Source organism: Comamonas odontotermitis, assembly GCF_014207855.1.
GTDB classification, from domain to species: domain Bacteria; phylum Pseudomonadota; class Gammaproteobacteria; order Burkholderiales; family Burkholderiaceae_C; genus Comamonas; species Comamonas odontotermitis_A.
This window is the reverse complement of record NZ_JACHKZ010000001.1, coordinates 230687-345123: the sequence shown is the minus strand read 5'-3', so window position 1 is coordinate 345123 and position 114437 is coordinate 230687. Positions and strand designations below refer to the sequence as shown.

Here is a 114437-nt window from a genome sequence, read left to right as displayed (position 1 = left end):
CTGCAAGACCAGGCCTGAAAACAACCGAGAGCCACAGATGATGGACAGCCTGCAACATTTCAGCCAGCGATATGGCCGGTTTTCAATGCCATGGAAGGCGGGCAATGGTGCCTTGCACCTGCCGGTCGTCCTGAACTGCTATCGCCCGCCGGGTGTGGCGGCAGATGCGCCCGTCGTACTGGTGCAGCACGGCGTGCTGCGCAATGGCGACGATTACCGCGACTTCTGGATGCCCGCAGCCGATCGCCATGGCCTGCAGATCATCGCGCCGACCTTTGGCAACGAGCATTGGCCGGGCGTGGAGAGCTACAACAACGGCAGTGTCTGGACCGAGGACGCCGAACTGCGCGACCGCGCCTACTGGTCGTACCAGGCGGTCTCCGTACTGGCACAGCAGTTGCGCGATACAGGCATCGTGGGCGGCCAGCCGCTGTACCTGTTTGGTCACTCTGCGGGTGGCCAGTTTGTGCATCGCTTCGTCAGCGCCTTGGGGGCCGATGGATTTGCAGGTGTGGTGGCGGGGAACCCCGGTTGGTACACCCTGCCGAATGCGACGCTCACTTTCCCGGAAGGGTTGTCCGGAATTGGGCTGGCCGCAGATGCGCTGGAGCGCCTGCTGGCTACGCCGCTCGTCATTCTGGCGGGCGACCAGGACACCGACACACTCGATCCCAATCTACCCGCCGAGCCTGCGGCGCTGCGCCAGGGGCCCCACCGTTTTGCGCGCGCCCGCCATTACTTTGCAGCAGGGCAGGCGGCGGCAGCGCAATTGGGCATGCCACTGGCGTGGCAACTGCACGAAGTCGCTGGCATTGGCCACGACGGAGAGGCCATGAGCCATGTCTGCGCGCACTGGTGGTTCGAGGGCCGCATGCCTGACTCTGCATGGCTCGCGCAATGGGCGGGCCGCACCACCGCCTGAAAACACCCCTGCAACACCAAGGACACCTTCTATGCAAGCAACTACCCAGCAATTGGTCGATGGCATCTCAGACTGGATGCGCTGTGAATCTCCATCGAGCGACCCGGCGGCACTGGCCCGCATGGTGGAGATGATGCGCGCGCAAGCCGCTGCTGCCGGCCTGCGCGCCACCGTGACTGAAACCTATGCGCAGGGCAAGCATGGCACCGGGCCAGCGCTGCCGTTGCTGCACATCACCAATCGCGCGGAAGGCGATACGCGCCAGGGGCTGCTGATTCTGGGCCACTCGGATACCGTGCATCCCATCGGTATGCTGGCCGATAACCCGATCCGCATCGAAGGCGATCGCCTGTATGGGCCGGGTGGCTACGACATGAAGGCTGGCATCTATCTGGCGCTGACGGCACTGAGCGCTGCAGCTGTCCCCGGCAGCACGCCGTTGCCGGTCGATCTGCTGATCGTGCCCGATGAAGAAACCGGCAGCCACGCATCGCGCAAGCACATTGAGGCCTTCGCCAGCAACGCCAGATATTGCCTGGTGGCCGAACCTGCCCGCGCGAACGGCGGCCGCTGCGTGACCGCGCGCAAGGGCACCGGCATGCTGCGCCTGGGAATCAAGGGCCTGGCATCCCACGCGGGTGTGGCGCATGAAAAAGGCCGCAGCGCGATCCGCGAAATGGCGCACCAGATTCTGGCATTGGAAGCGATGACTGATTACCAGCGCGGTGTTACCGTGAGCGTGGGCAAGGTGGAAGGCGGCACGGCCACCAACACCGTGCCCGCCTACTGCAAGTGCATCGTCGATTTCCGCCTGCCCGATCTGCAGGCCGCTGACGAGCTGGTCGGCAAGATGCGCGCGCTGCGCCCGGTGGGTGAAGGGGTGTCGCTGGACATTGATGTGGAGGTGAACCGCCCACCAATGGTGAAGGACGCCAAGGCCGAAGCACTGCTGGCGCGGGTGCAGCAGTCGGCCAAGGAAGCAGGCTTTGCACTGGAAGAAGCGCCGCCCACGGGTGGCGGCAGCGATGCCAATTTCACCTCGGCCATGGGTGTGCCATCGCTGGATGGGCTGGGTGCCGATGGTGACGGTGCGCACACCGTGACCGAGTACATCCTGGTGTCGACGCTGGAGATGCGTGCCCGCTTCTGGCACCATCTGCTCACGCACCTGGATTGAGGTGGTCGCTCCTGTCTCTCAGGAGTTCAAGCCAATAAAAAACGGGCGCTGGCGCCCGTTTTTTTGTATGGTTTATGGTTAGCTGCTGGCATAGCGCGCTGCGCTCTTTTGGCCGCCCAGGGTGATCCACGTCAGCAGCACACCGCACAGTGCGCCGGTGGCCATGCCCACCACCATGGGCAGTGGCTTGCCATTGGAGAACACGCCCACGATCTGCATCGCAACAGCGCCCGTCAGCATCTGCAAAGTGCCCAACAGGGCCGATGCGGTGCCTGCGATTTCGCCATGCTCTTCCAGCGCCAGCACCGATGTGGTTGGAATCACCAGGCCCATCAGGGCGCTGGAGATGAAGTACAGCACGATCAGCACGAGCAGTTGATCGCCGCCCAGCAGGTAGTAGGCCAGCAGGCTGGTCATCACCACCCCGCAGGCACTGGCCGCCACTTTGACCACGGGCACCAGTCCGAACCGTTTACCCAACGCGCCGGTGAACTGCGCGGCGCCAATGAATGCAATCGCATTGAGTGCAAAGGCCATGCTGTACTGCGTGGTGGAGAGCCCGTAGTGGTTGATCAGCACAAACGGCGAGCCTGCCAGATAGACAAAAAAGCCCGCCATTGCGCAGGAGCCGATGAACACCAGGCCCAGGTAGTGCCAGTCACGCAGCAAGAAACCGTAGGCCTGCAAGACACCACCGAGGCTGCTGTCCAGCCGGGCATCTGCGGGGCGCGTTTCGGGCAGCCCCCACACCATGGCGGCCAGGCCCAGAATGGCCGCCACGCCTACGACCCAGAACACCATGCGCCAGCCGCCCACGGCGATGACGCCGCTGCCAGCCAGTGGCGCGAGGATAGGCGACACGCTGAACACCAGCATCAGCAGCGACATCATGCGTGCGGCTTCATGTCCCGTGTGCAGGTCGCGCACCACGGCCCGCGGAATCGCCATGCCCGCTGCGGCGCCCATGCCCTGCACGAAGCGCAGCACCACCAGGGTGTGGATGTCCTGCGCCAGTGCGCAACCCACGCTCGCCAGCACAAAAATCGACAGACCCAGGTACAGCGGTTTCTTGCGCCCCCAAATATCGGCCAGGGTGCCAAACAGCGGCTGGCCCACGCCCAGTGCCAGGAAGAAAGCGGTGAGGCTGGCTTGCACGGCGCCAACGGGTGCACTCAGGCTCGCGCCAATCTGCGGCAGCGCGGGCAAGTACATATCGATGGCAAAGGGCCCGATGGCCGAGAGCAGGCCCAGGATGAAGACCAGGCGAAGCGAGATCGAGGAAGAGGACGAGCCGGTAGTTTCAGACATAGGAGCGGGATTGTCGCCGATACATGCGCGAGGCGTGTGTCAGCGAAATCCGTGCTTCTGTAATGCCCTGATTTGCAGAAGGTGTTAGGTGTTTGCCAGGGCGGCCAAATGGCGTTGTGCAAATGCCTCGTACCAGTTCAGGCAGCCAGGATTGGCCATGGTCTCCGGGTTGAGCACCTTGCTGGCAGGTTGGCCCAGCAACAATTTCTTGATGGGCAGCTCCAGCTTTTTGCCGGTCAGGGTGCGCGGGATTTCCGCCACCTGCAAGATGGCATCGGGCACAAAGCGGGGCGAGAGGGCCGTGCGTATGGCCTGGCTGATGTCTGCCTTGAGGGTGTCGTTCAGCACGAGGCCATCGCGCAGCACGACAAACAGCGGCATGTAGCTGTCCTTGCCCAGGTATTCCAGATCCACCACCATCGAGTCCTGCACTTGCGGCAGGGCTTCGACTGCGTTGTAGATTTCGCTGGTGCCCATGCGCAGGCCCTGGCGGTTGATGGTAGCGTCGCTGCGGCCATAGATGATGCAGCTGCCATCGCTGTCCACCTGTATCCAGTCGCCGTGGCGCCAGATGCCCGGCCAATGGTCGAAATAGCTGTCCAGATAGCGGCGCTTGCCGGGGTCGTTCCAGAAATACAGCGGCATTGAAGGAATGGGCTTGACGCAGACCAGCTCACCGACTTCGCCCAGCACCGGCTGGCCATGCTCGTTCCAGGCTTCCACGGCGTGGCCGAGCCAGCGGCATTGCATGCGGCCTGGTGCCTGTGGCAACTCGCGGTTGCCGCCGATGAAGGCGCCACAAAAATCGGTGCCACCAGAGATGTTGCACCAGAACACTTCACCCGCTCCTGCCGCCTGCAGCTGTGCACTGCCCCAGCGCTGTACCTCGGGCGCCAGCGGCGAGCCGGTGCTGCCCAGGGTGCGCACTTGTTGCAGGCCCGCAATGGCAGCGATATCCAAGCCTGCTTTCATGCAGTTGCTGTAGTAGGCGGCGCCAGCGCCGAAGATGGTCGTGCGGTGCTTGGCAGCAAAACGCCACAGCACGCCCCAGTCGGGCTGGCTGCTGCTGCCGGCAGGGTGGCCATCGAAAATGGTGATGGTGGTGCCAAACAGCAGGCCGCTTGCCTGGATGTTCCACATGACCCAGCCCGTGGAGCTGTACCAGTGAAAGCGTTCGTTGCGGTTGTTGTCGCCATAGCTGGCGCCCAGATCGTTGTGCAGTCCCGCCACATGCAGCGCCAGCAGGATGCCGCCGGTGCCGTGAACAATGGGCTTGGGCAGACCCGTGGTGCCGCTGGAGTAGACGATCCAGATCGGGTGGTCAAAGGGCAGCCACTCCGGCTCGAACGCGGCAATGGCCTGCGCATCTTGCGCAGTGGCCCATTGCCAGCTGTGGCTATCCGCCACGGGAGAGGCTGCATAGGGTGTAGATATGACGATGCGTTTTTGCACCGAGGGCAGCTCTGCCAGCAACGATTGCACGACGGTGCTGCGATCAAGCGGCTTGCCGCCGTAGTACACGCCGTCCACAGCAATGAGTACCTTGGGCTCGATCTGCTTGAAGCGATCTACGACCGCAGCCACACCCATGTCGGGCGCGCACAGGCTCCACACTGCACCAATGCTGGTGCACGCCAGCATGGCGACTACCGTTTCGGGAATGTTTGGCATGTAGGCGGCCACGCGGTCGCCACGTTGCACGCCCAGCTTGCGCAGCGCGATGGCCACCGAAGCCACCTGGCGCTGCAACTCGGGCCAAGGCATTTCGCGGACTTCACCGCACTCGTTGTCGCTCACGATGGCAGGCAGGCCTGCTGCATCGGCGGCCTGTACATGCCGCAGCAGCTGGCGTGGCAGGCTGACCTGCATGCCGCTGAACCATTGGGTGTCGGGCATGGCATCGTCACTCAACACCTTCGCACCCTTGGCGAGGGCTACTGGCGATTGCAACTGGTAGTAATCCCAGATGCTGCGCCAGAAATCAGCCAGGTGCGACACAGACCAGCGGTGCAGGTCTTCATAACTGTTGAAGCGCAGGCCATGCTGCTGGGCGAGCCAGTCCTGGTACAAGCGGATCTGGGGGGTGGGTGCGTGGGTCAAGGCAGTCATAACACATGAAAGGGAAACTGCGCTGAGCCTACGCAAAGGAGCGATGCCCTGCATGGGGGAAAGCACCGAAGTGCTGTCACCCGGGCAGCAGCCGAGATACCTGCTTTTGGTCGCACACCAGGCCGCAACGCAATAGGCGAGCGCCTGCACGGGATCTTTCACCGTAACAAAATAGCGCAGCCTTGCCGGAACTATTGCATTAGGCTTGGTTCTTAATTATCTCGCCCTCCTGCATCGGCATACATGGGCAATGGCCGTATCTGCTTGTTGCAGCTGGCGGCTCCTGCGGCGGCATGCCCGCCCACTACATGGTCAGCTTTTCGGCGCCCTTGCGCGTTAAGCAACACAGTTTTGTAAACCCTGGATTGGTGCTACTGACGTCTTCTTGGCGGCAGGTGCATGTTTATTGGAATCCGGGCGTGCGGCATCGCTTACTGGCATGCCGACGAAGTAGGGAGTGTGTTTGTTTTGTCTGGATTGCGATTGAAATACAACCCCGCGCTGGATGGTTTGCGCGCGGTGGCCATTGTGTTGGTGTTTATGTCTCATGCCCATGTGCCCATGTTCAATGGCGCCTTCTTTGGTGTGGACCTGTTTTTTGTGCTGAGCGGCTTTTTGATTACATCGCTGCTGCTCAAGGAATACCAACAAGCCGGTCGGCTGGACTACTGGCGCTTTTACAAGCGGCGTTTTCTGCGCCTGGCGCCCGCGCTATTGCTGTTTCTCGGTGCGTATTGGGTATTTGCACCGCTGATATGGCCTGATCTCGAAGACATCAACCAGGATGTGGTGGTGTCGGCGCTTTATCTGGCTGACTACGGCATCGCCTTTTTCGACAGCCCCGATACCCTGCTGCATATGTGGTCGCTGTCGGTGGAGGAGCATTTCTATCTGGTTTGGCCGCCATTGCTGACCTTGCTGCTGGCGCATACTGCGCGCAAGCAGTTGTGGCGTCCTGTCCTGCTGCTTGTGGTTCTGATGTTTGTCTGGCGCGCCTATTGGGTGGCAAGAGGTCAGCAGTTCTACGAGATTTTCTTCCGCTTCGATACCCGTGCCACAGGCATGTTGCTGGGCAGCCTGCTGGCCGCAGTCACCGTGCACCGCCCCGAATGGATGGACGCACTGCATGCGCGCCAGAGGTACCTGCTGTGGTTGCTGCCCGTGTTCCCTTTCATCGTCATTGGCTATGCCTGGGATGATGCGGGTGCGCTGTTATGGGGCTTTGCCCTGGCGGAGTTGACGGCTGTCTCCATCGTCATTGCGGTGAGCAAGCAAAAGGGCGCGCTCTATGACATGCTGAGCCTGCCTTCCTTGGTATGGCTGGGCAAGATGTCGTATGGCATTTATCTGTGGCACTACCCCGTGGTGCGACTGTTGCGAGCGCATATGGATTGGGCCTGGGTGGTGGCATTGGGCTTGCCGGTGTCTGCGGCATTGGCTGCACTGTCTTTCTATACCGTGGAGCGCTGGGCGCTGCGTTTGCGCGATGGTGCCGCGCGTAGACCAGCTTCTGTACCTGCTGCGGCTACGCGCCAAATGGCGCAGAGAAGAACGGCTGCCATATAGCTCCCCTCCTGCGCCACTCTGTCCCCATGCCTGCGCGCACTGCAGGCGCTCAGGGCCACCTCAGCATGCCGGCTGCACACAGTTGCAGTCGGCATGTTTGCATTTCACGGCATTGGTACAAAAAACCTTGCTTATATCGCAAGGATACGCATTCGCAATACCCCAAAAAACCGTTGCTGAGAGAGGCATAAAGCAATCGATACGGCCCCCATGTGGCTTCCTACTGTCAACAATAATACGTATCTAAGTATTTCATGATTTAAAAAAAGCATTGAATATAGAAAAGGCATTGCTTGTAGTTTTTTGTACCTGTGAGCATGTTTTTAATGAAAACTGCAGGTGTGCTATTGGGTAATAAAAGGTATTGAAATTCATCATTCGATAGATATTTTGAAAACTTATATTTTTCTTATTAAAGACTAAGCTTTTTATTTCTGTGGTTCGATTTATTAAATAAATTTATGTGCGAGGTGCGCCGGGTGTAGGGTTACGAGTGTGAGGCTTCGTTTTCAATTCGCAATATTTTTGTGAACAGTTGATCGAAAGTGTCAGAGGTGGATGGGTTGATCGAATCGGCCGTGCATCGAACTGGTTGGTATCTGTCAGCCCATTCTTGGAGCTCTAGTCCAAGAGGAGGCGATATGACTACCGCAGGAATGAAAGGGATCACACGCCGGGTGATCCGTTGGCTCATCATGGTGACTGCGTTTGGCTGGGGGGGCGTGTCGTTCGCGGCTTCCTCCGGCTCTGGTCAGGCCTATGGACTGGAGGCCTCGGCAAGTGTCCTGGCTATATTGCCCGGCCCTCCGCTGGTAGGTTTGGGCACGCAGTTTGCCAACACTGGGAACGGGAGCGCGCCCCCCGATTTCAATAAGAGCGGATATATTGCCAACGTCGGTGTCAATGCTGCAGGCATTCTGAAGGTCGACACGGGTGTTCTCACATCCTCCACGCAGAGTACCTTGACGCGCAACAGCGTGACCTCGATGTCACAGGTCAATGGCCTGAATCTCTCCTTGCTCAATATCCTGTTCGGCAATCAATCCCTTTTGAGCCTGGGAGCCGACACCATCACTACCACGGCGACGATGAGCTGTGAAAAGGGCAAGGTCGTTGCTTCGGGCCGAACAGACGTCCTCAATGGCTCCGGGCCATTGGCAGGTCTTGGCCTGAATGTGAGCGCGAACGCGGATGTGAGTGTTCTAGGCATCGCCACCATCACGGTCAATGAACAGATCGTCAGCCCGACCAGCATCACCGTCAACGCAGTTCACGTCAGAATCAATGTGCTTGGTCTGATCACGGCGGATGTGGTGATTGGCCATGCCGAAGCCTCGATGGCCGATTGCCAGTCCACGGTGACGCTCAATGACCTGCAGAACCCAGTAGCCGCCAGCGATCTGCTTCCTGTCAGCGGTACCTGCAGCCCCGGAAGCAACGATCTCGCCATCACGACGCTTCCCGCCGGTGCCAGCCTGTCGCTTCCCTGCCAGAGCGATGGAACCTATAGCGGCACGCTCAATGTCGCGGCGCTGCCTGCGGGCGCCATTACCGTGACGGCTTCACAGACTCCTGCTGGCCCCAATAGCTCCGCCAGCAAGAGTACGGTGAAGAACCCGCCTTCCAACCCGGGCGCGCCCACGGTTTCGGTCACTGCGTCAGCCATCACGTTGAGTAATCAGACGTCTTACGGAGTGTCGGGCACCTGTTCTGCCGAAGGTCAGCCTGTAACGGTCAGTATTGGCGGTATCCCTGCGTCGGCGACCTGCACCGGTGGCAACTGGTCGGTGTCCGGCGTCAACGTGAGCGGCTTGCCCGATGGCACCATCACGATCACGGCTTCGCAAACCGTGAACAACCAGGTGGGGCAAGGCTCGACCACAACGAACAAGAGCACGGTTTCCAACCCGGGTGACACCCCTGTGGTCACAGTCAGCAATGCCGCGGTGATCAACGCGGCCAACCAGGCCTCTTATGGCGTTTCGGGTACTTGCTCGGCCAATGGGCAATCTGTTGTCGTGAACATCGGCAGCATCGCGGCGCAGGCCACTTGCAGCGGTGGCGCATGGTCGGTCTCTGGGGTCAATGTCACTGCCCTGGGTGATGGAGCCGTCACGGTCACCGCATCGCAGACGGTCAACAATCAGACAGGCACAGGCACGCGCTCCACCTCCAAGGACGCAACACCTCCCGCTGTGGCAGTTACCTCGGCTCCTGCAATCACCTCTGCCAATCAGGCGTCCTATGGGGTTTCTGGCACCTGCACGGAGAGCGGATCGACCGTCTCGGTGAGCATTGGCAGCGTCACCGTGGTGCCGTCGCCGGTATGCAATGGCGGCGCATGGTCTGCCGCGGGTGCGGACGTCAGCGGTCTGCCTGCAGGGCCGGTTACGGTCACCGCATCGCAGACGGACGCTGCTGGCAATACCGGCACGGGGGCGCTCACCACCACCAAGAATGCGGCTGCATCAGCAGTATCGGTGACCGCCGCACCTCCCATCAACGCGTCCAACCAATCGTCCTACGGTGGCGTCACTGGCACCTGCTCGGCCGGAAATGGAACAGTGACGGTGGCCATCGGCGGCTTGACGACCACGACTGCCTGCAATGGTGGCAATTGGTCGGTGTCCGGGATGACCGTCAGCAGCCTGCCTGATGGTGTCGTGACGATCACTGCATCGCAGACCATCAACGGTGCAGTTGTCAGCGGCACGCGCACCACCGTCAAGGATGTGACACCACCTGCGGTCTCGATCACTGCAGCGCCGACGATCGACGGCTCGAACCAGTCGTCCTACGGTGTTTCCGGCACCTGCACATCGTCTGACGGGACTGTGACCGTGAGCATTGGCAATGTAGCGGCCTCGGCACCTTGCACCAACGGCACATGGGCGGTCTCGGGCGTCAAGGTGGGCGGATTGCCTGCAGGTGCGGTGACAGTCACTGCATCGCAGACCGACGCAGCAGGCAATGTCGCTACCGACACGCGCCAGGTGTCCAAGACATCGCCAGCCGACGGCTCGGGCGCTGGTTCAAGCGTTGGCGATCCCCAAGGCGGCAACTGGGTGATCACTGCAGAGCTCAATGGCAAACCTGGCCGCGGCATGGGCATCGATGTGCAGAATGGCAAGTTTGTGATGCAGGTGTACAACTACACCTCCTCTGGCGCGCCGACCTTCCACATCGCCATCGGCACCATGGACGGCAACAAGGTGGTTGCGCCCTTGACGACGTACCAGGGCGGCCGTTTCTTCGGCAGTGGTCCATTGGATGGACAGGAGGCTGGCAATGCGGGCAATGTGGAGGTGGTCTTCAGCAGCCGAACCACGGGTAGCATCAAATTCCCTGGCGAGGAAGCCAAGGCCATCGAGCGTTTCGACTACGAAGGCACGCCTCAAGGAACCTTTGCCGATCCTGCCTATGTGGATCGCTGGGCCATGGTGGAGCTGGGTCAGAACAACCAGCCTGTCAGCACCTGGTGGGCCGATATCGGTTCGGGCGAGCAGGTGGGTCTGAACTACAACTGGACGCTCTCTCCTGTTCCATGGCCCTATGCAGCAAGCACCAAGCTCACGATGCATGGCTTTGAAGGATCGCTGAGCACGCCATTCTTTGCGACATGCGATGACTCAGGCGCAGATCGCATCTTCAAGTGCTCCGGCGTATCGGCGCAGCCCAGTGCTCCCATTGCGCTGACGCTGCAGCGCAGTGTGGATCAGGTGGTTGGCACCGTGCAGTTCGGCTCCGGGGACAAACATCGCATCATCGGCTCTCGCATCACACGTGCTGCGTACTCGACTGCGGCTGGCAAGACCACGCAGACCACCTACTTCCGGCCGGACTACGCACCAGAGGCTGGTACCTGGATCGTGAGCAACGAAATCACGGGCAAACCAGGCCGCGGTTTGGCGGTGGATCTGCAAAAGCCCATCAACAGCCAGGATCACACCTTGTTCATCTCGGTCTATGACTACGAAAGCAAGGGCAATGCCACGTTCCACAGTGTGCTGGGCACGCATGATCCATCCACCATTCCTGCGGCCAACAGGCCTGCCATTGCGCTGAACCAATACCAGGGCGGCCGCTATTTCGGCAGCGGCGATCTGACTGCGAGCTATATGGGAAACGCTGGCAATGCGGAGAACATCAAGTTCACCTCATCGTCCACCGGAACCATCCAGTTCCCGAATGAAGATCCGGTACAGATCGAACGCTTCTATTTCGGTATCAACAAGAACAGCATCGACTCCCTGGTGGGTTCCTGGGTGGTGCTGGCGCATAGCGGTGCCATGAAGAGCCGGATCTTCAACTTCGTGCCTTACAGCGAAGGTTCGGTCATCGACCGCGCAAGTGGCTATGTCTGTGTCAAGGATCAACTGCGGGGCTTCAACTTCCGCTGCGCTCCTGCTCAGGTGGGGGCGGACACCCCGGTCATTCGCTTCTCCACCGGGTTCTACGCCGCCTCTCGGGGTATTGAGGGAGATGGTGGCGATGATCCGGACTCCACGCCAGAGTTGATGGTGATGCGCATCACCGACGCCGATGGCCAGCCCGTGCAGGCAGGTAGCATGCTCCCTGCAGACGACAAGTAGTGGCGTGCCTGGCAATGGCCTATGGCCGTAGCCAGGCTCACACCCATCCTCTTCGTTGAACTTCGGCCCCATGCCACTGGCATGCGGGCCGAAGTGGTTTTGTGTTCGCTGCCAGCTGTTTTTCTCCGGCCCCGGGGTATAACCTGGGCATGCCACATTCTTCTCTTACCAATCACGGGGAGCCTGCTCTGGCAGGTGCCGACGCAATCCTTCAGTTCTGGCTGGGCGCCGCGCGCCCCGGCAATGCGCAGGCGCTGCAGCAACGCCAGCAGTGGTTCACCAAATCGGATGCCTTCGATTCCGAAATGCGCCGACGCTTTGGCTCCACCGTGCAGGCTGCGCTCGATGGACAGCTTGAGGACTGGGCCGGTGAGCCATGGGGGCGGCTGGCGCTGATTCTGCTGCTCGACCAGTTCACCCGCAATATCCACCGCGGCACCCCTGAAGCGTTTGCTGGTGACCGGCAGGCGCTGGAGCTGGCACTCGGCGCCATAGCGTCGGGCCTGGATCTGCAGTTGCCTGAGGTGCTGCGCATTTTTGTCTACCTGCCGCTGGAGCACGCAGAAGACCCAGTCATGCAGCGGCGCAGCGTGCTGGCCTTTGCGGCGTTGGCGCAGGCGGCAGGTTCTGATCCTGACCTCGTGCAGTTTCTGCAAGGCACGCTGGACTACGCCTGGCGCCACCAGGAGGTGATTGCACGCTTTGGCCGCTTTCCGCATCGCAATGCCGTATTGGGGCGTGAGAGTACGTCCGATGAGTCGCAGTATCTGTCTCAGCCCGGCGCAGGTTTCTGAATCGGGGGGCACGCACAATCGAACTTGTCTCACAGACAGGGCCGGGGTGGCGGGCTATGTTCGATAGGTGCCGTGCTTGAAAACGCCCACAGCTTTTCAAGCGAATCCAACCCCATGGAGGAACCTACGATGCCACAAACCAAGAAAACAACGCTCGCCCTGGACCAGGCCCGTCTCGACGCGGCCAAGCAAAGTCTGACCGAAGGCGCGGTGTTGCCCGACGCATCGCCGTACCGCGAAGACATCATCAAATTACTCAACGACGCTCTGGCCACCGAGCTGGTTTGCGTGCTGCGCTACAAGCGCCACCATTTCACCGCAACGGGGCTGGAATCGCCTGCCGTGGCCGATGAGTTTCTGGTGCATGCCAATGAAGAGCAATCGCACGCAGACCGCATCTGCACACGTATCGTGCAGTTGGGCGGCGAGCCTGACCTGAACCCTGACACGCTCACCAACCGCAGCCACGCAGATTACAACGACGAGCTGGATCTGCATGCAATGATCCGCTCCAACCTGGTGGCCGAACGTGTTGCCATTGAAGCCTATACGCAGATGATCGATCTGATTGGCGACAAGGACCACACCACGCGCCGATTGATCGAACAGATTCTGGAGCAGGAGCAGGAACACGCCGATGAACTGTCGGACTGGATGAACAAGGCCCGCTGATGCCTTGAACGGCTGCCCGCAATGGCAGCCGCTCTTCTGCCGCGACGCGGCGCTGACCGGATAGGAAAGCCTCCACCATGACCAACCCTGAAGAGATTCACAAGAAAGCCCGGCACATTCTGTACCTGCTGGTGAGCGAGCAAAGCCTGCGCGCCGGTGAAGGGCTCGATCCCCAGGCGCTCCAGCACGACCTGGACCGCCATCAGTTCAGCGCGCAGGACCAGCAGCAGGCGTTGGCCTACGCCCGAGAGCAAGGCTGGCTGCAGACCGGACCCAATGGTGAGGTGCAACTGACGGAAAAAGGTTTTGCCCTCGACTGACTGCTGCTAAAAAGCGAGCCACCGGCCTTATCAATGAAGCGCGCTAGCTATTGTTTTGGTAGCTTTTGACGTCTGAATCGTTGCCACTGGCTTGCAATGCCGCCAATTGCTGGTGTGCATGGCTGTTCCAATCGGGCGGCAGCTGGTGTTTGGCCTGCAGGTAATGGTGGGTGTAGATGTCAAGGTAAGCCTCCAGCGTCTGCGCAGCGCGCTGGTCGCCGGCCAGGTCCAGGCACAGCGCAGCCACTTCTGCCGTGCAGAAGTGGTCGTCTCTTTTGGAGCGGCGCAACTGGTAGCGGGAGATCTGTTCCGGGTGCAGGCTGAGCACAGGAAAACCATCAAGCCGGGGGCTTTTGCGGAACATCTTGCGCGCCTCGGGCCAGGTGGCGTCGAGCAGAATGAATAGCGGCCTTGGTGCCAGACTGGCCGCAGGCGGTGGCGCCATGTGCAATGTGCCATCAAAAAGCTTGGTATCCGAAACCGTGGTCACCGTCCGCACCACGCGGCTGGCAGGCTGCACAAACTCCTCTGGAAAGACAACGTAGGGCTGCCATTGCGGATCATTCAGCAGTGCGGTCAGCGCCGGGTCTTCCTGCGTGCGCGACCAGCCGAAGGCATAGGTCTCGGCCACCACATCGGCAATCAGCCAGCCGGTGTTGCTGGGCTTGAGCGGTTCGGCATCGTGCATCAGGAGGCACACGCCTGCATGGGTGGCCTGGGTCGGGTGCAGGGGGCATATGCAATGGCTGGGGCGTAGCCTGCAGCCTTCGCAACGCTCTCCCTTGGGGCCGCCACGCGCGAGAAACGGCCGTGTGCTGCGCGACTGGCGCTCGGCGCGCAGGCGCGATACGGCGTGGGGAAGAACGATGGGGCAGGGGGGAGAGGCGGGTGACACGGCCGCTATTGTCGTCGCTCTTGGCCGCCCAAGGAATCAACCGGGTTTAGCACTGCCACTGCAGACTGACCGCACTGGGCAACTGCCGCTGCGCCGCCTGTGCCGGGCGCGCACGTTTTGGCGATGGTCTTCAGTCGCCCATGGCCTCCAGCGCGAACAGCGGCACCTCGGCGCGGCGGCTCAGCCATACGCCGCCACCAAGCTCGGTAAAGCCCTCGGCCAGCCCACGCCGGTACAAGGCAGCACGGTGGCGGTACAGGCGCGGATCGGTAAGCGTGTCATCGATGATGTCGCGCTCATAATCTTCGCGGGCCACGGCTTCCACATACAGGGCGCCGCAGGACAGGCGCGCCAGATTTTCCAGCGCCAGCTTCAGATCGGTGGGGCTCAGGTACGGCAGCACGCCCTGGCAGATGACGAGATCAAACGGCTCGCCGCCAGCCGGTTGGTAATCGATAACGGAGCCGCGCTCCCAGCCATAGCGCTGGCACAGATATTCGCTGAACTCCACGCCGTGGTAGCTGGCAGAGGGAAAGTGCTGGGCAATGGCATCACGCCACAGGCCGATTCCGCAGCCCACATCGAGCACGCGGCGCACCGGCACCCGCACATATTGCAGATAACTGCAGACAAACGCGCCCAGGCGCGCGGCGTGCGCGGGATCGACCACGCTGGTCTTCTTGTCGAAGTAAAAGCGCTGGTAATACGCTTCGTCAAACCACCCCTTGTCCGCTGATTGCACCCATCATCCTTTGCTGTGAAGCGCTGCCAGGCGGAGCGCTGAGCGGGCAGTATGGCGCAGATGATTGCGCAGGGAGCGTGCTGCGGTATTCCCAAGGCTTCAAAAGCGGTGTTTTCGTGCGTGTAGGAACCATGGGCCTAAAAAGAAACGGGCGTTACCGCCCGATCTGATTTGAAGAATTGCTATCAAAACAGCAGCAAATCATTCCTTGGGTTTGCGGTGTGCCAGGCACAGCTTGTTGCCGTCCGGGTCACGCAGATAGGCCAGATACAGAGCGCCGGGCCCTTCGCCACGCCAGCCGGGTGGGTCTTCGCAGGTCACGCCGCCATTGGCAAGGCCTGCAGCATGTGCGGCATTCACTTGCTCGGGGCTGGTGGCGGCAAAGCCTGTGGTGCTGCCGTTGCCAAAGGTGGCTGGCTGACCATTGATGGGGGTGCTGACACCAAAGGTGCCGCCATTGCCGCGCCAGAAATAGCGGTTTTTGTTGGCGTTGCCGGGCGGCACGCCCAATACGCCCAGAAAGGCGTCGTAGAACTGGCGGGACTTTTCCAGGTCGCTGGCACCCAGCATGATGTGGTTGAACATGGTTGTTTCCAGATGGGGATGCAATAGTGCAGCGGCCACTATAACGAGAAAAGGAGGGCATGCCGCGTTAAGCAGGCGACAACTGCGCGGGCAGGCTGCGGTGGCTATTCACATGCAACTTTGATAGCGAAAAACGCTTTTCTGGTGGGCGAGCAGCGCTGTTTTATGTGTTGGCAATGCATGGGCAAGCAGGCAGACACGCATGCCCCTGTTGCTCAGTCGCCCGTATGCGGCGGCTCGCACAGTCCTCTGCGCTTGTCGCTATAGTCGGATGTAGCTTGCAACCATTTCCATCTGCTGGATGGGAGGGAGAAAAGAGAGTGCAGGCGCGCGGTGTACTGAACTATGAATCTCCAGAAAACTCTTGGCCCGCAGGCCTCTTCGCACCTGCGGTTGATTGGCATGGCTTTGCTGTGGGGCGCGTCATGGCCTGCCGGGCGCATGGTGGCGCAGCACATGCCGCCGCTCGCTGCATCGGGCCTGCGCTTTGTGCTCGCGGCACTGGTGCTGCTGCCATGGATGTACATGGCAGGAGGCATGGGCCAGCTCAAGACCTGGCCAACCCGCCGTTGGTTGGGCATGGCCGCAGCAGCTGCAACGGGGGTATTTGGCTACGCCGCATTCTTTCTCAGTGGCCTGCAGCATCTGCCCGCCAGCAAAGCGGCTTTGGTCATCACCCTCAACCCGGTGGTCACCTTGCTGCTGGCAGCCTGGATCTTCAAGGAACGGCTCAATCGCACCATTGGCCTGGGCATGCTGGTGGCCGCCATTGGCGCGGCGCTGGTCATCTCGCATGGCAATCCGCTGCAACTGCTCAGCTCCGGCGTAGGCGTGGGAGAGCTGATGATTCTGGGATGCGTGGTGTGCTGGGTGAGCTATACCTTGATTGGCCGGGCCATCCTGACCGGGGTGGATGCGCTCTCGACCACGGCAGTCACCTCCACCATGGGTGCCATCATGCTGCTGCTGGCCAGCCTGCTGGTGGAAGGCCCCCAGGGCATGGCAAACGCTGTGCAGGCGGGCGGCGTGGCATGGGGGGCCTTGTTGTTTCTGGCCTGGGGCTCGACGGCGCTGGCCTACGCCTGGTATTTTGATGGCGTCAAAGCATTGGGTGCGGGCGCTGCTTCCGGCTACATCACGCTGGTGCCAGTGATCGGCGTGATCTGCTCGGCCCTGTGGCTGGGTGAGCAGGTCGATGCGTCCATGCTGGTGGGCGGCGCCTTGGCGGTGGCTGGCACCGCAGTCATGAACTGGGGGCGCCGCCAGCCTGCCGCTCTGGCCGGAGCTGCGCGCGCAGGCTGAATGCGCTGGCGCTGCGGTTGGCGTGTCACTGCGCAAGGGGCTCCAGAGCCGCACATTCATCTTGCAGGAACGCCTGGGTTCCGCGTGCAGTCCATGCTATTTCAAGGCGCATCAATGTCCTTGAATGCCACCGCCTGTGTACGCCCGCCTTTTTTGCGCACCACCACGGTGTTGGCCATTTTGTCGTGCCAGCCCTGCTTGCGGGGATCGAATGCCACCCAGATCAACCCCAGCCCCAGGGGAACGGTGGATACGAAGTAGCCCAGGTAGCGGATCACCGACTGGCCTACCGTCATTGCCTTGCCCGTGTCCGCATCCACTATCTCGGCGCCAATCAGCATCTTGCCCGGCGTTGCCCGTAGCTTGTGCCACAGCCAGATGCAGGCGACTGCCGGTAGCACCCAGCTGATCAGCACGTCGGCCGGGCCTTGCACCCATCCTTCGGCAAGAAAGTATTCCCACCCGTACACCGCTACCAGCGCAGGGGTGATGACCAGCATCAACACGACCGTGTCGATCAGCGCTGCGCCTACGCGCGCCCAGAAACCCACATATTCCAGATCATTGCCGTCCATGGTGGCTGCTCCATTTGTGTTGCGCCATCATAGGGGCTGTGGGTAAAGCGCAGGTCATGCCGATGCGGCACCTCCGTGGCAAGATGCAGCCTTCTTCCACTGCCGCGCTCGCTCATGGTTCCGTCCGATTCCAGCCCCCGCATGGCCCCCGATATGTGGGCGTTTGAAGCACTCTACGCCCAGCCCCCGCAGCTGGATGGCGAAACCCTGCGTGCCGCCTTGGCTGAGCGCCTGGGCGATGTCGAGCTGGTGTCGAGCGGCGACACCATTTTGCTGGCGCTGCGTGATTACACCGTTGATTACAGTGACAAAAAGGGCGTTCCCAGCGAGATTGCCATCATCCGTGCCGATCAGCCACTGGATGCCGCCGAGTACGCCAGCGCACTGGAGCAGACCTGGGACTGGCCCGAGAAGGAAGCCGCGCTTGCCCAGTGCCAGCATTGCGTGCTGGTGAGCGAGTTCATGGGGCGGGGGCTTGATACGGAAGAGCGCCTGGAGATTTTGCAGGCCGTCATGCATGTGCTGATCGCCAATGGCGGCATCACCGCCATCAGCCAGACCAACGCGGGTTGCCTGCTCGATCCGCAGCGCTATCTGCAAGCCCATGCGGATGGCTTCAACTACTACGGCGTGCTCAATGTGCGGTTTTTCAACATCAGCAACCGCCCCGGCGAGATGCTGATGGACTCGCTGGGCGGCGCAGCCTTTGGCGTGCCCGACGTGCAATTGCACTTTGAGGCACTCGATCCGGCCGAGGTCTCCCGCTTTCTGTTCAACACCGGCGTGTACCTGGTCCAGCACGGCGATGTCATCCAGGATGGCCACACGCTCACCAGCATTGACGGCCAGAGCAAGTGGCCGTGCCAGCACGAGGATGCATTGGCAGCGCCGGAGCGCGTGGTGGTGGATGTCAGGGCCGGGGACAGGCCGACAACTGGACGCGGATGAGGAGTTGCTCGTCGTTGCGCCCCATGGTCTGAGCGATCAGTTCGAAATGCGAGTCCGCCACAATCCGCACAGGGTGTCTTTTGAAGCCTTCCTGCGCCGCATCTAGCACAGGCAGTTTTTGGAAAGATGGCCGAAACGGACGCTCTGCGGCATTTGATTCGCCAGCGGGCGACATCCGCTCGGTGCGCATCTTTATTTCTGGCCATGCGATTGCCATCTTTACAAATCGCCTCTTGAAATTCCTTTTAATAAGATATATCTTAGATGCATCTTAACGAGGAATTTCTTCCATGCCACATCCACACCATCACTTTCACCACGATCACCATCTGTGCAGCCCACGGGGGCGGCATGGCGATGAGGGCGGGCCGGGCCGCGGCCACCACCATGGCCCGCGCGGCCACGGGCCTGACGCAGAGCGCCACTTGGCGCACAAACGCGAGCGCATGTTTGAAGCGGGGGGGCTGAAGCTGCTGGCCCTGCATCTGATTGGCCAGCAACCCAGCCACGGCTATGACGTGATTCGCGCAGTGGGCGAGCTGGTAGGGGGCGACTACCAGCCGAGCCCCGGCACCATCTACCCCACGCTGAGCTATCTGGTGGACATGGGCCACGCCACAGCGAGCGAATCCGCAGGCGGGCGCAAGCGTTACACCATTACCTCCGAAGGCGAGCAGGCCCTGGCCGAGCAGGCCGACGCATTGCAACTGCTGCTGGCGCGCCTGGCCCGAGGCAAGGACCGTGATGCCCGCCAGCGCCCACCGCAACTGGTGCGCGCGATCGAGAACTTCAAGATGGCCCTGCGGCTGAAGATGGCGGGCGACGGGGAGACGGCGCTGTCTGCTGCGCAGGTGGAAAAGATTGCGGCGCTGCTCGATGAAGTGGCGCTGAAGATCGAAAAGGCCTGAGATCGTAAACACGTTCTCAGTCCTGGAGAGCGCGCCGCGAGCGGTCGCTTTGTGAACAGGTTTGCCTGAAAAATACCGGCTGCTTTTGATTGATATGCAGTTAAAGCTATTAAAAATATAGCTGATGCGTAGGCGAGGAATGCAAAAGGTGGATGCGCGCTGACGCGAGCAGCCGCCTGCCTGCGTTATGCTGGAGCGGTGTGCTGAGCACACTCTTACCGCAACAAAAAAGCAGATCGATATGCAGCGACGTCAATTGGTAGCAAGCGGCCTGGCCGCTGGTTTTGCAGCAGCAACGGGCCTGGGGTTGGCCGGTTGCGCCCACAGGGTGGCCGCCCATCCCAAGGCGGACAAGGCCCTGGCAAGCGCATTGGCCGGTATTGAAAAACAAAGCGGCGGACGCCTGGGCGTCTATGTGTACGACGCCGTGACCGGCGGCGAGGCTGGCTGGCGCGAGCGCGAGCGTTTTCCAATGTGCTCCACCTTCAAAACCCTGCTGGCCGCCCATGTGCTGCATCTGGCGCAGGAAGGCCAGGTGGATCTGGGGCGGCAGGTGGCCATCGCGCAGACCGATCTGGTGACCTACTCGCCGGTGACCGAAAAGTACGCGGGCCAGCCTGGCGGCATGACGGTGCTGGAATTGTGCGAAGCCGTAGTGGTGCTGAGCGACAACACCGCTGCCAATCTGATTTTGGGCGCCACCGGAGGCCCTGCCGCGCTGACCGCCTGGCTGCGTAGAGAGGTGGGCGACAAGACCACGCGCCTGGACCGCACCGAGCCCAGCCTGAACACCGCCGAGCCGGGTGACGAGCGCGATACCACCACGCCGCAGGCCATGAACCGCACATGGCAGGCGCTGCTGCTGGGCGATGTGCTCAAGGGCTATGGCCGCGCCATGCTGCAGCAATGGCTGATCGACAGCCGCACCGGCGACAAGCGCGTGCGTGCCGGCCTGCCTGCGGACTGGAAGGCGGGAGGGAAAACCGGCTCGGGAGCGCACGCCACCTTTGGCGACACTCTGATCGTCTGGCCCAATGCGCGGTCTGAAGGCCTGATCATTTCCGCCTATCTGACCGGGGGGCAGCAGAACTTTGCTCAGGGCGATGCGGTGCTGGCCCAGGCGGGAGCCGCGATTGGACAGTGGTACCAGCAGATACAGAACGGCTGATTGCTCGTGGCCACGCAAGCGGCGGTGCCACGGCGCATCGGGCAAGGTTGCGCGGCATTGCCTGCCCTTCAGGCATCCATTTGATGAATGCGCCTTCCCCATAAAAAACGCCGCCTGTCTCTGCACAGGCGGCGTTTTGTCATGGGCTTTCAGTGATTCAGCGTGCGGCCCGGCGGCGCTGGCGCCATGCAAAGCCACCTACCAGCGAAGTGAGCAGTACCAAGGCGGCCGGATGCAAGGCCGGCACAGGTGCAGGCTGTGCAGCACCGCCTGCCTGCCAGGTCATGGTTGCCGTGCGCACCTGCAGTGCCTTGGCGCTGGCAGACTTGATCTCGCTGTCGGCAGTTGCGGTGATGGTGTCCACTCCCGCCACGGCGCTGGTGTAGCAAAGCTTGGCAGCGCCTGCACTGTCCGTCGTGAAGGTGCTGCTCTGCGTGTTGACCCCGCTGACCGCAAGCGTCACCGCCTGATTGGGGACAGGCTGGTTGTTCGTATCGGTCAAGGTCGCCGTAAAACACTGGGTGATATTGACGGGGCTGGTCAGCGCAAGGGGCGAGAGACTCAGCGTCTGCGACAGGGGCGTCACTGTCCATGTGGCTGTGGAGGTCTGCTTGAGCGGGCCGCTGGTTGCCGATACCGTGTCATTGCCTGCATTGGCTCCGCCGTAGCACAGCTGGGCCTCGCCCGCCGCGTTGGTGGTTGCCGAGCTTTGCTGGGGGTTGACGCCCGCAACGTCGAAGGCGATGGCCATGTTGGCCAGAGGCTGGCTGGCGGCATCGACCAGCGTAGCAACAAAACACTGCTGGGTATTGATGGGGTTGCTGGCGGTTGCCGGTGTCAGGGTCAGCGTTGCGTCGCTGGCGCTTTGCAGCCATTTGACCTTGGACGTTGCAGATTTTCCGCCAGCGGACAGCACCAGGGTATCGGTGCCCGCCGTGCTGCTGGTGTAGCAGAACGGTGCGGTGCCCGAGGTGTTGGTAAAAATGCTGGAAAGCTGCGGATTGGCGCCGGAAAGCGTGACATCCACCTTCACGCTGTCCAGGGGAGCGTCTGCCATATCGGTGACGAGCGCGGTGATGCAGTACTGCTCGTTCACCCAGCGGGTGGCGTCTTCTGCGGGCGACAGCTTGATCTCCTTGATATTGGAGATTTTTGCCAGGCCCAGGCCGCCGACATAACCATACGAGTCATAGCTGGTAAAGCCGTAGATGGTGACGCCCACGCCGACGGGCGAGCTGATGTGGTATGAGCCAGGCGTCACGCTTTTGTTGACGTAGAAGAAATCGCCCTGAGGGCTGAGGAGGAAATCTGCCTTGGGAATCAGCACTCCATCCAGAGACACGTCCACGGGTTGCTGCGTGGCCGGGTCGATGGGGCTGACGATGCCGAGGTAATTCTCGGTAAAGCGGGGTGAGGCAGGATCGGCATCCGCTGTCGCCAGGGTGTAGTCATTGATGTAGAGGCCCGATGGAGGCACCAGCATCATGAACGGGTCTCCCGTGGGGTTGGTGGGATCGAAATCCTTACTGTTGGCGTACTGGATGACCGACGTGGGTTTGCTGGTCTGGATGGAAAGCGCTTCCGTGCTGTTGAGCTCATGAAACGCCCCGGCGCCAATGGTGGCAACCACAACCCCGTTGACCGTGATGGTCGTATCTGCCTGGTCTGCCAGGATGCGGTATCTGGCCCCGCCCGACCGGCTGGCAAGCGGCGCCATGAAAAAGCTCGTGCCCCATGATGTCGTGGGAATCATCTGCTCCGTCAACATATCGCAGGCCGTATACGATGTCGGAATATTGACGCAGGTGGCACCTGACAGGACTGCAATCGGAAAGTTCGACGTGACAGAGCTGCCAGTCAGGTCATTTGCCGAGAGGATCTGGTACGTCTCCCCCCGATTGAGGGTGATATTGATGGGAGTGTTGGCAGGGTTGGCGAGCACCGCTGCCGTGGGAGTGATCGTGATGGTGCTGCCGTCCTGGGTGGCAACAATGGCCGTTGACGACTGGTAGCCCGGTGTCGGGACATAGCTTGCCACGCGGTACGAGTTGCCAAGCGCTGCGGTCGGCAGAGACAGGAAGGCGTCGGTGGTATAGGGCTGGTTGTTCAGCCCGTACAGGCTGATCTCCTTGTCGGAACTGACATGGATGCCCTTTTTCTCGATCACCATGTTGGTGGTGAGCTGGCTTGAGGGCGGTGCCTGTATCCGCAGCACCTGGTTGGGGGTGGTGGTGAAGGGCTGGGACGTTCCGGTTTCCAGAAATTCAATCGTCCCGCTAGCGGCCTCCGCGCTCGAAATGAATAGATCCAACGACTGAACCGTGGTGTCGTAGTTCTGGGTGAAAGTCGCGTAAAAATCAGTACCTTTTGAGGTGAGGTTCTGTGCCCAGGCGGGCGCACAGGCAATCGCCACTGCAGCAAGGCCAATTGAGCATGCCTTTCTCAAAGTTCTCTTGACGTCCATGTGTTCCTCCATCGAAACCCCGCCCGAGATCCAGGAGGCAGAGTTTGTGTTTTTGATTTGAAAAATTGATCAACATTGAAAGATTAGTAATAAATGGTGATTTAATCAATAGATTATCTATTTGATAGATAAATACTATTCTTATGGATGCAGCTTCTCGGAGGGAGATCGGTAGCGGGCAAGGCTGGGCAGGGTCCGGTGAACCCCTGCTTGCTTTGCAAATGAAAACGCCGGCATGCAAATGCAGCCGGCGTCAGGTGCGATGAATTCAGGAGAGGGCTATTCCAGATACATCTGTGCCAGTCGGGCCTGCGCCTTGGCGTCTAAGCCCAGCACCTGGCTTACATAGGAGGGCACGCTGCCGTACTGCTGCAAGACCGGGTCAAGTGCGGCAGTCAGAAAGGGCTCCTGTACCCTCCACAGCACATTGAGCACCTCTTCCGGGATGTGGCTGGCGGCGGCGCGCGCCTCTGCGGGGCGGTGGTAGTACTGGTTGGTCAGCAGGTAGTCGTGCACCACCACATCGCGTGGCACACCCAGGGTCATCAGCAGCAAAGTGGCGGCCCAGCCGGTGCGGTCCTTGCCGGCGGTGCAGTGGAAAACCAGCGGCTTGTCGCTGGCCAGCAGCATCTGGAAAAACCGCGCAAACTGGCCAGCGTTGTCGTGGATAAAGCTGCGATAGGTATCCTGCATCAGCTCGACGGTGTGCGCCGCGCTCAGGTTTTCGCCCTGCTGCAGCAGCGTGAATGCGCGCTGCACGACGGTGGGCTCGATGGCCAGCGAATGGTGCAGCAGGCCATCGATGCGGTAGTTGTCCACGGTTTGCTCGCGCAGCCCGCGAAAATCGGCACTGCGGGCCACGCCCAGCTGTTGCAGCAAGGTACGCTGCGATTCGGCAGTCAGATGGGCCAGATGGTCGGAGCGAAACAGTGTGCGCCAGCGCACCTTGCCGCCATCGAGGCCCTGGTAGCCGCCCAGGTCGCGGAAGTTGGTGGTGCCTGCCAGCGGCAGGTGGCGTTCGGGGAAAGTGGTGGCCTGTGGTTGCGGTGCCACCGCCGCGTTCATCGTATCCATAAAAGGGTTATAGCCCACTCCTGTGACAGACCTGTCGTGCAGGTGATTGTGGACTGCAAAGCGACAGCGTCGGCTGCACACACCAAGACACGCCGGACAGGGCTGTTTTGTCGCTATTGCGACCAGAACTGGGGTGGTGCATGGCAACATCGGCGCCATCTGACTGCAAGGCGCCGATATGGATTTTTCTCTCTCCCCCCCACTGCAAGCGCTGCGCGACAAGACGCGCCAGTTCATCGCCGAACAGGTGATTCCGCTCGAAAACGACGAGCGCCAGTCGAGCCACGGACCGAGCGAAGCGCTGCGGCGCGAACTGGTGGGTCGCGCGCGCGCTGCGGGCCTGCTCACGCCGCATGCATCCAAGGCGCTGGGGGGCCTGGGGCTGAGCCATGTCGAGAAGGCGGTGGTGTTCGAGGAAGCTGGCTACTCGTGGCTGGGCCCCACAGCGCTCAACATCCACGCGCCCGATGAAGGCAATATCCACCTGATGGAAGAGGTCGCTACCGCCGCGCAGAAGGAGCGCTGGCTGCGCCCGCAGGTGGCGGGGCAGCTGCGTTCGTGCTTTGCCATGACCGAGCCCGCACCCGGCGCCGGATCAGACCCGGCGGCACTGTCGACCATTGCGGTGCGCGATGGTGACGATTACCTCATCAGCGGCCGCAAATGGTTCATCACTGGCGCGGAAGGCGCCGACTACGCCATCATCATGGCGCGCACCGAAGATGGCGGCGCCACCATGTTCCTCTCCGACATGAACCGCTCCGAGATCGTGCTGGAGCGCAGCATGGATGCGATGGACGCTTGCTTTACCGGCGGCCACGGCGTGCTGCGCTTTGACAGGCTGCGCGTGCCAGCGGGCGACATCCTGGGCGAAGTCGGCAAGGGCTTTCGATACGCCCAGGTTCGGCTGGCGCCCGCACGTCTGACGCACTGCATGCGCTGGCTGGGCCAGGCACGCCGCGCGCAGGATATTGCCCTGGCCTACACGCGCCGCCGCACTGCCTTCGGCAAGCCGCTGGCGTCACACGAAGGCGTGGGCTTCATGCTGGCCGACAACGACATGGACCTGCATACCGCGCGGTTGCACATCTGGCACACCGCATGGCTTTTGGACCAGGGCGAGCAGGGCAATTACGAATCCAGCCGCGCCAAGGTGGTGTGCTCAGAAGCCGAATGGCGCGTGGTGGACCGCTGCGTGCAGATGCTCGGCGGACAGGGCGTAACCATGGAGACGCCGGTCATGCGCATCTTCATGGACATGCGGGCCTTTCGCATCTACGACGGCCCGAGCGAAGTGCACCGCTTCAGCATGGCGCGCAAGCTGGTGCAGGCGGCCGAGAAGGACGCCGATGTTGAGCGCGGCGTACCTGAGGCGATCTGCTCCATACCGCCGCTGCAGCATTGATGCTATGAAAATAGAAGCTATTGGCGAAAACCAGTTAGCCGCCGCACTGCAAAAATACCTGAAAGACACGGGCCTGACGCAAGGCGAGCCGGTGCGCATCAGCGTGCTTGCGGGTGGCCAGTCCAACCCCACCTACCGCCTCCAGGCAGGCGACCGGCAGATGGTGCTGCGCAAGCAGCCGCCAGGGCCGCTGGTGGTGGGAGCGCACGCGGTAGACCGTGAATACCGGGTCATGCGCGCTCTGGCAGGCAGCGACGTGCCGGTGCCCCGCATGCTGGCCTACTGTGATGACGCGCAACTACTGGGCACGCCGTTCTACCTGATGGAGTTTCTCGAAGGCCGCGTCTTCATGGACCCGGCCCTGCCGGAGCTGGGCCGCGCCGAGCGCACGGCGCTGTATGGCGAGATGAATCGCGTCATCGCCGCGCTGCACCAGGTGGATATGGATGCCGTGGGTCTTGCCGATTACGGACGCCACGGCGGCTATGTGGCGCGCCAGGTCAAGCGCTGGGGGCAGCAGAGCCTGCAGCTGTCCGTGCCCATCAACGAAGCCATGCGCCGCCTGATCGACTGGCTACCGCAGTACCTGCCGCAAGGCGATGCAACCACACTGGTGCATGGCGATTACCGGCTGGACAATCTGGTGTGGCACCCGAGCGAGGCGCGCGTCATCGGAGTGCTGGACTGGGAGCTTTCAACCCTGGGCGATCCGCTGGCCGATCTGGCCTACCATGGCATGGCTTGGCGCGTGCCGCCCGATCTGTGGCGCGGCATCGGCGGGCTGGATCTGGCTATGCTCGGTATTCCAGATGAAGCGCAGTACCTGCAGTGGTACGCCAACCAAGCGGGCCGCAGCCCTGGAGCGTTGTGGGAGTATTACCTGGCCTTCAACCTGTTTCGCATGGCGGCCATCTTGTACGGCATAGCCCAACGTGCGGCCGATGGCACGGCGGCGGCAGCCGATGCGGTGGCCACTGGCGCCAAGGCGGGGCCGCTGGCTGAGCTGGGCTGGCAGTGTGCGCAGCGTTTCATGCGCCAAGGCTGAGCGCTCCGCAGGGACGCAGCTCTATCGCCTAGAGTACTGATTGCTCTTAAAATAAGAGCATCTAGTGGTTTCTGTGATTGAGTTCTGAGTGGTTTTCTTTTCATGACCCCGCTGCAATAAGCGCCAGCAGCACTGCTTTTTGCACTCATTTTTCTGCGCTCAGCGTGCAGCACTCCCGGGCACGACCGACAGGTTCTCCGGCACCACCTGCTCTTCGCTACCCGCAGGGCAGGGCGCATCGGTATAGATGGTCTTGCCATTCTGAATGCACTTGCGTGGCTGCACCGGCGTGGCTGAGGGCTTTCCGTGGGCATCGGTTGTGCGGCGAGCCTGGCTGCGCCGCTGTTCGCCGGCGGTGGGTGGCGGCGGATTGGATGCCTTTTTGAGCAACGCGCTTGCGGCATCCTGTGCCTCGTTCACCACTGTCGGGCCGCGCCAGGCCACAACAGCGGCCGCCACGGCCAGAGCAATGGCAAGGCCGATCAGAATACGGTGGCTGCGGCGGATGTACATGGTGCGAATCCGAAATGGGTAGGTGGGCGGGCTGCGGATTATCCGTTGTCAGGCTGCATAGTACGCCCGAAGGTCGAGATACAGCAGCAGGAGCGACAGCAGGCCGACCCCGAAGTTGGCGCGCCGCGCGTAGGGCAGGTAAGCCTTGCTGAAATACCAATGGCGGTGCGCAGGCAGGTGGCGCAGGATGTGCAGCAGCGACATCTCGCGCATATTGACAAAGTGCGTGGCGCTTTGCTTTTTGAGGTGCTGGATGATGGAGATGTCCGTGCCGATCACGGCAGTCACGACAAGGCAGATCACCGCAACCACTGCCAGGGCCTGTTTCCACCCTACATCGCTGATGGCCTGCGCATACCAGTGGCTCATCAAGGCGATGGCCGCCACCGCAAACAGCCGGTAGAAAATAGCCTGCCAGTGGGCGCGGCTGGGCTTCAGCGGGAGCCCTTGCTTGCGGGCTTCCCGCTCCATGATGCGTGCCACGCCGTAGCTGATGCCGTGAAAGAGCAGTTCCAGCAGCGCATACAAGCCCAGGGTCCACGCAAGCAGCGTCATGGCAGCAGCCAAGGTCAGCTCACATGCTTGCCCACAATGCCTGCAATCTCGAACATGCTGATCTGGTCTTTGCCAAACAGCGGTTTGAGCTTGGCGTCGGCGTTGATGGCTCGCTTGTCCTTGGCGTCCTGCAAACCGTTGGCCTTGATGTAGTCCCACAGCTTCTTGATCACTTCGGGGCGCGAGGTCGCCTCGCTGCCAACCACTGCGGCAAGCGCGGGGCTGGGGGTCAGCGTGGCCGCCACCTTGCGAGGGGCTTTGGCCGCGGATTTGGTGGCGGTTTTCGTCGCTGTTTTCGTGGCTTTGGTGGCCTTGGCAGCTGCTTTGCCTGCAGTCTTGGTGGCGGTTTTGGCGGCTGTCTTGGCAGCCGCTGCCTTGCGCGCCGGGAACTTGCCTTCGCGTGGCTCGAACTCGAAGTTCACCTTGCCAGCGTCCTTGTCCCAGGCCAGGAAGGCCTTGAAGCTGCGGCGCGTGCGGTTGGAGACGAACTTGTCCAGCAGGTCGGTCTTGCCGGAGGCCAGCAGCTTGGCCATCTGGTCGCGCTCGATGGGTTGCTGCAGGATGATCTGGCCGCTCTTGAAATCGCAGCTGGGAGTGGGCTGCTGCGCCGTGGGTACGGCTTTGCTGCACACGTAGTTGGCGCCATGCTCGAACACTGGCGCGCCGCACTTGGGGCAGGCGCCCAGCGCGTTCTGGTGGCCAAAATCAACCAGCTCACCCGATTCTTCGTCCGATTTGTTGTCTTCGAACACGAACTCGAACTTGTAGTTGTTGTTGTCCTCGTCGCGCACGATGGCCACTTCGGCGGCAAACGGCCAGCCTGCCTTGGAGCGGAAACCGTCCAGCGGCCCCAGCTTGCGGTCGCGCAGCAGCTGGTCGGCCTCGGCGGTCTCGAAAGTGCGGCCCGCAGGCGATTTGGTGAACGAGAAGCCGCAGCCTTCGCCATTGCCGTGGATGCCGGTACAGGCATAGCGGCGGTAGTTTTCCTTGACGACGCCGCCGCAGTTCGGGCAGGGGGCGGACAAGGTAGCGTAATCGCCGGGAATGGTGTCGCGGTCGTATTCCTTGGCCTTCTTGACCAGGCGCTCGGTCATGGCCTGAATCTCGGCCATGAAGGCTTCGCGCGAGAGCTGGCCCTTTTCCATCTGCGCCAGCTTGTATTCCCACTCGCCGGTCAGGTCGGCGCGTGACAGCTCTTCCACTTCCAGGCCGCGCAGCAGGGTCATCAGCTGGAAGGCCTTGGCGGTCGGAATCAGCTCGCGGCCTTCGCGCAGCATGTATTTTTCGGTCAGCAGGCCTTCGATGATGGCCGCGCGCGTGGCTGGCGTGCCCAGGCCCTTTTCCTGCATGGCTTCGCGCAACTCGTCGTCGTCGATCTGCTTGCCTGCGCTCTCCATGGCGCCCAGCAGGGTCGCTTCGGAGTAGCGGGCGGGCGGCTTGGTCTTGAGGCCCTTGGGATCGACCGGGTCGGCGAGCGGCTTCTCTCCGGGCTGCACCGGCACCAGGTTCTGGCCCTTGTCGCCGTCCTTGGCGTCTTCCACCTCGTGGGCGGCTTCCTTGCCGTAGATCGCCAGCCAGCCGGGCTTGACCAGCACTTTACCTTCGGTCTTGAAATGGTGCTGTTCAACCTGGCTGATGCGCGTAGTGACCTGGTACTCGGCGCTGGGGAAGAACACCGCCATGAAGCGGCGCACCACCAGCGTGTAGAGCTTGTGTTCGGCCTCGGAAAGCGCCCCGGGGGCTTGCGTGGTCGGGATGATGGCAAAGTGATCGGACACCTTGCTGTTGTCGAAGATGCGCTTGGATGGCCGGATGTAGTTGGCACCGATGGCCTGCTGCGCAAAGGGCGCGAGTTGCTGCATGCTGCTGTGCGCCAGCATCTCGAAGGTCTGGCGTGCCACAGGCAGGTAGTCTTCAGGCAACGCGCGCGAATCGGTACGCGGGTAAGTCAGGGCCTTGTGCTTTTCATACAGGGCCTGGGCCAGGGCCAACGTGGTCTTGGCAGAGAAGCCGAACTTGCTGTTGGCTTCGCGCTGCAGGCTGGTCAGATCAAACAACAAGGGCGACGCCTGCGTGGTGGGCTTGCTCTCCTCGGTGACGGTGGCAGGCTTGCCACGCGCGGCATTGGCAATGGACTGAGCCTCCTGCAGGCTCCACACACGGTCGGCCTTGGCTTCGGCGTCATCGCTTTTCTTCCAGGCGGGGTTGAACCACTTGGCCGGGTAGTGGCCGGCCTGCGCGCCGAACTCGGCGTGGATTTCCCAGTAATCGCGGCTGACGAACTTGCGGATCTTTTCCTCGCGCTCCACCACCAGCGACAGGGTCGGCGTCTGCACGCGGCCCACGGTGGTCAGAAAGAATCCGCCATCGCGCGAGTTGAACGCCGTCATCGCACGGGTGCCGTTGATGCCCACCAGCCAGTCGGCTTCGGAGCGGCTGCGCGCCGCGTTGGCAAGGCCTTGCATCTGGTTGTCGGTGCGCAGCTTGCCAAAGCCCTCCCGAATGGCCTGTGGCGTCATCGATTGCAGCCACAGGCGCGTGATGGGCTTGCCCAGGCCGCCCTTGGCGCCGCCCGCGTATTGCTCGATCAGGCGGAAGATCAGCTCCCCTTCACGGCCCGCGTCACAGGCGTTGATGAGGGCGGTGACGTCCTTGCGCTTGGCCAGCTTGACCACGGCGTTGAGGCGCGTCTTGGTCTTGTCGACGGGCTTGAGCTCGAAATAGGGCGGGATCACCGGCAGATGGGCAAAGCTCCACTTGCCGCGCTTGACATCGAATTCTTCCGGCGCCTGGATCTCTACCAAGTGACCCACCGCGCTCGTGACGATGTAGCCGTCTGACTCGAAGTAGTCGTCGTGTTTGGCAAATTGGCCTGCCACCGGCGTTAACGCACGGACGATGTCTTGCGCAACGGACGGTTTCTCTGCAATGACCAGGGTCTTGGACATGGGTTCACTCTCATCAATCTGGGGTCTGCCAGCACTGTGGATTGCTGGCTCTCTGAGCACGCTCTTACAATGCACGCTTCACGCGCATGTGCGCGGGCGCCTGCATGTACGTACGCGCACATGCGCATGTGCTTATTTTTTAAAGTAGCAGAAAAATTCCCATGCCGAGCAATGTCCCCCATTTTTCAACAGGCCGCCGTATCCAGGTACGGCGTTCCGGTGTGCACGGCAGGGGCGTTTTTGCGCTGCAGGATATCGCAGAAGGCGAAGTGATTGTCGAATATGCGGGCAAGGTCATCAGCTATGAAGAGAGCCAGCGCCGCCACCCGCACGATCCGGCCAACCCCAACCACACCTTCTTCTTCCAGATCGACGGCAACCGCGTCATCGATGGCGGTGATGGCGGCAACTCGGCACGCTGGATCAACCACAGCTGCGATCCCAACTGCTTTGCCGAAGAGGTGGAAGACCGCATCTTCATCAGCGCGCTGCGCAATATCAGCGCTGGCGAGGAGCTGGGCTACGACTACGGCCTCATCATCGAAGAGCGCTACACCGCCAAGCTGAAGGCCGACTATGCCTGCCATTGCGGCGCAGCGGACTGCCGGGGCACCATGCTCGCCCCCAAGCGAGGCTGGAAGCCCAAGGGCCCTGCCAGCGACCTGCCCGAGCCTGGCAAGAAACCCAAGACGGGCGGCGAGACCACTGCGAAAGCCAAGGCTGAGTCCAAGAGCCAAGCCAAGGCAGACCCGAAGCCAAAACCCAATGCCAAGCCCAAGCCAAAAGCCAGCCAGCCCAGAACTTCGGCAAAGGCCCGCGCATGACCGCAGCCAGCCAGGAGCCCATCCGCTGGCCCGCTGAGGCCATCTGGCAGGCCGTGGAGCCGCAATTGCCGGGTTTCACGATCGAGATCATGCCCAGCATCGACTCCACCAATACCGAGCTGATGCGCCGTGCGCGCGAGGGCCGACAGGAGCCGATCCTGCTGGTGGCCGAGCAGCAGACGGCAGGCCGTGGCCGCCTGGGCCGTCCCTGGCGCAGCGAAGTGGGCGATTCGCTGATGTTTTCGCTGGGCCTGCCGCTTGCGCCGCGCGATTGGTCCGGCCTGTCGCTGGCTGTAGGCGTAAGCGTGGCTGAAAGCCTGCAGCCCCAGATGTCTATGGAAGACCGCGCCACGCTGCAAGCGCCGAAAATTGGCCTCAAATGGCCCAATGACCTGTGGCTGACGGGCGACCGCAAGCTTGCCGGCATCCTGGTGGAAACTGCAAGTTTCATGGCATCTGGCGACCATTCCACAAGCGCTGGTGGGTATTTTGAACAGCAGGCATTGCGCTATGTCGTGATCGGCATTGGCATCAACGTGCGCGCACCGCAGGGCGAAGGCCTCTCCACCATACCCGGCAGCCTGCAAATGGTAGACAGCCGCTGGGATGCACCGCAGGCGCTGGCCGCCGTGGTGCCCGCGCTGGTTGCCACCGTGCAGGCGTTTGCCCGCCAGGGATTTGCGCCGCTGCAACAGCGTTTTGCCGCGCGTGATGCATTGGCAGGCCGTGCGGTAAGCTTGAGCGATGGCACTCAGGGCACCGCGCAGGGCGTGGCCGCAGATGGTGCGTTGCAGGTGCAGACTGCCGCAGGCCTGGTGGGCGTGACCAGCTCCGAAATCAGTGTGCGGCCGCAGGCGCCGGTGCAGGGCTGACGTGCGGGTGCTGCAGACCAAGACAAGGGAAAAGTTGGGATGATTCGTTTTGCCATCGTGCTACTGTTGCTGGCCAATGCGGGCTACTACGCGTTTTCGCACGGCATGCTGCGCAGCCTGGGCTGGGCGCCCGAGAACCCGGCCGAGCCCGAGCGCCTGCAGCAGCAGGTCAACCCCGAAGCGTTGCGCATCATGACGCGCGAGGAAATGGACCAGGCGCAAAAGCAGATGCAGAGTGCAGCACCGGCGTCCGAGTCTGCGGCGACTGCAAACTCGGATGCCACAGGCAGACCAGCGGCCGAATTCGACAGAATGGCAGAAAAGCCTGCGGACAAACCTGCGGATAAGCTGGCTGAGAAACCCGCTGAAAAACCCGAGAAACCTGAAAAACGGGAATGCCTGGTGGCGGGCAGCTTCGATGCCAAGCAGGTGGAGGCATTGCGGCTGCAACTGGCCAAGCTGCCCGAGGGCAGCTGGAAGCTCGACTCCACCACCACGGCGGGCCGCTGGATGGTGTATGTCGGCAAGTTCAGCAGCCAGGATGCCTTGGACAAACGCCGCGACGAATTGCGCGCGCTCGATATCAGCACCGACCGCGCTCGCCTGGCGAGCCTGGAGCCCGGCATTTCGCTGGGGCGCTTTTCCACCGAAGAAGCCGCAGAGCGCCACCTTGCCGCAATGGGCAAGAAGGGTGTGAGTGGCGCCAAGGTGGTGGTGGACCGGCCTGAGACCACCAGCTACACCCTGCGCCTGCCCCGCGTCGATGCGGCCACCAAGAAGCGTGTGCAAAGCTGGCATGTGATGGATGGCAAGGACTTGCAGGCCTGTATCTCTTAGAAGTCATCCCGATTGCACTCCAACGCGGCTGCGTGGAGATCGTAAACACGTTCTTAAGGAGCCAAGATGGAACTGCTAGACGGCAGTGCGCTGCGTTACCGGCTGCGTTTTGTGCATTTCTGGTTTTTTAACTGCATTCACCAGTTCCACTCGATCGTTGCGCAAGGGTTCAATGGCTTGTGCGCGCTGGGAGTCGGCGTGATAGGGTGGATGACCGACGAAACCGTTGTTTCACTGGTATGGCATGCCGTGGCGGGTTATTGCGCGCTGTGGATGCTGCAATGGCTGTTCAACGCTGCATACCTGTGCAGTCGACACAATCGTGTGCTGACCGAACATGTGGTGCAACCCAGCCCTCAGGGTTTGACGGACTGGACACAGACCTACGAAACCCTCAACCGCTGGCCGGGCGTGACGCGCGTGCGCGACTACCCCTGCATCGTGGCGGTCTATGTTGGCCCGTTTGAGGCCGTGGTTATCCCGCGTCCAGCTTTGCCAACGCCCAAGCTCGCGCCAGCTGGATTGCACAGGTGCGCCAGTACCTGAAGTAGCCGCGAGCGACATCGGCAGTGAGCCACAGCGGGCAGTCCGGGTGCTGCAGCTGTGCCTTCAGACAGGGCTGGCCAGGGTGGGCGCCTTGGTCGTCGGTAGCCGCACGCTGAACACCACACCGCGCTGTACCTGCTTGGGATAGGCGTCTTCCAGGGTGACGCTGGCGCCATGCTGGCGCGCGATTTCCTGCACGATGGGCAGGCCCAGCCCGGAGCCATCGACCTCGCTGCCCAGCACGCGGTAGAAGGGCTGGAAGATATGTTCGCGGTCCTCCTCGGCAATGCCGGGGCCGGAGTTCTCTACCTGCAGCACCAGCACGTGGCCAAAGGGGTCGGCCAAGAGGCGCACATTGATGATGCCCGGCGTGCTGGCGCTGGAAGGCGTGTAGTTGATGGCGTTGTCCAGCAGGTTGCGCACCAACTCGCCCAGCAATGTGGCGTTGCCGTTGACCCACACCTCCAGGTCGTCCGTCTGCATGCCTTCATAGCCCATATCGATGTGCTTGGCCAGCGCGCGGTCTATGCCGTCGTGCATGGCATCGAGCACGATTTCGGCCATGTTGCAGGGCCTGCGCTGCAGCAGCGCGCCGGGGCCCTCGGCGCGGGCGAGCGACAGCAACTGGTTGACGGTGTGGGTGGCGCGCATGCTGGAGCGCCCGATCTGCTGCAGCGACAGCTTCAGGTCTGCGGCATTGGCATCGGCGCGCTGGGCCATTTCGGCCTGCATGCGCAGCCCCGCCAGCGGCGTCTTGAGCTGGTGGGCCGCGTCGGCCAGAAAGCGCTTCTGGGTGGCCAGCGAGTCGTTGAGGCGCCCCAGCAGGTCGTTGACCGAATCGACCAGCGGCACCACTTCGAGTGGAACATCCTTGTGGTTGATGGGCGAGAGGTCATCGGGCTTGCGGGCGCGGATGCGCTCCTCCAGCTGGTGCAGCGGCTTGATGCCGCGTGCCAGCGCCAGCCATACCAGCAGCACCGCCAGCGGCAGGATGACGAACTGCGGCAGCATCACGCCCTTGATGATTTCCGTCGCCAGCACGCTGCGCTTTTCGCGCGTCTCGGCCACCTGGATCAGCGCCAGATTGGGCTCGGGCAGTGACAGGCGTACCCAGATCCAGGCAATCCGCACGTCCACGCCGCGCAGTTCGGCGTCGCGCAGCTGCACCAGACCGACGGGGCGCTCCTGGTCATCCTGGGGCGAGGGCAGTTCCGATTCGCCAGCCAGAAACCGACCATTGGGCGCCGTTACCTGGTAGTACACGGCGTCCGAGTCGTCGGCACGCAGGATTTCGCTGGCAGGCTGGGGCAGGTTGAAATAGGTCTGGCCGCCATGCACGCTCACCAGTTGGGCCAGCGCGTGGGCGTTGTACTCCAGTGCGCGGTCGAAGGGCTTGTTGGCCAGGTTCTGCGCCACCAGCCAGGTCAGCGCAAGCGATACCGGCCACAGCAGCAACAGCGGGGTGAGCATCCAGTCGAGGATCTCACCGAACAGGGAACGCTGCTCACCGCGAAACAGGGCCAAGGCTGTCCTTGTGGTAAAAAATGCTCCCAGCGCTGATGTGCCAAGCGCTGGCCGCTATGAAATGATGATTACGCCGCAGGCTGGATCTTTTCGAGGCAATAGCCCAGGCCGCGCACCGTGGCAATGCGCACCGGGCCTTTCTCGATTTTCTTGCGCAGGCGGTGGATGTACACCTCGATCGCATTGGTGCTGACTTCTTCGCCCCATTCACACAGGCGCTCGACCAGCTGGTCCTTGCTGACGAGGCGGCCGCTGCGCTGCAGCAGCACTTCCAGCAGACCCAGCTCGCGTGCGGACAGCTCCAGCATCCGGCCTTCCAGCGTGGCTACGCGCCCTGCCTGATCGTATTCCAGCGGGCCATGCTGGATCAGGGTGGTGCTCATGCCTGCGCTGCGGCGCGTGAGGGCGCGCACGCGGGCTTCCAGCTCCGACAGCGCAAAGGGCTTGGCCATGTAGTCATCGGCCCCCAGATCGAGGCCTTGCACGCGCTCATCCACACTTTCGGCGGCTGTGAGAATCAACACTGGTATCGCCGAGCCGCGCGCGCGCAGCCTTTTGAGCACTTCCAGGCCGTGCATCTTGGGCAGGCCCAGGTCAAGGATCAGCAGGTCAAACTCGTTGTTGGCCATCAGTGCGGCATCGGCTTCGGTGCCGGTGGCCACGTGGTCCACCACGGCGCCTGAGTTGCGCAGACTGCGCAGCAGGCCGTCGGCCAGCACCTGGTCGTCTTCGGCAATCAGAATTCGCATGGGGTCTCCTGTTGGTATGCGCTGCGCGCTGTTTCGGCTGATTCTAGAGCCTGTTGACGCCCTATATGGTGATTGGCGGTCTGCGGGGGGCGGCGTCGTGCCGGCATGCCGTTGCACGGCTTTGCGTGTGTGGCATGACCGCGTCACAAAAATGCCGCATGGCATCGCGTACCATGCGCGTACGCGTTTTCAGCCCCGGCATGGTGCCCTGGCGCACAGGCGTGTTCAACCAGGCAAGGTGGGATGAAACTGGATATCCAGGCATTGGGGCGGGCGTTGCGAGGCCGCCGTGTAGCGGCAGCCATGGTGCTGTTGTTGTTGGTTGCAGCCTTCCTGCAGCTCAATACCATGCGCCTGCCCTGGCGCGGTGCGATGGCCGGGGAGCGCGCGGCCCCTGCCGCGAACGCGCAACTGGCGCGCTACCGAGCCCAGGAGCAAGCCAAGCCGGTCACCGGCATCCGCGACAATCTCTCGGGTCTGACCTACAGCCCGCACACCAATACCTTGTTCGCCGTGATCAACCGCCCACCCAGCGTGGCCGAGCTGAGCACCAGGGGCGAGCTGCTGCGCCTCATGCCCCTGGATGGCGCCGATGATCCTGAAGGGATTGCCCATATCGAAGGCAACTGGTTTGCCGTTGCCGACGAGCGCCGCAACCGTGTTCACTGGGTGGAGATCGTGCCGGGAGTCCGACAGGTGGTGCTGACCCAGGGCCAGTCGCTGGCGCTGGGCGATGCGGAGATCAAGAACTTTGGGGTGGAAGGGCTGAGCTGGGACGGGCAGCGCCGCCAACTCGTTGCTGTGACGGAAAAATGGCCCATGCGGGTATTGCGCATCAACCTGCCTGCTTTCTCCCCTGGCGCTGGCGTATCGCCCCCCGTGGCTATCGAGTCGTGGGGGCCAGCCGATCCCACCGGCCTGCCCACCACTGATCTGGCGTCGGTCGAGGTCGATCCCCGTACGGGCAACCTGCTGCTGCTGGGGGAAGAGTCGTCGGTACTGTACGAATATGACCGCAATGGCGATCTGGCCGGCATGATGCCGCTGTGGGCGGGCGAAAGCGGGCTGGAGCGCACCATTCCCCAGCCCGAAGGCGTGGCCATGGATGGCGCTGGAGCGCTGTATCTGGTCTCCGAGCCCAACCTTTTCTACCGTTTCGAAAAACGGAGCTAGGAGCGGTTGCTTGATGGGTGCTGGAGCCGCTTTTTGGCTGCTTTTTGCTATTTTTTAGAAAACCTGGTCATCGCTGCCGCAATACGCCTCCAGCCCCAGTTTCACCACCGTCGCCACTTCGTCGCCCACCTCGGCGCGGAACTCGGCCTCTGCCAGCGTCACCGCCCGCTCGAAAGCCTGCAGCCACAGCAGGCCGGTGCCCGTAAAGCGCACGATGCGGGCGCGTGCGTCGCGTGGATCGCTCGCTCGCGTCACCAGCCCCCAGGCTTCGCACTGGTCCACCAGGTTGGCCATGGCCTGCTTGCTCATGCCTGCGCGTTCGGCCAGATCGGTCAGACGGTCTCCGGCCAGCGCCAGGTGCCGGGTGATGTGGATATGGGCGGCGCTCACCTGGTCGCGCGCTGCCAGGTTCGACAGGGCAAGCGGTACTGCCTCGTCCTGCGCCATCAGCTGCAGCACGCGGGCATCGAAGCGGCGCATGGCATGGCCCAGAAGGCGGCCCAGGTGCGTCAGGCGCCAGCTGTCGTCAGGCAAGTGGGGAAGCAGAATGGACATGGGTCTTTGAAAACAAAGGGTTTTTTGCCAGATCAGGTCGGTGTCGGTATTTTATATATAGTCAACTAAACTGACTAAAAAAATGATTTTATAAAATATACCAATCCCCTAAACTACTGTTCAAGCATCCAGTCTGTATATGCAAACAGCTGGATAGAAATCCATACGACATGACTGTTAAACGCAAGGACAAATCCATGAACGCCACCGCTACCAAGCCAGAAGCCAATACCGAAAAAGCCAAAGCCCTGGCTGCGGCGCTTGCCCAGATCGAAAAGCAGTTCGGCAAGGGCACGATCATGAAACTGGGAGAGGGCGAGGCGATTGAGGATATCCAGGTTGTCTCCACCGGATCGCTGGGATTGGATATCGCCCTGGGCGTAGGCGGCTTGCCGCGTGGCCGTGTGATCGAAATCTACGGCCCTGAATCGTCCGGCAAGACCACACTGACGCTGCAGGTGATTGCCGAAATGCAAAAACTGGGCGGTACCTGCGCCTTCATCGACGCCGAGCACGCACTCGATACCAGCTATGCGCAAAAGCTCGGCGTGAACCTGCCGGACATACTGATCAGCCAGCCCGATACCGGCGAGCAGGCGCTGGAGATCGTGGACAGCCTGGTGCGCTCGGGCGCCGTCGATCTGATCGTGGTGGACTCGGTCGCCGCCCTGACGCCCAAGGCCGAAATCGAAGGCGAGATGGGCGATCAGTTGCCCGGCCTGCAGGCGCGCCTGATGAGCCAGGCGCTGCGCAAGCTGACCGCCACTATCAAGAAAACCAACTGCACGGTCATCTTCATCAACCAGATTCGCATGAAGATCGGTGTGATGTTCGGCAGCCCCGAAACCACGACGGGCGGCAACGCGCTCAAGTTCTACGCCTCGGTGCGCCTCGACATCCGCCGTACCGGCACCATCAAGAAAGGTGACGAAGCCATCGGCAACGAAACCAAGGTCAAGGTCGTCAAGAACAAGGTCTCGCCTCCGTTCAAGACTGCCGAGTTCGACATCCTCTTTGGCGAAGGCATCTCGCGCGAAGGCGAAATCCTCGACATGGGCGTCAATGCCCGCATCATCGAGAAGAGCGGCGCCTGGTATGCCTACAACGGAGAGAAGATCGGCCAGGGCCGCGACAACTCGCGCGAATTCCTGCGCGAGAATCCCGACCTCGCCATCGAGATCGAGAACAAGGTGCGCGAAAGCCTGAACATCTCGCTGCGCCCCGCCGAAGACGGCGTGATCGCAGGCCCCGATGCGGATGGAGACGACGCCTGATCCGAGCCCGCCATCCATTGGTTTGAGTAAGAATAGCTGCTTGCGCACAGTAGATGTGCACAGGCAGCTATTTGTTTTATAGCAATTCGGATGCCATTCGGAATGTCATTTGCCAAACTCTCCCTCCAAGGCCGTGCATTGCGCTATCTGGCGCAGCGCGAGCACTCGCGCGCCGAGCTGGTGGCCAAGCTTCGCCCGCATGTAGAAGAAGGCGACGACCTGAACGTGGTGCTGGACGCGCTTGAAGCCAAGGGCTTCATCAGTGCCGAGCGTCTTGTGGACAGCGTGCTCCATACCAAGGCGGCGCGCTTTGGCGCCAATCGCGTTGCGCAGGAGTTACGCCAAAAGGGTGTGGATGCCGAGCTGATCGCCGACGCCATGGATCGCCTGCGGGGCACCGAGCTGCAGCGGGCCCGGGAAGTGTGGCGCCGCCGCTTTGGCGAGCAGCCCTCCACGCCGCAGGAGCGGGCAAAGCATATGCGTTTTCTGGCCAGCCGCGGTTTTGGCGGTGATGTGGTGCGCAAGGTGCTGGAGGGAGCGGGAGACGAGGAACTGTAGCGCAGCCATGCCGAACGGGCATATCTGCTAGCCGCTCGGAGGCAGTGCTCAGCAGCATCGATTTTGGCCACAGTGTGGGCTCTACAGGAGACTTCACATGCAAAGACGACAGTTTGCCAGCGCCCTGCTGGCATTGGGGGCCATGCCGTTGGCGGCAGGTGCCCAGCCATCATTTTCTTCCAAACCCATCCGCATCATGGTGCCCTTCGGCCCGGGGGGCGTAGCCGATCTCACCGTGCGCATCGTGGCGCAGAAAATGACCGAGCTGCTCGGCGGCCAGCCCATCATTGTGGACAACAAGCCGGGTGCGGGTGGCGTGGTGGCTGCCGAGCAGGTGGTGCGGGCCGCGCCCGATGGCCTCACGCTGCTGCTCATGTCCAATGCCAACGCGGTGGCAGAAGGTCTGTTCAAGTCGCTTTCCTACAACGCGGCGAAGGACTTTGCTCCGATCTCGACGCTGGGCTATTTCGACCTGGCTGTGCTGGTGCCGCAGGACAGCCCGATCCGCTCGCTGCAGGATCTGGTCGCCCAGGCCAAGGCGCGGCCTGGCAAGCTCAATATCGGCACCATCAATATGGGCAGCACGCAGCACCTGGCGGCAGAGCTGCTCAAGACCACGCTGGGCATCGACGTGCAGATCGTGCCTTTCAATGGCTCGCCCGCCGTGCTCAATGCGCTGCGTGGCAAGCAGGTGGATGCGGCCGTTGAAATTCTCGCGCCGGTGATGGCGCAGGTCAGCGGCAAGGTATTGCGGGCACTGGCCGTCATGGGCGACAAGCGCGCGCCCGGGCTGCCGCAGGTTCCGACCGTGGCCGAGAGCGATCCGGTGGCCAAGGGCTTCAGCGTGGCCTCGTGGAATGCGCTGGCAGCACCGGCAAAGACGCCTCAGTCCGTCATCGCGCGGCTCAACCAGGCGGCCAACGCTGCGCTGGCTCTGCCCGATGTGAAGCAACGCCTGCAGGGCCTGGGCGTGGAGGCGCGGGGCAGCACCGCCGAGCAGCAGGCGGCGCTGCTGGAGAGCGAAATCCAGCGCTGGGGCGCCGTGATCCAGCGTGCCGGCATTCCAAAGCAGTAAGGGGCGCATCCATGCAAACTTCATTCTCTGCATATGCCGCCGCAGTGGCGCTGGTGGCTGGCGGCACCACGGCTGTTCATGCGCCTGCCCGGGCCGCCGACAGCAGCAGCGTGCAGCTGTACGGGCTGGTGGACGCCTATGTCGGCTCCATGCGGCGCAGCGACCAGTTGGCGCGCACCCTGGTTGTCAACAGCAATGGCATGACCACCTCCTACTGGGGCCTGCGCGGCAGCGAAGACCTCGGAGGCGGCCTCAAGGCACTGTTTGCGCTGGAGAGCTTTTTTCAGACCGACAGTGGAGCGAACGGACGCAACAGCGCCGATCCTTTTCTGTCGCGCAACGCCTGGGTAGGGCTTGCTGGCGGTTTCGGGCAAGTATCTGCCGGGCGGCAGACCAACCGGCTGTTTGTGGCCAGCGGCCAGTTCGATCCATTCGGCGGCTCGCTGCAGTTCTCTCCCATCATGCTCCAGACTTGGCAGGTGGCATACGACCGCGCAGTGCTGGGCGACAGCGTGTGGAACAACACCGTGCAATACACCTCGCCGACCATTGGCGGTTTTCGTGCCGATGTTTCCTATGGTTTTGGAGAACAGGCAAGCGACCACGGCCGCAGCAACAAAAGCCTGGCCATCAACTATGCGCAGGGGCCCCTCGCGGCAGCGTTGGTTGCGCAAACCGTGCAGTACGGGCCGGGGCTGGATGGCACCAGCATCACCCGCCAGTCGGCGCTGCTGGCTGCTGCCTCCTACGACCTGGGCATGGCCAAGGTCTACGGCCAGTGGCAGCGGGCGCGCACCCCTGATTTGGGCACCAGGGCCAACACTGCTCAACTGGGCGTGGGTGTTCCGGTGGGCGCGGCAGGCAAATTCATGGCCTCGGTGGCGCGCACCCGGCGCGATGCGTCCAATACAGACGATAGCCGCCGCACCAACTGGGCTGTGGGTTATGACCACCAGCTGTCGAAGCGCACCGACGTGTACGCCATCTACTTGAGCGACAGGCTCTCGGGCCATGGCGCGGAGGGCAGCATCGGGGCGGGCATACGCCACCGCTTCTGAATCGCCTTCAAGCCTGCTTGCGGCGCGACGGCGCAGGCTGTGCCAAAGGAGTGGCGCCAACATGCATAATTTTTGCATACGGGCCCTTGCCTGTTACCCGGTACAAGCCTTGCAGGGCTGTACTGGGCGACAATGGCGCCATGACCCTCTCTGAGCAACCTCGCAACCCTCTTCACGGCATGACGCTGGAGCGCATCCTGAACGAGCTGGTGGATTACTTTGGCTGGCCGGGGCTTGGGGCGCGCATTCCGGTGCGCTGCTTTACGCTCGACCCTAGCATCAACTCCAGCCTGAAGTTTCTGCGCAAGACGCCCTGGGCCCGCGAGAAGGTGGAGAGTCTCTATCTGTTCATGCTGCGCGAGCAAAAGCGCAGTGCGCGTGAGTGACGTGCAGCGCAGGCACCGATTCACGTATCAAAAGACCCGTTGGCGCTTAGCTGTGAAGCACTGATTGCTAATATTTATATAGCAAAAGACGTCGAGATCACATCTGGACGCACATCTGGACGCGATCCGTACGCCCTGGTTACCCCTTGTTCATGTGAACGGTATTACCCTGTAGCTTGGTTGCGGCGGGCGACCATGGTGCCCGTCAGGTTGAACAGACCCAGCGGGAGACTTTTGCATGACTCCCAAAAACACCATATGCCTCTGGTACCAAGGCGACGCCCTGGAGGCAGCGCGCTTTTATGCGCAGACTTTTCCTGACAGCACGGTGGGCCAGATCCACCGCGCACCCGGCGACTATCCCGACGGCAAGCAAGGCGATGTGCTGGTGGTGGAGTTCACCGTTGCCGGTATCCCGTGCATCGGGCTCAACGGCGGGCCGCATTTTCAGCACAACGAATCGTTTTCGTTCCAGATCGCTACTGATGACCAGGAGGAGACCGACCGGCTATGGAATGCGGTTGTGAGCAACGGCGGCCAGGAAAGCGCCTGTGGCTGGTGCAAGGACCGCTGGGGCATATCGTGGCAGATCACCCCACGTGCGCTGACGCAGGGCGTCTTCAATGCCGACCCAGCTACGGCGCAGCGCGTATTTGCTGCCATGATGACCATGACCAAGATCGATATCGCGGCCATTGAAGCTGCTCGCAAGGGGGTGTGAGGCCGAGGCCTCTGACTGGTCGAGGGGCGAAGGTGCAGCTGGTGGGGCGGCCGATTTTTGCTGCATTGCCATCCATGCTTCTTCTATGATGTCTTGGGGCGGCGCCGTTTGCCGCAGGCAACCGGGAGACCAGCCAAGATGGCAGAACAAGTACCAAAAGGGGCGTTGGGCTCCGCGCTGCGCACGGGTGCAAGCGCAGGCGTATCGATGGTGGGCGGAATCGCACTGGGCGTGGCGCTCGCCTTTGCATTGGGCTTGCTCAGCACCACCTATTACCTGGTGCTCTGGAGCAGCGCCAAGGCGGCATTGCCCGCTGATGCGCTGGGAGCAGGGCCTGTAGTGGTTCTGGTCTTGCTGGCGCTCACCATCCCCGCCTATTTTTTCATGGGCATGAGTCTGGGCCGAGGCATGGCGCTGGCCAAGCTGGTGCGCCGCTATGGCCCTGCATTGGCGCAGCCCCTGGCCGATCAATTGGCAACCCGGATAGAAGCGCTGCCTGCGGCGCATCGCACCTTCCATCGCGGCGCGGATGTGTTTTCGGCAGAGGCTGCGGTGGAGAAGCTCAAACCCCTGGTGGGGGACGGCGCGGTCGTGCGCAAGGTTGTCGGAATGCTGATGGACCGGTTGCCGCTGTCCGAGCTGATGCAGGAATGGGGCGAAACCCGTGCGGCCCATGGCGGGGGTGAGGCGCTGCCAGGCGATCCAGCGCTACGCAGCTTTCTGGCCGCGCGCATTCAGCAGACATTGGACGGCATGGCGTCGCCCGCTCTGACATGGCTGGGCGCATTGCTGGCCGTGCACGCCGTCGTCTTTGGCGCAGGCCTGTGGTTGCTGCGCGGCTGACTAGCCGCAGATGCTCAACGCCCGGCCAGGCGCTGGATGCCCAACAGCACCAGCGCACCGCCAGCAATGCCATTGACGGCCCGCTCCATGCGCAGGTAGCCGCGGCGCAGCGCTGCGTTCCCGAACACCCAGGTGATTCCCAGGTGCCAGCCCAGCGACAGGCTGGTGACCAGCAGCACAGTTGCTACATGGAACCAGGCTGGCGCATGCAAGGGGAAAAGTGCGGCAAACGCACTGGTCCAGAACGCGGCGCCCTTGGGGTTGGTGACCCCCGTCAACAAGCCTGACCGATAGGCGGCCAGCGGTGACGCAAGACGCGGCGTGTGCGCGGCAGTACCTGATTCGGCGCTGCGGTGGGAGCGGAGTGCGCAGCGCAGCAGCCCCACGCCGTACCAGAGCAGATACGCCGCGCCCGCCACCCGTACGCCGGCGGCCAGCCACGGATGCTGCGCGAGCAAGGTGGACAGGCCCGCGAGCGCCAGCACCACCCAGAAGATGGAGCCCGTGGTGAGCCCCAGCACCACAAAGCGCGCTGCCTTGTGCTGCCCTTCCAGCGCCAGCTGACTGAGGATGAAAAAGTTGGGGCCGGGGCTGGCAAGCACGGCCAGGTAGATGCCGGCAATGGTGAGCAGCGAAACAAGGTAGGGCATGGTGCGCGGGAAGAGCAGCAGGATGAGGGATGGACGTCTGCCCGTGATTGTGATGCGGAACCGGTGCCGCGCTGATGCTGGTTTTGCAGCGCTGTGATGCACCTTGCGCCGCGCAATGCCTGCTGCGGCAACCAACCTATGGTTTCTCCCCGGTTTGACAAATCGGTGACAGTTCAGGCGCTTGGCATGGCGGGATGATGCGTTTCGCAAGAATTTATATCTATAACTTCATTGCGAATATTTATAAAAATGCATCCAAGCATTGTTGATATCGGTCGGGCGAGGAAGGTTGGTCAACGGTGCCGGCGCACCATTTTCGGAGAAGCATAGAGCATGATGAAAACGCACATCTTCAGCAGATCTCCATTGTTTTACGCCATGTCGGCAGCCTTGTTGCTGACCGCGTGCGGAGGCAGTGGTTCCAGCAACAGCGGTGGTGAAACACCCGCCACCCCCAAGCCCACCACCATTGTGGATGGGATTCCCGCCATCGATCCATTGATTGCGTCGGCTTCGCAAAAGCTGATGGCCGACAAAAAGATCCAGGACATCATGGCCGAGCTGAACACGGCGGCCAGCGAAAAGCAGCGCTACAACCAGCACATGGAGCTGGTGCGCATTGCATCGCCTTCGCGCTACGAAAACCGCATGGCGCAGGAGGTGCATCGCCGCTTCGTGAACGACTGGGGCTTTGCAGCCAGCGAGGTGAAAACCCGTGCCGACGGCAATCTGCCTGGCTCGGACGTGCAGATCGTTGATGGCCTGCCTGTGTACAACGCCTGCGTGGAAATCAAGGGCTCATACTCGGGCAGCTCCGGTGCTCAATCGTACAAGGGCCAGTATCCCAAGGTGCTGATCGAGTCGCACATCGACGTGGTCAACCCCGAGGTGCTGCCGCCCGAGGACAAGAAATACCAGCCGATCAAGCTGCAGCCGATCACCGACCCCGTGGTGACCACCCCTGCGCAGCTGGCTGCAATCAAGACGGAGCTGGCTTTTGATGCCAATGGCCGCATCATCGAAGACGACAACTACGCGCGCTCCAGCAAATGGTTTGCAACGCAGGACGAGGCCAAGGCCGGTGGCGGTGTGCGCATGTATGTGCCGGGTTACTCGGATGCGATGGGCAACACCACCAACGTGTTCACCATGGCGCGCATGTTCAAGAAATACGGCATCAAGCCGGTGTACGACGTGTGGCTGTGCGGCACGGCAGGCGAAGAGGGCAAGGGCAACCTGGCCGGCATGAAGCAGCTGTATGGCTTTGAGCAGGACTTGGGCACGGGTTCGAACCCGCTGAACTTCGTTGCCAACTTCGGCTCGGAAGGCGGCGGCACGGTCAACTTCACCGGCAGCTACCGCTTCGAGATGAAATTCAAGGCGCCAGCAACCCCGGGCGCTGGCCCGAGCGCCGTTGAAGCCATGGCCTCCACCATTGCGATGATTGCCGATCTGAAGACGCCTTCGGAGGAGCGCAGCGATGCGCTCAAGACCACCTACACCGTGGGCCAGGCCAGCTGCGAAGCGCCCGCTGCCGGCAGCGATGTGGTGCCCAGCTGTTCCTTGCTGGTGGACATGCGCTCGGAGCGCACCGACACCTTGAACGAGATGCGTGCCAAGATCGAGCCCACCTTCAAGGCGGGCATGACGGCTGAAAACACCCGCTACAGCAAGGCCGACGGCTCGCCTGAGGCGGTGTCGATCGAGCAGGTCTGGTATGGCCTGCGCCCTGCGTTCGTCAACGGCAACACCGCCAACATCGCATTGCAGGTGGGCTGGCAGGCGGCCCAGTCGGTAGGTGTGGACAACACCGGCAAGGTGCCATCGGGCTCTACCAGCCTGAACGACAACGTGCCTGCCAACACGGGCGTGCCCACCTACAACTGGTCGCTCGCATCGGATGTTGCGGGCGGTGGCGGCCACGCGTTCTGGGAATGGGGCACGCGCGGCGATCCCAAGCGCGAAGCCAAGCGAATCCAGCGCGCCATGATGGCGGTGTTGATGGCCTCGGGCTACAACCTCTCCGACGGCACGGTGATCGCGCCAGCGCTCGGCCCGGTCGGCGTGCGCACCCGTGAAGTGAAGTAAGCCACCCGCAGGAGTCAATACCATGAAGAAAACCATTTCCACCCTGTTCCTGGTCGCATCCGCATGGGGCGCCGGTCTGGCGCAGGCACAGACCATCGTGGCAGAGTTCCAGGGCCCTGGTGGCCACAGCAGCGGCAACTATGGCCGCACCAGCGCGCTGCATGCCGCTGCGCGCGCCATGATGGAGTTGCAGAAGTCAGGCTTGCCAGCGGGCAGCTATTCGGTCTCTGAGCTGACGGGCGGCAACTCGGTCAACTCGATCGCATCGGACGGCAAGTTTGTCGTCAAGCTCAATGCCCAGTCAGGCGTGAGCGAGAGCGATCTGCTGGCCAAGGTGACGGCAGCGGCCAAGGCGGGAACGGATGCGGAAAACGCCTTCCGCAATGTCAAGCCGGGCGATCTGACGGCGGGTGCGCCAGCGGATATCCGCTACAGCGTGACCCAGCCATAAGCTGCATTGCCACATCACCAAAGGGCTGCGTAGCAGCCAGCAAAAAGGGGAGCACTCGCTCCCCTTTTCTCACCGTTGATGGCGCTCTCTGCCTGACAGGTGCTGAAGACTGACTCAGTCAGAAGCTATGGGCGCTGCACGAGCGCCTTGCCTTCCTGGGACATGGCGCGCAGATGGCGTTCCACACGCAGGAAGACGACGATCATCATCAGGAAAACAAACGACCACAGCAGCACGGTGAACACCAGCAGGTTGCTGGGCTCCAGGAGGCGTTCCAGCCAGCCCGGCGTTGCAGCCTGCACATCACTCTCGCCCGCCTTGGCGCTGAACACCATGTTGTAGTTGAGCAGCAGATTGCTCACCACGATGGATGTGGTCTGCTTGCTGATGCCGGCTTGCACCTGCGGGTCGGCCAGCAGGGTTTTGAGGGCAGCAGGCGCGCCCAGTACAAATGCGCGGCCTGCGTCGTAGTTGTAGCTGGTGATGATGCTGCGTGTCTGGTTCAACAGCGCCTCGCCAATACTGGTGGGCTGGGGTTGCCAATCGTCATCTGCCGCTTGGGCAGCCGCAACCGCTGCGGTGGTAGCGTCCACTGCGGCCGCCGCAGCCGTGTCGTGATCGGCGCGTTCCTTGGCCTGCATGGCCTCCACCAGTGCAGGCAGTGCCTGTGCTGGCGCCAGGCCGCGCTCGTTGTTGTCGTCTTCCAGCTTCTTGCGCTGCGCGGGGTTGCGCTCGATGGCGGCGCGCACCAGGGCATCCACTTCTGCAAAGGCGGCTACGACCGCCGTATCGGCCGCCAGCTTGCCGTCGTTGAGGGTCTGACTGGCATCGCCAAAGCCGAAGTCGGAGTAGGTGATCTTCTTGAGCTCTTCGTCGCTGATCTTGAGCACTGCCCAGTCACGGTCCTTGTGGGCGTCCTCAATCGCAGTGTCAGGCTTGGGTTTGCGCACGGCTTCCCAGCTCCACAGTGCAAAATTGAACAAGGTGAACAACACCAGGATCACCATCACCAGGCGCATCAGATACAGCAGACCGCTCTCAATTTTTCCGAGCATTGATTCCATTCCCCAGGGGTTTTGCAAAACCCGCGAGTGTGCCACGTGGTATGGCGCGATGGAGGTTGCCGCTGGGGTCTGTGGTTACTGTTTGTTGCGAGGCTGGCGAGTGCACCACCAGCAGATCAGCGAGCCCAGGGTGACCAGGGCCACGCCTTGCCAGAAGCTCCAGCCCGGTTGCACCTGCAGCCACACCGTACCCACCAGGGCTGACAGCACGGGGGTGAAGTACGAGCCCACGGCCATGACCGTGAGATTGCCGTGTCGGATGCCGTAATCCCAGCAGCTGTAGCCCAGCGCAGTGAGGCCGCTCAGCATGCCCAGTTGCAGCACGGCGGGCACAGACCACTGCAAGGCGTTTTCAGCGCTGAAGGCATACTTGGCCCACAGCACGGCTGCCACCGCCCACAAAAAGGCGGGCAGGGCGTTGGCACCATGTGCATAGCGCTTGGAGAGCACCGAATAGCAGGGCCAGAGCCAGGCCGCAGCGAAGGCCAGGCCATAGGCGAGCGGGTTGCTCTGCACATTGGCCCATACGCTGGCAATCGACAAGGCGCTGTCGCCTTTGAGCACCAGCACGATACCGGCCATGGCCAGCAGCACACCGGGCACGAGGCCGATGCGAAAGCGCTGCAGGCCGAACACCGTGGCCAGCACGATGGTGAGGCTGGGCCACAGGTAATTGATCATCCCCAGCTCAAGCGTCTGCGTGCGGTTGCTGGCAAAGCCGAGGGAGAGCGACAGCGCAATCTCGTACAGCACAAACAGCAGGCCGCAGCCCCACAGATAGGCGGGGTGCATCTTGCGCAGCTGCGCCACGCGAGGCAGGCCAAAGCGCAAGGTCACCAGCAGTGCGCTTGCCGTGAAGACGGAGGCCGCGCCCCCAATCGGCCCCAGGTGTTCGGCCACGCTGCGGAACAGCCCCACCGAGGTCGACCAGCACAGCACTGCCGAAAGCCCCACGAGGGTGGCGCGAGGGTAAGAGGAGACGGCGGGGGGCGAGGAGGCGTCGGAAGGCATCGGAGCATGCAAAGGCAGAAGGCGCCTTGCATGGTAGCGGCAAAGCACAGAGCCTGTCTGTCGCTTGCCGTATTTGGAGTAGATCAGCCGCTGGCGGTTGACCAGCATGCGTAATTTACGATCAAAGTAATAGTGTCAAGTGGCGATATGGCTGCCGAAGGCGAGTGCTGCAAACAGGGTGGCGACAATCACCAGCACCGCAAAGGCGATGAGGCCACGGTTTTCGCTGCGTTCGGCGGCTGCCAGTTCTTCGGCCGTAGGCACGTGATTGGGGCGGGTGTAATCCATGCAGAATCTCCAGAGCATTGCGGCCGCACGCCATGCGGCCGCCCGGTAGCTTGACTATATAAGTTTGCCGCCAGCCTGTGGTGCTGCCAATCTAGGTGTTTTACCTGTATACAAAATTTGCATGCAATGTGCACCAGCGGGCGTTTTTTCACGCGTGTTGCCGTTCCCGGTCTATAGGCTGCGCGTGCGGTCGCCGGTGGACAGTGCATGCATCGGGTGGCGCAACGTGGGATCGAACGGGTTGATCTGGCTGCTGAGCATTTTGGCTTCGCGCAGCAGCATGTCGCGCACGGCAGGCAGGCGCTCTTCATTCAGGCGTGCCGTGTGCGTGCCGATGGACAGCGCGGCCACCACATGGCCATTGCGGTCAAACACAGGTGCAGCAAGGCCCGCCATGCCTTCGAGCAGGCCGGAGTTTCTGGCGGTATAGCCCTGGCGCAGCGTTCTGTCGATCTCGGTGCGCATGTACACCTCGTCGTACACGTTGTAGTGCTGGATGCGGGGCAGGTTGTAGCGCAATACTTCTTCGCGCTCTGCGTCGGGCAGATTCGCCAGGATGGCGAGCGACCCTTGACCGACGCCCAGCGGAACGCGGCCCCCAATGTCGCCCGTGAAGGTGCGGATGGGAAACTGGCCTTCGATCCGATCCAGGCACACCGCATCAAAGCCGGAGCGCACCAGCAGGATCACCGTGTCGCTCAGGCTGGCAGACAGGCGCAGCAGCACGGGCCGCGCCAGGCTGCGCAAATCCTGCACTCCGCCAGCAAGCGCTGCCAGCGAGAACAGATCAAGGCCCAGCCGGTACAGCTTGTGCTGCTGGTCCTGCTCCACCACGCCTTCCTGCACCAGGCCTTGCAGCAGGCGGTGGGTGGTGGCCTGGGTGAGTCCGATTTCCTTGGCCAGGTGGGTGACGCGCACGCCTTCCTTCTGGTGCGCCGCCAGCGCGCGCAGCACCACAAAGCTGCGGTGCAGGGTGCCGCGCTGGTGGCTGGCGGCGTCTTCGTTGTCGTGGTCCATGGTGTACGCGGAATAAAACAATGAGATTTTCGATTTTTATTCCATTTAACGGAATAAATCAAATTTATCTTCCATTATTAGTGTTTACACCGTGTCTCTGATTCGCTTGCATTCCGAAAATCGGCTGAATTATTGAAGAAATCGTCCATGCCAGCGCGCTGATCTGCAGGGTTGCTTTGCATGCCACCGAGGTGATCCCCATGAGTTTTTTACGTCTTCACCAAGTCTCCAAACAATACGGCGCCACACGTGTGGTCAGCGGCTTCAATCTGGAGGTGAACAAGGGTGAATTTGTCTCGCTGCTCGGCCCGTCGGGCTGCGGCAAGACCACCACCTTGCAGATGATTGCGGGCTTTGTGGATGTGAGCGAGGGCCGTATCGAGCTGGATGGCCGCGATATCACGCGGGCCAAGGCCAATGAGCGTGGCCTGGGCATCGTGTTCCAGACCTATGCCCTTTTCCCCCACATGACGGTGCGCCAGAACGTGGAGTTTGGCCTGGAGATGCGCAAGGTGGCCCAGCCCGAGCGCAGCGAGCGCGCCAGCGAGGCGCTTGCCCTGGTGCATCTGGCGCAGTACGCCGACCGCTACCCGCGCGAGTTGTCCGGCGGCCAGCGCCAGCGCGTGGCCCTGGCGCGCGCGCTGGTGATCAAGCCGCCGGTGCTGCTGCTCGACGAGCCGCTGTCGAACCTGGATGCCAAACTGCGCGAGGAGATGCAGTTCGAGCTGCGCGAGATCCAGCGCAAGGTTGGCACCACCACCATCATGGTCACCCACGACCAGAGCGAAGCCATGTCGATCAGTGACCGCGTGGTGGTGATGGAGGCTGGCCGCATTACCCAGGTAGATACGCCGCACACCGTGTACGAGCACCCGCACAACGCCTTCATCTCCACCTTTGTGGGCAAGGCCAACCTGCTGCAGGCCACGGTGCAGCCGATGCCCTCGGCGCAGGGCGGAGCCGTGGCCCAGGTGGGCGGCGTGGCGATCGAGGTGGTGGGGAGTGGCGCGTTGCCTGCCGGTGGCGCGCGCGTGCTGCTCGGTCTGCGTCCGGAGAAGATCCTGCTGTCCGCGATTGACGCCGGCCGCGTGCAGGGTCAGGTGCGCGAGCGCTTCTTTCTGGGCAATACCTGGATGTACACCGTGGAGTGCCCGCTGGGCACGCTCACGGTCACCTCGGCCAACGATGGCAGCGAGCCGCATGGGGTGGGCAGCACGGTCGGCATGGCCTGGTGCGACAGCAATGTGCGCGTGATTGCCGGTGAAGGAGTGGCCGCATGAGCCGCCCTGCCGTAACCATGGCGCAAAGCACCCCGATACCAGAGCGGCGCAACTGGGCCCCTTGGGGCATGAGCGCGCCAGCCCTGTTGCTGTTTGCCGTGATGCTGGTGGTGCCGCTCATCCTGACGACGATTCTGTCGTTCAACGTATACAACGCCGACAGCGGGCCGGTGGCCGGTACGTTCACCATCGAGCACTATGTGCATATCGTCACCGACAGCTACTACTACGAGATTTTCTGGCGCACGTTGTGGATATCCGCCCTCGTCACCGTGATCTGCATTGCCATCGGCGCGCCCGAGGCCTACATCCTGAGCAAGATGCGCGCACCCTGGCGCTCCATCTTTCTGTTGATCATCCTGGCGCCGCTGCTCATCTCCGTGGTGGTGCGCGCTTTTGGCTGGAGCATGCTGCTGGGCCCGGAAGGGCTGATCAACACCGTGTTCAAGGCCGTTGGCATCGGCAGCGTGAAGCTGCTCTACAACGAGACCGCCATCGTGATTGCGCTGGTGCATGTGATGCTGCCTTTCATGGTGATCCCGGTGTGGACTTCGCTGCAAAAGCTGGATCCGTCAGTGGAGAGCGCCTCGCTCTCGCTGGGCGCGTCGCACGCCACCACCTTGCGCCGCGTGGTGTTTCCGCAGGTTTTGCCCGGCATTCTGTCCGGCAGCCTGATCGTGTTTGGCCTGGCGGCCAGCTCGTTTGCCATCCCCGGCCTTCTGGGTGGGCGCCGGGTCAAGATGGTCGCCACCCTCATCTATGACGAATACCTGCACGAGCTGAACTGGCCTTTGGGCGCGGCCATCGCCTTTGTGCTGCTGGCTGCCAATCTGGTCATCATGCTGGGCTGGAACCGCATGGTCGAAGGCCGCTACCGCAAGACGCTGGGCTGAATGGCGAGGTAACACACAATGCAAAAAAACGGACCCATTGCCCTCATCTTCAACGCGCTGGTCATCACCTTCATGCTGGCGCCGCTGGTCATTGTCTGCCTGGTGGCTTTCACCCCGGAAGAGACTTTGACGATCCCCACCACCAGTTTCTCGCTGCGCTGGTTCGACCAGGTGCTGCACCACCCGGATTTCGTGCAGTCGTTCTGGAACAGCCTGGGTCTGGCCGTGTCTGCGGCTTCGATTTCCACAGCCCTGGCGGTACCTGCTGCGATTGCGCTGGTGCGCTACGAGATTCCGGGCCGCGGCGCGCTGCAGGCGCTGTTCTTGTCACCGCTGATCATTCCGCATCTGGTGCTGGGCGTGGCCATGCTGCGCATGTTCTCGCTGGTGGGCGGGCAGGGCAGCTTTGGCTGGCTGATCTTTGCGCACGCGCTGGTGGTGATGCCCTACACCATGCGCCTGGTGATGGCGGCCTTGATTGGCTTTGACCGCAGTGCCGAGCAGGCTGCGTACTCGCTGGGGGCGAGCAATGCCACCGTGTTCAAGCGCATCACGTTGCCGATGATCCTGCCGGGCATCACCGGCGGCTGGCTGCTGGCCTTCATCAATAGCTTTGACGAGCTGACCATGTCGATCTTTGTCATATCGCCCAGCACGGTCACCCTGCCGGTGCGCATGTACATGTATGCCACCGAGTCGCTCGACCCGATGATGGCTGCCGTTTCGGCACTGATCGTGTTCATTACCCTGGGCCTGATGCTGCTGCTCGACAAAGTCTATGGCCTGGACCGCATTCTGATTGGCAAGCACTGATGGCACACGCAAAAACCAACAGCTGCGCGGGCCAGTTGCAACGGCTCAAGGAGCAGGGCCGCGTGCCTGTCGCCTTTGTGCTCAATGGCCAGCCTGCACAGGCATTGCAGGGCGATACGGTGCTCACCGCTGTACTGACGCAATCGGCCCAACTGCGCACCAATGAATTCGCGGGAACGCCGCGCGCCGGCTTTTGCATGATGGGTGCCTGCCAGGACTGCTGGGTCACCCTGGGCGGCTCTGACGCGGGCCGCAAGGTGCGCGCCTGCTCCACGGCGCTGCAGGCCGGCATGCAGGTGTGTACCACGCCTGGCGCTGCCGCCACGGCTGCACCGCTGGAGGTGCAACCATGATCGGCAGCGATTTCTACCTGGACGACCCGCGCCCAGCCGATGGCGCGGCCGTGATCGTGGGCGCTGGCCCCGCCGGTATCCGCGCGGCGCAGACCCTGCTTGCCCATGGCGTGCGGCCTGTTGTCATCGACGAAGCGCCCAAGGCGGGCGGTCAGATCTACCGCCGCCAGCCTGACGGTTTTGCCCGCACACCGAAGGACTTGTACGGTTTTGAAGCGGGCCGTGCCTCTGCCTTGCACCAAGCCTTTGACAGCCTGCGCCCGGACATTGACTACCGGCCCGACACCCTGGTGTGGAATGCGCAGGGCCACACGCTGAATTTGCTGCACACGGCCAGCCGCACGGCAGACACCGTGCGCTGGCGCGATGTGATCGTGGCCACCGGCGCCACCGATCGCGTACTGCCGATCCCTGGTTGGACACTGCCTGGCGTCTACACCTTGGGAGGTGCCCAGGTCGCACTCAAATACCAGGGCTGCGCCATTGGCGATGCGGTGGTGTTTGCCGGCACCGGGCCGCTGCTGTATCTGGTGGCCTACCAGTACGCCAAGGCGGGTGGCAAGGTATGCGCGGTGCTGGATACCGCGCCATCGGTGCAACGCTACAAGGCAGCCCCCGCCATGCTGGCGCAACCGGCGGTGACTGCCAAAGGCGTGTATTACGTCAGCTGGCTCATGTTCCACAACGTACCTGTGCACCATGGCGTGCAACTGCTGCGGGCAGAGGGCGGGGCGGGGAATGAACGCGTGCAGGCCCTGGTATGGAAAGATGCGCAAGGCGCGGAGCAACGCACGGCCTGCAGTGCCGTCGGCCTGGGCTATGCATTGCGGCCCGAGACGCAACTGCCAGACCTGCTGGGCTGCGAGTTTGCCTTTGCGCCGCTGCATCGCTGCCACGTACCGCAGACCGATGCAGACCGCCGCAGCTCGGTGCCCGGTGTGTATCTGGCTGGTGATGGTGCAGGCATCATGGGCGCGGATGCTGCCGAGATGTCGGGCGAGCTGGCGGCCTTGGCACTGTTGCAGGATCGCGGCATCCACATTGATGTTTCACGTGCATCTCACCTGCGCCAGCGGCTCCTGAAAACAGAGCGCTTTCGGCAGGCGCTGGAAGTGGCTTTTCCGTTTCCCGAGGATTGGGCCGCGCGTGCGAGCGACGATCTGGTGGTGTGCCGCTGCGAAAACATCACCGCAGGCGAGATACGCAGCACGGCCGCAGCCAATGCGAATGGCGACATCAACCGCATCAAGGCGCTGTGCCGCGTGGGCATGGGGCGTTGCCAGGGCCGCATGTGCGGTGTGGCGGCGACCGAGATTCTGGCTGACGCGCTGCAGGTGCCGGTGGAGAGTATTGGCCGCATCCGTGGCCAGGCGCCAATCAAGCCCCTGCCTCTGGACATGACCGTGGCTGCTGCCGCGCGGGAGGCAGCCCATGGTTAAGTATCTGGCCACCGAAGTGGTGGTGATCGGCGGCGGCATCATGGGTGCCAGCACCGCGCTGTTTTTGCGCCAGCGTGGCGTCAACGTGGTGATGCTGGAGCGCGACCTGTGCGGCTCGCGCTCCAGCGGCGTCAACTTTGGCGGCGTGCGGCGCCAGGGCAGGTCGCTTGCCATGCTGTCGCTGTCGCAGCGCTCGCATGCACTGTGGGGGCGGTTGACCGAGCTGATCGGTACCGAGGCCGAATACGAGCGCTCGGGCCATTTCAAGATCGCACGCTCGGATGCGGACATGGAGTCGCTCGTGCGCTACGCCGAGATGACCCGCGACTGCGGCCTGGGCTTGCAGCTGCTCGACGGGGCGGAGCTGAAAAAGCGCTTTCCCGTGGGCGGCGCGCAGGTGGTGGGCGGCTCGTTCTGCCCCGAAGATGGCCAGGCCAACCCGCGCCTGCTGGCGCCTGCCTTTGCCGCCGCTGCGCGCCGTGCGGGCGCGCAGGTGCTGGAACACACGCCGGTACAGGCGGTGGAGCACAACGGCCAGCGCTTTGTGGTGCGCGCGCCGGGGCTGGAGATCAAGGCCAACATCGTGGTCAACGCGGCTGGCGCCTGGGCGGGCCAGTTTGCCGAGCAGTGCGGCGAGCCGGTGCCCATGCGCATTCGCCCGCCCGCCATGGGCGTGACGGAGCCATTGCCGCATTTTCTGAACTGGAGCCTGGGCGTGGAGGGGGGCAGTATCTATTGCCGCCAGGTGCGCCGCGGCAACGTGGTGTTTGGCGGCGGCCCGGGCCTGGTGCTGGACGATACCCGTGCCCGCAACCGCGCCACCACCATCTGGGAGCAACTGCCGCAGCTGGTGGCGCTCCTGCCGCAGCTCAAGAACGCGCAACTGATCCGCACCTGGAGCGGCAACGAGGGCGCGCTGCCCGACCATGAACCCATCATCGGCGCCAGCAGCCGCATGGCAGGCCTCTACCATGCCTTCGGCTTTGCGGGCGGGGGCTTCCAGCTCGGCCCCGGCGTGGGCGAGGTGATGGCCGAGCTGATTGCACAGGGCCGCAGTAGCACGCCGATTGACGCTTTCCGTATTGACCGATTCTTGCAACCTGCTTCCGCTGGCGAAGCCTCTTCTTCCACCCCTGAAAGGAAAATCGCATGACGACAAAGACAACCAAGACCTCTCCGCTGCGCGGTGCCATTCGGGCCACAGCACTGTTGGCTGCGGTGGCAGCAGCAGGCGCGGCGCACGCGCAGACCAAGACCATCTACATCGGCATGAATGGCGGCAACATGGAACGCACGTACTCGCAGTTCGTCTTCCCGCCGTTTGAAAAGGCCAACAACGTGAAGGTGGTGGTGGTGCCCGGTACCTCGACCGACATCCTCGCCAAGGCACAGGCCAGCAAGGACAAGGCACAGATGCAGGTGATGACCCTGGACGACGGCGTGATGTACCGCGCCATTGGCATGGGCCTGTGCGAAAAGCTCAAGCCTTCGGCCAACATTGCAGAAGTCCCGGCCATTGCCAAGATCAAGGACAGCGCTGTTGGTCTGTCGATGGGTCTGACAGGCCTGGCCTACAACACCAAGATGTTTGCCGAAAAGGGCTGGGCAGCGCCTACGTCCTGGGGCGATCTGGCCGATCCCAAGCTCAAGGGCAAGGTGGTGGTGCAATCCATGCCCGCGTCGTCCTTCGGCCTGCATGCCTTCCTGATGTTCAACCGCCTCAAGGGCGGCAACGAGAAGAATGTGGATCCGGCATTCAAGGCCTGGCCCACCACCATTGGCCCGAACGTGGTGGAATACATTCCCAATTCGTCCAAGGTGGTCGAGATGATGCAGGCCGGTGATGCGGCCATCTTCCCCTACACCTTGACGCAGGCCGAGCTGATGAAATCCAAGGGCATTCCGATGGAGTACGTGGCGCCCAAGGAAGGCGCGGTGGTGCTGATGACGGCCATGTGCGTGCTCAGCAACAACCCCGAATCGGAGTTGGCGCACAAGCTGCAAGACTACCTGGTGAGCCCCGAAGCGCAGGCGCTGGCCATGGAAAACGGCAGCTACAACCCCGTCAACCCCAAAGCCAAGCTGCAGGGCAAGGCTGCTGAAGAGCAGAACAAGATGAATTCCATCCTGAAAAATGCCGTGGCGGTGGATTGGGACGTGATCAACGCCGACCGCCCAGAGTGGAACAAGCGCTGGAACCGAACGGTGGAACGCTGAGCCACTGCGGTCTTCCACAGTTCAAAAAAAGCGACCTTAGGTCGCTTTTGTTTTGATAGCTGCTGGCGCTCATCTTTATTGGGTTTTAAGCATCTTCATGCTCCAAGCCCATGAGGAGAAAGCGCTTTGTGCTGTGTTTTTACAAGCCCAGCATCAGCTTGAGGTTCTGCACCGCAGCCCCGCTGGCGCCTTTGCCCAGATTGTCGAGGCGGGCAATCACCACGGCCTGGCGCAACTGCTCGTTGCCGAACACGCGGATCTCCAGGTTGTTGGTGCCCGCCAGCGTATCAGCGGCCAGCTTGTTGTCGTCTGTGGGAGGGAGCACCTTCACCCATTGTTCCGCCTGGTTGGTTTTGGCGTAATGAGCCGCCAGCGCATCGTGCAGATCGCTCACCAGTGGTTTGGTGGGCAGCTCTTCCAGATGCAGCGGCAACTGCACCAGCATGCCTTGCGCAAAATTGCTGACGGCCGGAATGAACACCGGGCGGCGCGTCATGCCGGTGTACTTCAGGATTTCAGGAATGTGCTTGTGCGTCAGGCCCAGGGCATAGGCTTCGTAAGGAGCGGCGGTACCAGCCTCGTAGGCCTCAATCATGGTGCGGCCGCCGCCGCTGTAGCCAGATACCGAAGGCAGTGCCAGTGGTGCATCGGGCGCAATCAGGCCTGCATCGACCAGCGGGCGCAGGATCGCAATGGCGCCGGTGGCATAGCAGCCGGGGTTGGAGACGCGCTTTGCCGCCTGCACGGCCGCCTTCTGGCTGGCGCTCAGCTCCGGAAAGCCATACACCCACGCATCATTGGTGCGGTGCGCGGTAGATGCATCGATGATCTTGATGGTGCGGCCGGTTTCCTGCTCAATGGCATCCACCAGGGCAGCGGTTTCCTTGGCTGCGTCATCGTGCAGGCACAGGATGACGAGATCGACCCCTGCAATCAGCGCTCGCTTGGCCGCAGGATCCTTGCGCAGCTCGGGCGCAATGCTTACCAACTCCACGCCGGGCATGCCTACCAGGCGCTCGCGAATCTGCAGCCCAGTGGTGCCAGCTTCGCCGTCGATAAACACTTTTGCCATTGCCATAACTCCTGCAGTGCTGCGGCAAGCCCGTGCCCGGCCGCTTGTGGATGGGAAAACACCCATTGTCATACAAAGCGGCAGATTGTGGGGCTGTGGTGCGAAATTTTGTCCAGGCAAATGGTTGCAGGTGCAAAGCGCCTACCCCAATTCAGTGACAGGCAGGGAGAACGTGGCAAAAATCCTGCGCCGCAGGGGTATTTAGGCTCCAGGAAACCATAGGCGCTACCTCTACCCGAGACGAAAGATCGATTTGACAACGCTGGACGGAAATTTTGCCCGACACTCTTCAATAGTTAGCTATACAAATGGTAGCTATAAGCATTTGTACTTAAGGTAAATCCAGAGTGCTCACCCGGGATGGATGGGCTGTCACAGGCAATGGCGCAGTGCAGCATGTTAAATTAGCAGGTTGCCAGGCCTCCTAGCCCAGTTTGCGAGTTATTTGTTGTTCTGCGCGCATGGCCGCCGGGTTTTTCCCTTTTTTGTTTTACTCCGAGAGACACTCATGAAAATTCATGAATACCAAGGCAAGGAAATCTTGCGTCAGTTCGGTGTGCCCGTTCCGCGTGGCATTCCCGCTTTCACTGTGCAAGAAGCAGTGGAAGCCGCACAAAAGCTGGGTGGCCCGGTTTGGGTGGTGAAGGCCCAGATCCACGCAGGCGGCCGCGGCAAGGGCGGCGGCGTGAAGGTTGCCAAGACGATCGACGATGTGAAGAAGCTGGCTGAGCAAATCCTCGGCATGCAGCTGGTCACGCACCAGACCGGCCCTGAAGGTCAGAAGGTTCGCCGTCTGTACATCGAAGACGGTGCCGACATCCAGAAGGAATACTACCTGTCTGCCGTGACCGACCGTGGCACGCAGAAGGTGGCCTTCATCGCTTCGAGCGAAGGCGGCATGGACATCGAAGAAGTGGCGCACAGCACCCCCGAAAAGATCGTCAAGGTGTTCGTCGACCCCCTCAAAGGCTTCACCCAGGCCGACGGCGAAGAGCTGGGCAAGGGCATCGGCATGCCTGCAGACTCGATGGCCCAGTTCATCGACATCTGCCAGAAGCTGTACAAGTGCTACATGGACACGGATGCATCGCTGGTTGAAATCAACCCGCTCAACCGCGACTCCAAGGGCAACGTGATTGCCCTGGACGCCAAGTTCAACTTCGACTCCAACGCCCTGTTCCGTCACCCAGAAATCGTGGCCCTGCGCGATCTGGACGAAGAAGATCCTGCAGAAATCGAAGCTTCCAAGTTCGACCTGGCCTATATCAGCCTGGACGGCAACATCGGCTGCCTGGTGAACGGCGCCGGTCTGGCCATGGCGACCATGGACACCATCAAGCTGTTCGGCGGCGAGCCTGCCAACTTCCTGGACGTGGGCGGCGGCGCTACCCCCGAGAAGGTCACCGAAGCTTTCAAGATCATGCTCAAGAACCCCAAGGTCAAGGGCATCCTGGTCAACATCTTCGGCGGCATCATGAAGTGCGACACCATCGCCACCGGCGTGATCACCGCCTGCAAGGCCGTGAACCTGCAAGTGCCCCTGGTCGTGCGCATGAAGGGTACCAACGAAGAGCTGGGCAAGAAGATGCTGGCTGAATCGGGTCTGCCGATCATCAGTGCAGACACCATGGCCGAAGCCGCCACCAAGATCGTTGCCGCAGTGAAGTAAGCCCTGGAGAACACAACATGTCTATCTATATCAATAAAGACACCAAAGTCATTACCCAAGGCATCACGGGCAAGACCGGCCAGTTCCACACTGAAAAGTGCCAGGAATACGCAAACGGCAAGAACTGCTTCGTGGCTGGCGTGAACCCCAAGAAGGCTGGCGAAAAGATTTTCGACATCCCAATCTACGGTTCGGTCAAGGACGCAGCCAAGGACACCGGTGCAACCGTGTCCGTGATCTACGTGCCGCCCGCAGGCGCTGCTGCCGCTATCTGGGAAGCCGTGGAAGCCGACCTGGACCTGGCCATCTGCATCACCGAAGGCATTCCCGTGCGTGACATGCTGGAAGTGCGCAACAAGATGAAGGCCAAGGAAGCGGCTGGTGGCAAGAAGACCCTGCTGCTGGGCCCCAACTGCCCAGGTCTCATCACCCCCGGTGAAATCAAGATCGGCATCATGCCCGGCCACATCCACATGCCAGGCCGCATTGGCGTGGTGAGCCGCTCCGGCACGCTGACCTACGAAGCCGTGGCACAGCTGACCGAGCTGGGCATCGGCCAGTCGTCTGCCGTCGGTATCGGTGGCGACCCTATCAATGGTTTGAAGCACATCGACGTGATGAAGGCTTTCAACGACGATCCCAACACCGATGCCGTCATCATGATCGGCGAAATCGGCGGTCCGGACGAAGCGGAAGCTGCCCAGTGGTGCAAGGCCAACATGAAGAAGCCCGTGGTTGGCTTCATTGCTGGCGTGACTGCCCCTCCCGGCAAGCGCATGGGCCATGCAGGTGCGCTGATCTCTGGCGGCGCCGACACGGCAGATGCCAAGCTGGCCATCATGGAGGAGTGCGGTTTCACCATTACCCGCAACCCATCCGAAATGGGCCGTCTGCTCAAGGGCCTGCTGAAATAAGCAAAATTACGCATGTAAAGAGCGGTTTACGCCGCTACACTGCCTACTCCAACTAAAAGAAGACGCCAGATCTCCATGATCTGGCGTCTTTGCATTCATAACTACGGAGCGCAAAATGGAGTACCTCAATCACCCTGATTTCTGGATCGGGCTGGTCAAGATCATCTGGATCAACATCATCCTCTCGGGCGACAACGCGGTTGTCATTGCCCTTGCAGCGCGTTCACTCCCGCCTGAACAGCAGAAAAAAGCCGTCATGTTTGGCTCTGGCGCAGCGGTTGTGCTGCGGATCGTGCTCACCGTGGTTGCCGCCAAGCTGCTGGAGCTGTCCTTCTTGCAGATCATCGGCGGCTGCCTGCTGCTGTGGATCGGCCTGCAACTGCTGACAGGCAACGAGGACGACGAAGGCGCATCCAAGGGCACCGGCTCGATGATGGCTGCCATTCGTACCATCCTGATCGCTGACCTGGTGATGAGCCTGGACAACGTGATTGCCGTGGCCGCGGCAGCCCAGGGCAACATGGTGCTGCTCATTCTGGGCCTGGCCATCTCCATTCCCCTGGTGATCTTTGGCTCCACGCTGATGATCAAGCTGATGGAGCGATTCCCCGTGATCGTCATCCTGGGCGCTGGCCTGATCGGCTGGGTGGGTGGCGAAACCATCATGAACGACAAGTTGCTGCACAGCTATGTCGAGGCCAACCCCATGCTGCACTACGTGGCCGCGGCAGCGGGCGCTGCGCTGGTTGTCGGGCTCGGCCTGTGGTTGCAGAAGCGTGGCGAAGCAAAGACTGCCTGAGCAGGAGACTCGTTCCTCGAAAAAGCGCCTCAGGGCGCTTTTTTTATACCTAAAACTGACAAAGCCATCACTGATATTGACGCCCATTGAGGAAGGCGGAGAGGCAAAGAACCGGCTGGTTGCGCGAGCTCCACAAGGCGGCGCGGGCCCGCTACAGCTGGCGTCCCCAGGTTTTTTTGTTAACAAAACTATCAGAGCCGACAACTCCATTGTTGTTTTACGTATAATTACATAGAGGTAAATCAACATGCCGCGTTTAATAGTTTCTTTAGATGGAATGGTGGTTCAGGACTACGTGCTCAAAGAGTCCCGAACAACCCTGGGCCGCCGTTCCACCAACGACATCATCCTCACTGACATGGCTGTCAGTGGGGAGCATGTGGCATTCACCTACGAAAAGAAAATTGGAATCGTAGTGGTGGAAGACCTGGGCAGCACCAATGGCACCCGCGTCAATGGCATCAAAATCCGTCGCCAGGTACTGCAAAGCGGCGATCTGCTCGATATCGGCAAATGCCGCATTCGCTTTTTGATGAGCTCCATCGCCCCGGAAACCGGATCGCCCAATGGCAGCTTCTATACCGAGGCGTTGTCTGTACCTGTGCCTCACATGCTGCCTGAAAACGACTCGCACGAGGAAGGCCCTTCCACGTCGCCTGCCGCATTCCCCCACCATGAGGAAGCGCTCTATTCCGCAGGTGCACACCTTCGCGCAGTGAAAGGCGCTGACGAAGACGTCATGCTCTCGAAGATCGTCACTGCTGTCGGCCGCCCAGGCATCGCGGTCGTGGCATTCACGAGGCGCGGCAAAGGCTATGTTGTCTCCAAGGTAGATGGCGTCACCGACGCCAAGCTCAATGGACGTGCCCTGAATGCTACGGAAGCAGCGGTCAAAGGCGGCGACAAGATTGAGCTTGCAGGCATGGAGTACGAATTTTTGACCTGAGCTCTAAGCCTTGTCTCATCCTCAACAGCAACGGCACCTTCGGGTGCCGTTGCTGTTGATAGACGGATAACAACAATAGAACTTTTCACGACCTTACAAAAATGTCGCCCCAGGTTGAAAATGACAAAAATGGATTTTTGCAACAATCAGTTAACAAAAAGCCCCAGAATTGTCAGCCTGGAGCAAGCTGTAAGGAGCTAGGAAAAGTTGGCACGGCGCTTGCAATACTATCCGCAAGCCAAGTCGATGTGATCTGGCTACTAGTTTTCAATACAGATTCCATAGAGAGGATTCAACATGCTGCGTAAGATGCAAAAGGGTTTCACCCTGATCGAACTGATGATCGTTGTGGCAATTATCGGTATTTTGGCTGCTATCGCTCTGCCTGCATACCAAGACTACACGATCCGTTCGAAAGTGACCGAAGGTCTGGTTTTGGGTGGTGCGCAAAAGCAAGGTGTGGCTGAGGCTTACCAAGACAATGGTATCGCTGGTGTGGCTGCTTATGCAGGTCAAGTGGCAAACAATGTCCCTACCTCTAAGTATGTGACCTCGATTGCAGTTAATTCTTCGAATGGTGAAGTGACCATCAAGATGAAAGGTAACGCTAACAACGGTCTGACTGCGATCAATGACAAGACCCTGGTGCTGACTCCGAGCATCACGGGTTCTGCGCTGGTGGATGGTTTGCAGGGCACGATGGACTGGGCTTGTGCTGGCCAAGGCACCACGACTGCAACCAAGCGTTCGTTGCCTGTTACAGCTGGCTCCTTGCAAGAGCGTTACTCGCCAACCGAATGCAAGTAATTTAATTTCGGTTTTGGCCGAATTTATCCAGGCATAAATGTCTGATACAAGCCTGCCTAGCAGGCTTGTTTTTTTTGGGGGGTCGGATGAGTAAAAAGCAAGCTCGAATTTATCGATTAAAATGGAAGCTCATCGGAGGTTTTACACTTATCGAATTGATGGTAGTGGTGGCCATTGTCGGTATTTTAGCGGCCATTGCTTTGCCGCAGTACCAAAGCTTCACCATACGTACCAAAGCATCGGAAGGTCTGGTACTTGCAAGTGATGCAAAAATGGCTGTAGCCGAAGCATACTCAGGTGGTATTAGTGGAATCGCTGACCGGCGAGCAGAATATAACGCACGGAGTATCTCATCCAAATATGTGGCTAGTATCCAGATATCCAATGATGCAGGACAGATTACCATTACTTATCTGGGGAATTCCAACAATGGCTTGGCAGCCATTAATGGTAAAACACTAATTTTGACACCCTCTATCAGTGGGGCCATTCTCAATGGCCAGAGCGGCGACATAGACTGGGCATGCGCAAGCAATTCAAAAATCATCGCAACCAGTCGTGGCCTGCCAGCCTCAACAGGCACAATCGATGCATCTTATGTTCCCAGTGAATGCAAATAAATTGACCAGATCAAAAGCGTTTTCCATTCATTTTGGCTTTACAGCTTTAATTCTTGGTGCATTATTTGTGCCCATTTTTTTTATCTGGTTTCCAGTTCCATATGCTGAAGCTGTAGGGATTCAAAAATTATTATTAGCCACAATTGTTGTGATTGTCGGCGTTGGCCCGATACTGACGCTGGTGGTATTTAAGCCTGGCAAGAGGCATCTACAGTTTGATTTAGTTGTTATTGCTTTAATGCAATCTATTGCACTCGCTTTTGGGATATATTCTATATCCGAAGCACGCCCTGTATTCTTGGCAGGCCTGGGGCATCGATTTGATCTGATACAGGCCAAAGACGTAGATTCATCAAATTTGCCATGGACAGGACCCATTGTTACAGGAATTCGCAAGGCTTCTGATCCTGAACAGCGTGAAGCCATGTTGTTTAATGCGCTTTCCGGCAAAGACTATGGGCATTTCCCAAAATACCATGCGCCTCTAAATGAAATGCGCGATGAGCTGCTTCAAAGAGCACATCCAATTTCTGATTTGATAAAAATAAATCCCGAGAAAAAAGAGTATATTAATAAATGGTTGAATGAGAAAAAATATAGGCCTGATATGGTGGTTTTTCAAGGCATGCAAGCGCAAGCTAAGGATATGGCTGTTATATTGAACAATAAGACGGCACAAGTCATTGGTATCATTCCGCTCCGACCATGGGTAGATTGATTATTCGATGAATAATAATTAAGAGAACAATGAAATTCGACTTTGAATCAAAAAATCGCCTATTGAATAATAGATACTTATCATCTATATTTCTGGCGATTGTGTGCGTGCTGCTCTATGGTCGCACCCTTGGCTACTCATATGTCTGGGATGACGTTAGTATTTTTCTTAACAAAAACTCCCTTGTGGTAGATCCTTTGAGCTGGAATCTATTGACAACACCTATTTTGCCTAATACCAGCTATATGCGGCCTCTAGTGATGTTGACATGGTGGCTGGAGTTCAAGGCCGTGGGTCAGCATCCTGCGCTATCCCATGGGATCAATGTCGCGATTTTCTCCGTGAATGTACTTTTGGTTAGGGCGCTTGCCGAGCGTATTCTTGAAAGTACCAAATCACAACGGTCTATTCAATTTTTGGCCACATTGGCTGCATTAATGTATGCCATTCATCCTGCATTGGTTGAATCTGTTGCCTGGGTATCTGGTCGGTTCGATTTGTTGTGCACGACAGGGGTATTAGGGGCTGCTTGGTGCTTTGCCAAGACCGATTTATCGCCATGGGTAAGAGTATTAGGGGTATGTCTTTTTACTTTGATTGCCTTGATGAGCAAAGAGCTTGGAATTGTAACGCCAATTATTCTTGTGTGTATATGGATGTCCATGCACTCAAATTCATCCGAAAAATTCATTGTGAATTTCATTCATATGTTGAAAGTGGAACGGCATATATGGATTTCCTTGGTATTTATATTGATTTCGTATTTTATTATTCGTGATCTGAGTATGAGCGGGATCTATCATAGATCCGCTAATTTTGAATATTATAGACAAATACTTTCCTCTGCCCTACCCATTGAGACTTTGCAATTCTATGGTCGAATTTTTATTTTTCCATTGAATTACATCGATACATTTTATCCGGTAAGAGAAACTCCTGCTACCTTTGGAATATATTTAACTAATATTGTAACGATAATATTAGTGTTAATTGTTATATTCAGTGCCATACGAAAAATGCAAACATGGGCGTGGCTAATGATTGCGGCCTTTGTGGGGATTTCGCTAGTTTTGCACCTTATCCCAATGACCATTGCCGGGAATATTGCACAAGATAGATTTCTAACACTGCCATTGGCTTTTTTATGCATTGCTGTAGTTAGTTTTCCTTGGGATCGATTTTTGAATAATTTCGGTGTATCCTCTTTTTTAAAAGGGGGGCTCTCTGTTTTATTTGGTGCATGGTTATTGATTTCGCTTTCTGTAACATTATCCGCCACGCCGAAATGGTCTAGCGATTTGAATCTTTGGCGTAGAGCTTATCAAATGCAGCCAAATGTTCTTGCTGTGAGGATGGGGTATCTATATGGAACCTTGGCTGAAGGGCGACTTGATCTGGCAAGGGAAGTTCTTGAGAAGTTAAAAGAAAAAAATGGTGGACTCGGTATAGCAGATCAATATTTCTATGCATCACTCCTACTTGCCGAAGGTGATTCGGAGTCCGTAAAATATTTTGAAGGCATTCTCTTAGCTTTTCCTAAAGATAAAGATGGAAATTTGTTGCCCGATTCAGTAAAACTTCCAAATTTCTCTGAAAATGTATATTCGCAATACGCTAGAAGTAAGTTGATATTTGATGGAGATTTAAGTGTGGCATTGCGCTTTATTAATGATGCACAAAGAATAATGGGGAAAGGGAGGCAAGCATATGCTGCATACACTAAAGTGGCAATTCTGTATGCAATGGATGATTCGGTGCAGGCGGATCTTCTTTTGAAAAAACTCCGTTCAGAATACCATTTTGATGGAGAACGCCTTGAGGACAATATGAAGTCAGATATCAATGCATATTGCAAATTGGCTCGCGTACGGAATATGACAAGTCCCAAAATTTGTCAGACTGAACTTCAGCTGGGAAAATGACAATTCTGAAAAAGCCGGGGAAAATTGTATTCTTGATTTTTGCTATTGCAATATTTATAAGGATTGCGATTTTTTTGCAGGATTTTTCTTATTTGGATAGAATTTTCTTGCCAGATGACACCTATTACACTCTTTCTATTTCAAGAAATATTGCTGGTGGATTTTTCCCTTCGGCTGATGGTGTCACCCTGACCTCCGGGTTTCAGCCTCTTATTGCCTTTGTTATTGCTCCTTTCTTTCTTTTGGAATTTTCTAATGACCAGGCTGCTCTTGCCTCCATTGCGTTAAGTGGAATTTTTGGTGCATTTGCTTGCGGTCTTTTTGCCAAATTAATATTTACTTCTGTAAATTCATCATTACTGGCATTTTTCGGGGGAGTGATAGTTGCGACCTCTCCATTGATCATTAGGAATGACATGAACGGCTTGGAAACATCTTTGTCGATGTTTCTTTGTCTTTGTGCGATTCTCTTATATATTGAATATATAAAAACCCCCACGATTCATAACGCTGGTATTCTCGGGGTAATTATTGGCTTCATGATCTTGGCTAGGGTGGATAGCGCAATTTTGGCGGCATTCATTGGGTTGATGATTGTTGTGCGATTGAATGTGCGACAGGTGATTATGGTTAGTCTAATCGCTGCACTTGTGGTCGCACCATGGTGGGGCTATTGTATTTTTCACTTCGGTTCGCCCATTCCGGAAAGTGGAGCTGCTGTCAGGCAACTAATTGAAGCGTCTGGTGGCGACCGTATGCCAATGGAGATGGCCTCGGATCTGGCTGCTTCAATATTGTTGGATGGCATTCATATTTCAAATATTTCTTATAAAGAGCCATTAATTATATTGTCTGTTTTATTATCTATTTTGATAATATTTTCCAGAAATGACCGGACACTAGATGGGTTGCTTTTGCTCATCTTGTGCGGAATCGCTGTCAGTTTATTTTATATTTTATATTTGCCGGCATTTTGGTTTTTTCCTAGATATCTTCATATTTCGATATTTGCGATGATTGCAAGCGTGATCACGGCATTTTGGTTTGTTGCGCAATCGTTTGATAAGCATGGGGAAGCTATTTTTTGGGGTCTGGGATTATTGATTATTCTTTTTAATATTAATAAGGGTGTGATTTTTTTCTCTAGGCCAGATGGTAGTTTGTACAATGGCGTTGCCGGTGCAAAGGGCTATCGAGAGATCGCTATTGATATTTTGTCCTCCATTCCAAGTCACTCGGTCATTGGTGCTCAGCAATCCGGAGCGCTTGGTTATTATGCGGGTGAAAATATAAGAGTCGTTAATTTGGATGGCGTTGTTGATAGTGGTGCGTATAAGGCAATTAAAAAGAGAGAATTGTCGAAATTTATTATCGCCTCTAATATTGATTATATTGTTGGATGGGATATTAATGTAAGGCATATGAAAATGCATTCTATTAATTCTGGAGGAAACCTTGATCTTGTAGAAGTTAAGCGATTTAAGAAGCAAGGACTGGATCAATTCATTCTGTATCTTGTTAAGCAGCAGAATAATCCTATCGCAACAATGACCAGCCATTAGAGCAAATGACTAAAATGAATTACACAGGTATCAGTTCTCCAAATCACGCCCTGTGCGTTGATTTGGATGGTACCTTACTACGCTCTGATTTGTTGTATGAATCTCTGTTGGCATTGTTGGCAAAAAATCCGCTTTATTTGTTTTTATTGCCCTTTTGGCTGCTAAGAGGCAAGGCTGCTTTCAAACGCGAGATAGCTACCCGTGTTGAAATTGCAGCCAACACCTTGCCGTATGACGTGCGTATACTGGAGCTATTACGCACAACCTCTCAGCGTCCGCGTGTATTGTGCACAGCGTCCGACGCATTGCTGGTGCAGCCAATTGCCGATCATCTGGGGTTGTTTGAGTCAGTGATGGCCAGTGACGGTTGCTCCAATCTGGCCGGTCAGCACAAGGCGGATAAACTGGTGGAGCGTTTTGGCGAGCGTGGTTTTGACTATGTTGGCAATAGCACCGTAGATCTGCAGGTATGGAAACATGCTGCCGCAGGATTGGTAGTTGGTAGCGATGCTTTGGCTGAGAAAGCGGGCCTTTTGACTCAGGTGCGGGCGCACTGGCCTGTAGCCGTGCGTGGTGGCCTGTATCGCTTGCGCACCTGGGTGAAGGCCATGCGCATCTATCAATGGGCCAAAAATTTACTGGTGTTTGTGCCATTGCTTGCAGCACACCGTGTTTTGGAGCCAGAAGCATTGGTGCAAGCGACTGTGGCCTTTCTGGCTTTTGGCTTGTGTGCATCGGGTGTTTATTTGCTGAATGATTTGCTTGATCTGTCTGCTGATCGTCAGCATTCGCGTAAATGCAAGCGTCCGTTTGCAGCCGGTGATTTACCAGTGTTGCAAGGCCTATTTGCTGCTGTTGTGCTTACCGTGGTCAGTTTCATATTGGCTGCATGGTGTGGCTGGAAATTCGCTTTGGTGCTGCTAGGCTATTGGTTGTTGACTGTGAGCTATTCACTCCATCTCAAGCGATTGGTGATGATTGATGTGATATTGCTCGCGGCGTTATATACGGTGCGAATCATTGCTGGGGCGGCTGCGATTGGCGCGCCATTGTCTTTCTGGTTATTATCGTTTTCGATGTTTATTTTCCTCAGTTTGGCATTGCTCAAGCGCTATACTGAGTTGCACGCCGCGCAGGCTGCCGGTAAAGTGGGCGCGTCCGGGCGTGGGTATGACACGATGGATTTGCCATTGATTCAATCGCTGGGTGCTGCGGCTGGCTATATTGGCGTGCTGGTCTTGGCGCTCTATATCAATAGTCCTGAGAGCCTCACGCTGTATCACCAGCCCAAGCTGCTTTGGTTACTGTGTCCTATGCTGCTTTATTGGGTGAGTCATATGTGGATGGTGGCTCATCGAGGAGGCATGCATGATGACCCGATTGTGTTTGCGGCTTCTGACAAGGCGAGCTTGGTGGTAATCTGCTTATGTGCGATCGCGGTTGTGTTGGCGACATGAGGCCCAATCAGGAGCATCCATGAGCGAACCGTCGGCAGGCCGTGTCACCGGCCAATCTTGGGGGCGTTATCCGCACTGTCCGAAGAATACGCAACGCTTGCTTCCGGTAGTCAGTCGACATACCAGCTTGCCTGCGTTTGATGGAACGGTGTTGCCCCATGGAGCAGGGCGAAGCTATGGCGACAGCAACCTCAACCCGGGAGGGGCGCTGCTGATGGTGCGCTCATTGGACCGCTTCATCGCTTTTGACCCTGCCAGTGGCGTGCTGTGCTGCGAGGCAGGGGTAACGTTGGCGGAGGTGCTTGACATAGCGCTGCCGCAGGGCTGGTTTCTGCCAGTGACCCCTGGAACCCGTTACGCTACTGTTGGTGGCTCCATCGCCAACGATGTACATGGCAAAAATCACCACCGCACGGGCAGCTTTGGCTGCCATGTGCGTGCGCTGGAGTTGTTACGTAGTGATGGCGCTCGGCATCAATTACAGCCCGGTGATGTTTTGTTCTCTGCCACTGTTGGCGGGTTGGGGTTGACTGGAGTCATTTTGTCTGCAGAGTTGCAGCTGCGTCGGGTTCCGGGTCCATGGTTGGAGACAGAGTCGATCCGTTTTGACACATTAGATGATTTTTTCTCGCTTTCTCAAGAGTCTGCAGACCAATTTGAATACACGGTGGCCTGGATTGATTGTTTAGCAAGTGGCAAGCACCTGGGGCGAGGTCATTTTTTGCGTGGCGACCATGTCAGCGGTGATGCCAATGCACCGACCCCAGCGACTGTAGCTCGCCAGAGCATGCCACTAGTGCCGCCATTTTCCCTGGTCAATGCTCTGACGTTGCGTCCTTTTAATACGCTATATTATTGGCGCCAGTTGGTACGTAGAAAACGTGCTCTAACACATTATCAGAGCTATTTTTATCCACTTGATGGCATTTCTCATTGGAACCGGATGTATGGGCCCAAGGGCTTCTTGCAGCATCAGTGTGTGCTGCCTTCTGCAATCGCCAGGGATGCGGTGAAAGATCTATTGCGCGAGATTTCTCGCAGTGGGAACGGATCGTTTTTGGCTGTGTTGAAAGAATTTGGTAATAGACCATCGCCTGGAATGCTTTCATTTCCGCGCGCTGGTACCACTTTGGCGCTGGATTTTCGAAACAACGGAGAAAGCGTTTTAAAGCTGTTTGATCGCCTTGATGCGATAGTTGCGGAGGCTGGCGGGGCTATCTACCCTGCCAAGGATGCGCATATGTCAGGGCAGCTTTTTCGGGCAGGGTATCCGCGGTGGCAGGAGTTTTCGCGCTATATCGACCCTAATTTTTCATCGGCATTCTGGCGTCGTGTAATGGCTTGAGAGATTTTCATGCAAAGAGTAATTATTATTGGAGCTTACTCTGCTATTGCGGAGGCCGTGGCGCGCGAATACGCAAAACGCGGAGCAGCGCTTTTTTTGGTGGGGCGCGATCTTCAGCGGCTTGATGCAGTGGCAGATGATTTGCGAGTGCGTGGGGCAGTCGATACGAAGACTTGGGAGCTTGATGTCAACAGCCTTGACCAACATGCTCCGATGCTGGAGGCCGCGCGGGCGGCTCTTGGTGGCATAGATATAGCGCTGATCGCCCATGGAACCTTGCCATCTCAGGAAAAGTGTGATGCATCAGTGGAGACGGCCTTGCGTGAATTTTCGACCAACGGAACATCAACCATTGGTTTGGGGCTTGTGATGGTTCCCTACTTGCAGCGCGGAGCAACACTGGCGGTGATCTCTTCGGTTGCAGGTGACAGAGGGCGGGCCAGTAATTATCTTTATGGGAGTGCGAAAGCTGCCGTGTCGGCGTTTTTCTCTGGACTTGGGCAGCGGCTGAGAACCGAGGGCGTCAATATTCTTGTTGTCAAACCTGGCTTTGTGGATACACCGATGACGGCCGGCTTCAAGAAAGGAGCATTGTGGGCGTCTCCGGAGGTGGTTGCACGCGGTATTGTCCGTGCCATAGACCGGCGCAAGGCGGTGGTTTATTTGCCATGGTTTTGGTGGGGGATTATGCAGATTATCAAAAATATCCCTGAAAGTATTTTTCGCCGGATCCGCCTGTGATGCCGCTTGCATTGCTTTATACAACGTTTGCGGTGGTCTCCATTGCAGCCAACCTTGGTAGCCAGTGGTTGAGCAACCAGCTTTATGGCGGGCCTTATCGTATTGCCCTTTCCATGTTGGTTGGCACCGGAGTTGGCTTGGTAGTGAAGTATGCGCTGGACAAGCGTTGGATATTCCGTTTTCAAGCAAGCAGTGCTCAGCATGAAGCCAAGACTTTTGTGCTCTACTCTTTGATGGGGGTGATCACCACTTTTGTCTTTTGGGGAATGGAAGTGCTATTCCATTGGCTGTTTGCTGGCGAGGTGATGCGGTATGTTGGGGGGCTGATTGGATTAGTGATTGGTTATATTATTAAATATATGCTTGACAAGCGTCTGGTTTTTATAAATAAGAAAGCGGTCGCCTAGAAAACGATTCAAGCGATAAAACTACCACTTTTGCCACCGTGTTTTTCCAGCAGGCAGACGCCATTCATGACCATCCCCTTGTCTGCTGCCTTGCACATGTCATAAATCGTCAATAGCGAGACTTGGACCGCAGTCAGCGCTTCCATTTCCACCCCCGTCTGCCCCACCGTCTCCGTCCGCGCCTCGCAGCGTACGGCATTTTTCTCCGGCAGCACCTCAAAATCCACTGACACTTTGGTCAGCGCAATGGGGTGGCATAGCGGAATCAGATCGCTGGTTTTCTTGGCGGCCATGATGCCAGCGAGGCGGGCCACGCCCAGAACGTCCCCTTTCTTCGCAGTGCCTGCCTGGATGATGGCCAGGGTTTCTGGTTGCATGGTGATGTAGCCTTCTGCAATGGCAATGCGGTGGGTGGCGGGTTTGGTGCCTACGTCCACCATATGGGCCTGGCCTTGAGCGTCGAAGTGGGTGAGTTCAGTCATAGCGTGTGCTTCTCAATCGCTGGTATCACTGCGCAGCAAGTGCAACTTGTGCGAAGGTGCTTCATCATACGTGTTAGCGTTGTCGTTGCCTGCATGGAGATTGCGACAGGCAATGCATTGGCGCCGCCCGGGCGTCATATCTTTTGCTACACGGAATTTTGATGAAAAAATGGCTGTTTGCGCGTACGGGATGTGCGCTGTTAGCTACTAATTTGATAGTTTCTGCCTTGCTGGCTCCTCTGGCCGCCCATGCCCAGGGCAGTTTGCCGGCGATGGGCGAAGGTGCGGAGATGACGACCAGCGAGGAGCGGCGTCTGGGTGATGATATTGCGCGCGAGATTTACCGCGATCCGCAGTTCATCGACGATCCGATTCTGTACGACTACGTCAATGGGATCTGGCAGGAGTTGATGACTGCTGCCAAACGGCGCGGCACCCTGACGGCCGAGCTGCAGGAGCGTTTTGCCTGGCAGGTGATGCTGATCCAGGATGCAACCGTGAATGCGTTTGCGTTGCCTGGTGGTTTCATGGGGGTACAGACGGGCCTGGTGGCGGTGGTGGGGAGCCGTGACGAGTTGGCGTCGGTGCTGGCGCACGAGCTGAGCCATATCACCCAGCGCCACATCGCGCGCATGATGGCGCAGCAAAAGCGCATGACGCCGGTGATGATTGCGAGCATGTTGCTGGGCGCATTGGCCGCGAGCAAAAATCCGGCTGCAGCGCAGGCCCTGATGATGGGTGGCACGGCTGCAGCTATCCAGACGCAGCTGAATTTTTCGCGCGATATGGAGCGCGAGGCGGATCGCACCGGCATGGGGTTGATGCAGCCTGCGGGTTACTCGCAGGCGGGCTTTGTCACCATGTTCGAAAAGCTGCAGCAAGCCAACCGCATGAATGACAACGGCAGTTGGCCCTATCTGCGCACCCACCCGCTTACCACCGAACGGATTGCCGATATGCAGTCACGCCTGCCCAGTGGCGCGGCGCGGCAGCCGCAAGACGCAGGCATGGTGGCGCAGATGATGTCGGCGCGCGCCAAGGTGCTGTCCAAGGCAGAGCCCGCGGTTTTGCACCAGTGGGTGCAGCTGACGCAGGCGCCGGAGTTTGCAGCCAAAGCGGCCGCGCAACGTGCAGGTGGTTGGTATCTGGCGGCGCTTGCCAACAGCCAACTGGGTCGCAATGATGCGATGCAGGCAGCGTTGGATCAGCTCGATGCCTTGGTGCAAGGCCACCCGGATGCCACCCGCCAGGCCCAGCTGCTGCGGGCTGATCTGGCGCTGGCCAACCGCGCGCCGGATGCCGCCTTGGCTGCATTGGGCAAGCTGGCTGGCTCTGCTCCTGCCAGTCAGCAAAGCCCTGGTGCCCGCCAGACGACCACAGTTAGCAATGCAGCGACAGGCCTGGTCAACGAAGCAGTCATCAGCCGGGGAGAGGACAAATCCCTGCGCATATCGGATGTGGACAGCGCTGCTGCGTTGGCGATGCCCGCGGGCGTGCCGGCAACGGCGACGGTAGGCCTGGATCGGGCTGTTGCGATATTGGATGCGCAGGCCTTGGCGCAGTTGCCGTCCGCAGCCTTGGCACAGCATGCCGAGGTGCTGCGCCATGCAAGCAATGCCTTGCAGAGCCTGACGGCGCAGTCTCCCAAGGATGCGGCAGCATGGCAGGCGCTGGCGACGGTATTGCGTCTCCAAGGCCAGCCGCTACGCGCAATCCGCGCGGAAGCAGAGGCGCGCGGGGCGCAGTATGACTATGCAGCTGCAGTAGACCGATTGCGCGCCGGCCAGGATATGGCGCGCAGCAGCCAGAACCGCACCGATTATTACGAGGCCTCGATCATCGATACCCGTCTGCGCGAGATGCAATCACTCGCGAAAGAGCAGGCGGCTCGTAAGTGATTCGATGACCAGGTTGATGATGGAGTAGAGCAGCGAGCCGATCAGTGCGGCCCAGAAGCCATGCACCTGGAAGCCGCTGCCCGCGATCCCTGAGGCCGCCCAGAACATCAGCGCATTGATCACGAAGAGAAACAGGCCCAGGGTGATCACTGTCACTGGCAAAGTCAGCACTACCAGAACGGGGCGCACGATGGCGTTGCACAGACCGATCAGCAGGGCTGCAATCAGCGCCGCGCCAAAGCTGCGTACTTCTACGCCGCTGTACAGGTAGGCCACGCACAGCAAGGCGAGGGCGGAGAGGATCCATTTGATGAGGAGTTTCATGGTTGGGCAGCATAGCGGATTGCCGCAGCTGCGTCATGTCATCCCTTTTCTCCATCGCTGGGTGCAAGTGGCTGCAGCGCTGGCTGCGCCTTGGCGGCGATTGCTCAGTGGCAAAAAAAAGCACCCGAAGGTGCTTGATGGGAGAGGCCCGGTGAGGGCGGGCTGGTGATGTGATCAATCCAGCGCCAAGGTAAAACAGACGCCCAGCACGCTGAGCAGCGAGCCTGCCAGTTTGGCGCGGTGAGGCACGAAATCAGCCGACGGTGGCTCCGAGATGGCCTTGGGACGGCGCCAGTCCAGCACTTCGGCCTCGGGGTATTCGGCGTGCAGCTGGGCAGTCATCTGCTGCACGCTCACCTCGGAGATGTGGGTGGACACGCGTGCGCTTTGCAGCAGCGGGCTTTGCGGGATCAGGCCTTCGAACAGGTTCTTGGCCCACTTGTTGCGCCATTTGTCCAGCGTGCTGCGGTTGCCCCAGCGGCTGGCGCGGCGGGTGATCTTGGGGGCGCAAGCCACCAATACCCAATGCTCTTCGCAGCTGGCAGCGCGCTCCGTCAAGCGTTGCAGGGCGAAAGCGGCGTCATCTACAAAGACTATTTTTACGTTCATCCAAGTGGCCTAGGTAGGCCGGAAGGCGTAGGGGACGCCCTCCGGTGGTTGAAGGAAAGATCGGCGGTATCCACTTAGTGGGACTTTTCTGCGGAGAGTTCCGCAGTCTTTTTGCTGGCAATCCACTTGCCCAGCGCCAGCACCAGCAGCGCACCGCCTACGTGGGCAGCCCAGTACAGCGAGGTGGAGATCACTGCCATGCCCTTTTCGTCGGTCGTGCCCAGCTTGGGCATCCAGGTCCATTTTTCGGTATTGACAAAGACCGGGTCGGTGACGAGCATGCCACCTGCAATCCAGCCCAGCAGCATGCCGCCAGCCACAATGATGACAGGATAGCGCTCCATCAGCTTGATGACCAGCTGCGAGCCCCACACGATGATCGGGATCGAGATGAGCAGGCCCAGGATGATGAGCAACATCTGGTGCTCGCCCGAGCTTTGTGCGGCACCGGCAATGGCGATCACGTTGTCCACCGACATGACCAGGTCGGCCACGATGATGGTTTTGATGGCCGCCAGCAGTTTGTCGCTGCCCTGGATGTTGTCATGGCTCTCTTCATCGGGAGCCACCAGCTTGATACCGATCCACACGAGGAGAATGGCACCCACGACCTTGAGGAACGGGAGCGCAAGCAGCACCATGGCAAAGGCGATCAGGATGACCCGCAGCACAATGGCGCCGGCAGTGCCGTAAATGATGCCTTTGCGGCGTTGTTCGGGGGGCAGTTTGCGGCAGGCCAGCGCGATTACCACGGCGTTGTCGCCACCGAGCAGGATGTCGATGATGATGATCTGGCCGAGAGCGATCCAGAAGGGAGCGTGCGTGAGAAAATCCAAATCCATGTAAGCACCTATTTTGAGAAACCGGCCGGTTTTTGAAAACCGCCAGCGATGGGGTGTCGTTACAGGTTTGAAGAGGCGACGTGTTCCGCTGCGGCGAGCGCGCAGGCAGGGGCAGTGGCTTCGAAAAACCTGTGGTGCGGCACCATGGTTTTCAAAGGTCTTGCTCAGATCATGTCGCCATGAACCTAACGCGCCGGAAGCTGTTGAGGCTTCGTATTGACGACGCATTATCTGTCCCCACACCTGCCGCAGGCGGCGTTGGGACGGGAGCTACTCCCCTTCGTCAGCGGCTATTGGAACATAGACATGGGTCAAGGAGTGAAAAGCCCCGACAGCGTGGCGGACTATTGCACGCCGACCTGATTCTTCAGGCACAGAGGGCGCAGGGTGATTTTTGCGAACTCGCCAGCCAGGCGTTCGCTGCGGCCTATGATCGCCAGGGTCATGGAGCGTATTTACATCACCGATATCGAGGCAGCCATCAACCACTGGCGCCAGCGGGCGCCCAGCGGCCCGGGGCTGGCACTGGCGCGCGAAGTGTGTGCTTTGGCCGAGGTGTATGCGCAGATGGTGTTTGGGCGCGTGTCCGAGATAGATGCGGGCGCACTGGATGGTGAGGCGATGTTTGCCTGGCTCGCCTGGTATGAGACCACGCCGGATACGCCCTGTATCGCCATCTGCTCCACCAGCCAGGGCGATGGCTTCTGCAAGGGCTGCGGGCGCAGTTTCGAGGAGGTGCAGCACTGGCTGTCCTATTCGCCAGTGCAAAAGCGCGCCGTGTGGCAGCGCATCACGGCCGATGGTACGGCGTGGCGCTTCAACCGTTATGCCGAGCGGGCGCTGGACGCCATGCAGGCCTCAAGTCTTGAATGAAAACATAGCCCTGTGCTTGATGGATGAGTACAGGATGCTATTGTTATAGTAGTAATTTACAGGCGGCTATGGCCGGGGCACTGTCTGCAGCCGCGCCACGCGGGTGGCGTGGCGGCGGCTTATTTCCAGCGGATGGGCTCCACGAACACGGTGCCAAGGTTGCTGGAGAGCGTCAACTGCCCTTCCTGGATGGTTGCCTGCAGCTGCATGCTGCGCTCGGCAAGCTTGGCCAGCTCCTGCGTCACATCGGAGGGCAGGCGGAAGACCTCCAGCTTGTCCTGGCGTGCGAGCTTGCCTTCCAGGCCTTTCCACCACACTTCGGCCGCGTGGTGAAAGCAGTACACCAGCATGTGGTCTGACTTGTTGCAGGCCTTGGTGATCGGCTTTTCTTCGGGCTGGCCCACTTCGATCCACACACGCTTGGCGCCGGTGAAGTCGGTCAGGTGCACGTCCGGGTCATCGGGGTCGGACAGGCCTGCGCCAAAACCGAGGGTGCCGTCGCCATTGCACAAATCCTGCAGCTGATGGGCGTTGAGCGCCATGGCCACGAGGCGTACCATCATGCGCTCGTCGGTTTCGCTGGGGTGGCGCGCCAAGGTCAGGTTGTGGTCGGCGTAGTAGTTGTGGTCGATGTCTGCAATCGACAGGTTGGCCTTGTAGACCGTGGATTTGAGCGCCATGGGTTATGCTTCAAAAATAATAGCTGCCTGCGCTTTTTGGGTGCGCGCCAGCAGCTATTTAGATTAAAAACCGGGAGGGATACCCGGCGGCAGGATCAGATGCGCTTGGCCAGCTCGGCTGCCTTGCCTGTGTATGAGGCAGGCGTCATCGCCAGCAGGCGCTCCTTGTCGGCCTGGGGGATTTCCAGGCCGTTGATGAGGCGGTGCAGGTCTTCAGCCAGAACGGTCTTGCCGCGTGTCACTTCCTTGAGCTTTTCGTACGCGCCTTGCACGCCATAGCGGCGCATCACGGTCTGGATGGGTTCGGCCAGCACTTCCCAGGCGTTGTCCAGGTCTTCGGCCAGGCGCTCTTCGTTCAATTCCAGCTTGTTCAGCCCGGTCATCAGCGATGCGTAGGCCAGCGCCGTGTAACCCATGGCCACACCGATGTTGCGCAACACGGTCGAATCGGTCAGGTCGCGCTGCCAGCGGCTGATTGGCAGCTTCTCAGCCAAGTGGCGCAGCAGCGCGTTGGCCAGACCGAGGTTGCCTTCGGCGTTTTCAAAGTCGATGGGGTTGACCTTGTGCGGCATGGTGGACGAGCCGATCTCGCCTGCCTTGAGGCGCTGCTTGAAGTAGCCGACCGAGACATAGCCCCAGATGTCGCGCGAGAGGTCGATCAGGATGGTATTGGCACGGGCAATCGCATCGAACAGCTCGGCCATGTAATCGTGCGGTTCGATCTGGATGGAGTAGGGCTGGAAGCTCAGGCCCAGGCCCTGTGGCTCCTGCTTCTCGATCACATTCTTGCTGAAGGCTTCCCAGTCGAATTCAGGCCAGGCCGACAGGTGGGCGTTGTAGTTGCCCACGGCGCCGTTCATTTTGGCGAGCAGTTTCACGTTGGCGATACGCTCCATCGCTGCCTGCAGGCGCACGGTGACGTTGGCCAGTTCCTTGCCCACGGTGGTGGGCGATGCCGTCTGGCCATGGGTGCGGCTGAGCATGGGCACAGCGGCGTACTGGTGCGCCATTTCGCGCAGCTTCAGCACCACACGGTCAAGGCCTGGCAGCACGACCTGGTCGCGGCCGGCGCGGATCTGCAGCGCATGGCTGGTGTTGTTGATGTCTTCGCTGGTGCAGGCAAAGTGCACAAATTCCGCCGCCTTGAGCAGCTCGGGGCGGGCATCGAATTTGCCCTTGATCCAGTATTCGACCGCCTTCACGTCATGGTTGGTGGTCTTTTCGATCTCCTTGATTGCCTCGGCGTCCGCTTCAGAGAAGTTGGCAACGAGGCCGTGCAGATAGCTGCGCGCACCTTCGGAGAGCGGGGGGAATTCGGCAAAACCGGCGTCGGACAGGGCGATGAACCATGTGATTTCGACCTGCACACGTCGGTGCATATAGCCGTACTCGCTCATGATCGGGCGCAGGGTGGCAAGTTTGGAGGCGTAACGGCCATCCAGCGGAGAAAGGGCGGTAAGAGAAGACAGGCTCATGGCCTGTATTGTAGGAGTTGCACTTTTGCCGCGGCGGCAGTCTGGATTTGGCTCGGTACAATCCGCAACAGCGTGGCTGAAATTGACCTATGGCAAGTTGGATGCGGCCTGCTACTTCTCCCGCGATCACAAAAAACCATTACCTTTAATGCTATGAAATTGTTAGGAAGCCTCGCCAGCCCTTACGTACGCAAGGTTCGCGTGGTACTGGCGGAGAAGAAGCTGGACTACCGGCTTGAGTTGCTGGATGTATGGCAGGACAAGGCGGTCATCTCTGCCTCCAATCCGCTGGGCAAGGTGCCCTGTCTGGTGCTGGACGATGGCGCCTCGCTGGTGGATTCGCGCGTGATCGTCGAATACCTGGACACCTTGTCGCCTGTAGGCAAAGTGCTCCCAGGGGTGGGCCGGGAGCGCGCCGAGGTGCGTACCTGGGAGGCCATTGCCGATGGGGTGCTGGATGCCGCGGTTCTGGTGCGGCTGGAGAATATTTTTGCCGGGCGCACGCCCGAGCAGCGCAGCCAGGCCTGGATTGACCGCCAATGGGGCAAGGTGTGGGCGGGGCTGGACGCCATGAGCCTGGGCCTGGGCAATAAAAGCTACTTCGCCAGCAATGGCACGCACCTGAGCCTGGCCGATATCTCGGTGGGCTGCGCGCTGGCATGGTTGCTGTTTCGCTTTCCGGAACTCGATTGGCAGGGCAAATACCCCAATCTGGCGCAATTGCTGGAGCGCCTGGAGGCGCGGCCCAGCTTTGCCACGACACAGCCCCAGGCTTGACTGCCTGCCGCGCAGGCGCCGGATGCTCGCAGCGCGTACTGGGCAATGGGAAATGTGCGAATGCTTTCAGCGCAAAAGAAAAGGCCCAGTCCGTAGACTGGGCCGTGGAAGAAAAAAGTTGCGAAGCGTCCCGAAGTGAATGATAGAGAGGGAGGGAGGAGAAGCACCTCAGGTTTGCAGTCATACCGCATACGGCCTGAAAGACTTCGCAACACTAAACTGGTTGGTTCTGGCGGCTTTTGCAAGCAACTCTGCTGAACTCCTGTTCGTAGAGTATGGCTTAAAACCCAAAGTTCCAGAGGACCGTCGCAAATGTATTGTAAATAAACAAATTAATTGTTTGCGAATGTAATTTTCTATCGCTTTTGAGTATAGGGTAAATATTAATACTCGTGCAACAGGGCGGGTTTTTTGGCGCAAGTGATTGCCCACGCCGTTGTTGGATCCAAGTATAAACCCTTGCCGTTTTTCTGTGTTTTTAGGGTATTCAGCCGGGGTTGAACACTGCTTTCCACAAGGCAAGAACGGCTTGTTGCTCCTGCTGCAATTCGTTCGATGGCACCTGGGTGGGCGCTTCGTTCAGGCGGGCCACATGCTGCACGCGGCGCAGCGCGCGATAGGCATTGGCCGCTGCCTGGCCGACGCCTGCTGGCACCAGGCCCGCAGCTTCGGCGCGTTGCACCAGTGCGATATTGCCCAGGTTGGGGATCAGCTCGCGGTGGGCTTGAGCATGCAGCAAGACCAGGTATTGCACAGCAAACTCCACATCCATCATGCCGCCCGCGCTGTGTTTCACATCGAAGAGACCCGCAGGCACGGTATGGGCGCCGCGCACGCGCTCACGCATGGTGACAATTTCATCACGCAGCGCGTTGCCATCGCGTGGGGCGGTAATGACCGCCTCTCGCACAGTGTCAAAACGTGCGCCGAGGGCGTTGCTGCCCAGCACAAAGCGGGCGCGTGTCATGGCCTGATGCTCCCAGGTCCAGGCGGTATTGCTGCCGCGCTGTTGCTGGTAGTTGGCATAGGAATCAAAGCTGGTGACCAGCAGGCCCGAATTGCCGTTGGGGCGCAGCGCGGTGTCGATCTCGAACAGGTCGCCCTCGCCGGTCTTGACGGTGAGCCAGCTGATGAGTTTGCGCACGAAGGCCGAGTACACCTCGGGGGCGCGGTCGTCGGCGTCGTCAAACACAAAGACGATGTCGAGGTCGCTGCCGTAGCCGAGCTCCTTGCCGCCCAGTTTGCCGTAGCCGATGATGCCGAACAGGGGCTCATCACGGTGCCGGTTTTTCAGGCGCTGCCAGCACCATTGCGTGGTGATGCGCAGCACCGCATCGGCCAGCGCCGACAGGTCATCGGCGACCTGCTCGACGGTGATGTGCCCCTCGACATCGCGCGCCAGGGTGCGGAAGGTTTCCGCATGGTGGGCGCGGCGCAACAGGTTCAACAGGTTTTCGTCGTCGTCTTCGCCGGTCGATTGCAGCGCGGCGCGGCGGCGCTCCAGCTCGGTTTCGAATTCGGCCGGATGGAAGCGTTCATGCATCAGCGCGTCGCTGGCGAGCTCGTCAATCACGCCTGGGTGTTGCAGCATGTAACGGGCTGGCCACTTGGCCGCGCCTAGCAGGTGCATCAATTTTTCGTGCACGGCGGGGCGCTCCTGCAGCAGGGCGAGGTAGCTTTCGCGGCGCAGCAGGGGCTCCATCCAATCGGCCAGGCGCACGGCGGCAATTTCGCTCACCTGGCCCTGGGCCAGCCATTGCGCGGTGCGCTGCAGCAGCATCACCAGGCGTGTTTTGCCTCCGTCGCTCAGGTACGCATAACGTGGGTTGCGCTGCCATTGCTCAATGCGCTCGCGCACGCTGCCGGGCAATTGGGCCAGTACCGCGTCCAGCTCCGGGGCGGCTGGGGTCTTGGTGCCGCCGCATTGGCCGGAGCTGCAACTCTTGGTATCACCCAGCAATTTGTCAAATTCTTCGGCCACCAGCTCGCGGTGGGCATCGAGCTGGTGCAGGAAGGCGCATTCGTTGTCGTAGCCCAGGGTCTTGGCCATCCAGAGCAGGTCGTCGTCGCGCGTAGGCAGAACATGGGTCTGCTGGTCGTCCAGGTACTGGATGCGGTGCTCGACCTGGCGCAGAAAGGTGTAGGCATTGGCAAGGGCCTGCGCCGTGGCATCGGCCATCAGGCCTGCGCGGGCAAGGCGCCCCAGCGCCTCCAGGGTCGGGCGGCAGCGCAGCTCGGGGAACTGGCCGCCACGCACCACCTGCAGTAACTGCACGATGAACTCGATCTCACGGATGCCGCCGCGCGAGAGTTTGACGTCATTGGCGCGCTCCGGGTGACCGGCGCTGCGCTTGGACGCATGCTCGCGGATCTGGCGGTGAAGGCTGCGCAGCGAGTCAAAGACCGCGTAATCGAGGTAGCGGCGGAACACAAAGGGCAGCACTACGCCGCGCAGTGCCTGCACATTGGGCGTGGCGATGTCGGCGAGCGGCGCGACGATGCGGCTTTTCATCCAGGCAAAGCGTTCCCATTCGCGGCCATGGGTCTGCAGGTAGTCTTCCAGCGCCGACAGTGAGATGGCCGCCGGGCCTGAGTTGCCGTTGGGGCGCAGCATCAGGTCAACGCGAAAGACGAAACCGTGCTCGGTGGTGTCGCCAATCAATTGATAGATTCGCTTTACGGCGCGGAGAAAGTATTCGTGGTTGCTGAGCTTGCCGCGCCCATCGAGCCGTCCTGCGGTGTCGCCGTCCTGTTCATAGACGTAGATCAGGTCGATGTCGCTGGAGACATTGAGCTCGCGCGCGCCCAGCTTGCCCATGCCGATCACCCAGAACTGCACCGGCTGGCCATCGGCGCCCTGTGGCGCGCCGTGTACAAGGTCCAGCTCTGCGCGGGCAGCGGTGGAGGCGGCATCCAGTGCCAGCTCTGCCAGTTCAGTAACGCTGCGGGTCACTGCGGCAAGGGTGGCGTGTTCGTCGCAATCCAGAAAGATCAGACGCTCCATCACCAGCTGGCGCAGGATACGCAGGGAGGCTCCCAGGTCGTAGCCCTTGGCCTGTAGCGCCTCCAGGGTGGAGCGCATGGTGGCGTGCACAGGGGCACCAGCGGGCTGCATGTCCATCAGATCGGCATAGCGGCGATGCAGACGCTGGAAAAAGCGGGAGTGCTCTGCCAGCGGAGAGGGCAATTGCATGGAAGCCGACTGGGTGGTGATATCCGTTTGTGCCATAGCGCTATTCAAAGAATGGATCGACGGCGCCTGTTCAAATGTTCACATCTGAAATGCAAGCTGCGAGGCTGCCGCGGGCCATAATTCTTCTTTCCCCTACTGATTGGACTTCATTGACTGTGCGCGCGTCCCGACTGCTGCGGCCTCTTGCCAAGCTGGCGCAATGGGCCTTGAGGCTTTTGCTGGCAGCGGCATTGCTTCTGGCGTTGGCCGTGGCGGCGTTGCACTGGTGGATTGTGCCGCGTATCAATGACTTTCGCCCGCAAGTGGAATCCCGCCTGTCGCAATTGCTGGGCGTGCCGGTGCGCATCGAATCGCTGCAGGCCGATGGCGACAACGGTCTGGTGCCCGCCATTGCAGCGCGAGGGGTGCAGCTGCTGCAACCTGATGGCGCTGCTGGCCTTGCGTTGCCCGAGGTCAAGGTGGCCTTGTCAGTGCCGTCACTGCTGCGGCTGCGGGCCGAGCAGATCGCCATTCTTGCGCCGCAATTGGTGGTGCAGCGCACCGCTGATGGCGCCCTGCATGTAGCAGGCATTCCTGTGGTGGCGTCGGGCCAGGGCGACTCCAGCGGCGCGGCCGACTGGCTGTTCCGCCAGCGCGAAGTGGTGCTGCAGGGAGGCAGCGTGGTGTGGGACGACCAAATGCGTGGCCTGCCGCCGGTCACGCTGCGCGATGTGAATATCCTGCTGCGCAACCCCGGCCTGCGCCACGAGTGGCAGATCAGCGCCCGCCCGCCTGCCGACTGGGGCGATGTGCTGGAGCTGCGCGGCCGCATGCGCCAGCCCATCTGGGCGTTGCATGATGGCAACTGGAAGCACTGGAGCGGCCAGCTCTATGCCGAGGCCAAGCAGCTCAATGCCGCCGCCATGGCCCCTTACCTGCCGCCTTCGGTAGGTCTGCAGCAGGGGCTGGGCTCAGCGCGCCTGTGGGTCGATGTGGAGCGCGGCCAGATCAAGAACGGAACTGCCGATGTGGCGTTGCGTGATGTGGGCATGCGGCGCAATTTTTCGCTTTTTGAAGAAAAAACTGCTTCTGGCGCACAACCAACCAACGCCAATAGCTCCAAAAACAATAGCAAATCAGCAGATGAAACACCGGTCTTGCTGCTGCGGTCGGTGCACGGACGGCTGGGGGGAAAGGCTGATGAGACCGGTTTTCGCCTTTTTACCGACAAGCTGGCCGTGGAATCGGCCCAGGGCCAGCAGTGGCCCGGTGGCAGTATGCGCATCAACCATGTGTATGCGCAAGGCAAGCAACCCAGCGAGACGGAGGCGAGCGCGCAATCACTCGACATCGCCTCCTTGGCAGAGCTGGCGCGGCTGTTGCCCGTTCCTGTCAATGTGCGTCAGTGGCTGGTGAGCAACCGACCTGCAGGCCTGATCCGCGAGGCCTCTGCGCACTGGCGCGGGGATGCCGACAAGGTGGAAGACTGGCATGTCAAGGCCGATGTGGCCCAACTGGCCTTTGGCATACCGGCAACGCCAGCGCGCGCGAATGCACCGCGCGACGAGCATGGCGGCCTGGTACTGGGTGCGCGCGACGCGCATTTTGGGCTGCGCGGCCTCGATCTGGTGGTAAACGCCAGTGCGGCAGGGGGCGAAGCGACCGTGCGCTTTGCCAATGGGGCGCTCTACCTGCCCACGGTGTTTGAGGAGCCGCTGCTGCCGATTACCGCAGCGCACACCCAGCTGAGCTGGACGGTGGCGGGCGACCAGATCCAGATGCAGTCGGAAAAGCTGGAATTTGCCAATCCGCACGCTGCAGGCCATGCGCGCTGGTCCTGGCACACGGCTGATCCGGAAAAATCGGGGGCAAAGTCTCGTTTTCCCGGTATTTTGCAGCTCAAGGGGGCGCTGGAGCGCGCTGACGGCACCATGGTGCATCGTTATCTGCCGCTGCACATTCCGCCTGATGCACGCCACTATGTACGCGACGCCATTCTGGCGGGCCAGGCCAGCAATGTGCAGTTCGAGATCAAGGGCGATTTGTGGGACGTGCCTTTCCGCGAGCGCGGCCAGGGCGTTTTCCGCATCACGGCCCCGGTGCGCGATGTGCGCTACGCCTATGTACCCGCATCGCACCTGCAGCCGGGCGAAAAGCCCTGGCCGGAGCTCAGCCGCCTCTCGGGCGAGCTGGTGTTTGACGGCCCGGGTATGCAGGTCAACCAGGCCAAGGGCATTCTGGACGGCAACGAGCGCATTCGTGTGGAGCAAGCCACGGCAAGGATTGCAGACTTTCACGACACCATGGTCGCGGTCAACGCCCGTGCGCGCGGCCCGCTGGCCGATATGTTGAATACGGTGCGCAAATCGCACATCGATGCGCTCACCGATGGCGCGCTGGCGCAGACGCAGGCCGACGGCGACGCGCAGTTGCAGCTCAAGCTCGATCTGCCGGTGCACCATATGGAAAAGGCCAAGGTGGATGGCAAAGTGTTGCTGGCGGGCAACCGCATCCAGTTCCACAGCGATGCGCCCGAGGTGCAGCAGGTCAGCGGTGCGGTGCAATTCTCCGAACACGGTTTTGCGTTGCAGGATTTGAAGGGCCAGGCGCTGGGCGGCGCGGTGCAGTTTGCGGGCGGCATGGACCTGAGCAAACTCCCTGCGGGCGCCGACCACGGCCCGGCAGTGGATGTGCGCGCCAGCGGCATCGCCACCACGGAAGGCTTGCTGCAGGCGAAGGAGCTGGGGCCCGCCGTGCAGCTGGCCCGGCTTGCGCAAGGGCAGGCCGCTTACCAGCTGCGCATCAGCATGGCGCGTGGCATTCCGCTGGTGGATGTGCGCAGTGATCTGCAAGGTATGGCGCTGAACCTGCCGCCGCCGCTGCAAAAAGCCCCGGCTGAGAGCTGGCCCATGCATTTTGCATCCACGGTACCGGAAAGCGCAGGCCCTGCCGGGCAGAGCCCTGTGCGCGAAACCATTGATTTTGATCTGGCCGGCCGGGCGCAGGTGCGCTATGTGCGCGAATGGGGAGCGGATGCGGCGGCACCGGCCAAGGTGGTGAGCGGCGCCATTCGCCTGGGAGCGGGGGCCCTGGCCCTGCCTGCCAAGGGCGTGGCAACTGAAATCGAGCTGCCCCAGCTGGATGTGCAGGCCTGGCAGACCGCGCTGCAGCGCCTGGGCACGGGGGCGGCCCAGGTCTCGACACGCAGCGAGGGCAGCAATAACGACCTGGTCACCAACTACCTGCCTGACCACTGGGATGTTCGTGTGGGTGCGCTGCAGGTGCGGGGCATTGAGGTGCAGCAGCTGCAGGTGCGCGGCTCCCGCAGCGGAGATCGCTGGAGCAGCGAAGTGCGCTCCAGCCTGCTCGACGGTCAGTTGGACTATGTGCAGGAGAAGGGCGGCCCCGGCACCGTGCGCGCGCGCCTGTCGCAATTGCGGGTGGACAAGAAAAGCAGTGATGACAGCAAGGCGCCAGCCGCAGAGGAAGACAGCCATGAGCAGCCGCGGCGCCTGCCGGCGCTTGACATCGTGGTCGATGATCTGCGCTGGCACGGCCACTCTGTCGGTCGGCTGGAGCTGCGGGCCAGCAACCGCAGCCAGGGCACGCAATCGTGGTGGCACCTGCAGCAGATGGTGCTGAGCAACGACGCCGCCAGTCTGCAGGCCAGCGGAGACTGGGGGAGCGTCCAAGCGGGGGCCGTCGGGCCGGCGGCGCAGGGCGCACGCCGCACGCAGCTCGACATGCGGATCGATTTGAAGGACACGGGCGATCTGCTGCGGCGTCTGGGCATGCCGGGTGTAGTCAGCCGGGGCAAGGGCGTTCTGCAAGGGCGCATTGCGTGGACAGGCAGCCCGCTCAGCCCCGATTACAACAGCATGGATGGCAAGCTGCATGTGGATGTTGGCCAGGGCCAGTTCCTGAAGGTGGAGCCAGGCATCGCCAAGCTGCTGGGCGTACTGAATCTGCAGGCCCTGCCGCGCCGTCTGACCCTCGATTTCAAGGACATCTTCAGCGCCGGGTTCGGTTTTGATTTTGTGCGTGGCGATGTGGACATCCATGATGGCCTGGCATCCACCACCAACCTGCAGATGAAGGGGGTTACGGCGGCCGTGCTGCTGGAAGGCAAGGCCAATCTGCGCGATGAAACCCAAAACCTGCATGTGGTGGTGATACCCGAGCTCAATACCACCACCTTGTCGCTGGTGACGACGGCCATCAACCCCATCATCGGCATCGGCAGCTTTCTGGCGCAGGCTCTGTTCAAGGGGCAGATCACGCAGGCGGTGACGCAGCAGTTCGAGGTCTCGGGCTCATGGGCAGACCCGGAGGTGCGGCGCATTCAGCGTGCCGCTGCAGCGGACAAGCAGACGGCCGAGCCTTCGCATTGAGAATCTGCCCCATCTCCCGCTCCTGAGTGGTCGCGCGGATAATCAAGGCATTCCGCAGATTTGTTTGAACCTTGCCAGGACACTTTGCCGCCATGAAAGTTGCCGCCCTTCAGATGGTGACCAGCACCCGCTGGGATGCCAACCGCGACCAGGCCTGGGCGCTTCTGCAGCAGGCAGCGCGCGCCGGGGCCGAATTGGCTGTTCTGCCCGAGTATTTCTGCCTGATGGGGCACAAGGATACGGACAAGCTGGCGCTGGCCGAGCCCCTGGGCCACGGCCCCATGCAGCAGTTTCTGGCGGACAGCGCGCGCGAGTTGGGTGTATGGATCGTGGGAGGCACGCTCCCGTTGCAGGGGCCGGATGCGCAGCATGTGTTCAACAGCAGCCTGGTGTTCAACCCGCTGGGCGAGCGGGTGGCGCGCTACGACAAGATGCACCTGTTCTGCTACTCCAACGCCAACGAGGCGTATGACGAGCACCGCGTCATCGCCCCGGGGCGCGAGCCGGTGTTCTTTGACCTGGCAAGCCGGGACGGCCAGATCTGGCGCGTTGGCCTGTCGGTGTGCTATGACTTGCGATTTCCGGAGCTGTACCGCCTGCATGCCCAGGCGGGAGCGCAACTGCTGCTGGTGCCCAGCGCCTTCACCTACACCACGGGCCAGGCGCACTGGGAGCTGCTGCTGCGGGCCCGGGCGGTCGAGAACCTGAGCTATGTGCTGGCGGCCGCGCAGGGCGGCACGCATGACAACGGTCGCCGCACCTGGGGGCACAGCATGGCCATCAACCCCTGGGGCGAGGTGATGGCCATGCAGGCGAGCGAGGCTGGCGTGGTGCTGGCCGATCTGGACTGGGCAGCGCAGCAGCAGTGGCGTGCCCAGCTACCTGCCCTGCAGCACCGCGTATGTTGATGACCGTTTGGGCGCGCTGGACTGCCCAGCGCTGGCACTACAGCTGGCGGCGCTGGTCGCTGTGGCTGCTGCTGGTGCTGCTGGTGGCCGGTATGCTGGTGATGCAGGTGTGGCTGGCCGGGCGCTACGAGGTGTCCGAAGTGCAGCAGCGGCTGGACCGCGAAGCGGCCGATGCGGTGGCCGACATCCGCACCACGTTCAACAGCAATATCAACCGCCTGCGCACCATGCCGCGCTATGACAGCGACGTGATGGCCTGGCAGCTGACGGCTGCCGACATGCTGCGCAACCACCGCGATCTGGCGCATATCGAATGGCGCAATCCGCAGATGCAGATCGAAGCGAGCGAGGAGTCACCTTACCTGAATCTGCAGTGGTCCAGCATCGACCGCACCGGCGCCAACACGGAGAGCAACACCGCCTGCATGCGTGCGCAGCGCTCGGGCAGCGCTTCGTATGCGGGCAGCTATTTTCTGTCGCAGGGCAACGGCACCGGGCTGGAGCTGCTGGAGCTGTGCACCCCGGTGCAGACCGGCGAGCGTCTGCACGGTTTTGTGGTGGTGACCTACATTCTGCAGAACGTGCTGACCGATCTGGTGAGCGAGAATTTCCGCCGCAACCACGAGCTGTCGTTCACCGAGCCCGATGGCACGCGCCTGGCGATCGTGAGCACGCCCCGGCGCGGTACGCGTGTGTTCACCGCCACGCAGCTGCTGGATCTGCCGGGCGCCACGCTGATGCTGCGCATCGACAGCTGGCATGCGGCGGCCAATGTCTTTCCCAATGTGCTGACGGCGCTGGTGACGGGCATGTCGATCGCACTCGTGACCGTGCTGGTGGTGCTGGTACGCGACAACCGCAGGCGCCTCAAGGCCGAGCGCGATCTGGGCGATGCGCTCGCCTTTCGCAAGGCGATGGAGGACTCGCTCGTTACCGGGCTGCGCGCGCGCGACCTGCAGGGCAAGACCACCTATGTGAACCCGGCTTTTTGCGAAATGGTGGGCTTTACGGCAGAGGAGATTCTGGACCCCAGCCGCTCCACGCCGTATTGGCCGCCCGAGCTGGCGCCGGAGTATGCGCGGCGCCAGCGCATTCGCCTCTCGGGCCAGTTGCCGCCTGCGCGCGAGGGCTATGAATCGACCTTCATGCGCAAGGACGGTGTGCGCTTTCCCGTGCTCATTTTCGAGGCGCCGCTGATCAATGCCGCAGGCCTGCATACTGGCTGGATGAGCGCTTTTGTCGACATGAGCGAGCAGCGCCGGGTGGAGGAGCTCTCGCGGGCGTCGCAGGAGCGGCTGCAGGCTACGGCGCGGCTGGCCACGGTGGGCGAGATGGCGTCGCTTTTGAGCCACGAGTTGAACCAGCCGCTGGCTGCCATATCCAGCTACGCCACCGGCACGCTCAATCTGCTGCCCGACGATGTGCCTGCCCAGGAGTTGCAGGCGCATCTGCCCGATGTGCGCATGGCGGTGCAGCGCATGGCCTTTCAGGCCGAACGCGCGGGCCGCGTGATCAAGAGCGTGCACGATTTTGTGCGCCGCCGCGGGCAGGCGCGCGAGCTGGTGCCTCCGCAGGAGCTGCTCGATGCCGTGCTGCCGCTGGTGCGCCTGCAGGGGCGTAAACTGCAGGTGGAAGTGGTGGCCGTGCTGGCACCGAATGTCCCTGCCGTGTATTGCGACCGCACCATGGTCGAGCAGGTGCTGCTCAACCTCAGCCGCAATGGCATGCAGGCCATGGATTTTTCAGGATGCGAGCTGCGGCTTTTGCGCATGGATGTGCGCCTTGCAAGCACACAGGGCGATGCCGCTGGCCGCACCTGGGTGGAGTTTGCCGTGACGGACTGGGGTGTAGGAATTTCCGGCGAAGTGGCGCAGCAGCTGTACACGCCGTTCTTCACCACCAAGGACGAGGGCATGGGCCTGGGCCTTTCGCTGTGCCGCACGGTGGTGGAGCAGCACGGCAGCCACCTGGTTCACCATGACAACAGCCCGCAGGGCACGATATTCAGCTTTACCTTGCCGACCTGGCGCAATGATTGAGAGACGATGCAACCGCTTGTGAACGCCACCGTATATATCGTTGATGATGACGCCGAAGTGCGCGAAGCGCTTGCCTGGTTGCTGCGCTCGCGCCGTCTGCTCAGTGAGGGATTTGCGTCGGCCGAGGCGTTTGAAGCCATGCTGCAGGCGCGCCCGGTGCAGAAGGACCCGGCCTGTGTGCTGCTGGATGTGCGTATGCCCGGCATGAGTGGGCTGGCCCTGTTTGACCGGTTGGTGGAGCAGGGCGCGGTTGCTGCGATGCCGGTGATCTTTCTCACCGGCCATGCCGATGTGCCCACTGCGGTGGCCACCGTCAAGCGCGGTGCCTTTGATTTCTGCGAAAAACCGTTTTCCGACAACGCCTTGGTGGACCGCGTGGAGCACGCCTTGCACGCATCTGCCGCGCACCTGGAAGCGCTGCGCGGGCAGCAGCAGGTACGCGAGCGCGTGGCCGATCTCACCGACCGTGAGCAGGCCGTCATGCGCCTGGTGATTGACGGTCTGCCCAACAAGCTGATCGCCGACGAGTTGGCCATCAGTGTGCGCACGGTTGAAGTGCACCGGGCCCGCGTGTTCGACAAGATGATGGTCAAGTCAGCGGTGGAGCTGGCCAACCTGTTGCGCGAATTGACCTGAACGCAGGGCACCGCTGGCGGTGCAGGCATCAAAAAAGGAGCGCCTTTGGCGCTCCTGGGTGGAAGGTAGGCATGTGCTGCGGCTGCAGCAACAGCGGCGGCCAGCGGTTATTGCTGCACTTCGCCCACAAAGATTTCGACGCGGCGGTTGCGTGCACGGCCTTCGGCGGTGTCGTTGGTCGCAATCGGCTGGCGCGAGCCCATGCCTTGCACCTGAATACGGCCGCCGTTGACGCCGCGCGAGGTCAGGTAGTTGCGCGTGCTTTCAGCGCGGGCGAGCGACAGCGGGTCGTTGATGCCATCGTTGCCGGTGCTGTCGGTATGGCCGATGATGCGCACCTGGGCGTTCTGGTTGTTGCGCAGGCCTTCGGCAAAGCGATCCAGGATGGGGGCGAAGTTGCCCTGGATGTCAGAGCGATTGGTCTGGAACGAGATATCACTCGGGATATCGAGCTTGAGCTGGTTGTCCTGCGTCTGTGTCACGGTCACGCCGGTGCCCTGCGTGGCCTGCTCCATCTCGCGCTTTTGCTTTTCCATGTGCTGCGACCAGATGTAGCTGCCCAAGGCCCCCACACCCGCGCCAATCACGGCGCCCTTGCCTGCGTGGCCGCCAGCGATGGCGCCAATGGCGGCACCGCCCAGGGCACCGACGCCAGCACCGGTTGCGGTGGTGCGCTGGGTGTCCGACATATTGGCGCAGCCACTCAGAATCGCCAGGCTGGCAATGACAGGAACCAGGATTTTTTTGCTCATTGTGGAACTCCTTATCAAGTTGGGCGCGGCCTCCAGCGGGCCTGCACCTTGGAGCCAAATTGTGAGCGCACCAGCATGCAAATGCCAGCTACAAAGCTTAAAAATGGTAAAAACGACGGTAACGAGCGGCACTGTCCTACGGATGGCGGGTATCTGCCAAAGCCTACTTGCGCGGAGGCTGCTCATCTTTGCGTACGATTTCCCCTTTTTTGCGACCGGCAAACATCGTCCACCAGACGATCGCCACCAGTATGACCAACGCCAATAGCGCCTCCAGCAATATCAATCCCATGGGTTCTCGTTCCTTACGTACGCTGTGGATGGTTGCCATTGTAGGAATTCTGTCTGCCTGCTCCACCCAAGTCCCTCTGGAGGAGCCGACCTCCCGGCCACCAGTTTCTGGCAGCATCGAGGTGCCGCCGCCCGATGCCAACGAGCCTTTGCCTGCGCCCATCCAGCAGGCAAAAAGCCGCTGGGTGCCGGTGCACTGGTCATCCGTGCCGGGGCTGGAGCAGGACAACCTGGCCGATGCCTGGAACGCCTGGATCAAGAGCTGCGGTCGCCCTCCGGCACCGTTTGCCCAGTTCTGCTCGGAAGTGCGGCGCATGAGCATGGCCACCACGCAGGAGCAGCGCGAATGGATGGTGGCGCGCTTTCAGCCCTACCGGGTCGAGTCGCTCGATGGCAACCCGGACGGCATGCTGACCAGCTATTTCGAGCCCATGCTTGATGGCGCGCGCCAGCCGGGCAATGGCTACTCCATCCCGCTGTACAAGGCGCCTGCCAGCCTGGGGGCGCGCAAGCCCTGGTACAGCCGCCAGCAGATCGATACCCTGCCGCAGGCCCAGGCCGAGCTGCAGGACAAGGTGATCGCCTGGGTGAGCGACCCGGTGGACGCAATGGTGCTGCATATCCAGGGATCGGGCCGGGTACGGGTGCAGGAGGCCGATGGCTCGGTGCGCATGATCCGTGTGGCCTATGCAGCCACCAATGACCATCCCTACAAGAGCATTGGCAAATGGTTGCTGGACCAGGGCCTGGTGCGCGACGCCACCTGGCCGGGCATCAAGGCCTGGATCGCCGCCAACCCCGCGCGCATCAACGAGCTGCTGTGGAGCAATCCGCGCTATGTGTTCTTCAAGGAAGAGCCGCTGTCTGCGCTGGACGCCGAATTCGGCCCCAATGGCGCGCAGGGCGTGCCGCTGACGCCGGGCCGCTCCATTGCGGTGGATCGCGCCAGCATTCCCTACGGCACACCGGTGTGGCTGTCTTCCACCGGGCCGACCGTGCAGCTCAACCGGCTGGTGATGGCGCAGGACACGGGCAGCGCCATTTTGGGGGCGGTGCGCGCAGATTACTTTGCGGGCTGGGGCCACGAGGCGGGTGATTTCGCGGGCCGCGTCAAGCAGCCGCTACGTCTGTGGGTGCTGTGGCCCCGCCATCTGGCCAAGCGCTGAAATGCTACTGAATAAATAGCTTTTGGTGCTCACTCCTTGAGCGCTACCGGCTATTTCGATAGATGCTCTCTTGAATCTGGCCGGCTGATGGGGTGAAGGGCCTTATTGCGAAGCCTGGTGTTTTTTGTACGCCGCCACCCAGGTGTCCATGCAGGCCTGCATGCATTCCATGTGGGTGGCGAGTTCGGCTAGCTCTTTTTTGCAGGCAGTGAAAGCCGCTTGCGGGTGCGTTTGTTGCAACCGCGCATAGACGGTACGGCCCGCCTGTACGCATAGGTTGGCGGCGGGCTCCTCCTTGGTTGCGGTGGCAGCAGCGGGTTGGGCGCCCGGTTGGGCCGCCTTGGGAGCTGCGGCATCGGGCCGGTGGTGCTGGTTGATTTGCGTCTGGGTCGCGCTGGCGGCGCAAGGCGTTTCCTGGAAGGCCACTTTGCCATCGGATTGCTTGCACTGGTAGATGGAGCCAGCGTGCGCGCTGGCGAGCGCGGAGCTACTGGCAAGAATCATCAAAAAAGATAGCGTATGGCGCTTGATGGATGTGAAGAGCTCGGCTTTTTCTTGCATGGCGATGCCTGTGGACAGACCTTGTCTCGCCCATGCCGGACCGAGTCATCGCACCGGCTTGTGGGGAGGAAGCGTCTTGTTAGTAGGTGTAACAGGTAATGGTAGCGCACTGCTGGCCTTCACTTCTCCCAAAGAGAAGGTGGTGTGCACGTCCTTGACGTTGGGGAGCCGCAGCAGCACATTGCGCACGAAACCGGAAAAGCTCTCCAGATCCTTGGCCACCACCTGCAGTTCGAACGTGCCCGCGCCGCTGATGTAGTGGCAGGTCGTTACCTCGGGCAGCAGGCGGATCGACTCTTCCATGCGCTCGGTGATGTCGGCCGTGTTCTGCGCCGCATCCACCCGTACAAAGGCCAGCACGCCCAGGCCGAGCTTGTGGCGATCGAGCGTGGCGTGGTAGCCGGTGATGTAGCCAGCTTCCTCCAGCGCTCGCACGCGGCGCCAGCAGGGCGCGGCCGACAGGCCTACGCGCTGGGCCAGCTCAGCGTTGGTAAGGCGGGCGTCATTTTGCAATTCTTGCAATATCGCCCAGTCAAATTTGTCAAGTTGATTCATTTGTGGTTAGTTTAGAGCAAGATTCTTTCAAAAACTAGGGAAGCCCCGGCAAGAAAAAGAATACTTTATCCACGCGCTTGCCCGTACACTGCAGCGGAGAAAGGTGTGGTGTTTTGCCGCACCCGCCGGCCTTGGTGCCGGCCCCATCTACACCCCCACAAAAACCTGAAGAGCCACAAGCCGATATCAGGAGATCTCCACAGGAGACAAGACGATGAATGCCTCACTACCAGAACACATCCGCAAGGCGCTGGAAAGCGTAACGCTCGATGACAACCTGCAACGCGGGTTGCAACACAAAAACGCAGCGGGCGGCGTAGCCGCACGTGGCGTATTTGGCGACGAGCTTGTTTGCCAAGGAGGTGTGTGATGAACGCTTCACTACCAGAACACATCCGTAAGGCGCTGGAAACCGTCTCGCTCGACGACAAATACGCGTTGGATCATGGCCGCGCCTTCATGAGCGGTGTGCAGGCTCTGGTGCGCCTGCCCATGCTGCAGCGCCAGCGCGATGCACTGCAGGGCCTGAACACGGCAGGTTTCATCAGCGGCTACCGTGGCTCGCCCCTGGGCGGTTACGACCAAGCGCTGTGGGCCGCCAAGAAGTACTTGAAAGAGAACCACATCGAGTTTCAACCCGGCGTGAATGAAGAGCTGGGCGCCACCGCCGTCTGGGGCACGCAGCAGCTGGATCTGTACCCACAGAGCAAGAAGTTCGATGGCGTGTTTGGCATCTGGTACGGCAAGGGCCCGGGTGTGGATCGCAGTGTGGACGTGTTCAAGCATGCCAACATGGCCGGCACGGCCAAGCACGGTGGCGTGATTGCGCTGGCCGGAGACGACCACATCAGCAAATCATCCACCGCTGCGCACCAAAGCGACCACATCTTCAAGGCCGTGGGCTCGCCGGTGTTCTTTCCCTCCAGCGTGCAGGACATTCTGGACATGGGGCTGCACGCATTTGCGCTCAGCCGCTTTGCCGGTGTCTGGTCGGGTATGAAGACGATCCAGGAGATCGTCGAATCCTCGTCCAGCATTTTGGTCGACCCAGACCGCGTGAACATCATCACGCCCGACGATTTTGTGATGCCGCCCGGCGGCCTGCACATCCGCTGGCCCGATGCGCCACTGGAGCAGGAGGCGCGCCTGATGGACTACAAGTGGTATGCAGCGCTGGCGTATATCCGCGCCAACAAGCTCAACTACAACGTGATCGAAACCAGGCAGGACCGCTTTGGCATCATCGCCAGCGGCAAGGCGTTCAACGACACGCGCCAGGCGTTGGTTGATCTGGGCCTGGATGACGACACCTGCCGCCAGCTGGGCATTCGTCTGCACAAGGTGAATGTGGTCTGGCCGCTGGAGGCATCGATCACGCGCGACTTTGCCATGGGTCTGCAGGAAATCCTGGTGGTGGAAGAAAAGCGCCAGGTCATCGAGTACCAGCTGAAGGAAGAGCTGTACAACTGGCGCTCCGACGTGCGCCCGAACGTGCTGGGCAAGTTCGACGAAACCGACGGCGACAACTCTGGCGGCGAATGGTCGGTGCCCAACCCCAGCGCCCACTGGCTGCTGCGCCCCAAGGCCGATCTGACGCCCGCCATCATTGCGCAGGCCGTCGCCAAGCGCCTCAAGAAGCTGGGCGTGCCCGATGACATCGTGCGCCGCATGGATGCGCGCCTGGAAATCATTGCCGCACGTGAAAAAGGCTTGATTGAGCTCAAGCAGGACAGTGGCGACCGCCTGCCCTGGTTCTGCAGCGGCTGCCCGCACAACACCAGCACCCGGGTGCCCGAAGGCAGCCGCGCCGTGGCCGGCATTGGCTGCCACTACATGGTCAACTGGATGCCTGACCGCAACACCAGCACCTTCACGCAAATGGGCGGAGAAGGCGTTACCTGGGTCGGTCAGGCGCCATTCACCACCGACAAGCACATCTTCTCGAACCTGGGCGACGGTACTTACTTCCATAGCGGGCTGCTTGCCATCCGCCAGAGCATTGCATCGGGGGTGAACATCACTTACAAGGTGCTGTACAACGACGCCGTGGCGATGACCGGCGGCCAGCGCGTGGGCGAGCGCCCCGAAGGCCATTCGGTGCTGCAGATCATGACCAGCCTGTTGTCCGAGGGCGTCAAGAAGCTGGTGATCGTGACCGACGAGCCGCAAAAGTACGATGGCGTCAAGCTGGGCGAAGGCGTCACCGTGCACCACCGCGACGAGCTGGACCGCATTCAGCGCGAGTTCCGTGAGATTGCGGGCACCACCGCCATCATCTACGACCAGACCTGCGCCACCGAAAAGCGCCGTCGCCGCAAACGCGGCACCATGGCCACGCCGGACAAGACCGTCGTCATCAACGAAGCGGTGTGCGAAGGCTGCGGCGACTGCTCGACCAAGTCGAACTGCCTGTCGGTGGAGCCGGTCGAAACCGACTTCGGCCGCAAGCGCAAGATCAACCAGAGCACCTGCAACAAGGATTTCTCCTGCGTCAACGGTTTTTGCCCCAGCTTTGTCACCATCGAAGGCGGCAAGCTGAAAAAAGCCAAGAAAGAGCAGAAGGGTGACCTGAGCAAGCTCCCGCCCCTGGCCGAGCCACTGCTGCCCAACGCCACGCAGGCCTGGGGCATTGTGGTGGCGGGTGTGGGTGGCACGGGGGTGATCACGATCGGATCGCTCCTGGGCATGGCTGCGCACCTGGAAGGCAAGGGCGTGGTCACGCAGGATGCGGCAGGCCTGGCCCAGAAGGGCGGCTCCACCTGGAGCCACATCCAGATCGCCAATTCGCCGGATGCCATCTACACCACCAAGGTGGACACGGCCAAGGCCGACCTGATCATCGGCTGCGACCCGATCGTGGCCGCCACCAAGACCACCCTGGCTGCCATGCAGCAAGACCGTACCTTTGTGGCGCTCAACACCCACAACACGCCAACGGCGGCATTCGTGCACAACCCGAACTGGCAGTTCCCCGAGGCGAGCTGCGAGGCGGCCATTCTGGCGGCTGTGGGGCAGGACGGCGTGGGCATGTTCGATGCCGAGCACATCGCTACCCAGGCGCTGGGCGACAGCATCTACACCAACCCGCTGATCCTGGGCTACGCCTGGCAAAAGGGCCGCGTGCCGCTGTCGCACGCTGCGCTGATGCGCGCCATGGAGCTGAACGGCGTGCAGGTGGACAACAACAAGGCGGCATTCGAATGGGGGCGCCAGTGTGCTGTCCATCTGTCGCAAGTGCAATCCATGTTTGCTGCGCAGCAGGTGATCCAGCTGGTCAAGAAACCTTCGCTGGAAGAGCTGGTGACCAAGCGCGTGGCCTTCCTGACCGATTACCAGGATGCCGCCTACGCTGCCGATTACCAGGCGTTCGTCAACAAGGTGCATGCCGCCGAGGCGCAATTGGGCACCGGCACCCGCCTGTCGCAGGCCGTAGCGCGTTACCTGTTCAAGCTGATGGCATACAAGGATGAGTACGAGGTGGCGCGCCTGCATACCAGCCAGGAATTCACCGACAAGATCGCCAGCATGTTTGAAGGCGACTACAAGATCGTGCACCATCTGGCGCCTCCGCTGACGGCAGCGAAGAACGACAAGGGCGAACTGGTCAAAAAAGCCTACGGCCCCTGGATGCGCAAGGCCTTTGGCGTGCTGGCTGGGCTCAAGGGCCTGCGTGGCGGCGCGCTGGATATTTTTGGCCGCACTGAGGAGCGCCACATGGAGCGGGCCCTGATCCAGGAGTACCGCGACTGTGTGGAGGAACTGCTGCGTGGCCTCCATGCCCAGAACCTGGCGCTGGCGGTAGAGATTGCCAGCATCCCCGAAGACATCCGCGGCTACGGCCATGTGAAGGAGCGCCATCTGGTGGCTGCCCGCGCCAAGTGGCAGCAATTGCTGCAGCGCTGGCGCAATCCGGCGGAAGTGGGCCAGGGGGCTGGCAGCGATGCCCGGCAGCCGGCCCAGGTCTGATGCCGCGAGCGCGTGTGATGAAAGGCTGCCTCTGGCAGCCTTTTTCGTCGCGTGGGGACTGCTGATGCGGTGACAAATTTGTCACCCTCCATGAATGGCTGCCCGCTGCCTGCAGGGGAGGGAGGCGCTGGGTGCCTTACCGCTATTGGCCGCCATTGAATAGCGGGGTGGCACAAAACCTGCTTAATTCCATGAAAAACAGAGGAAAAACCGCCCCAGGTGCAGGTATTGCCATCACCGCGAGGAAAGCGCACGCATACAATGCCTATCTTTGGGTCGCCGAGACTGGCGCCTGCATCTACGTTTGGAGCTTCATTTGTTTATCTCTTCCGCTTTTGCCCAGACTGCCCCGGCTGCCGCTGCTTCGGGTGGCATGACCTCGACCCTCACCAGCATGCTGCCTTTGGTGCTGATGTTCGTGGTGCTCTATTTCCTGATGATCCGTCCTCAGATGAAGCGCCAGAAAGAGCATCGCTCCATGATTGATGCGCTGGCCAAGGGCGACGAAATCGTCAGCTCTGGGGGCTTGGTCGGTCGCGTGGCGGGCCTGAACGAGCAGTTCGTGCAACTGGAACTGGCCGAAGGCGTGGTGGTGCAATTGCAGCGCAGCGCCGTTGTACAGGTGCTGCCCAAAGGGACCCTGAAGTAATCTCCGAGAAAACAGATGTGGCGCAGCATGGCTGCGCCTTGTATTTTGTGTAAGGTTAAAGCGCGATCATGAACCGTTATCCGGTCTGGAAGTACGCGATCATTGTGATCGCGCTTCTGGTGGGGATTATTTATACCCTGCCGAACTTTTTTGGTGAGGCGCCTGCCGTGCAGGTCGCCTCGGTCAAGGCCACGGTGCCCGTGGATGCGGCGCTTGAGAAGCGCGTGGAGTCGCTGCTGGCTGATGCAGATGTGAAGCCGCTGTCGATTGTGCTGGATGGCGGATCGATCCGCGCCCGCTTTGACAAGGAAGACGAGCAGCTCAAGGCCAAGGGCGTGCTGGAAAAGGCGCTGATCCCCGATGCCTCCGACCCCGCCTATGTGGTGGCGCTGAACCTGATTTCGCGCTCGCCCGCGTGGCTGACGGCGCTGCATGCCAAGCCCATGTACCTGGGCCTGGATTTGCGTGGTGGTGTGCACTTCACCTTGCAGGTGGATATGCAGGCAGCCGTTACCAAGCGGATCGAGACCCTGACCAGCGACGTTCGTCTGGCACTGCGCGACAAGAAGATTCGTCATGGCGGCGTGAACCGCGAAGGCCAGTCGCTGGAAGTGCGCCTGCAAGACGAGGCGACTGCGACCACGGTGCGCAACCTGATTGCTGACACCATGCCCGACCTGCAGGCCAGTGTGAACAATGCTGGCGGTACCTACACGGTGCGCGCAAACATCAAGCCCGAATCGCTGCGCAGCGTGCAGGAGCAGGCGCTCAAACAGAACATCACCACCCTGCACAACCGTATCAACGAACTCGGTGTTGCCGAGCCAGTGATCCAGCAGCAGGGTGCAGACCGTATCGTGGTGCAGTTGCCCGGCGTGCAGGACCCTGCGCAGGCCAAGGACATTCTGGGCCGCACGGCGACCTTGGAAGTGCGCATGGTGGACGAGAGCTCCGAAGCGCGCTCGGCCGAAATGGGCTCGGGCCCCGTGCCATTTGGCTCCGAAAAATACAACGACCCCAACGGCCAGCCGATTGTGGTGAAAAAGCAGGTCATCCTGACGGGTGAAAACCTGAATGACGCCCAGCCCGGCTTTGACAGCCAGACGCATGAGGCGACGGTGAATCTGACGCTGGACGGCAAGGGGGCAACGATCTTCAAGGATGTGACCCACGAGAACATCGGCAAGCGCATGGCCATCCTGCTGTTTGAAAAGGGCAAGGGCCAGGTAGTGACCGCCCCGGTGATCCGCTCCGAAATCAGTGGTGGCCGCGTGCAGATCTCGGGCCGGATGACAACCAAGGAAGCCAGCGACACGTCGCTGCTGCTGCGTGCCGGCTCGCTGGCAGCGCCCATGGAAATCATCGAGGAATACACCATCGGTCCGAGCATGGGCAAGGAAAACGTCGAAGCCGGTATCAAGAGCGTGGTGGGTGGTTTTGTGGCCATCGCCATCTTCATGTGCCTGTACTACATGGTGTTTGGCGTGATCTCCAGCATTGCACTGGTGGTGAATCTGCTGCTGCTGATGGCAATCCTGTCGATGCTGCAGGCGACGCTCACCCTGCCGGGTATCGCCGCCATGGCCTTGGCCATTGGCGTGGCCATTGACTCGAACGTGCTGATCAACGAACGCGTGCGAGAGGAGTTGCGTGCAGGTGCTTCGCCGCAATCGGCCATCCACGCGGGTTACGAGCACGCATGGCACACCATTTTGGACTCGAACGTGACGACCTTGATCGTGGGCCTGGCGCTCTTGGCGTTCGGCTCCGGCCCGGTGCGCGGTTTTGCCGTGGTGCACTGCATCGGTATCCTGACCAGCATGTTCTCTGCAGTGTTCTTCTCGCGCGGCCTCGTCAATCTCTGGTACGGCTCGCGCAAGAAACTCAAGAGCGTGTCGATTGGTCAGGTGTGGAAGCCCGAAGGTGAGGACCACCGTTCCGTGGCCTCGATGAAGCGATAAGGAGGAAGAAAATGGAATTCTTCCGTATTAGAAAAGACATCCCATTCATGAAATACGCGTTGGTGCTCAACGCGATTTCCGTCATCACCTTTGTTCTGGCGGTGTTCTTCCTGACCACGCGCGGTCTGCACCTGTCGGTGGAGTTCACCGGCGGTACAGTCATGCAGGTGGCCTACCAGCAGCCTGCAGATGTGGGCAAGATCCGCGAGCAGGTCGGTGCCCTGGGTTACCAGGATGTGCTGGTGCAGAACGTTGGCAGTGCTGACCGGGTGATGATTCGCTTGCCCATTGAAAAGGGCGTGACTTCGGCGCAACAGGGCGAAAAGGTCATGGCGGCACTCAAACAAGCTGATTCCAGCGTGACCTTGCAGCGCAGCGAATTCGTTGGCCCCTCCGTAGGGGAAGAGCTGGTGCACGGCGGCCTGATGGCGCTGGGCATGGTGATTCTGGGGATCGTGATCTATCTGGCGATCCGGTTCGAGTGGAAGTTTGGCGTTGCGGCTGTCATCGCCAACTTGCACGACGTGGTGATCATCCTGGGCTTCTTTGCGTTCTTCCAGTGGGAGTTTTCGCTATCGGTACTGGCAGGTGTGCTGGCGGTGCTGGGCTACTCGGTCAATGAGTCGGTGGTGATTTTTGACCGGATCCGTGAAGCTTTCCGCAAGTTCCGCAAACTCGATACGCATGAGGTGATTGACCACGCCATCACCTCCACCATGAGCCGTACCATCATTACCCACGCTTCAACCGAAGCCATGGTGCTTTCGATGTTCTTTTTTGGTGGCCCGAGCCTGCATTACTTTGCATTAGCTCTGACTATCGGTATCCTCTTTGGTATTTACTCATCGGTTTTTGTGGCAGCAGCCATTGCGATGTGGTTAGGTGTCAAGCGGGAAGACTTGGTCAAGCAGACCAAGAAAGAGCATGACCCCAACGATCCCAATGCTGGCGCCACGGTGTGACAACTTAGGCTTGCACAGACCAGTCGAGCAAAATGCATTTCCAACAGGCAGGCGTTTTGCTTGGGACTGAGTTGCGCGGGTCGCAATAACATTAACGCATCGGGAATCCTGTGGCTGTCGCTCCATCGCATCAACGCATCTGGCAAATCAAATTGGCCCGGCAGGCGCGATTGCGATTTGTGGGGGGGCTATGTGCCGGGCTGCCGGCGGTGGTTCTGCAGCTGAGAAAACAACTGGCCGCAACCCTGGCCAAGCCGCTGGCCGAATCCGGGCGCACCCATGTGGCATTGAGTGACGCGTTGGCAAAGCTGGAACGGCATGAACAAGCCTGGATAGAGGGGGCCACCAAGCTCTTTCGACAAAGCTTGCTGACTGGAGAGGCCCAGGATGTGCCTTCCTCCTCCTCTAGCCTGATGCTGGAGCTGGTCAGCGATGAGGCCATGAATGGCAAGATTTTTGCCTCGCGCCTGTCTGCCCAGGTATTGGAAGCCGTAGCACCGGCCTTTGACAGCGTTCGCAGGATCACCCAGTTTCTGGAGGGTGAGGAGCTGGGGGCAAGCGACATTCTGCGGCCCGAGACCTGGTGCCTGAAATTGGTGGAGGCCTGGGAGAGTGCTGGCTTGGACCGCTCCACGCTCGATATGCTGCGCCCCGAACTGCTGGAGCGCGTCACCGAGATGGGCGTGAAGAGCTACGCGGGTGTGCAGCAGTATTACGATGAACAGAATGCAGCCACCGAAGAGGATTTGAAAAACAGCCGCATCAAGCGAACGGAAGGTGAAGCTGCTGGCAATGGCGGTGCACAGGTAGGAAACATGGGGCCGCAAGTGGCAGCTGTTTCGGCAAACATGGCTGCCGCAGGTGCAGGGCTGCCTACCGGAGTGGCGCCAATGGTGCCTTCGTTTGCGCCAGCCGGACAGGGAATGGGCGCGATCGCTGCTGCAAGGCAGAAGGCGACTGGGGTGCTTGCCCAGTTGCGTGGCTTTCTGGGAGGGCTTGCGGGCCCGGCAGGGGGCCGAGTCATGGTGGGTGGTGGCGGTGGCGGTACTGGCGGTACCGGCCCAAGCACGGGCCAGGGCGAGGGTGCTGTACTGATTTCCCCTGCGTTGCAGCAGGCGCTGATTGCGCAACCTACGCTGATGGAGTCGGCCTGGTTCAACACCGGTCCGGCCCCAAGCCAGTATGGCGCCGCGCATGTCATTGCGCCTGTCGCCATGGCTGCTCGCCAGCAATCGTCGTCGCTCAAGAGCGTTGCAACGTCTGATGAAGAAAAGGCGATTATTGAAATCATCGCCTTGATGTTTCAAAGCATCTTGAACGAGGATCGCATTCCTGCAGGCATTCGCATCTGGTTTGCGCGGTTGCAGGTGCCGGTATTGCGTGTGGCGCTGGCCGAACCGGCATTTTTCAATGACATGGAGCACCCGGCTCGCCAGTTGATTGATCGCATGGGCGCCTGCGTGCTGGGGTTTGAGGCGTCGGCTCTCAGCGGAACCGCTCTGGAGGCCGAAGTCAAGCGCGTTGTGCAGGTGATTGAGCAATACCCCGAAACGGGTAGCCGCGTGTTCCAGCTGGTGCTCAAGGAGTTCCAGAAATTCCTCGAAAAGAATCTGACCGAGCACACACCCAAGGCCCAGGAACTGGTGAGCCTTGCGCAGCAGATAGAGCAGAAGGAAACGCTCGCCATTCAGTACACGATCCAACTGCGCGACATGTTGCTGGATATGCCGGTGGATGGCGACATACGCGAGTTTCTGTTCAAGCAATGGTCTGATGTTCTGGCCATGTCGGCGATCCGCTTTGGTGTGGAGCATGAGAACACCAAAAAATTCAAGCAGGCCGCATTGGATCTGGTGTGGTCTGCCTCTGCCAAGCCCAGCAAGGAAGAGCGGGCCAAGGTCATCCGCCAGCTTCCCGTGTTGCAGACTGTTCTGCGTCAGGGCTTGACATTGGCGGGTGTTCTGAACGAGCGGCAAGATGAGTTGGTCAAAGCCTTGATGGATATTGTTGCCGGAGCGTTTCTAGCCAAGACCAACGAGATTCCTCGAGAACGCATCGATGCCATGGCTGAGCGCCTGGCCCATCTGGAAGATGCGCTGGATGAGGTGGTGACAGAAGAATATCCACTCAGTGCAGAGAGCATCGAATTGATGCTGGGCATCGATACCAGCGCGATCCAGGTGATTGCCGACAATGGAACGGAAGTGCAGAAAGAAGTGCTGGAGTGGGCCAAACACCTGGCGCTGGGTCATTGGTTCATGCTGGACCACAATGGCAGCCCCATGCAGGTGCAATATGTCTGGCACAGCGAGCGCAGGCAGCTGCAGCTGTTTGCGGCCCTGAGCGGCGTGTATTTTCTATTTCAGCTGCGCCGCATGGGCAATTACCTGCAATCGGGTTTGCTGGCACCACGCGATGCGGAAGGCATTACCGCCCGCGCGGCCCGCGATGCCTTGGCCAAGATCGAAGCCAACCCCGAGCGCCTGTTGCAGTAGCGCAGTCGTGCGGTCGGTGGGTCAGCCGCTGGCCTGGCGCTGGTACAGGCCGCCTGGCAGGCGCGCTATCTGGCCTTGCAGCTCCAGATCCAGCAACTGGATCTGCAAGGTTGGGACATCCCAGCCTGTCCTGGCCGACAGGCTATCCAGATCTGCTGGTTCATAACCCAGGGCTGCAAGCAATGGGTTGCTTTCGGGCTGCTGGTTGTTGGGCGCGGCTGTGCCGAGCTTTGGAGCGTCAGAAGCCGGATTGCCTGGGTTGGGTTTGAGGAGCGCTGGCAACTCCTCCAGAATGTCGGCCACTGTTTCGACCAGCTTGGCCCCTTGCCGAATCAACGCATGGCAGCCCTTGCTTTGGGGTGAGTGGATGGAGCCAGGAATGGCGAACACTTCGCGCCCTTGTTCGTTGGCCAGGCGCGCGGTTACCAGCGAACCGGACTCTGGCGCGGCTTCGACCACCAGCGTGCCCAGTGCCAAGCCGGAGATGATGCGGTTGCGTTTGGGAAAATTCTGCGCCAGCGGTGGCGTGCCCAGGTGGTATTCGCTCACGATCAGTCCGCGCTCCGCAACCTGCTGAGCCAATGCATGGTTGTGCTTGGGGTAGACGCGGTCAATGCCTGTGCCGATCACGGCGATGGTTGTCGGGGTTTCAAGAGGCGGTGCAGCCAGAGCACCTTGGTGCGCAGCCGTATCAATACCCAGCGCCAAGCCGGACACCACACTCACGCCTTGGCTAACAAGTGCGTGAGAAAAAGCATGGGCGTTGGCATTGCCCTGCGCAGTGGGAGTGCGGCTGCCAACAATCGCCAGGGATTTGTCCGGCCAGGCCTTGAGCAAACCTTCTGTGCCAAACCATTGTTCATGCCCCAGCGCGTAGAGCAGCACCGGAGGATCGGCGGTTTCCAGCAGGCGGCCCGGGTAGTCCGGGTCGCCCAACGTGATGATGTGGCGCCGCAGCGACGATGATGGCGCCGCAAACAGCCAGGCGCAGGTCGCTGTTTGCAGACTGCGGATGGCATCCGATGGCTGGAGCAGGGCTTGCGCCTGGTTTGCGGAGATGCAGGATTGCAGCGCCGATGCGGGCTGCGCCAGAATCCGTGCTGGAAGGCCAAACTGTGCCAGCAGGCGGCGAACGGATGTGTTGCCCAGGCCGGGCGTTGCCGTCAGTTGAATCCAGTCGCGCAGTGCTTGTTCATTCATGGTTCAAGGGCTGCGCGACGGGTGGAGAGCGTACCTGTCAGGGGCGATAGTCGGGCGAGATGAGGGCGTCGCCCACCTTCACGCCTTCCTTGGCTTCCAGGATCAAGGCATAGGACACCTTGTCAAAGGTGCGGAACACCATGGCCAGGCCATTGACCTCATTGGGCAGCTTGATCACGGTCTGGTCGTTATCCGTCTTGTCCTTGATACGGGCGCCGCGCGTCATCAGGCGGAAGACGTGGCCCAACTCCACACCGTCTGCCTGGCCGCGGTTGATGGCGATCACGTTGTTTCGGGCGGCGTAAGCCACGGAATTGCTGCCGTAGATCGACAACACGCTGCCTTGCAGGTGCTCATCAGGCGCGTGGGGCACGTAGCTCGTCACCTGCAGGCGCGGCATGGGCAGCAGCTTGTCACCAATGCGGATTTCTTCCTTTACCGAGGTGACATCAAGCGATGCCGGTACGGGGTCGGTGTGCTGGCGGCCCTTCACATCCAGCGTGGTTTCCTGGCGTTCGCCGGCCACCAGCTGCACCTTGCCCAGATACTGTGCTTCGTAGCCCAGGATGGCGCCGGTTTCCGGATCTTTCATAGGCACCGCGCTGCGGAAGACACGGTAGAACTGCCGCTCCTGGCCCATTTCCAGCGAGTTGTCGGCCGAGCGTCCATACACCCGATCGCCAGGGGAGAGCAGGGCGCGCTCCTGGGTGGCGCCCACCAGGCGTGGCGCCTTTTCACTTTCGCCCTCTGCCAGTACCTCGGGCTCTACCAGGAAGGCTTCGATCAGGCGCTGGTTCACGGCAGGCAATGCATTGCCAGACAGGCTTTCGCTGCGCACGCGCGGAGAGATGCGGATGACTTCATCCTCGCCGCTGCGCGAAGTGACGAGGCGCGCAAAGCCATCCTTGCGCTCCAGGTACAGGGTTTGGCCCGGGTAAATAAGGTGCGGATTGGCAATGGTCTTGAGGTTCATGCCCCACAGCTCGGGCCAGCGCCAAGGCTGCTTCAGATACATGCGCGAGATATCCCACAGCGTATCGCCGCGTTTGACCACATAGGTTTCGGGCGCGTTGGCCGCCAGATCGTTTTCAGGAATGCCTTGCGATGCCACTTTCTGGGCGGTGCTGCGCTGCTGGGCGCTCACAGGCAACTGTGACGCTGGCGTTGCCGCGAAACTGGTAATGAAGGCCGATGCGATGGCTGTTGCAACGGCGGTGGTGCGCAGATGGCGGAACAGTGGCTGGGTTGGCGTAGATGCTGGCATTGCCGGGTGACTCCCTCACAGGCGCTGGCGGGCTGCAAGCCGTCCAGCGTTCAATCGTTTGTAATTCACTCTGATTCTCGGGCCAAGCCCTTGATCGATCAATGATTATTGCAAGCCAGGCGGGCATTGGCGAGCAAAAGTGGCGAAAATAACGACATTCACAGACCAAATCCATGACAATTCTGCCGATTCTTTGCTATCCCGACCCCCGTCTGCACAAGGTGGCCAAACCTGTTGCAGCGGTGGACGACCGTATCCGCACGCTCACCCAGGACATGCTGGCCACCATGTATGACGCCAGCGGCATTGGCCTGGCGGCCACGCAGATCGATGTGCACGAGCGTGTCATCGTCATCGATGTGTCCGAAGAGCGCGACCAGCCCATGGTCATCATCAATCCGGAAATTCTCTGGGCCAGCGATGAAAAGCAGGTGGGCGATGAGGGCTGCCTGTCGGTGCCCGGCATCTACGATGGTGTCGAGCGCTCGGTGGCCGTCAAGATCAAGGCGCTGAACGAAAAGGGCGAAAGCCGTGAGATCGAGGCCGAGGGCCTGCTGGCCATCTGCATCCAGCATGAAATGGATCACCTGATGGGCAAGGTGTTTGTCGAATACCTCTCGCCGCTCAAGCGCAATCGCATCAAAACCAAGCTGGTCAAGCAGCAAAAGCGCGATCTGGCAGACGCGAAGGGCTGAGATGCACACGCCCCTGAGCCATCGCACTGCGTACTTTCAGGCGGCGGGCCGACGTCCGGCAAGCCTGCTGCACAGGTTGTGCGTGGTGTTGGCGGCGGGGCTGTTGCTTGCTGGCTGTGTCTATCCCACACAGTTCAAGCCGGGTGATAGCACGCAGGCCGTGCAGGCCAAGCTGGGCGCGCCGTTTTCGGTGGTCAAAACCGATGATGGGGGTGAGCGGTGGCTCTACTCTACCCAGCCCATGGGGCGAGAGGCCTTCCAGTTGCGCTTTGGTGCCAATGGCCAGTTGCAGTCGACGACACAGGTGTTGACGGCCGAGAACTTTGGCGCCATCCGCAACGGCCAGTACACCGAGCAGCAACTGCTGCAGGATTTTGGGCCGCCGATGGAAGTCACGCAGGTTTACAGTTTCAAGGGCCGCGTCTTTACCTACCGCTTCTGGGACAATAACATCAAGCGTTTTGCGCATGTACACATTGATCCTCAGGGCGTTGTGCAAAAGCTGATGTTCATGGACGAGCCCACGCCTGAGCCGCGCCAGCGCGATTAACAAGCGGCTTGCAGCCATTGTGCAAGCCAGCCGATGACAGTGGCTTTGCGCCACCACCAAACGACATGAAAGTAGTATTTGCCGGCACGCCGGAATTCGCCCGCGTGGCGCTCACGCAGTTGCTGGCCGCCGGGTTTGACGTGCCTCTGGTGCTGACCCAGCCTGACCGCCCGGCAGGCCGTGGCATGAAGCTGCAGGCCTCGCCCGTCAAACAGTGCGCGCTGGACCACCACATCCCCGTCAGCCAGCCGCACAGCCTGCGCCTGGATGGCAAATACCCGGATGAGGCGGCAGCTGCGCGCGAGGCCTTGCTCGCGGCGCAGCCTGATGTAATGGTGGTGGCCGCTTACGGGCTGATCCTGCCCCAATGGGTGCTGGATCTGCCCGCCAAGGGCTGCCTCAACATCCATGCCAGCCTTTTGCCGCGCTGGCGCGGTGCTGCGCCCATCCACCGTGCCATCGAGGCGGGTGACGCCGAGACCGGCGTCACCATCATGCAGATGGATATCGGTCTGGATACCGGAGACATGTGCCTGATCGAGCGCCTGAAGATCGCCGATACCGACACCACTGCCAGCCTGCACGACAAACTGGCCGATCTGGGTGGACGCATGATCGTGGAGGCGCTGGAGATGAGCGTCTGCGGCGGCTTGAGTCGCACACCGCAGCCTGCGCAAGGCATCACCTACGCGCACAAGATCGAGAAGGCGGAAAGCACCATTCACTGGGGCGACAGCGCTGAGCAGATCGACCGCCGCATCCGCGCATTCAACCCGTTTCCTGCTGCGTCTACCCGCATGGGCGACGAAGTTGTCAAGCTCTGGTCTGCAGAAATTGATAGCAAAGAGCGTCATCCACAAGCGCGCCCTGGCCAGATATTGTCTGCATCTGATGAAGGCGTGGTGGTGGCTTGTGGCAACGGAGCCTTGCGTATCACCGAGCTGCAGCGTCCCGGCGGCAAGCGCTTGAAGGCTGCAGACTTTTTGCGTGGCCATGCACTGCAGGCAGGCCAGATCCTGGGCGACGATCCATCTGCACCGGCGGCTGCATGACCCTGCAGCAGCTGCGCCGCGCAACCGAGCACCCGAGCTTTCGCGCCGGGGTGATCGATATGTCCGGCACTGCAGTGGGCATTGCCGCCTGGGCGTTGGTGACTGGCGTGGCCATGGTCAAGGCGGGTATCTCGGCGCCGATGGCCATCTTCATGTCGCTGGTCGTGTATGCCGGCAGTGCCCAGCTGGCCGTGCTGCCGCTGCTGGCGGCTGGTGCGCCGTTGTGGGTGGTGTGGTTCACGGCGGCATGCGTCAATCTGCGCTTTGTCATCCTCTCAAGCATGTGGCGCACTTATTTTGCGCACTTGCCGCTGTGGCACCGGCTGTGCATTGGCTATTTCAGTGGTGATGTGATTTTTGTGGCCTTCATGCGCCGCTATACCGCACCTGTGCCCAAGCCCCAGCAGGTGTACTACTTCTGGGGGGCGTCGTCGGTCAACTTTGTGGCCTGGCAAGGCTTCTCGATTGCCGGCATCCTGCTGGCCAATGTGGTGCCGCTTGAGTGGGGCCTGGGTTTTGCGGGGGTGCTGGCGCTGCTGGGCGTGCTGTATTCCATGCTGATTGATCGCGCGACCAAGGTATCTGCAGTGATTGCGGCCACCGCAGCCATTGCAGCCTATGGCATTCCGCTCAAGCTCAATATCCTGGTGGCAATTGCCTGCGCCGTGACGATTGGCCTCTTGGTGGAAGCCGTTGACCAGCGCGGGCGCAAACCCAAAATCGTCGTCGTGGCCAAAAGCAAGCCACTGCCTTCGCCCGGCCCGGAGCAGCCCGATGATGGCACCAGTGCCGTGCCCGTGCACGAGGAGCATGTGCGATGAGCGCCGAAGATTGGGAGCTGCTCTACCAACTGGCGGCCATCGTCGGCCTCACCGTGATCACTGTCATCACCCGCGCGTTTTTCATGATTCCGAAAAACGAGCTGCCGCTGCCGGACTGGCTCAAGCGCGGCCTCAAATACGCACCGCTGGCGGCGCTCACCGCCGTCATTGCGCCAGAGGTGCTGATGACCCAGGGCCACCTCATCACCACGCTATTGGATGCGCGCATTCCAGCCCTGGTCTGCGCCACCATCTATTACTTCAAGAAGCGCGGCATTCTGGGCACCATCGTGGTTGGCATGGCAGTGTATCTGCCGTTGCACATTGGTCTTGGTTGGTGATCTGCTATTGGTTTTGATGCAGATGCGCTTGCTGGTGGCGCGCTGGCGGCCGATTTTCCTTTGATCTCTATCACTGCAGGGACGCAGGCCGCCATTGGCACCTGCGCGTGCCGGGACGGCGCCTCTACAATGGCGGCAATTCCGGCAGCCGCCATGCTGCCCCTCCGGTTTTTTGACTCTGTGACGACCATTCCATGAACATTCTCCGTTTCTCCGATCTGTGTGCCCAGGGCAAGGTGCAAGGCAAGCGCGTATTCATCCGCTCTGACCTGAATGTGCCGTTGAATGATGCAGGTGACATCACTGAGGACACGCGCGTGCGTGCGTCGGTGCCCGCCATCGAGATGGCCTTGAAGGCCGGTGCAGCTGTGATGGTGACCAGCCACCTGGGCCGCCCGACCGAAGGCGAGTTCAAGCCCGAAGACTCGCTCGCTCCCGTCGCCAAACGCATGGCCGCACTGCTGGGCCGCGATGTGCCGCTGGTTGCCAACTGGGTCGACGGCGTCGATGTGCAGCCCGGCCAGGTCGTACTGCTGGAAAACTGCCGCGTCAACAAGGGCGAGAAAAAGAATGTTCCAGAGCTGGCGCAGAAGATGGCCAAGCTCTGCGATATCTATGTGAACGATGCCTTTGGCACTGCCCACCGTGCCGAGGGCACCACCTACGGTATTGCCGAGTACGCCCCGGTTGCCTGCGCCGGCCCGCTGCTGTCTGCCGAGATCGATGCCATCAGCAAGGCGCTTGCCAACCCCAAACGCCCGCTGGCAGCCATTGTCGCGGGCTCCAAGGTATCGACCAAGCTGACCATTCTGCAATCGCTGTCCAACAATGTGGACCAACTGATTGTGGGCGGCGGCATTGCCAACACCTTCATGCTGGCCGCTGGCCTGAAGATCGGCAAGTCGTTGGCAGAAGCCGATCTGGTGGGAGAAGCCAAGGCGGTGATTGACGCCATGGCGGCGCGTGGCGCCAATGTACCCATTCCGACCGATGTGGTGGTGGCCAAGGCCTTTGCAGCCGATGCGCCTGCCACCGTCAAGAAGGCGACCGATGTGGCCGACGACGACATGATTCTGGACATTGGCCCCGAGACGGCGGCCCGGCTGGCCGAACAGCTCAAGCAGGCGGGCACCATCGTCTGGAACGGCCCGGTTGGCGTCTTCGAATTCGACCAGTTTGCCGGTGGCACCAAGGCCATTGCATCGGCGATTGCTGAGTCGCCTGCTTTCAGTATTGCTGGCGGCGGCGACACGCTGGCAGCCATTGCCAAATACGGCATTGAAGACAAGGTCGGCTATATCTCGACAGGCGGCGGCGCTTTCCTCGAAGTGCTGGAAGGCAAAACGCTGCCTGCATTCGAGATCCTGGAAAAGCGCGCCAACGGCTGAAGTCGGGGTGCATCCAGTTGTGGGCGCATGCAAGAGATAAATCTAAAGTGTGAGCAAAAACAACAAAATGCTTCGTTGTTCTCGCACTTTGGATCGTTTTTCTTGTCTTTGCGCCGCCACATCTACAACAATGGAAGCAAGCATGGGCGGGGATAGGCTCGCCCACATTCCAATTCCGAGGAGGGAAAACATGGCATTGAAAAAGACCATTGGAGCTGCAGCGCTGGCTGGCGCTGTGCTCGCATTGACGGGTTGCGCAGTAGAGGCCCCCGTTCCATACGGCGCAAACTATGCGCAACCAACCCAAATGAAGGTGCGCGCCGCTGGCCACTGGGACCTGATGGCCAGTGACGTCGTGGCAGAAACCATGGCTACGCTGGAGCGCAATGGCCTCAATGCCAAGACGCCGCTGTATGTGGCCCTGCCACAGAATGCCAGCGCCTTTGATACCGTGTTCCACGAGCTGGTGGTGACCAAGCTGGTGCAAAACGGCGCTTCCGTCTACAACACCCCAGGCCAACAGCTGGAGCTGAGCTACGACGCCAAGCTCGTGCACCACAACCTTCAGCATGTCGGCGGCTACAGCCCCGAAGCGCCGGATGGCTACAACCGCAATGGCTACTACGGCTTTGGCGCCACCATTGGCGATGCTGATTACCAGCCTGTTACCGCTGCCGGCGCGCCCGCTTATTCGGAAGTGCTGTTGACCTCGACCGTGCTGCGTCAAGGACAGTACGTGGCGCGCAAGTCCAATGTGTACTATGTGGATAACGCCTCCGTTGGCCAGTTCGCCAAGACCGAAGCCTATCGTGCAGTGAACATGAAGGTGGTGAACAAATGATGATGCGACTGACTTCCATTGCAGCCCTCGCATCTGCCTCGGTTCTGGCAGGCTGTTCCACCTGGGGCGTACCTGCCCAGCCGGTGAGCACGGTTCGTACCGAGCCTACCTACCAGGCTGCAGATGCCAACAACTTCCTGGCCAGCAGCCAGGATGCCATCAACAAGCTGACGGCCACTGTGGCGCCTCAAGCGGTGGGCACTGGCCCCGTGCTGGTGGCAACCGTGGTGAATGTGAACAACACCAGCACCTCGGCACCGCTGGGCCGCACGCTGTCCGAGATCTACGCCAACCAGATGACTGCCCGTGGCTTCCATGTCAAGGAAGTCAAACTGCGCACCGATCTGTATGTACGCGAAGGCACTGGTGAGCTGATGCTGTCGCGCGAAATGCGTGACATTGCTCGCAGCCAAAATGCCTCAATGGTAGTGGTGGGCACCTACTCGCCTGCAGCCAACTTCACCTACGTCAGCCTCAAACTCGTGCGTACGGAAGACAGCCGTATCCTCGCAGGTTACGACTATGCATTGCCCAATGACCGCGATGTGACCCGTCTGGTGAACGCGCCACGCTAAGTCAAACATGGGCTGGCGCCCATCTGAAGAGCACAGTGCACTATCATTTTGATAGTGCACTTTTTTATTGCAGATGGGCGACAGAAAACCTGGTGTTGGCGCTGGTACAGCGGGGAAGAGCCGCCAGATGCCATCAATGGCCGCCCGCAAACACGCCAGGCTATGCCCGGGTGCTGGCCTTGCTTGGCCACAGCACCGACGCGATCGCCACTACCATCAGCGCCACGGCCGTCCAGTCCTGCCAATGCAGAACTTCGCCCAGCCACCATGCGCCGCTGAAGACGCCCAGTACCGGGATCATCATCACGCTCAATGTGGATGCCAGCGGTGGCAGGGTCCGCACCAGAAAGAACCAGGCCACCTGCGCAAAGCCGATCACCAGGATGGCATTGAAAAGAATGGCCATCCAGGCCATTGCATCGGGGGCATGCCACTGCGGGCGTTCCAGCACCGTGGTCAGCACGCACAGGCAGATGGCGGTTTCCACCGTCATCCAGAAGGCGAGTGTGAGCGTCGGGGCAGGAATCGTGCTGCGCCGCAGCAACTGCGTGCCCAGCGCCCAGCTGCCGGCAGCGACGAGCATCAACGCCACACCCGTGGGCTTGCCGCCGAGCTTGTCCATCTCGTTCCACAGCAAGAGCAACACCCCGCCCGCTGCTGCCGCTACGCCACCCCAGGCCCGAGCAGGCAGGCGGTCGCTGAAGAACAGGGCGCCGATGGCTGCTGAAAAAATAGGCATCGTATAGCCCAGAATGGCTGCCCGCCCGCTGGGCAGCAAGGGAATGGCAATGATGATCAAGGTATGCCACAGCACCATGTTGAAAAGGCCGAGCACCAATAGCCGCCCCCAGTAGCGGCGTTCTACCTTGAAGGGCGTCTTCAGCGCCACCAGAGCCGCAGCCAGGAGGGGCAGACCCATGAGCATGGAGCTGGCGCGAAAAGCCAGCGGGGGGAAGTGCTGCACGCCCAGCTTCATCACTGGCCAGTTCAGGCCCCAGACCAGGGTCAGCAGCGCCAATGTAATCAGTTGTTTTCGCGACAGGATAGGCATGGGCAGCGATGGTAACTGCAATCCCCGCATGGCACAGTCAGCTGCGTAAAAGCGATGAAGGGCCGCCTTT

At 60.5% G+C, this 114437-nt stretch carries 105 protein-coding genes (1 of these 105 cut by a window edge); 71 read left to right on the top strand and 34 right to left on the bottom strand.

Annotated features, from left to right (window positions below):
- The 3 genes in view from HNP33_RS01550 to HNP33_RS01540 are tightly spaced (at most 31 nt apart) and all read left to right on the top strand, a layout consistent with a single transcriptional unit that may run on beyond the window.
- On the top strand, nt 1-18 hold the 3' end of the coding sequence (locus tag HNP33_RS01550; RefSeq protein ID WP_184704535.1) for an ABC transporter ATP-binding protein. Its footprint begins 993 nt before the window's first position; the window shows 18 of its 1011 coding nt (coding positions 994-1011); the start codon falls outside the window, past its left edge; it ends in the stop codon at nt 16-18.
- Nucleotides 19-37: 19 nt separating this feature from the next.
- Nucleotides 38-922, top strand: coding sequence for an alpha/beta hydrolase (locus HNP33_RS01545; protein WP_221451956.1), 885 nt, complete (start codon nt 38-40; stop codon nt 920-922).
- Between the two features lie 31 nt (nt 923-953).
- The gene (locus HNP33_RS01540; RefSeq protein WP_184704531.1) at nt 954-2099 is read left to right on the top strand and encodes a M20 family metallopeptidase; all 1146 of its coding nucleotides are present in this window, start codon (nt 954-956) and stop codon (nt 2097-2099) included.
- Nucleotides 2100-2177: 78 nt separating this feature from the next.
- Here the strand turns inward: HNP33_RS01540 and HNP33_RS01535 are convergent, their stop codons facing one another.
- On the bottom strand, nt 2178-3407 hold the full coding sequence (locus HNP33_RS01535; RefSeq protein WP_184704529.1) for a multidrug effflux MFS transporter: 1230 nt from the start codon (nt 3405-3407) through the stop codon (nt 2178-2180).
- 84 nt (nt 3408-3491) lie between these two features.
- Nucleotides 3492-5516 (bottom strand): acetoacetate--CoA ligase, encoded by a 2025-nt coding sequence (locus HNP33_RS01530; protein WP_184704527.1) that lies wholly within the window; start codon nt 5514-5516, stop codon nt 3492-3494.
- A 399-nt stretch (nt 5517-5915) separates the two neighbouring features.
- On the opposite strand from HNP33_RS01530, the gene HNP33_RS01525 reads away from it, so the two are divergent.
- The 5 genes from HNP33_RS01525 to HNP33_RS01505 all read left to right on the top strand — a co-directional run bounded on the left by HNP33_RS01525 (nt 5916) and on the right by HNP33_RS01505 (nt 13460).
- Nucleotides 5916-7082, top strand: a complete 1167-nt coding sequence (locus HNP33_RS01525; RefSeq protein WP_184704525.1) for an acyltransferase family protein — start codon at nt 5916-5918, stop codon at nt 7080-7082.
- Nucleotides 7083-7723: 641 nt separating this feature from the next.
- A complete protein-coding gene (locus HNP33_RS01520) occupies nt 7724-11674 on the top strand; it encodes a choice-of-anchor P family protein (protein WP_184704523.1) in 3951 nt (1316 codons plus the stop codon).
- Between the two features lie 149 nt (nt 11675-11823).
- Nucleotides 11824-12468 carry a DUF924 family protein gene (locus HNP33_RS01515; RefSeq protein WP_184704520.1) on the top strand — a complete coding sequence of 215 codons (645 nt, stop codon included), beginning with the start codon at nt 11824-11826 and terminating at the stop codon, nt 12466-12468.
- Between the two features lie 129 nt (nt 12469-12597).
- On the top strand, nt 12598-13140 hold the full coding sequence (locus HNP33_RS01510) for a ferritin-like domain-containing protein (RefSeq protein ID WP_233464212.1): 543 nt from the start codon (nt 12598-12600) through the stop codon (nt 13138-13140).
- A gap of 77 nt (nt 13141-13217) precedes the next feature.
- Entirely contained in the window at nt 13218-13460 is a 243-nt protein-coding gene (locus HNP33_RS01505; RefSeq protein ID WP_184704516.1) for a hypothetical protein, read from the top strand.
- A gap of 43 nt (nt 13461-13503) precedes the next feature.
- Here the strand turns inward: HNP33_RS01505 and HNP33_RS01500 are convergent, their stop codons facing one another.
- The 3 genes from HNP33_RS01500 to HNP33_RS01490 all read right to left on the bottom strand — a co-directional run bounded on the left by HNP33_RS01500 (nt 13504) and on the right by HNP33_RS01490 (nt 15682).
- Nucleotides 13504-14364 carry a tRNA-uridine aminocarboxypropyltransferase gene (locus HNP33_RS01500; protein WP_184704751.1) on the bottom strand — a complete coding sequence of 287 codons (861 nt, stop codon included), beginning with the start codon at nt 14362-14364 and terminating at the stop codon, nt 13504-13506.
- A 121-nt stretch (nt 14365-14485) separates the two neighbouring features.
- The gene (locus HNP33_RS01495) at nt 14486-15097 is read right to left on the bottom strand and encodes a class I SAM-dependent methyltransferase (protein WP_184704515.1); all 612 of its coding nucleotides are present in this window, start codon (nt 15095-15097) and stop codon (nt 14486-14488) included.
- A gap of 201 nt (nt 15098-15298) precedes the next feature.
- A complete protein-coding gene (locus HNP33_RS01490; protein ID WP_184704513.1) occupies nt 15299-15682 on the bottom strand; it encodes a VOC family protein in 384 nt (127 codons plus the stop codon).
- A 345-nt stretch (nt 15683-16027) separates the two neighbouring features.
- Between HNP33_RS01490 and HNP33_RS01485 the strand changes: the two genes are divergently transcribed.
- On the top strand, nt 16028-16984 hold the full coding sequence (locus tag HNP33_RS01485) for a DMT family transporter (RefSeq protein ID WP_184704511.1): 957 nt from the start codon (nt 16028-16030) through the stop codon (nt 16982-16984).
- Between the two features lie 101 nt (nt 16985-17085).
- On the opposite strand, the gene HNP33_RS01480 is transcribed toward HNP33_RS01485, so the two are convergent.
- The gene (locus HNP33_RS01480) at nt 17086-17559 is read right to left on the bottom strand and encodes an RDD family protein (RefSeq protein ID WP_184704509.1); all 474 of its coding nucleotides are present in this window, start codon (nt 17557-17559) and stop codon (nt 17086-17088) included.
- Between the two features lie 114 nt (nt 17560-17673).
- Between HNP33_RS01480 and HNP33_RS01475 the strand changes: the two genes are divergently transcribed.
- The 4 genes from HNP33_RS01475 to bla all read left to right on the top strand — a co-directional run bounded on the left by HNP33_RS01475 (nt 17674) and on the right by bla (nt 20583).
- Nucleotides 17674-18507, top strand: a complete 834-nt coding sequence (locus HNP33_RS01475) for a DUF4261 domain-containing protein (protein ID WP_184704506.1) — start codon at nt 17674-17676, stop codon at nt 18505-18507.
- Nucleotides 18434-18613: a nucleotidyltransferase family protein gene (locus tag HNP33_RS21310; RefSeq protein ID WP_418903813.1), complete on the top strand. Its 180-nt coding sequence runs from the start codon at nt 18434-18436 to the stop codon at nt 18611-18613. The genes HNP33_RS01475 and HNP33_RS21310 overlap by 74 nt, the downstream gene beginning before the upstream one ends.
- A 184-nt stretch (nt 18614-18797) precedes the next feature.
- Complete coding sequence (locus HNP33_RS01465; protein WP_184704502.1) at nt 18798-19415, top strand: PadR family transcriptional regulator; 618 nt, start codon at nt 18798-18800, stop codon at nt 19413-19415.
- Nucleotides 19416-19656: 241 nt separating this feature from the next.
- The gene (bla, locus tag HNP33_RS01460) at nt 19657-20583 is read left to right on the top strand and encodes a class A beta-lactamase (protein ID WP_184704500.1); all 927 of its coding nucleotides are present in this window, start codon (nt 19657-19659) and stop codon (nt 20581-20583) included.
- A gap of 157 nt (nt 20584-20740) precedes the next feature.
- Here bla and HNP33_RS01455 read toward each other — a convergent pair whose 3' ends face one another.
- Complete coding sequence (locus HNP33_RS01455) at nt 20741-23047, bottom strand: IPTL-CTERM sorting domain-containing protein (protein WP_184704498.1); 2307 nt, start codon at nt 23045-23047, stop codon at nt 20741-20743.
- A 279-nt stretch (nt 23048-23326) separates the two neighbouring features.
- Nucleotides 23327-24121 carry a tyrosine-protein phosphatase gene (locus HNP33_RS01450; protein WP_184704496.1) on the bottom strand — a complete coding sequence of 265 codons (795 nt, stop codon included), beginning with the start codon at nt 24119-24121 and terminating at the stop codon, nt 23327-23329.
- A 178-nt stretch (nt 24122-24299) separates the two neighbouring features.
- Between HNP33_RS01450 and HNP33_RS01445 the strand changes: the two genes are divergently transcribed.
- A complete protein-coding gene (locus HNP33_RS01445) occupies nt 24300-25526 on the top strand; it encodes an acyl-CoA dehydrogenase family protein (RefSeq protein WP_184704494.1) in 1227 nt (408 codons plus the stop codon).
- A gap of 4 nt (nt 25527-25530) precedes the next feature.
- Entirely contained in the window at nt 25531-26571 is a 1041-nt protein-coding gene (locus HNP33_RS01440) for a phosphotransferase family protein (RefSeq protein WP_184704492.1), read from the top strand.
- Nucleotides 26572-26730: 159 nt separating this feature from the next.
- Here the strand turns inward: HNP33_RS01440 and HNP33_RS01435 are convergent, their stop codons facing one another.
- The 3 genes from HNP33_RS01435 to HNP33_RS01425 are packed head-to-tail and all read right to left on the bottom strand — an operon-like array spanning nt 26731 to nt 30587.
- On the bottom strand, nt 26731-27084 hold the full coding sequence (locus HNP33_RS01435; protein WP_184704490.1) for a hypothetical protein: 354 nt from the start codon (nt 27082-27084) through the stop codon (nt 26731-26733).
- Between the two features lie 48 nt (nt 27085-27132).
- Nucleotides 27133-27639, bottom strand: a complete 507-nt coding sequence (locus tag HNP33_RS01430) for a hypothetical protein (protein WP_184704488.1) — start codon at nt 27637-27639, stop codon at nt 27133-27135.
- 14 nt (nt 27640-27653) lie between these two features.
- Entirely contained in the window at nt 27654-30587 is a 2934-nt protein-coding gene (locus HNP33_RS01425) for a DNA topoisomerase III (protein WP_184704486.1), read from the bottom strand.
- A 161-nt stretch (nt 30588-30748) separates the two neighbouring features.
- Between HNP33_RS01425 and HNP33_RS01420 the strand changes: the two genes are divergently transcribed.
- The 4 genes from HNP33_RS01420 to HNP33_RS01405 all read left to right on the top strand — a co-directional run bounded on the left by HNP33_RS01420 (nt 30749) and on the right by HNP33_RS01405 (nt 33666).
- Nucleotides 30749-31411 carry an SET domain-containing protein gene (locus HNP33_RS01420; RefSeq protein WP_184704484.1) on the top strand — a complete coding sequence of 221 codons (663 nt, stop codon included), beginning with the start codon at nt 30749-30751 and terminating at the stop codon, nt 31409-31411.
- Nucleotides 31408-32283, top strand: a complete 876-nt coding sequence (locus tag HNP33_RS01415; RefSeq protein ID WP_184704482.1) for a biotin--[acetyl-CoA-carboxylase] ligase — start codon at nt 31408-31410, stop codon at nt 32281-32283. Before HNP33_RS01420 ends, HNP33_RS01415 begins: the two co-directional genes overlap by 4 nt.
- 39 nt (nt 32284-32322) lie before the next feature.
- Nucleotides 32323-33120 carry an SPOR domain-containing protein gene (locus HNP33_RS01410; protein ID WP_184704480.1) on the top strand — a complete coding sequence of 266 codons (798 nt, stop codon included), beginning with the start codon at nt 32323-32325 and terminating at the stop codon, nt 33118-33120.
- Between the two features lie 66 nt (nt 33121-33186).
- Nucleotides 33187-33666, top strand: coding sequence for a hypothetical protein (locus HNP33_RS01405; RefSeq protein WP_184704478.1), 480 nt, complete (start codon nt 33187-33189; stop codon nt 33664-33666).
- A gap of 63 nt (nt 33667-33729) precedes the next feature.
- Here the strand turns inward: HNP33_RS01405 and HNP33_RS01400 are convergent, their stop codons facing one another.
- A complete protein-coding gene (locus tag HNP33_RS01400; RefSeq protein ID WP_184704476.1) occupies nt 33730-35190 on the bottom strand; it encodes a sensor histidine kinase in 1461 nt (486 codons plus the stop codon).
- Nucleotides 35191-35258: 68 nt separating this feature from the next.
- Nucleotides 35259-35939, bottom strand: a complete 681-nt coding sequence (locus HNP33_RS01395; RefSeq protein ID WP_184704474.1) for a response regulator transcription factor — start codon at nt 35937-35939, stop codon at nt 35259-35261.
- Between the two features lie 243 nt (nt 35940-36182).
- Here HNP33_RS01395 and HNP33_RS01390 point away from each other — a divergent pair, with 243 nt between their 5' ends.
- Nucleotides 36183-37112: an SdiA-regulated domain-containing protein gene (locus HNP33_RS01390; RefSeq protein WP_184704472.1), complete on the top strand. Its 930-nt coding sequence runs from the start codon at nt 36183-36185 to the stop codon at nt 37110-37112.
- A gap of 54 nt (nt 37113-37166) precedes the next feature.
- Here the strand turns inward: HNP33_RS01390 and HNP33_RS01385 are convergent, their stop codons facing one another.
- On the bottom strand, nt 37167-37667 hold the full coding sequence (locus HNP33_RS01385; RefSeq protein WP_184704470.1) for a MarR family winged helix-turn-helix transcriptional regulator: 501 nt from the start codon (nt 37665-37667) through the stop codon (nt 37167-37169).
- A 197-nt stretch (nt 37668-37864) separates the two neighbouring features.
- Between HNP33_RS01385 and recA the strand changes: the two genes are divergently transcribed.
- From recA to HNP33_RS01350, 7 genes are all read left to right on the top strand, one after another.
- Nucleotides 37865-38941, top strand: coding sequence for a recombinase RecA (recA, locus tag HNP33_RS01380; protein ID WP_184704467.1), 1077 nt, complete (start codon nt 37865-37867; stop codon nt 38939-38941).
- 102 nt (nt 38942-39043) lie between these two features.
- The gene (gene recX, locus HNP33_RS01375; protein ID WP_184704465.1) at nt 39044-39499 is read left to right on the top strand and encodes a recombination regulator RecX; all 456 of its coding nucleotides are present in this window, start codon (nt 39044-39046) and stop codon (nt 39497-39499) included.
- Nucleotides 39500-39596: 97 nt separating this feature from the next.
- On the top strand, nt 39597-40574 hold the full coding sequence (locus tag HNP33_RS01370; RefSeq protein ID WP_184704464.1) for a Bug family tripartite tricarboxylate transporter substrate binding protein: 978 nt from the start codon (nt 39597-39599) through the stop codon (nt 40572-40574).
- Nucleotides 40575-40585: 11 nt separating this feature from the next.
- A complete protein-coding gene (locus HNP33_RS01365) occupies nt 40586-41632 on the top strand; it encodes a porin (RefSeq protein ID WP_184704462.1) in 1047 nt (348 codons plus the stop codon).
- A gap of 140 nt (nt 41633-41772) precedes the next feature.
- Nucleotides 41773-42018 (top strand): VF530 family DNA-binding protein, encoded by a 246-nt coding sequence (locus HNP33_RS01360; RefSeq protein WP_184704460.1) that lies wholly within the window; start codon nt 41773-41775, stop codon nt 42016-42018.
- Between the two features lie 238 nt (nt 42019-42256).
- Nucleotides 42257-42739: a VOC family protein gene (locus HNP33_RS01355; RefSeq protein ID WP_184704458.1), complete on the top strand. Its 483-nt coding sequence runs from the start codon at nt 42257-42259 to the stop codon at nt 42737-42739.
- A gap of 138 nt (nt 42740-42877) precedes the next feature.
- Complete coding sequence (locus tag HNP33_RS01350) at nt 42878-43582, top strand: hypothetical protein (protein WP_184704456.1); 705 nt, start codon at nt 42878-42880, stop codon at nt 43580-43582.
- Between the two features lie 14 nt (nt 43583-43596).
- On the opposite strand, the gene HNP33_RS01345 is transcribed toward HNP33_RS01350, so the two are convergent.
- Nucleotides 43597-44232, bottom strand: coding sequence for a LysE family transporter (locus tag HNP33_RS01345; protein ID WP_184704454.1), 636 nt, complete (start codon nt 44230-44232; stop codon nt 43597-43599).
- A 333-nt stretch (nt 44233-44565) separates the two neighbouring features.
- Between HNP33_RS01345 and HNP33_RS01340 the strand changes: the two genes are divergently transcribed.
- Together HNP33_RS01340 and HNP33_RS01335 are read left to right on the top strand one after the other, a co-directional pair.
- On the top strand, nt 44566-46320 hold the full coding sequence (locus tag HNP33_RS01340; RefSeq protein ID WP_184749431.1) for a peptidase M20: 1755 nt from the start codon (nt 44566-44568) through the stop codon (nt 46318-46320).
- Between the two features lie 22 nt (nt 46321-46342).
- The gene (locus HNP33_RS01335; RefSeq protein ID WP_184704450.1) at nt 46343-46771 is read left to right on the top strand and encodes a peptidase dimerization domain-containing protein; all 429 of its coding nucleotides are present in this window, start codon (nt 46343-46345) and stop codon (nt 46769-46771) included.
- Between the two features lie 125 nt (nt 46772-46896).
- Here HNP33_RS01335 and HNP33_RS01330 read toward each other — a convergent pair whose 3' ends face one another.
- The 4 genes from HNP33_RS01330 to HNP33_RS01315 all read right to left on the bottom strand — a co-directional run bounded on the left by HNP33_RS01330 (nt 46897) and on the right by HNP33_RS01315 (nt 50151).
- A complete protein-coding gene (locus HNP33_RS01330) occupies nt 46897-47826 on the bottom strand; it encodes a hypothetical protein (protein WP_184704448.1) in 930 nt (309 codons plus the stop codon).
- 84 nt (nt 47827-47910) lie between these two features.
- The gene (yddG, locus tag HNP33_RS01325) at nt 47911-48846 is read right to left on the bottom strand and encodes an aromatic amino acid DMT transporter YddG (protein WP_184704446.1); all 936 of its coding nucleotides are present in this window, start codon (nt 48844-48846) and stop codon (nt 47911-47913) included.
- Nucleotides 48847-48981: 135 nt separating this feature from the next.
- A complete protein-coding gene (locus HNP33_RS01320; protein WP_184704444.1) occupies nt 48982-49134 on the bottom strand; it encodes a hypothetical protein in 153 nt (50 codons plus the stop codon).
- Between the two features lie 171 nt (nt 49135-49305).
- A complete protein-coding gene (locus tag HNP33_RS01315) occupies nt 49306-50151 on the bottom strand; it encodes an IclR family transcriptional regulator (RefSeq protein WP_184704442.1) in 846 nt (281 codons plus the stop codon).
- 200 nt (nt 50152-50351) lie between these two features.
- Between HNP33_RS01315 and HNP33_RS01310 the strand changes: the two genes are divergently transcribed.
- The 7 genes from HNP33_RS01310 to HNP33_RS01280 are packed head-to-tail and all read left to right on the top strand — an operon-like array spanning nt 50352 to nt 57146.
- Nucleotides 50352-51431, top strand: a complete 1080-nt coding sequence (locus HNP33_RS01310) for an ABC transporter ATP-binding protein (protein WP_184704440.1) — start codon at nt 50352-50354, stop codon at nt 51429-51431.
- Nucleotides 51428-52324, top strand: coding sequence for an ABC transporter permease (locus HNP33_RS01305; protein ID WP_418903812.1), 897 nt, complete (start codon nt 51428-51430; stop codon nt 52322-52324). Before HNP33_RS01310 ends, HNP33_RS01305 begins: the two co-directional genes overlap by 4 nt.
- Nucleotides 52325-52342: 18 nt before the next feature.
- A complete protein-coding gene (locus HNP33_RS01300) occupies nt 52343-53137 on the top strand; it encodes an ABC transporter permease (RefSeq protein WP_184704438.1) in 795 nt (264 codons plus the stop codon).
- Complete coding sequence (locus tag HNP33_RS01295) at nt 53137-53490, top strand: (2Fe-2S)-binding protein (RefSeq protein WP_184704436.1); 354 nt, start codon at nt 53137-53139, stop codon at nt 53488-53490. Before HNP33_RS01300 ends, HNP33_RS01295 begins: the two co-directional genes overlap by 1 nt.
- Nucleotides 53487-54929 carry an NAD(P)/FAD-dependent oxidoreductase gene (locus HNP33_RS01290; protein ID WP_184704434.1) on the top strand — a complete coding sequence of 481 codons (1443 nt, stop codon included), beginning with the start codon at nt 53487-53489 and terminating at the stop codon, nt 54927-54929. Before HNP33_RS01295 ends, HNP33_RS01290 begins: the two co-directional genes overlap by 4 nt.
- Complete coding sequence (locus tag HNP33_RS01285; RefSeq protein ID WP_184704432.1) at nt 54922-56082, top strand: NAD(P)/FAD-dependent oxidoreductase; 1161 nt, start codon at nt 54922-54924, stop codon at nt 56080-56082. The genes HNP33_RS01290 and HNP33_RS01285 overlap by 8 nt, the downstream gene beginning before the upstream one ends.
- Nucleotides 56079-57146 carry an ABC transporter substrate-binding protein gene (locus HNP33_RS01280; RefSeq protein ID WP_184704430.1) on the top strand — a complete coding sequence of 356 codons (1068 nt, stop codon included), beginning with the start codon at nt 56079-56081 and terminating at the stop codon, nt 57144-57146. Before HNP33_RS01285 ends, HNP33_RS01280 begins: the two co-directional genes overlap by 4 nt.
- A 139-nt stretch (nt 57147-57285) precedes the next feature.
- On the opposite strand, the gene argC is transcribed toward HNP33_RS01280, so the two are convergent.
- Nucleotides 57286-58218 (bottom strand): N-acetyl-gamma-glutamyl-phosphate reductase, encoded by a 933-nt coding sequence (gene argC / locus HNP33_RS01275; protein ID WP_184704429.1) that lies wholly within the window; start codon nt 58216-58218, stop codon nt 57286-57288.
- A gap of 508 nt (nt 58219-58726) precedes the next feature.
- On the opposite strand from argC, the gene sucC reads away from it, so the two are divergent.
- The 13 genes from sucC to HNP33_RS01210 all read left to right on the top strand — a co-directional run bounded on the left by sucC (nt 58727) and on the right by HNP33_RS01210 (nt 72125).
- Entirely contained in the window at nt 58727-59887 is a 1161-nt protein-coding gene (gene sucC, locus HNP33_RS01270; RefSeq protein ID WP_184704427.1) for an ADP-forming succinate--CoA ligase subunit beta, read from the top strand.
- Between the two features lie 17 nt (nt 59888-59904).
- Entirely contained in the window at nt 59905-60801 is an 897-nt protein-coding gene (sucD, locus tag HNP33_RS01265; protein ID WP_184704425.1) for a succinate--CoA ligase subunit alpha, read from the top strand.
- 115 nt (nt 60802-60916) lie between these two features.
- On the top strand, nt 60917-61600 hold the full coding sequence (locus tag HNP33_RS01260; RefSeq protein ID WP_184704423.1) for a TerC family protein: 684 nt from the start codon (nt 60917-60919) through the stop codon (nt 61598-61600).
- A 277-nt stretch (nt 61601-61877) separates the two neighbouring features.
- Nucleotides 61878-62546, top strand: coding sequence for an FHA domain-containing protein (locus HNP33_RS01255; protein WP_184704421.1), 669 nt, complete (start codon nt 61878-61880; stop codon nt 62544-62546).
- Between the two features lie 297 nt (nt 62547-62843).
- Entirely contained in the window at nt 62844-63353 is a 510-nt protein-coding gene (locus tag HNP33_RS01250) for a pilin (RefSeq protein WP_184704419.1), read from the top strand.
- 86 nt (nt 63354-63439) lie between these two features.
- The gene (locus tag HNP33_RS01245; RefSeq protein WP_184704417.1) at nt 63440-63973 is read left to right on the top strand and encodes a pilin; all 534 of its coding nucleotides are present in this window, start codon (nt 63440-63442) and stop codon (nt 63971-63973) included.
- The gene (gene tfpZ, locus HNP33_RS01240; protein WP_184704415.1) at nt 63942-64691 is read left to right on the top strand and encodes a TfpX/TfpZ family type IV pilin accessory protein; all 750 of its coding nucleotides are present in this window, start codon (nt 63942-63944) and stop codon (nt 64689-64691) included. Before HNP33_RS01245 ends, tfpZ begins: the two co-directional genes overlap by 32 nt.
- 29 nt (nt 64692-64720) lie before the next feature.
- Nucleotides 64721-66613, top strand: coding sequence for a hypothetical protein (locus HNP33_RS01235; protein ID WP_184704414.1), 1893 nt, complete (start codon nt 64721-64723; stop codon nt 66611-66613).
- Nucleotides 66610-68175, top strand: a complete 1566-nt coding sequence (locus HNP33_RS01230; RefSeq protein ID WP_184704412.1) for an ArnT family glycosyltransferase — start codon at nt 66610-66612, stop codon at nt 68173-68175. Before HNP33_RS01235 ends, HNP33_RS01230 begins: the two co-directional genes overlap by 4 nt.
- Before the next feature lie 5 nt (nt 68176-68180).
- The gene (locus HNP33_RS01225) at nt 68181-69632 is read left to right on the top strand and encodes a UbiA family prenyltransferase (RefSeq protein WP_233464209.1); all 1452 of its coding nucleotides are present in this window, start codon (nt 68181-68183) and stop codon (nt 69630-69632) included.
- A 19-nt stretch (nt 69633-69651) separates the two neighbouring features.
- Nucleotides 69652-70977 carry an FAD-binding oxidoreductase gene (locus HNP33_RS01220; protein WP_184704410.1) on the top strand — a complete coding sequence of 442 codons (1326 nt, stop codon included), beginning with the start codon at nt 69652-69654 and terminating at the stop codon, nt 70975-70977.
- Nucleotides 70978-70986: 9 nt separating this feature from the next.
- A complete protein-coding gene (locus HNP33_RS01215; protein ID WP_184704408.1) occupies nt 70987-71718 on the top strand; it encodes an SDR family oxidoreductase in 732 nt (243 codons plus the stop codon).
- Complete coding sequence (locus tag HNP33_RS01210; RefSeq protein WP_184704745.1) at nt 71718-72125, top strand: GtrA family protein; 408 nt, start codon at nt 71718-71720, stop codon at nt 72123-72125. Before HNP33_RS01215 ends, HNP33_RS01210 begins: the two co-directional genes overlap by 1 nt.
- Before the next feature lie 8 nt (nt 72126-72133).
- On the opposite strand, the gene moaC is transcribed toward HNP33_RS01210, so the two are convergent.
- The gene (gene moaC / locus HNP33_RS01205) at nt 72134-72607 is read right to left on the bottom strand and encodes a cyclic pyranopterin monophosphate synthase MoaC (protein WP_184704406.1); all 474 of its coding nucleotides are present in this window, start codon (nt 72605-72607) and stop codon (nt 72134-72136) included.
- A 227-nt stretch (nt 72608-72834) separates the two neighbouring features.
- Here moaC and HNP33_RS01200 point away from each other — a divergent pair, with 227 nt between their 5' ends.
- Complete coding sequence (locus HNP33_RS01200) at nt 72835-74505, top strand: M48 family metalloprotease (protein ID WP_325064891.1); 1671 nt, start codon at nt 72835-72837, stop codon at nt 74503-74505.
- Here the strand turns inward: HNP33_RS01200 and HNP33_RS01195 are convergent.
- The 3 genes from HNP33_RS01195 to HNP33_RS01185 all read right to left on the bottom strand — a co-directional run bounded on the left by HNP33_RS01195 (nt 74473) and on the right by HNP33_RS01185 (nt 76280).
- The gene (locus HNP33_RS01195; RefSeq protein ID WP_184704402.1) at nt 74473-74829 is read right to left on the bottom strand and encodes a phage holin family protein; all 357 of its coding nucleotides are present in this window, start codon (nt 74827-74829) and stop codon (nt 74473-74475) included. The two genes, HNP33_RS01200 and HNP33_RS01195, sit on opposite strands and share 33 nt — an antisense overlap.
- A gap of 174 nt (nt 74830-75003) precedes the next feature.
- A complete protein-coding gene (locus HNP33_RS01190; protein ID WP_184704400.1) occupies nt 75004-75438 on the bottom strand; it encodes a hypothetical protein in 435 nt (144 codons plus the stop codon).
- Nucleotides 75439-75512: 74 nt separating this feature from the next.
- Complete coding sequence (locus tag HNP33_RS01185; RefSeq protein ID WP_184704398.1) at nt 75513-76280, bottom strand: TerC family protein; 768 nt, start codon at nt 76278-76280, stop codon at nt 75513-75515.
- A 444-nt stretch (nt 76281-76724) separates the two neighbouring features.
- Between HNP33_RS01185 and HNP33_RS01180 the strand changes: the two genes are divergently transcribed.
- Nucleotides 76725-77153, top strand: coding sequence for a DUF3717 domain-containing protein (locus HNP33_RS01180; RefSeq protein ID WP_184704396.1), 429 nt, complete (start codon nt 76725-76727; stop codon nt 77151-77153).
- Between the two features lie 119 nt (nt 77154-77272).
- Here the strand turns inward: HNP33_RS01180 and HNP33_RS01175 are convergent, their stop codons facing one another.
- Together HNP33_RS01175 and purB are read right to left on the bottom strand one after the other, a co-directional pair.
- Nucleotides 77273-77833 carry a YaeQ family protein gene (locus HNP33_RS01175; protein WP_184704394.1) on the bottom strand — a complete coding sequence of 187 codons (561 nt, stop codon included), beginning with the start codon at nt 77831-77833 and terminating at the stop codon, nt 77273-77275.
- Nucleotides 77834-77928: 95 nt separating this feature from the next.
- Entirely contained in the window at nt 77929-79308 is a 1380-nt protein-coding gene (gene purB / locus HNP33_RS01170; protein ID WP_184704392.1) for an adenylosuccinate lyase, read from the bottom strand.
- Between the two features lie 153 nt (nt 79309-79461).
- Here purB and HNP33_RS01165 point away from each other — a divergent pair, with 153 nt between their 5' ends.
- Nucleotides 79462-80085, top strand: a complete 624-nt coding sequence (locus HNP33_RS01165; RefSeq protein ID WP_184704390.1) for a glutathione S-transferase family protein — start codon at nt 79462-79464, stop codon at nt 80083-80085.
- 487 nt (nt 80086-80572) lie between these two features.
- On the opposite strand, the gene glnE is transcribed toward HNP33_RS01165, so the two are convergent.
- Nucleotides 80573-83314, bottom strand: coding sequence for a bifunctional [glutamate--ammonia ligase]-adenylyl-L-tyrosine phosphorylase/[glutamate--ammonia-ligase] adenylyltransferase (gene glnE, locus HNP33_RS01160; protein WP_184704388.1), 2742 nt, complete (start codon nt 83312-83314; stop codon nt 80573-80575).
- Nucleotides 83315-83433: 119 nt separating this feature from the next.
- Between glnE and HNP33_RS01155 the strand changes: the two genes are divergently transcribed.
- The 4 genes from HNP33_RS01155 to HNP33_RS01140 all read left to right on the top strand — a co-directional run bounded on the left by HNP33_RS01155 (nt 83434) and on the right by HNP33_RS01140 (nt 91231).
- A complete protein-coding gene (locus tag HNP33_RS01155; RefSeq protein ID WP_184704386.1) occupies nt 83434-87648 on the top strand; it encodes a YhdP family protein in 4215 nt (1404 codons plus the stop codon).
- A gap of 92 nt (nt 87649-87740) precedes the next feature.
- Entirely contained in the window at nt 87741-88556 is an 816-nt protein-coding gene (locus HNP33_RS01150) for a carbon-nitrogen hydrolase family protein (RefSeq protein ID WP_184704384.1), read from the top strand.
- Nucleotides 88550-90595 carry a two-component system sensor histidine kinase NtrB gene (locus HNP33_RS01145; protein ID WP_233464203.1) on the top strand — a complete coding sequence of 682 codons (2046 nt, stop codon included), beginning with the start codon at nt 88550-88552 and terminating at the stop codon, nt 90593-90595. The genes HNP33_RS01150 and HNP33_RS01145 overlap by 7 nt, the downstream gene beginning before the upstream one ends.
- A 6-nt stretch (nt 90596-90601) precedes the next feature.
- Complete coding sequence (locus HNP33_RS01140) at nt 90602-91231, top strand: response regulator transcription factor (protein ID WP_184704382.1); 630 nt, start codon at nt 90602-90604, stop codon at nt 91229-91231.
- A gap of 107 nt (nt 91232-91338) precedes the next feature.
- Here the strand turns inward: HNP33_RS01140 and HNP33_RS01135 are convergent, their stop codons facing one another.
- Nucleotides 91339-91983 (bottom strand): OmpA family protein, encoded by a 645-nt coding sequence (locus HNP33_RS01135; RefSeq protein WP_184704380.1) that lies wholly within the window; start codon nt 91981-91983, stop codon nt 91339-91341.
- Between the two features lie 163 nt (nt 91984-92146).
- Nucleotides 92147-92275 (bottom strand): hypothetical protein, encoded by a 129-nt coding sequence (locus HNP33_RS21160; protein ID WP_267906693.1) that lies wholly within the window; start codon nt 92273-92275, stop codon nt 92147-92149.
- Between HNP33_RS21160 and HNP33_RS01130 the strand changes: the two genes are divergently transcribed.
- Nucleotides 92274-93440 (top strand): murein transglycosylase A, encoded by a 1167-nt coding sequence (locus HNP33_RS01130; protein WP_418903811.1) that lies wholly within the window; start codon nt 92274-92276, stop codon nt 93438-93440. The two genes, HNP33_RS21160 and HNP33_RS01130, sit on opposite strands and share 2 nt — an antisense overlap.
- Nucleotides 93441-93542: 102 nt before the next feature.
- Here HNP33_RS01130 and HNP33_RS01125 read toward each other — a convergent pair whose 3' ends face one another.
- Together HNP33_RS01125 and HNP33_RS01120 are read right to left on the bottom strand one after the other, a co-directional pair.
- Nucleotides 93543-94001 carry a DUF4124 domain-containing protein gene (locus HNP33_RS01125; RefSeq protein ID WP_184704376.1) on the bottom strand — a complete coding sequence of 153 codons (459 nt, stop codon included), beginning with the start codon at nt 93999-94001 and terminating at the stop codon, nt 93543-93545.
- A gap of 45 nt (nt 94002-94046) precedes the next feature.
- On the bottom strand, nt 94047-94556 hold the full coding sequence (locus HNP33_RS01120) for an Lrp/AsnC family transcriptional regulator (RefSeq protein ID WP_184704374.1): 510 nt from the start codon (nt 94554-94556) through the stop codon (nt 94047-94049).
- Nucleotides 94557-94770: 214 nt separating this feature from the next.
- On the opposite strand from HNP33_RS01120, the gene HNP33_RS01115 reads away from it, so the two are divergent.
- From HNP33_RS01115 to HNP33_RS01090, 6 genes are all read left to right on the top strand, one after another.
- On the top strand, nt 94771-94926 hold the full coding sequence (locus HNP33_RS01115; protein ID WP_184704372.1) for a hypothetical protein: 156 nt from the start codon (nt 94771-94773) through the stop codon (nt 94924-94926).
- The gene (locus tag HNP33_RS01110; RefSeq protein WP_184704370.1) at nt 94926-98522 is read left to right on the top strand and encodes an indolepyruvate ferredoxin oxidoreductase family protein; all 3597 of its coding nucleotides are present in this window, start codon (nt 94926-94928) and stop codon (nt 98520-98522) included. The genes HNP33_RS01115 and HNP33_RS01110 overlap by 1 nt, the downstream gene beginning before the upstream one ends.
- 316 nt (nt 98523-98838) lie before the next feature.
- Nucleotides 98839-99171: a preprotein translocase subunit YajC gene (yajC, locus tag HNP33_RS01105; protein ID WP_184704368.1), complete on the top strand. Its 333-nt coding sequence runs from the start codon at nt 98839-98841 to the stop codon at nt 99169-99171.
- Nucleotides 99172-99239: 68 nt separating this feature from the next.
- A complete protein-coding gene (secD, locus tag HNP33_RS01100) occupies nt 99240-101132 on the top strand; it encodes a protein translocase subunit SecD (RefSeq protein WP_184704366.1) in 1893 nt (630 codons plus the stop codon).
- 11 nt (nt 101133-101143) lie between these two features.
- Entirely contained in the window at nt 101144-102094 is a 951-nt protein-coding gene (secF, locus tag HNP33_RS01095) for a protein translocase subunit SecF (protein WP_184704364.1), read from the top strand.
- A 110-nt stretch (nt 102095-102204) separates the two neighbouring features.
- Nucleotides 102205-104589: a DUF1631 family protein gene (locus tag HNP33_RS01090; protein WP_325064890.1), complete on the top strand. Its 2385-nt coding sequence runs from the start codon at nt 102205-102207 to the stop codon at nt 104587-104589.
- A 21-nt stretch (nt 104590-104610) separates the two neighbouring features.
- On the opposite strand, the gene dprA is transcribed toward HNP33_RS01090, so the two are convergent.
- Entirely contained in the window at nt 104611-105789 is a 1179-nt protein-coding gene (gene dprA / locus HNP33_RS01085) for a DNA-processing protein DprA (RefSeq protein ID WP_184704362.1), read from the bottom strand.
- Nucleotides 105790-105826: 37 nt separating this feature from the next.
- The gene (locus HNP33_RS01080) at nt 105827-107053 is read right to left on the bottom strand and encodes a LysM peptidoglycan-binding domain-containing protein (protein WP_184704360.1); all 1227 of its coding nucleotides are present in this window, start codon (nt 107051-107053) and stop codon (nt 105827-105829) included.
- 173 nt (nt 107054-107226) lie between these two features.
- Between HNP33_RS01080 and def the strand changes: the two genes are divergently transcribed.
- The 8 genes from def (at nt 107227) to HNP33_RS01040 (ending at nt 113316) form a co-directional block, all read left to right on the top strand.
- Nucleotides 107227-107748: a peptide deformylase gene (gene def / locus HNP33_RS01075; protein ID WP_184704358.1), complete on the top strand. Its 522-nt coding sequence runs from the start codon at nt 107227-107229 to the stop codon at nt 107746-107748.
- 1 nt (nt 107749) lies between these two features.
- Nucleotides 107750-108298, top strand: coding sequence for a hypothetical protein (locus HNP33_RS01070; protein WP_233464196.1), 549 nt, complete (start codon nt 107750-107752; stop codon nt 108296-108298).
- Nucleotides 108299-108363: 65 nt separating this feature from the next.
- Nucleotides 108364-109350 (top strand): methionyl-tRNA formyltransferase, encoded by a 987-nt coding sequence (fmt, locus tag HNP33_RS01065; protein ID WP_184704356.1) that lies wholly within the window; start codon nt 108364-108366, stop codon nt 109348-109350.
- Nucleotides 109347-110171: an AzlC family ABC transporter permease gene (locus HNP33_RS01060; RefSeq protein ID WP_184704354.1), complete on the top strand. Its 825-nt coding sequence runs from the start codon at nt 109347-109349 to the stop codon at nt 110169-110171. The genes fmt and HNP33_RS01060 overlap by 4 nt, the downstream gene beginning before the upstream one ends.
- Nucleotides 110168-110512: an AzlD domain-containing protein gene (locus tag HNP33_RS01055; RefSeq protein ID WP_184704352.1), complete on the top strand. Its 345-nt coding sequence runs from the start codon at nt 110168-110170 to the stop codon at nt 110510-110512. The genes HNP33_RS01060 and HNP33_RS01055 overlap by 4 nt, the downstream gene beginning before the upstream one ends.
- A 194-nt stretch (nt 110513-110706) precedes the next feature.
- The gene (locus tag HNP33_RS01050; RefSeq protein ID WP_184704350.1) at nt 110707-111900 is read left to right on the top strand and encodes a phosphoglycerate kinase; all 1194 of its coding nucleotides are present in this window, start codon (nt 110707-110709) and stop codon (nt 111898-111900) included.
- 190 nt (nt 111901-112090) lie between these two features.
- Entirely contained in the window at nt 112091-112741 is a 651-nt protein-coding gene (locus HNP33_RS01045) for a hypothetical protein (protein ID WP_184704348.1), read from the top strand.
- Between the two features lie 2 nt (nt 112742-112743).
- Nucleotides 112744-113316, top strand: coding sequence for a FlgO family outer membrane protein (locus HNP33_RS01040; RefSeq protein ID WP_267906691.1), 573 nt, complete (start codon nt 112744-112746; stop codon nt 113314-113316).
- Between the two features lie 160 nt (nt 113317-113476).
- Here the strand turns inward: HNP33_RS01040 and HNP33_RS01035 are convergent, their stop codons facing one another.
- A complete protein-coding gene (locus HNP33_RS01035; RefSeq protein ID WP_184704345.1) occupies nt 113477-114367 on the bottom strand; it encodes a DMT family transporter in 891 nt (296 codons plus the stop codon).
- Nucleotides 114368-114437 lie beyond the last annotated feature (70 nt).

Coding starts and splice junctions, on each gene's coding strand:
- HNP33_RS01545 (WP_221451956.1), top strand. CDS start 38: ATGATGGACAGCCTGCAACATTTCAGCCAGCGATATGGCCGGTTTTCA.
- HNP33_RS01540 (WP_184704531.1), top strand. CDS start 954: ATGCAAGCAACTACCCAGCAATTGGTCGATGGCATCTCAGACTGGATG.
- HNP33_RS01535 (WP_184704529.1), bottom strand. CDS start 3,407: ATGTCTGAAACTACCGGCTCGTCCTCTTCCTCGATCTCGCTTCGCCTG.
- HNP33_RS01530 (WP_184704527.1), bottom strand. CDS start 5,516: ATGACTGCCTTGACCCACGCACCCACCCCCCAGATCCGCTTGTACCAG.
- HNP33_RS01525 (WP_184704525.1), top strand. CDS start 5,916: ATGTTTATTGGAATCCGGGCGTGCGGCATCGCTTACTGGCATGCCGAC.
- HNP33_RS01520 (WP_184704523.1), top strand. CDS start 7,724: ATGACTACCGCAGGAATGAAAGGGATCACACGCCGGGTGATCCGTTGG.
- HNP33_RS01515 (WP_184704520.1), top strand. CDS start 11,824: ATGCCACATTCTTCTCTTACCAATCACGGGGAGCCTGCTCTGGCAGGT.
- HNP33_RS01510 (WP_233464212.1), top strand. CDS start 12,598: ATGCCACAAACCAAGAAAACAACGCTCGCCCTGGACCAGGCCCGTCTC.
- HNP33_RS01505 (WP_184704516.1), top strand. CDS start 13,218: ATGACCAACCCTGAAGAGATTCACAAGAAAGCCCGGCACATTCTGTAC.
- HNP33_RS01490 (WP_184704513.1), bottom strand. CDS start 15,682: ATGTTCAACCACATCATGCTGGGTGCCAGCGACCTGGAAAAGTCCCGC.
- HNP33_RS01485 (WP_184704511.1), top strand. CDS start 16,028: ATGAATCTCCAGAAAACTCTTGGCCCGCAGGCCTCTTCGCACCTGCGG.
- HNP33_RS01480 (WP_184704509.1), bottom strand. CDS start 17,559: ATGGACGGCAATGATCTGGAATATGTGGGTTTCTGGGCGCGCGTAGGC.
- HNP33_RS01475 (WP_184704506.1), top strand. CDS start 17,674: ATGGTTCCGTCCGATTCCAGCCCCCGCATGGCCCCCGATATGTGGGCG.
- HNP33_RS21310 (WP_418903813.1), top strand. CDS start 18,434: ATGCATTGGCAGCGCCGGAGCGCGTGGTGGTGGATGTCAGGGCCGGGG.
- HNP33_RS01465 (WP_184704502.1), top strand. CDS start 18,798: ATGCCACATCCACACCATCACTTTCACCACGATCACCATCTGTGCAGC.
- bla (WP_184704500.1), top strand. CDS start 19,657: ATGCAGCGACGTCAATTGGTAGCAAGCGGCCTGGCCGCTGGTTTTGCA.
- HNP33_RS01455 (WP_184704498.1), bottom strand. CDS start 23,047: ATGGACGTCAAGAGAACTTTGAGAAAGGCATGCTCAATTGGCCTTGCT.
- HNP33_RS01450 (WP_184704496.1), bottom strand. CDS start 24,121: ATGGATACGATGAACGCGGCGGTGGCACCGCAACCACAGGCCACCACT.
- HNP33_RS01445 (WP_184704494.1), top strand. CDS start 24,300: ATGGATTTTTCTCTCTCCCCCCCACTGCAAGCGCTGCGCGACAAGACG.
- HNP33_RS01440 (WP_184704492.1), top strand. CDS start 25,531: ATGAAAATAGAAGCTATTGGCGAAAACCAGTTAGCCGCCGCACTGCAA.
- HNP33_RS01435 (WP_184704490.1), bottom strand. CDS start 27,084: ATGTACATCCGCCGCAGCCACCGTATTCTGATCGGCCTTGCCATTGCT.
- HNP33_RS01430 (WP_184704488.1), bottom strand. CDS start 27,639: ATGACGCTGCTTGCGTGGACCCTGGGCTTGTATGCGCTGCTGGAACTG.
- HNP33_RS01425 (WP_184704486.1), bottom strand. CDS start 30,587: ATGTCCAAGACCCTGGTCATTGCAGAGAAACCGTCCGTTGCGCAAGAC.
- HNP33_RS01420 (WP_184704484.1), top strand. CDS start 30,749: ATGCCGAGCAATGTCCCCCATTTTTCAACAGGCCGCCGTATCCAGGTA.
- HNP33_RS01415 (WP_184704482.1), top strand. CDS start 31,408: ATGACCGCAGCCAGCCAGGAGCCCATCCGCTGGCCCGCTGAGGCCATC.
- HNP33_RS01410 (WP_184704480.1), top strand. CDS start 32,323: ATGATTCGTTTTGCCATCGTGCTACTGTTGCTGGCCAATGCGGGCTAC.
- HNP33_RS01405 (WP_184704478.1), top strand. CDS start 33,187: ATGGAACTGCTAGACGGCAGTGCGCTGCGTTACCGGCTGCGTTTTGTG.
- HNP33_RS01395 (WP_184704474.1), bottom strand. CDS start 35,939: ATGCGAATTCTGATTGCCGAAGACGACCAGGTGCTGGCCGACGGCCTG.
- HNP33_RS01390 (WP_184704472.1), top strand. CDS start 36,183: ATGAAACTGGATATCCAGGCATTGGGGCGGGCGTTGCGAGGCCGCCGT.
- HNP33_RS01385 (WP_184704470.1), bottom strand. CDS start 37,667: ATGTCCATTCTGCTTCCCCACTTGCCTGACGACAGCTGGCGCCTGACG.
- recA (WP_184704467.1), top strand. CDS start 37,865: ATGAACGCCACCGCTACCAAGCCAGAAGCCAATACCGAAAAAGCCAAA.
- recX (WP_184704465.1), top strand. CDS start 39,044: ATGTCATTTGCCAAACTCTCCCTCCAAGGCCGTGCATTGCGCTATCTG.
- HNP33_RS01370 (WP_184704464.1), top strand. CDS start 39,597: ATGCAAAGACGACAGTTTGCCAGCGCCCTGCTGGCATTGGGGGCCATG.
- HNP33_RS01365 (WP_184704462.1), top strand. CDS start 40,586: ATGCAAACTTCATTCTCTGCATATGCCGCCGCAGTGGCGCTGGTGGCT.
- HNP33_RS01360 (WP_184704460.1), top strand. CDS start 41,773: ATGACCCTCTCTGAGCAACCTCGCAACCCTCTTCACGGCATGACGCTG.
- HNP33_RS01355 (WP_184704458.1), top strand. CDS start 42,257: ATGACTCCCAAAAACACCATATGCCTCTGGTACCAAGGCGACGCCCTG.
- HNP33_RS01350 (WP_184704456.1), top strand. CDS start 42,878: ATGGCAGAACAAGTACCAAAAGGGGCGTTGGGCTCCGCGCTGCGCACG.
- HNP33_RS01345 (WP_184704454.1), bottom strand. CDS start 44,232: ATGCCCTACCTTGTTTCGCTGCTCACCATTGCCGGCATCTACCTGGCC.
- HNP33_RS01340 (WP_184749431.1), top strand. CDS start 44,566: ATGATGAAAACGCACATCTTCAGCAGATCTCCATTGTTTTACGCCATG.
- HNP33_RS01335 (WP_184704450.1), top strand. CDS start 46,343: ATGAAGAAAACCATTTCCACCCTGTTCCTGGTCGCATCCGCATGGGGC.
- HNP33_RS01330 (WP_184704448.1), bottom strand. CDS start 47,826: ATGCTCGGAAAAATTGAGAGCGGTCTGCTGTATCTGATGCGCCTGGTG.
- yddG (WP_184704446.1), bottom strand. CDS start 48,846: ATGCCTTCCGACGCCTCCTCGCCCCCCGCCGTCTCCTCTTACCCTCGC.
- HNP33_RS01320 (WP_184704444.1), bottom strand. CDS start 49,134: ATGGATTACACCCGCCCCAATCACGTGCCTACGGCCGAAGAACTGGCA.
- HNP33_RS01315 (WP_184704442.1), bottom strand. CDS start 50,151: ATGGACCACGACAACGAAGACGCCGCCAGCCACCAGCGCGGCACCCTG.
- HNP33_RS01310 (WP_184704440.1), top strand. CDS start 50,352: ATGAGTTTTTTACGTCTTCACCAAGTCTCCAAACAATACGGCGCCACA.
- HNP33_RS01305 (WP_418903812.1), top strand. CDS start 51,428: ATGAGCCGCCCTGCCGTAACCATGGCGCAAAGCACCCCGATACCAGAG.
- HNP33_RS01300 (WP_184704438.1), top strand. CDS start 52,343: ATGCAAAAAAACGGACCCATTGCCCTCATCTTCAACGCGCTGGTCATC.
- HNP33_RS01295 (WP_184704436.1), top strand. CDS start 53,137: ATGGCACACGCAAAAACCAACAGCTGCGCGGGCCAGTTGCAACGGCTC.
- HNP33_RS01290 (WP_184704434.1), top strand. CDS start 53,487: ATGATCGGCAGCGATTTCTACCTGGACGACCCGCGCCCAGCCGATGGC.
- HNP33_RS01285 (WP_184704432.1), top strand. CDS start 54,922: ATGGTTAAGTATCTGGCCACCGAAGTGGTGGTGATCGGCGGCGGCATC.
- HNP33_RS01280 (WP_184704430.1), top strand. CDS start 56,079: ATGACGACAAAGACAACCAAGACCTCTCCGCTGCGCGGTGCCATTCGG.
- argC (WP_184704429.1), bottom strand. CDS start 58,218: ATGGCAAAAGTGTTTATCGACGGCGAAGCTGGCACCACTGGGCTGCAG.
- sucC (WP_184704427.1), top strand. CDS start 58,727: ATGAAAATTCATGAATACCAAGGCAAGGAAATCTTGCGTCAGTTCGGT.
- sucD (WP_184704425.1), top strand. CDS start 59,905: ATGTCTATCTATATCAATAAAGACACCAAAGTCATTACCCAAGGCATC.
- HNP33_RS01260 (WP_184704423.1), top strand. CDS start 60,917: ATGGAGTACCTCAATCACCCTGATTTCTGGATCGGGCTGGTCAAGATC.
- HNP33_RS01255 (WP_184704421.1), top strand. CDS start 61,878: ATGGTGGTTCAGGACTACGTGCTCAAAGAGTCCCGAACAACCCTGGGC.
- HNP33_RS01250 (WP_184704419.1), top strand. CDS start 62,844: ATGCTGCGTAAGATGCAAAAGGGTTTCACCCTGATCGAACTGATGATC.
- HNP33_RS01245 (WP_184704417.1), top strand. CDS start 63,440: ATGAGTAAAAAGCAAGCTCGAATTTATCGATTAAAATGGAAGCTCATC.
- tfpZ (WP_184704415.1), top strand. CDS start 63,942: ATGCATCTTATGTTCCCAGTGAATGCAAATAAATTGACCAGATCAAAA.
- HNP33_RS01235 (WP_184704414.1), top strand. CDS start 64,721: ATGAAATTCGACTTTGAATCAAAAAATCGCCTATTGAATAATAGATAC.
- HNP33_RS01230 (WP_184704412.1), top strand. CDS start 66,610: ATGACAATTCTGAAAAAGCCGGGGAAAATTGTATTCTTGATTTTTGCT.
- HNP33_RS01225 (WP_233464209.1), top strand. CDS start 68,181: ATGACTAAAATGAATTACACAGGTATCAGTTCTCCAAATCACGCCCTG.
- HNP33_RS01220 (WP_184704410.1), top strand. CDS start 69,652: ATGAGCGAACCGTCGGCAGGCCGTGTCACCGGCCAATCTTGGGGGCGT.
- HNP33_RS01215 (WP_184704408.1), top strand. CDS start 70,987: ATGCAAAGAGTAATTATTATTGGAGCTTACTCTGCTATTGCGGAGGCC.
- HNP33_RS01210 (WP_184704745.1), top strand. CDS start 71,718: ATGCCGCTTGCATTGCTTTATACAACGTTTGCGGTGGTCTCCATTGCA.
- moaC (WP_184704406.1), bottom strand. CDS start 72,607: ATGACTGAACTCACCCACTTCGACGCTCAAGGCCAGGCCCATATGGTG.
- HNP33_RS01195 (WP_184704402.1), bottom strand. CDS start 74,829: ATGAAACTCCTCATCAAATGGATCCTCTCCGCCCTCGCCTTGCTGTGC.
- HNP33_RS01190 (WP_184704400.1), bottom strand. CDS start 75,438: ATGAACGTAAAAATAGTCTTTGTAGATGACGCCGCTTTCGCCCTGCAA.
- HNP33_RS01185 (WP_184704398.1), bottom strand. CDS start 76,280: ATGGATTTGGATTTTCTCACGCACGCTCCCTTCTGGATCGCTCTCGGC.
- HNP33_RS01180 (WP_184704396.1), top strand. CDS start 76,725: ATGGAGCGTATTTACATCACCGATATCGAGGCAGCCATCAACCACTGG.
- HNP33_RS01175 (WP_184704394.1), bottom strand. CDS start 77,833: ATGGCGCTCAAATCCACGGTCTACAAGGCCAACCTGTCGATTGCAGAC.
- purB (WP_184704392.1), bottom strand. CDS start 79,308: ATGAGCCTGTCTTCTCTTACCGCCCTTTCTCCGCTGGATGGCCGTTAC.
- HNP33_RS01165 (WP_184704390.1), top strand. CDS start 79,462: ATGAAATTGTTAGGAAGCCTCGCCAGCCCTTACGTACGCAAGGTTCGC.
- glnE (WP_184704388.1), bottom strand. CDS start 83,314: ATGGCACAAACGGATATCACCACCCAGTCGGCTTCCATGCAATTGCCC.
- HNP33_RS01150 (WP_184704384.1), top strand. CDS start 87,741: ATGAAAGTTGCCGCCCTTCAGATGGTGACCAGCACCCGCTGGGATGCC.
- HNP33_RS01145 (WP_233464203.1), top strand. CDS start 88,550: ATGTTGATGACCGTTTGGGCGCGCTGGACTGCCCAGCGCTGGCACTAC.
- HNP33_RS01140 (WP_184704382.1), top strand. CDS start 90,602: ATGCAACCGCTTGTGAACGCCACCGTATATATCGTTGATGATGACGCC.
- HNP33_RS01135 (WP_184704380.1), bottom strand. CDS start 91,983: ATGAGCAAAAAAATCCTGGTTCCTGTCATTGCCAGCCTGGCGATTCTG.
- HNP33_RS01130 (WP_418903811.1), top strand. CDS start 92,274: ATGGGTTCTCGTTCCTTACGTACGCTGTGGATGGTTGCCATTGTAGGA.
- HNP33_RS21160 (WP_267906693.1), bottom strand. CDS start 92,275: ATGGGATTGATATTGCTGGAGGCGCTATTGGCGTTGGTCATACTGGTG.
- HNP33_RS01125 (WP_184704376.1), bottom strand. CDS start 94,001: ATGCAAGAAAAAGCCGAGCTCTTCACATCCATCAAGCGCCATACGCTA.
- HNP33_RS01120 (WP_184704374.1), bottom strand. CDS start 94,556: ATGAATCAACTTGACAAATTTGACTGGGCGATATTGCAAGAATTGCAA.
- HNP33_RS01115 (WP_184704372.1), top strand. CDS start 94,771: ATGAATGCCTCACTACCAGAACACATCCGCAAGGCGCTGGAAAGCGTA.
- HNP33_RS01110 (WP_184704370.1), top strand. CDS start 94,926: ATGAACGCTTCACTACCAGAACACATCCGTAAGGCGCTGGAAACCGTC.
- secD (WP_184704366.1), top strand. CDS start 99,240: ATGAACCGTTATCCGGTCTGGAAGTACGCGATCATTGTGATCGCGCTT.
- secF (WP_184704364.1), top strand. CDS start 101,144: ATGGAATTCTTCCGTATTAGAAAAGACATCCCATTCATGAAATACGCG.
- dprA (WP_184704362.1), bottom strand. CDS start 105,789: ATGAATGAACAAGCACTGCGCGACTGGATTCAACTGACGGCAACGCCC.
- HNP33_RS01080 (WP_184704360.1), bottom strand. CDS start 107,053: ATGCCAGCATCTACGCCAACCCAGCCACTGTTCCGCCATCTGCGCACC.
- def (WP_184704358.1), top strand. CDS start 107,227: ATGACAATTCTGCCGATTCTTTGCTATCCCGACCCCCGTCTGCACAAG.
- HNP33_RS01070 (WP_233464196.1), top strand. CDS start 107,750: ATGCACACGCCCCTGAGCCATCGCACTGCGTACTTTCAGGCGGCGGGC.
- fmt (WP_184704356.1), top strand. CDS start 108,364: ATGAAAGTAGTATTTGCCGGCACGCCGGAATTCGCCCGCGTGGCGCTC.
- HNP33_RS01060 (WP_184704354.1), top strand. CDS start 109,347: ATGACCCTGCAGCAGCTGCGCCGCGCAACCGAGCACCCGAGCTTTCGC.
- HNP33_RS01055 (WP_184704352.1), top strand. CDS start 110,168: ATGAGCGCCGAAGATTGGGAGCTGCTCTACCAACTGGCGGCCATCGTC.
- HNP33_RS01050 (WP_184704350.1), top strand. CDS start 110,707: ATGAACATTCTCCGTTTCTCCGATCTGTGTGCCCAGGGCAAGGTGCAA.
- HNP33_RS01045 (WP_184704348.1), top strand. CDS start 112,091: ATGGCATTGAAAAAGACCATTGGAGCTGCAGCGCTGGCTGGCGCTGTG.
- HNP33_RS01040 (WP_267906691.1), top strand. CDS start 112,744: ATGCGACTGACTTCCATTGCAGCCCTCGCATCTGCCTCGGTTCTGGCA.
- HNP33_RS01035 (WP_184704345.1), bottom strand. CDS start 114,367: ATGCCTATCCTGTCGCGAAAACAACTGATTACATTGGCGCTGCTGACC.